At 58.3% G+C, this 115,343-nt stretch carries 104 protein-coding genes and 2 pseudogenes (2 of these 106 cut by a window edge); 60 read left to right on the forward strand and 46 right to left on the reverse strand.

Annotated features, from left to right (window positions below):
• The 3 genes in view from HF257_RS16260 to coxB are tightly spaced (at most 58 nt apart) and all read right to left on the reverse strand, a layout consistent with a single transcriptional unit that may run on beyond the window.
• Nucleotides 1-342: the 5' portion of a cytochrome c oxidase assembly protein gene (locus HF257_RS16260; RefSeq protein WP_185709665.1), read on the reverse strand. 210 nt of this gene lie to the left of the window's left edge; only the first 342 of its 552 coding nucleotides appear in the window; the start codon lies at nucleotides 340-342; its stop codon lies beyond the left edge, outside the window.
• A 42-nt stretch (nucleotides 343-384) separates the two neighbouring features.
• Nucleotides 385-1,971, reverse strand: a complete 1,587-nt coding sequence (gene ctaD / locus HF257_RS16265) for a cytochrome c oxidase subunit I (RefSeq protein ID WP_016969522.1) — start codon at nucleotides 1,969-1,971, stop codon at nucleotides 385-387.
• 58 nt (nucleotides 1,972-2,029) lie between these two features.
• Nucleotides 2,030-3,157 carry a cytochrome c oxidase subunit II gene (gene coxB / locus HF257_RS16270; protein ID WP_185709664.1) on the reverse strand — a complete coding sequence of 376 codons (1,128 nt, stop codon included), beginning with the start codon at nucleotides 3,155-3,157 and terminating at the stop codon, nucleotides 2,030-2,032.
• Between the two features lie 367 nt (nucleotides 3,158-3,524).
• Here coxB and HF257_RS16275 point away from each other — a divergent pair, with 367 nt between their 5' ends.
• On the forward strand, nucleotides 3,525-4,172 hold the full coding sequence (locus HF257_RS16275) for a hypothetical protein (protein WP_185709663.1): 648 nt from the start codon (nucleotides 3,525-3,527) through the stop codon (nucleotides 4,170-4,172).
• A 92-nt stretch (nucleotides 4,173-4,264) separates the two neighbouring features.
• Here HF257_RS16275 and HF257_RS16280 read toward each other — a convergent pair whose 3' ends face one another.
• The 6 genes from HF257_RS16280 to HF257_RS16305 all read right to left on the reverse strand — a co-directional run bounded on the left by HF257_RS16280 (nucleotide 4,265) and on the right by HF257_RS16305 (nucleotide 11,824).
• Entirely contained in the window at nucleotides 4,265-5,800 is a 1,536-nt protein-coding gene (locus HF257_RS16280; RefSeq protein ID WP_185709662.1) for a SulP family inorganic anion transporter, read from the reverse strand.
• Between the two features lie 85 nt (nucleotides 5,801-5,885).
• A complete protein-coding gene (locus HF257_RS16285; RefSeq protein WP_185709661.1) occupies nucleotides 5,886-6,617 on the reverse strand; it encodes a carbonic anhydrase in 732 nt (243 codons plus the stop codon).
• A 216-nt stretch (nucleotides 6,618-6,833) separates the two neighbouring features.
• Nucleotides 6,834-7,892 carry a PA0069 family radical SAM protein gene (locus tag HF257_RS16290; protein ID WP_185709660.1) on the reverse strand — a complete coding sequence of 353 codons (1,059 nt, stop codon included), beginning with the start codon at nucleotides 7,890-7,892 and terminating at the stop codon, nucleotides 6,834-6,836.
• An 81-nt stretch (nucleotides 7,893-7,973) separates the two neighbouring features.
• The gene (locus HF257_RS16295) at nucleotides 7,974-9,272 is read right to left on the reverse strand and encodes a cytochrome c (RefSeq protein WP_185709659.1); all 1,299 of its coding nucleotides are present in this window, start codon (nucleotides 9,270-9,272) and stop codon (nucleotides 7,974-7,976) included.
• A 12-nt stretch (nucleotides 9,273-9,284) separates the two neighbouring features.
• Complete coding sequence (locus HF257_RS16300; protein ID WP_185709658.1) at nucleotides 9,285-11,069, reverse strand: GMC family oxidoreductase; 1,785 nt, start codon at nucleotides 11,067-11,069, stop codon at nucleotides 9,285-9,287.
• Nucleotides 11,070-11,071: 2 nt separating this feature from the next.
• Entirely contained in the window at nucleotides 11,072-11,824 is a 753-nt protein-coding gene (locus tag HF257_RS16305) for a gluconate 2-dehydrogenase subunit 3 family protein (protein WP_185709657.1), read from the reverse strand.
• A 265-nt stretch (nucleotides 11,825-12,089) separates the two neighbouring features.
• On the opposite strand from HF257_RS16305, the gene HF257_RS16310 reads away from it, so the two are divergent.
• Nucleotides 12,090-12,770: a dual specificity protein phosphatase family protein gene (locus HF257_RS16310; RefSeq protein ID WP_185709656.1), complete on the forward strand. Its 681-nt coding sequence runs from the start codon at nucleotides 12,090-12,092 to the stop codon at nucleotides 12,768-12,770.
• 25 nt (nucleotides 12,771-12,795) lie between these two features.
• Here the strand turns inward: HF257_RS16310 and HF257_RS16315 are convergent, their stop codons facing one another.
• Together HF257_RS16315 and prlC are read right to left on the reverse strand one after the other, a co-directional pair.
• Nucleotides 12,796-13,068 carry a YheV family putative zinc ribbon protein gene (locus HF257_RS16315; RefSeq protein WP_185709655.1) on the reverse strand — a complete coding sequence of 91 codons (273 nt, stop codon included), beginning with the start codon at nucleotides 13,066-13,068 and terminating at the stop codon, nucleotides 12,796-12,798.
• Complete coding sequence (prlC, locus tag HF257_RS16320) at nucleotides 13,065-15,116, reverse strand: oligopeptidase A (RefSeq protein WP_332872296.1); 2,052 nt, start codon at nucleotides 15,114-15,116, stop codon at nucleotides 13,065-13,067. Before prlC ends, HF257_RS16315 begins: the two co-directional genes overlap by 4 nt.
• Nucleotides 15,117-15,218: 102 nt before the next feature.
• On the opposite strand from prlC, the gene HF257_RS16325 reads away from it, so the two are divergent.
• Both HF257_RS16325 and HF257_RS16330 read left to right on the forward strand, forming a co-directional pair.
• Nucleotides 15,219-15,761 carry a gamma carbonic anhydrase family protein gene (locus tag HF257_RS16325; protein ID WP_185709653.1) on the forward strand — a complete coding sequence of 181 codons (543 nt, stop codon included), beginning with the start codon at nucleotides 15,219-15,221 and terminating at the stop codon, nucleotides 15,759-15,761.
• Entirely contained in the window at nucleotides 15,758-16,417 is a 660-nt protein-coding gene (locus HF257_RS16330) for an HAD family hydrolase (RefSeq protein WP_185709652.1), read from the forward strand. The genes HF257_RS16325 and HF257_RS16330 overlap by 4 nt, the downstream gene beginning before the upstream one ends.
• Before the next feature lie 95 nt (nucleotides 16,418-16,512).
• Here the strand turns inward: HF257_RS16330 and HF257_RS16335 are convergent, their stop codons facing one another.
• Nucleotides 16,513-17,556 carry an aminopeptidase gene (locus tag HF257_RS16335; protein ID WP_185709651.1) on the reverse strand — a complete coding sequence of 348 codons (1,044 nt, stop codon included), beginning with the start codon at nucleotides 17,554-17,556 and terminating at the stop codon, nucleotides 16,513-16,515.
• 140 nt (nucleotides 17,557-17,696) lie between these two features.
• Between HF257_RS16335 and HF257_RS16340 the strand changes: the two genes are divergently transcribed.
• Entirely contained in the window at nucleotides 17,697-18,119 is a 423-nt protein-coding gene (locus tag HF257_RS16340) for a PA0061/PA0062 family lipoprotein (protein ID WP_185709650.1), read from the forward strand.
• Here HF257_RS16340 and HF257_RS16345 read toward each other — a convergent pair whose 3' ends face one another.
• Both HF257_RS16345 and HF257_RS16350 read right to left on the reverse strand, forming a co-directional pair.
• On the reverse strand, nucleotides 18,120-18,359 hold the full coding sequence (locus HF257_RS16345; protein WP_185709649.1) for a DUF1161 domain-containing protein: 240 nt from the start codon (nucleotides 18,357-18,359) through the stop codon (nucleotides 18,120-18,122).
• 206 nt (nucleotides 18,360-18,565) lie between these two features.
• Nucleotides 18,566-18,997 carry an OsmC family protein gene (locus HF257_RS16350; RefSeq protein WP_064450019.1) on the reverse strand — a complete coding sequence of 144 codons (432 nt, stop codon included), beginning with the start codon at nucleotides 18,995-18,997 and terminating at the stop codon, nucleotides 18,566-18,568.
• A 217-nt stretch (nucleotides 18,998-19,214) separates the two neighbouring features.
• Here HF257_RS16350 and HF257_RS16355 point away from each other — a divergent pair, with 217 nt between their 5' ends.
• The gene (locus HF257_RS16355) at nucleotides 19,215-20,216 is read left to right on the forward strand and encodes an LLM class flavin-dependent oxidoreductase (protein WP_185709648.1); all 1,002 of its coding nucleotides are present in this window, start codon (nucleotides 19,215-19,217) and stop codon (nucleotides 20,214-20,216) included.
• A 60-nt stretch (nucleotides 20,217-20,276) separates the two neighbouring features.
• Here the strand turns inward: HF257_RS16355 and HF257_RS16360 are convergent, their stop codons facing one another.
• Together HF257_RS16360 and HF257_RS16365 are read right to left on the reverse strand one after the other, a co-directional pair.
• Nucleotides 20,277-20,504: a DUF1161 domain-containing protein gene (locus tag HF257_RS16360; RefSeq protein ID WP_185709647.1), complete on the reverse strand. Its 228-nt coding sequence runs from the start codon at nucleotides 20,502-20,504 to the stop codon at nucleotides 20,277-20,279.
• A 116-nt stretch (nucleotides 20,505-20,620) separates the two neighbouring features.
• Nucleotides 20,621-20,836 carry a dodecin gene (locus HF257_RS16365; protein WP_185709646.1) on the reverse strand — a complete coding sequence of 72 codons (216 nt, stop codon included), beginning with the start codon at nucleotides 20,834-20,836 and terminating at the stop codon, nucleotides 20,621-20,623.
• A gap of 156 nt (nucleotides 20,837-20,992) precedes the next feature.
• Here HF257_RS16365 and HF257_RS16370 point away from each other — a divergent pair, with 156 nt between their 5' ends.
• A complete protein-coding gene (locus tag HF257_RS16370; protein ID WP_003170746.1) occupies nucleotides 20,993-21,319 on the forward strand; it encodes a DUF883 family protein in 327 nt (108 codons plus the stop codon).
• On the opposite strand, the gene HF257_RS16375 is transcribed toward HF257_RS16370, so the two are convergent.
• Nucleotides 21,316-22,212 carry a LysR family transcriptional regulator gene (locus tag HF257_RS16375; RefSeq protein ID WP_185709645.1) on the reverse strand — a complete coding sequence of 299 codons (897 nt, stop codon included), beginning with the start codon at nucleotides 22,210-22,212 and terminating at the stop codon, nucleotides 21,316-21,318. The two genes, HF257_RS16370 and HF257_RS16375, sit on opposite strands and share 4 nt — an antisense overlap.
• Nucleotides 22,213-22,322: 110 nt before the next feature.
• Here HF257_RS16375 and trpB point away from each other — a divergent pair, with 110 nt between their 5' ends.
• The 3 genes from trpB (at nucleotide 22,323) to HF257_RS16390 (ending at nucleotide 24,941) form a co-directional block, all read left to right on the forward strand.
• Nucleotides 22,323-23,549: a tryptophan synthase subunit beta gene (trpB, locus tag HF257_RS16380; protein WP_185709644.1), complete on the forward strand. Its 1,227-nt coding sequence runs from the start codon at nucleotides 22,323-22,325 to the stop codon at nucleotides 23,547-23,549.
• Entirely contained in the window at nucleotides 23,550-24,359 is an 810-nt protein-coding gene (trpA, locus tag HF257_RS16385) for a tryptophan synthase subunit alpha (protein WP_185709643.1), read from the forward strand.
• 138 nt (nucleotides 24,360-24,497) lie between these two features.
• Complete coding sequence (locus HF257_RS16390) at nucleotides 24,498-24,941, forward strand: anti-virulence regulator CigR family protein (protein ID WP_185709642.1); 444 nt, start codon at nucleotides 24,498-24,500, stop codon at nucleotides 24,939-24,941.
• Between the two features lie 131 nt (nucleotides 24,942-25,072).
• Here the strand turns inward: HF257_RS16390 and HF257_RS16395 are convergent, their stop codons facing one another.
• The 6 genes from HF257_RS16395 to HF257_RS16420 all read right to left on the reverse strand — a co-directional run bounded on the left by HF257_RS16395 (nucleotide 25,073) and on the right by HF257_RS16420 (nucleotide 30,742).
• The gene (locus tag HF257_RS16395; RefSeq protein ID WP_135309523.1) at nucleotides 25,073-26,377 is read right to left on the reverse strand and encodes an MFS transporter; all 1,305 of its coding nucleotides are present in this window, start codon (nucleotides 26,375-26,377) and stop codon (nucleotides 25,073-25,075) included.
• A gap of 178 nt (nucleotides 26,378-26,555) precedes the next feature.
• A complete protein-coding gene (gene dgoD / locus HF257_RS16400) occupies nucleotides 26,556-27,704 on the reverse strand; it encodes a galactonate dehydratase (RefSeq protein ID WP_017734735.1) in 1,149 nt (382 codons plus the stop codon).
• A 48-nt stretch (nucleotides 27,705-27,752) separates the two neighbouring features.
• Nucleotides 27,753-28,373: a 2-dehydro-3-deoxy-6-phosphogalactonate aldolase gene (locus HF257_RS16405; RefSeq protein ID WP_185709641.1), complete on the reverse strand. Its 621-nt coding sequence runs from the start codon at nucleotides 28,371-28,373 to the stop codon at nucleotides 27,753-27,755.
• Between the two features lies 1 nt (nucleotide 28,374).
• Complete coding sequence (locus HF257_RS16410) at nucleotides 28,375-29,334, reverse strand: 2-dehydro-3-deoxygalactonokinase (protein ID WP_185709640.1); 960 nt, start codon at nucleotides 29,332-29,334, stop codon at nucleotides 28,375-28,377.
• A 96-nt stretch (nucleotides 29,335-29,430) separates the two neighbouring features.
• Entirely contained in the window at nucleotides 29,431-29,760 is a 330-nt protein-coding gene (locus HF257_RS16415; protein ID WP_185709639.1) for a DOPA 4,5-dioxygenase family protein, read from the reverse strand.
• 31 nt (nucleotides 29,761-29,791) lie between these two features.
• Nucleotides 29,792-30,742: a choline sulfate utilization transcriptional regulator gene (locus HF257_RS16420; RefSeq protein WP_185709638.1), complete on the reverse strand. Its 951-nt coding sequence runs from the start codon at nucleotides 30,740-30,742 to the stop codon at nucleotides 29,792-29,794.
• Between the two features lie 103 nt (nucleotides 30,743-30,845).
• Here HF257_RS16420 and betC point away from each other — a divergent pair, with 103 nt between their 5' ends.
• The 3 genes from betC (at nucleotide 30,846) to HF257_RS16435 (ending at nucleotide 35,015) form a co-directional block, all read left to right on the forward strand.
• Nucleotides 30,846-32,360 (forward strand): choline-sulfatase, encoded by a 1,515-nt coding sequence (gene betC, locus HF257_RS16425; protein WP_185709637.1) that lies wholly within the window; start codon nucleotides 30,846-30,848, stop codon nucleotides 32,358-32,360.
• Between the two features lie 15 nt (nucleotides 32,361-32,375).
• Nucleotides 32,376-33,290 (forward strand): choline ABC transporter substrate-binding protein, encoded by a 915-nt coding sequence (gene choX, locus HF257_RS16430; protein ID WP_185709636.1) that lies wholly within the window; start codon nucleotides 32,376-32,378, stop codon nucleotides 33,288-33,290.
• Between the two features lie 156 nt (nucleotides 33,291-33,446).
• Nucleotides 33,447-35,015 carry a SulP family inorganic anion transporter gene (locus HF257_RS16435; RefSeq protein WP_185709635.1) on the forward strand — a complete coding sequence of 523 codons (1,569 nt, stop codon included), beginning with the start codon at nucleotides 33,447-33,449 and terminating at the stop codon, nucleotides 35,013-35,015.
• Nucleotides 35,016-35,130: 115 nt separating this feature from the next.
• On the opposite strand, the gene aroE is transcribed toward HF257_RS16435, so the two are convergent.
• Both aroE and hemF read right to left on the reverse strand, forming a co-directional pair.
• Nucleotides 35,131-35,949, reverse strand: coding sequence for a shikimate dehydrogenase (gene aroE, locus HF257_RS16440; protein ID WP_185709634.1), 819 nt, complete (start codon nucleotides 35,947-35,949; stop codon nucleotides 35,131-35,133).
• The gene (gene hemF / locus HF257_RS16445) at nucleotides 35,949-36,881 is read right to left on the reverse strand and encodes an oxygen-dependent coproporphyrinogen oxidase (RefSeq protein WP_185709633.1); all 933 of its coding nucleotides are present in this window, start codon (nucleotides 36,879-36,881) and stop codon (nucleotides 35,949-35,951) included. The genes aroE and hemF overlap by 1 nt, the downstream gene beginning before the upstream one ends.
• Before the next feature lie 160 nt (nucleotides 36,882-37,041).
• On the opposite strand from hemF, the gene HF257_RS16450 reads away from it, so the two are divergent.
• Nucleotides 37,042-38,019: an NADPH:quinone reductase gene (locus HF257_RS16450; protein ID WP_185709632.1), complete on the forward strand. Its 978-nt coding sequence runs from the start codon at nucleotides 37,042-37,044 to the stop codon at nucleotides 38,017-38,019.
• Between the two features lie 129 nt (nucleotides 38,020-38,148).
• Here HF257_RS16450 and HF257_RS16455 read toward each other — a convergent pair whose 3' ends face one another.
• The 3 genes from HF257_RS16455 to HF257_RS16465 form a co-directional block, all read right to left on the reverse strand.
• Nucleotides 38,149-38,706, reverse strand: coding sequence for an L-threonylcarbamoyladenylate synthase (locus HF257_RS16455; protein WP_177075815.1), 558 nt, complete (start codon nucleotides 38,704-38,706; stop codon nucleotides 38,149-38,151).
• A 58-nt stretch (nucleotides 38,707-38,764) separates the two neighbouring features.
• The gene (dprA, locus tag HF257_RS16460; RefSeq protein WP_185709631.1) at nucleotides 38,765-39,868 is read right to left on the reverse strand and encodes a DNA-processing protein DprA; all 1,104 of its coding nucleotides are present in this window, start codon (nucleotides 39,866-39,868) and stop codon (nucleotides 38,765-38,767) included.
• Nucleotides 39,869-39,931: 63 nt separating this feature from the next.
• A complete protein-coding gene (locus HF257_RS16465) occupies nucleotides 39,932-40,708 on the reverse strand; it encodes a peptidoglycan-binding protein (protein ID WP_185709630.1) in 777 nt (258 codons plus the stop codon).
• Nucleotides 40,709-40,843: 135 nt separating this feature from the next.
• Between HF257_RS16465 and def the strand changes: the two genes are divergently transcribed.
• From def to HF257_RS16490, 5 genes are all read left to right on the forward strand, one after another.
• Entirely contained in the window at nucleotides 40,844-41,350 is a 507-nt protein-coding gene (gene def, locus HF257_RS16470) for a peptide deformylase (protein WP_185709629.1), read from the forward strand.
• A gap of 69 nt (nucleotides 41,351-41,419) precedes the next feature.
• Nucleotides 41,420-42,373 (forward strand): methionyl-tRNA formyltransferase, encoded by a 954-nt coding sequence (gene fmt, locus HF257_RS16475; RefSeq protein WP_185709628.1) that lies wholly within the window; start codon nucleotides 41,420-41,422, stop codon nucleotides 42,371-42,373.
• Nucleotides 42,370-43,680: a 16S rRNA (cytosine(967)-C(5))-methyltransferase RsmB gene (rsmB, locus tag HF257_RS16480; RefSeq protein ID WP_185709627.1), complete on the forward strand. Its 1,311-nt coding sequence runs from the start codon at nucleotides 42,370-42,372 to the stop codon at nucleotides 43,678-43,680. Before fmt ends, rsmB begins: the two co-directional genes overlap by 4 nt.
• 22 nt (nucleotides 43,681-43,702) lie before the next feature.
• The gene (gene trkA / locus HF257_RS16485; RefSeq protein WP_185709626.1) at nucleotides 43,703-45,076 is read left to right on the forward strand and encodes a Trk system potassium transporter TrkA; all 1,374 of its coding nucleotides are present in this window, start codon (nucleotides 43,703-43,705) and stop codon (nucleotides 45,074-45,076) included.
• Between the two features lie 18 nt (nucleotides 45,077-45,094).
• Entirely contained in the window at nucleotides 45,095-45,406 is a 312-nt protein-coding gene (locus HF257_RS16490; protein WP_185709625.1) for a tetratricopeptide repeat protein, read from the forward strand.
• Nucleotides 45,407-45,539: 133 nt separating this feature from the next.
• On the opposite strand, the gene HF257_RS16495 is transcribed toward HF257_RS16490, so the two are convergent.
• Nucleotides 45,540-46,427 carry a lysophospholipid acyltransferase gene (locus HF257_RS16495; RefSeq protein WP_071490897.1) on the reverse strand — a complete coding sequence of 296 codons (888 nt, stop codon included), beginning with the start codon at nucleotides 46,425-46,427 and terminating at the stop codon, nucleotides 45,540-45,542.
• Between the two features lie 40 nt (nucleotides 46,428-46,467).
• Nucleotides 46,468-46,551 (reverse strand): annotated as a pseudogene (locus HF257_RS16500) (DNA-3-methyladenine glycosylase I); the annotation flags it as partial.
• Nucleotides 46,552-46,603: 52 nt separating this feature from the next.
• Here HF257_RS16500 and HF257_RS16505 point away from each other — a divergent pair.
• From HF257_RS16505 to HF257_RS16530, 6 genes are all read left to right on the forward strand, one after another.
• Nucleotides 46,604-48,304: a recombinase family protein gene (locus HF257_RS16505; protein ID WP_153368083.1), complete on the forward strand. Its 1,701-nt coding sequence runs from the start codon at nucleotides 46,604-46,606 to the stop codon at nucleotides 48,302-48,304.
• Nucleotides 48,305-48,582: 278 nt separating this feature from the next.
• Entirely contained in the window at nucleotides 48,583-49,359 is a 777-nt protein-coding gene (locus tag HF257_RS16510; RefSeq protein ID WP_153368085.1) for a hypothetical protein, read from the forward strand.
• A gap of 1 nt (nucleotide 49,360) precedes the next feature.
• The gene (locus tag HF257_RS16515) at nucleotides 49,361-50,764 is read left to right on the forward strand and encodes a relaxase/mobilization nuclease domain-containing protein (RefSeq protein ID WP_153368087.1); all 1,404 of its coding nucleotides are present in this window, start codon (nucleotides 49,361-49,363) and stop codon (nucleotides 50,762-50,764) included.
• 76 nt (nucleotides 50,765-50,840) lie between these two features.
• Nucleotides 50,841-52,262 carry a hypothetical protein gene (locus tag HF257_RS16520; protein WP_153368089.1) on the forward strand — a complete coding sequence of 474 codons (1,422 nt, stop codon included), beginning with the start codon at nucleotides 50,841-50,843 and terminating at the stop codon, nucleotides 52,260-52,262.
• Between the two features lie 133 nt (nucleotides 52,263-52,395).
• The gene (locus tag HF257_RS16525; RefSeq protein ID WP_133144140.1) at nucleotides 52,396-52,722 is read left to right on the forward strand and encodes a hypothetical protein; all 327 of its coding nucleotides are present in this window, start codon (nucleotides 52,396-52,398) and stop codon (nucleotides 52,720-52,722) included.
• A gap of 198 nt (nucleotides 52,723-52,920) precedes the next feature.
• Complete coding sequence (locus tag HF257_RS16530; protein WP_133144141.1) at nucleotides 52,921-53,508, forward strand: DNA-3-methyladenine glycosylase I; 588 nt, start codon at nucleotides 52,921-52,923, stop codon at nucleotides 53,506-53,508.
• An 18-nt stretch (nucleotides 53,509-53,526) separates the two neighbouring features.
• Here the strand turns inward: HF257_RS16530 and HF257_RS16535 are convergent, their stop codons facing one another.
• Nucleotides 53,527-54,021: a DNA-3-methyladenine glycosylase I gene (locus HF257_RS16535; RefSeq protein ID WP_185712099.1), complete on the reverse strand. Its 495-nt coding sequence runs from the start codon at nucleotides 54,019-54,021 to the stop codon at nucleotides 53,527-53,529.
• An 81-nt stretch (nucleotides 54,022-54,102) separates the two neighbouring features.
• Between HF257_RS16535 and glyQ the strand changes: the two genes are divergently transcribed.
• The 4 genes from glyQ to HF257_RS16555 all read left to right on the forward strand — a co-directional run bounded on the left by glyQ (nucleotide 54,103) and on the right by HF257_RS16555 (nucleotide 58,499).
• Nucleotides 54,103-55,056 (forward strand): glycine--tRNA ligase subunit alpha, encoded by a 954-nt coding sequence (glyQ, locus tag HF257_RS16540; protein ID WP_003187265.1) that lies wholly within the window; start codon nucleotides 54,103-54,105, stop codon nucleotides 55,054-55,056.
• The gene (gene glyS, locus HF257_RS16545; protein WP_185709623.1) at nucleotides 55,053-57,107 is read left to right on the forward strand and encodes a glycine--tRNA ligase subunit beta; all 2,055 of its coding nucleotides are present in this window, start codon (nucleotides 55,053-55,055) and stop codon (nucleotides 57,105-57,107) included. Before glyQ ends, glyS begins: the two co-directional genes overlap by 4 nt.
• A 2-nt stretch (nucleotides 57,108-57,109) precedes the next feature.
• Nucleotides 57,110-57,646: a D-glycero-beta-D-manno-heptose 1,7-bisphosphate 7-phosphatase gene (gene gmhB, locus HF257_RS16550; protein WP_185709622.1), complete on the forward strand. Its 537-nt coding sequence runs from the start codon at nucleotides 57,110-57,112 to the stop codon at nucleotides 57,644-57,646.
• An 82-nt stretch (nucleotides 57,647-57,728) separates the two neighbouring features.
• The gene (locus HF257_RS16555) at nucleotides 57,729-58,499 is read left to right on the forward strand and encodes a lysophospholipid acyltransferase family protein (RefSeq protein ID WP_185709621.1); all 771 of its coding nucleotides are present in this window, start codon (nucleotides 57,729-57,731) and stop codon (nucleotides 58,497-58,499) included.
• A gap of 182 nt (nucleotides 58,500-58,681) precedes the next feature.
• Here the strand turns inward: HF257_RS16555 and HF257_RS16560 are convergent, their stop codons facing one another.
• Both HF257_RS16560 and HF257_RS16565 read right to left on the reverse strand, forming a co-directional pair.
• Nucleotides 58,682-60,961 (reverse strand): CHASE2 domain-containing protein, encoded by a 2,280-nt coding sequence (locus HF257_RS16560; RefSeq protein ID WP_185709620.1) that lies wholly within the window; start codon nucleotides 60,959-60,961, stop codon nucleotides 58,682-58,684.
• A 3-nt stretch (nucleotides 60,962-60,964) separates the two neighbouring features.
• Nucleotides 60,965-61,879 (reverse strand): FecR family protein, encoded by a 915-nt coding sequence (locus HF257_RS16565; protein WP_408635700.1) that lies wholly within the window; start codon nucleotides 61,877-61,879, stop codon nucleotides 60,965-60,967.
• 281 nt (nucleotides 61,880-62,160) lie between these two features.
• On the opposite strand from HF257_RS16565, the gene HF257_RS16570 reads away from it, so the two are divergent.
• Nucleotides 62,161-62,880: a response regulator transcription factor gene (locus HF257_RS16570; protein ID WP_185709618.1), complete on the forward strand. Its 720-nt coding sequence runs from the start codon at nucleotides 62,161-62,163 to the stop codon at nucleotides 62,878-62,880.
• A 311-nt stretch (nucleotides 62,881-63,191) separates the two neighbouring features.
• Here HF257_RS16570 and HF257_RS16575 read toward each other — a convergent pair.
• The 5 genes and pseudogenes from HF257_RS16575 to dnaA form a co-directional block, all read right to left on the reverse strand.
• Nucleotides 63,192-64,961: pseudogene (locus HF257_RS16575) on the reverse strand (TOTE conflict system archaeo-eukaryotic primase domain-containing protein); the annotation flags it as partial.
• Nucleotides 64,954-67,371: a DNA topoisomerase (ATP-hydrolyzing) subunit B gene (gyrB, locus tag HF257_RS16580; protein ID WP_185709617.1), complete on the reverse strand. Its 2,418-nt coding sequence runs from the start codon at nucleotides 67,369-67,371 to the stop codon at nucleotides 64,954-64,956. The gene gyrB and the pseudogene HF257_RS16575, both read right to left, overlap by 8 nt.
• 4 nt (nucleotides 67,372-67,375) lie before the next feature.
• Nucleotides 67,376-68,479, reverse strand: coding sequence for a DNA replication/repair protein RecF (gene recF, locus HF257_RS16585; protein ID WP_185709616.1), 1,104 nt, complete (start codon nucleotides 68,477-68,479; stop codon nucleotides 67,376-67,378).
• 10 nt (nucleotides 68,480-68,489) lie between these two features.
• On the reverse strand, nucleotides 68,490-69,593 hold the full coding sequence (gene dnaN / locus HF257_RS16590) for a DNA polymerase III subunit beta (RefSeq protein ID WP_185709615.1): 1,104 nt from the start codon (nucleotides 69,591-69,593) through the stop codon (nucleotides 68,490-68,492).
• Between the two features lie 38 nt (nucleotides 69,594-69,631).
• Nucleotides 69,632-71,149, reverse strand: a complete 1,518-nt coding sequence (gene dnaA, locus HF257_RS16595) for a chromosomal replication initiator protein DnaA (protein ID WP_185709614.1) — start codon at nucleotides 71,147-71,149, stop codon at nucleotides 69,632-69,634.
• A gap of 586 nt (nucleotides 71,150-71,735) precedes the next feature.
• On the opposite strand from dnaA, the gene rpmH reads away from it, so the two are divergent.
• The 22 genes from rpmH (at nucleotide 71,736) to HF257_RS16705 (ending at nucleotide 92,467) form a co-directional block, all read left to right on the forward strand.
• Nucleotides 71,736-71,870 (forward strand): 50S ribosomal protein L34, encoded by a 135-nt coding sequence (gene rpmH / locus HF257_RS16600; RefSeq protein ID WP_003213577.1) that lies wholly within the window; start codon nucleotides 71,736-71,738, stop codon nucleotides 71,868-71,870.
• 16 nt (nucleotides 71,871-71,886) lie between these two features.
• Nucleotides 71,887-72,291, forward strand: coding sequence for a ribonuclease P protein component (rnpA, locus tag HF257_RS16605; RefSeq protein ID WP_010168490.1), 405 nt, complete (start codon nucleotides 71,887-71,889; stop codon nucleotides 72,289-72,291).
• Complete coding sequence (yidD, locus tag HF257_RS16610) at nucleotides 72,284-72,529, forward strand: membrane protein insertion efficiency factor YidD (protein ID WP_010207715.1); 246 nt, start codon at nucleotides 72,284-72,286, stop codon at nucleotides 72,527-72,529. The genes rnpA and yidD overlap by 8 nt, the downstream gene beginning before the upstream one ends.
• 2 nt (nucleotides 72,530-72,531) lie before the next feature.
• Entirely contained in the window at nucleotides 72,532-74,214 is a 1,683-nt protein-coding gene (gene yidC, locus HF257_RS16615) for a membrane protein insertase YidC (protein ID WP_185709613.1), read from the forward strand.
• Between the two features lie 79 nt (nucleotides 74,215-74,293).
• Entirely contained in the window at nucleotides 74,294-75,664 is a 1,371-nt protein-coding gene (gene mnmE, locus HF257_RS16620) for a tRNA uridine-5-carboxymethylaminomethyl(34) synthesis GTPase MnmE (protein ID WP_185709612.1), read from the forward strand.
• Between the two features lie 551 nt (nucleotides 75,665-76,215).
• A complete protein-coding gene (mnmG, locus tag HF257_RS16625) occupies nucleotides 76,216-78,108 on the forward strand; it encodes a tRNA uridine-5-carboxymethylaminomethyl(34) synthesis enzyme MnmG (RefSeq protein WP_185709611.1) in 1,893 nt (630 codons plus the stop codon).
• Nucleotides 78,105-78,749, forward strand: coding sequence for a 16S rRNA (guanine(527)-N(7))-methyltransferase RsmG (gene rsmG, locus HF257_RS16630; RefSeq protein WP_185709610.1), 645 nt, complete (start codon nucleotides 78,105-78,107; stop codon nucleotides 78,747-78,749). Before mnmG ends, rsmG begins: the two co-directional genes overlap by 4 nt.
• An 18-nt stretch (nucleotides 78,750-78,767) precedes the next feature.
• Nucleotides 78,768-79,565, forward strand: a complete 798-nt coding sequence (locus tag HF257_RS16635) for a ParA family protein (RefSeq protein WP_185709609.1) — start codon at nucleotides 78,768-78,770, stop codon at nucleotides 79,563-79,565.
• Nucleotides 79,566-79,574: 9 nt separating this feature from the next.
• Nucleotides 79,575-80,447, forward strand: a complete 873-nt coding sequence (locus HF257_RS16640) for a ParB/RepB/Spo0J family partition protein (RefSeq protein WP_016970690.1) — start codon at nucleotides 79,575-79,577, stop codon at nucleotides 80,445-80,447.
• A 148-nt stretch (nucleotides 80,448-80,595) separates the two neighbouring features.
• Nucleotides 80,596-81,003 carry a F0F1 ATP synthase subunit I gene (locus HF257_RS16645; protein WP_010565865.1) on the forward strand — a complete coding sequence of 136 codons (408 nt, stop codon included), beginning with the start codon at nucleotides 80,596-80,598 and terminating at the stop codon, nucleotides 81,001-81,003.
• A 16-nt stretch (nucleotides 81,004-81,019) separates the two neighbouring features.
• Complete coding sequence (atpB, locus tag HF257_RS16650) at nucleotides 81,020-81,889, forward strand: F0F1 ATP synthase subunit A (RefSeq protein WP_017736231.1); 870 nt, start codon at nucleotides 81,020-81,022, stop codon at nucleotides 81,887-81,889.
• A gap of 133 nt (nucleotides 81,890-82,022) precedes the next feature.
• Nucleotides 82,023-82,280 (forward strand): F0F1 ATP synthase subunit C, encoded by a 258-nt coding sequence (gene atpE, locus HF257_RS16655; RefSeq protein ID WP_002555987.1) that lies wholly within the window; start codon nucleotides 82,023-82,025, stop codon nucleotides 82,278-82,280.
• A 56-nt stretch (nucleotides 82,281-82,336) separates the two neighbouring features.
• Entirely contained in the window at nucleotides 82,337-82,807 is a 471-nt protein-coding gene (locus HF257_RS16660; protein WP_008439543.1) for a F0F1 ATP synthase subunit B, read from the forward strand.
• 12 nt (nucleotides 82,808-82,819) lie between these two features.
• Nucleotides 82,820-83,356, forward strand: a complete 537-nt coding sequence (locus tag HF257_RS16665) for a F0F1 ATP synthase subunit delta (protein WP_185709608.1) — start codon at nucleotides 82,820-82,822, stop codon at nucleotides 83,354-83,356.
• A 21-nt stretch (nucleotides 83,357-83,377) separates the two neighbouring features.
• Nucleotides 83,378-84,922: a F0F1 ATP synthase subunit alpha gene (gene atpA, locus HF257_RS16670; protein WP_185709607.1), complete on the forward strand. Its 1,545-nt coding sequence runs from the start codon at nucleotides 83,378-83,380 to the stop codon at nucleotides 84,920-84,922.
• 50 nt (nucleotides 84,923-84,972) lie between these two features.
• Nucleotides 84,973-85,833, forward strand: a complete 861-nt coding sequence (atpG, locus tag HF257_RS16675; protein WP_010207685.1) for a F0F1 ATP synthase subunit gamma — start codon at nucleotides 84,973-84,975, stop codon at nucleotides 85,831-85,833.
• A 27-nt stretch (nucleotides 85,834-85,860) separates the two neighbouring features.
• Nucleotides 85,861-87,237, forward strand: coding sequence for a F0F1 ATP synthase subunit beta (gene atpD / locus HF257_RS16680; RefSeq protein ID WP_010207684.1), 1,377 nt, complete (start codon nucleotides 85,861-85,863; stop codon nucleotides 87,235-87,237).
• Between the two features lie 44 nt (nucleotides 87,238-87,281).
• Nucleotides 87,282-87,698: a F0F1 ATP synthase subunit epsilon gene (locus tag HF257_RS16685; protein WP_003177061.1), complete on the forward strand. Its 417-nt coding sequence runs from the start codon at nucleotides 87,282-87,284 to the stop codon at nucleotides 87,696-87,698.
• A gap of 123 nt (nucleotides 87,699-87,821) precedes the next feature.
• Complete coding sequence (gene glmU, locus HF257_RS16690) at nucleotides 87,822-89,189, forward strand: bifunctional UDP-N-acetylglucosamine diphosphorylase/glucosamine-1-phosphate N-acetyltransferase GlmU (protein ID WP_185709606.1); 1,368 nt, start codon at nucleotides 87,822-87,824, stop codon at nucleotides 89,187-89,189.
• Between the two features lie 229 nt (nucleotides 89,190-89,418).
• Nucleotides 89,419-90,186 carry a DeoR/GlpR family DNA-binding transcription regulator gene (locus tag HF257_RS16695; RefSeq protein WP_105695863.1) on the forward strand — a complete coding sequence of 256 codons (768 nt, stop codon included), beginning with the start codon at nucleotides 89,419-89,421 and terminating at the stop codon, nucleotides 90,184-90,186.
• A gap of 10 nt (nucleotides 90,187-90,196) precedes the next feature.
• Nucleotides 90,197-92,029 carry a glutamine--fructose-6-phosphate transaminase (isomerizing) gene (gene glmS / locus HF257_RS16700; protein WP_185709605.1) on the forward strand — a complete coding sequence of 611 codons (1,833 nt, stop codon included), beginning with the start codon at nucleotides 90,197-90,199 and terminating at the stop codon, nucleotides 92,027-92,029.
• Between the two features lie 63 nt (nucleotides 92,030-92,092).
• Nucleotides 92,093-92,467 (forward strand): hypothetical protein, encoded by a 375-nt coding sequence (locus HF257_RS16705; protein WP_185709604.1) that lies wholly within the window; start codon nucleotides 92,093-92,095, stop codon nucleotides 92,465-92,467.
• Between the two features lie 9 nt (nucleotides 92,468-92,476).
• Here HF257_RS16705 and pbpC read toward each other — a convergent pair whose 3' ends face one another.
• The 8 genes from pbpC to HF257_RS16745 form a co-directional block, all read right to left on the reverse strand.
• Complete coding sequence (gene pbpC / locus HF257_RS16710; RefSeq protein ID WP_185709603.1) at nucleotides 92,477-94,774, reverse strand: penicillin-binding protein 1C; 2,298 nt, start codon at nucleotides 94,772-94,774, stop codon at nucleotides 92,477-92,479.
• Complete coding sequence (locus HF257_RS16715) at nucleotides 94,755-100,556, reverse strand: alpha-2-macroglobulin (RefSeq protein ID WP_185709602.1); 5,802 nt, start codon at nucleotides 100,554-100,556, stop codon at nucleotides 94,755-94,757. Before HF257_RS16715 ends, pbpC begins: the two co-directional genes overlap by 20 nt.
• A gap of 200 nt (nucleotides 100,557-100,756) precedes the next feature.
• The gene (locus tag HF257_RS16720) at nucleotides 100,757-101,689 is read right to left on the reverse strand and encodes a phosphatidate cytidylyltransferase (protein ID WP_185709601.1); all 933 of its coding nucleotides are present in this window, start codon (nucleotides 101,687-101,689) and stop codon (nucleotides 100,757-100,759) included.
• A 1-nt stretch (nucleotide 101,690) separates the two neighbouring features.
• Nucleotides 101,691-102,311 (reverse strand): lysophospholipid acyltransferase family protein, encoded by a 621-nt coding sequence (locus HF257_RS16725; protein ID WP_185709600.1) that lies wholly within the window; start codon nucleotides 102,309-102,311, stop codon nucleotides 101,691-101,693.
• 9 nt (nucleotides 102,312-102,320) lie between these two features.
• On the reverse strand, nucleotides 102,321-102,764 hold the full coding sequence (locus HF257_RS16730) for a hypothetical protein (RefSeq protein ID WP_185709599.1): 444 nt from the start codon (nucleotides 102,762-102,764) through the stop codon (nucleotides 102,321-102,323).
• Nucleotides 102,754-104,052 carry a phosphatase PAP2/dual specificity phosphatase family protein gene (locus HF257_RS16735; protein ID WP_185709598.1) on the reverse strand — a complete coding sequence of 433 codons (1,299 nt, stop codon included), beginning with the start codon at nucleotides 104,050-104,052 and terminating at the stop codon, nucleotides 102,754-102,756. Before HF257_RS16735 ends, HF257_RS16730 begins: the two co-directional genes overlap by 11 nt.
• Before the next feature lie 2 nt (nucleotides 104,053-104,054).
• On the reverse strand, nucleotides 104,055-105,803 hold the full coding sequence (locus HF257_RS16740) for a bifunctional alpha/beta hydrolase/class I SAM-dependent methyltransferase (RefSeq protein ID WP_185709597.1): 1,749 nt from the start codon (nucleotides 105,801-105,803) through the stop codon (nucleotides 104,055-104,057).
• 10 nt (nucleotides 105,804-105,813) lie between these two features.
• Nucleotides 105,814-106,434 (reverse strand): CDP-alcohol phosphatidyltransferase family protein, encoded by a 621-nt coding sequence (locus HF257_RS16745; protein WP_185709596.1) that lies wholly within the window; start codon nucleotides 106,432-106,434, stop codon nucleotides 105,814-105,816.
• Nucleotides 106,435-106,755: 321 nt separating this feature from the next.
• Between HF257_RS16745 and hflK (HF257_RS16750) the strand changes: the two genes are divergently transcribed.
• The 8 genes from hflK (HF257_RS16750) to cfaB form a co-directional block, all read left to right on the forward strand.
• Nucleotides 106,756-108,660 carry a protease modulator HflK gene (gene hflK / locus HF257_RS16750; protein ID WP_185709595.1) on the forward strand — a complete coding sequence of 635 codons (1,905 nt, stop codon included), beginning with the start codon at nucleotides 106,756-106,758 and terminating at the stop codon, nucleotides 108,658-108,660.
• A gap of 9 nt (nucleotides 108,661-108,669) precedes the next feature.
• On the forward strand, nucleotides 108,670-109,662 hold the full coding sequence (gene hflC, locus HF257_RS16755) for a protease modulator HflC (protein ID WP_185709709.1): 993 nt from the start codon (nucleotides 108,670-108,672) through the stop codon (nucleotides 109,660-109,662).
• Nucleotides 109,659-110,693, forward strand: a complete 1,035-nt coding sequence (gene hflK, locus HF257_RS16760) for a protease modulator HflK (RefSeq protein WP_185709594.1) — start codon at nucleotides 109,659-109,661, stop codon at nucleotides 110,691-110,693. The genes hflC and hflK (HF257_RS16760) overlap by 4 nt, the downstream gene beginning before the upstream one ends.
• The gene (locus HF257_RS16765) at nucleotides 110,690-112,576 is read left to right on the forward strand and encodes a cation-translocating P-type ATPase (protein ID WP_185709593.1); all 1,887 of its coding nucleotides are present in this window, start codon (nucleotides 110,690-110,692) and stop codon (nucleotides 112,574-112,576) included. The genes hflK (HF257_RS16760) and HF257_RS16765 overlap by 4 nt, the downstream gene beginning before the upstream one ends.
• 116 nt (nucleotides 112,577-112,692) lie before the next feature.
• A complete protein-coding gene (bufA2, locus tag HF257_RS16770; protein WP_185709592.1) occupies nucleotides 112,693-112,944 on the forward strand; it encodes a BufA2 family periplasmic bufferin-type metallophore in 252 nt (83 codons plus the stop codon).
• Nucleotides 112,945-113,011: 67 nt separating this feature from the next.
• A complete protein-coding gene (gene bufB / locus HF257_RS16775) occupies nucleotides 113,012-113,857 on the forward strand; it encodes an MNIO family bufferin maturase (RefSeq protein ID WP_185709591.1) in 846 nt (281 codons plus the stop codon).
• Nucleotides 113,848-114,636: an HvfC/BufC family peptide modification chaperone gene (locus HF257_RS16780; protein WP_185709590.1), complete on the forward strand. Its 789-nt coding sequence runs from the start codon at nucleotides 113,848-113,850 to the stop codon at nucleotides 114,634-114,636. The genes bufB and HF257_RS16780 overlap by 10 nt, the downstream gene beginning before the upstream one ends.
• Before the next feature lie 87 nt (nucleotides 114,637-114,723).
• On the forward strand, nucleotides 114,724-115,343 hold the 5' portion of the coding sequence (gene cfaB, locus HF257_RS16785) for a C17 cyclopropane fatty acid synthase CfaB (RefSeq protein WP_185709589.1). Its footprint extends 565 nt past the window's final position; only the first 620 of its 1,185 coding nucleotides appear in the window; its start codon is at nucleotides 114,724-114,726; its stop codon lies beyond the right edge, outside the window.

The raw sequence follows: 115,343 nt of genomic DNA on the forward strand, positions 1-115,343 counted from the left end.
AATGCTCGGTACGGCCTGGGCGGTCATGGCCTTGTCGGTGGGGTTGTAGGCCACAAAAAGCATCTCGGTGACGGCCCCTGGGTTGACCACCACTTCGTCGGCCTTGGAATGAAACTCCCAGACCATGTCGATAGCGTTGGTCGACAGGAATTGCACTCGCACCTGCCGCGAAGGGTCGACAACCTGCTCGCCTTCGTATTGCCCGGCGGTCTTGCCGTTGATGCCGAACGCCTTGCACATCACGTCGTAGATCGGCACCAGGGCAAAGCCGAAGGCGAACATGGCCAGCACCAGAATCAGCAGGCGCGTGACCAGGCGTTTAAGCGGCACGGAGTCAGCCATGACACTCACCTACTGTGGGAGCCGGCCGAGCGACCGAGGTGTTCATTTAACCTCCGGCGGCGTAGTAAACGTGTGATAAGGCGCCGGCGAAGGAATGCTCCACTCCAGCCCTTCAGCTCCATCCCACGGCTTGGCCGGCGCAGGTGGGCCGCCACGGATGCACTTGATCACGATGAACAGGAAGAAGATCTGCGTGGCACCAAACATAAACGCGCCAATCGACGACACCATGTTGAAGTCGGCGAATTGCAGGTTGTAATCCGGTACCCGGCGCGGCATGCCGGCCAGCCCCACGAAGTGCATCGGGAAGAACGCCATGTTCATGCCCACGAAAGACAGCCAGAAGTGCAACTTGCCGAGGGTTTCGTCGTACATGTGGCCGGTCCATTTCGGCAGCCAATAATAGGCCGAGGCGAAGATGCCGAAGATCGCACCGGGCACCAGTACGTAATGGAAATGCGCCACCACGAAGTAGGTGTCGTGGTACTGGAAGTCCGCCGGGGCAATCGCCAGCATCAGCCCGGAGAAGCCGCCGATGGTGAACAAAATCACAAAGGCCACCGCAAACAGCATTGGCGTCTCGAACGTCAGCGAGCCTTGCCACATGGTGCTGACCCAGTTGAACACCTTGACCCCGGTCGGCACGGCAATCAGCAGCGTGGCGTACATGAAGAACAACTCGCCCACCAACGGAATGCCCACCACGAACATGTGGTGCGCCCACACGATGAAGGACAGGAACGCGATGCTCGCCGTGGCGTAGACCATCGAGGTGTAGCCGAACAATGGTTTGCGCGAGAAGGTCGGTATGATCGAGCTGACGGCGCCAAAGGCCGGCAGGATCATGATGTACACCTCGGGGTGACCGAAGAACCAGAACACATGCTGGAACAGCACCGGGTCACCGCCGCCGGCCGCACTGAAGAAGCTGGTGCCGAAGTGGATGTCCATCAGCATCATGGTCACGCAGCCCGCCAGCACCGGCATCACCGCGATCAGCAGGAACGCGGTGATCAGCCAGGTCCATACGAACAGCGGCATCTTCATCAACGTCATGCCGGGCGCGCGCAGGTTGAGGATAGTGGCGACCACGTTGATCGCGCCCATGATCGAGCTGATGCCCATCAGGTGAATCGCAAAAATGAAGAACGTCACGCTTTCCGGCGCGTAGGTGGTGGAGAGCGGGGCGTAGAAGGTCCAGCCGAAATTCGGCCCGCCACCTGGCGTGAACAGCGTGGAGACCAGCAGCAGGAACGCCGCCGGCAGCAACCAGAAGCTGAAATTGTTCATGCGCGGCAGGGCCATGTCCGGCGCGCCGATCATCAGCGGGATCATCCAGTTGGCCAGGCCGACGAACGCCGGCATCACCGCGCCGAACACCATGATCAGCCCGTGCATGGTGGTCATCTGGTTGAAAAACGCCGGCTCCACGATCTGCAAGCCCGGCTGGAACAGTTCGGCGCGGATCACCATGGCGAACGAGCCGCCGAGCAAAAACATGGTGAAGGCGAACCACAGGTACATCGTGCCGATATCTTTGTGGTTGGTAGTCAGCACCCAGCGCATCAGGCCTTTGGCGGGGCCGTGGGCATGGTCGGCGTGACCATGGTCATCGATCACAGTGCTCATGGCCGTTCTCCTGCAAGCGAGTGGGCGGGGCGGTTCGGGGCATAGGCTCTGAGCGCGGTCATTTGCTTTCTGCCTGTTTCAAAGCCAGCACATCCTTGGGCGTGACCATGTCGCCTTTGTTGTTGCCCCAGGCGTTGCGTTCGTAGGTCACCACGGCGGCGATATCCACTTCCGACAACTGCTTGCCGAAGGCGGCCATGGCGGTGCCGGGTTTGCCGAAGTAGACGCGGTGCAGGTGGTCTTCCTTAGCTCCAGTGGCAATCGGCGAGCCCTTCAGCGCCGGGAACATCGGCGGCAGGCCTTGGCCTTCAGCCTGGTGACAGGCCACGCAGGTGGTGTGGTAGACCTTGTCGCCACGGGCCACCAGTTCTTCCAGCGTCCACTCTTTGGAGGTCAACTCTTTGAGCTTGGCGGCTTCTTCCTTACGCTCGCCGAGCCAGGTGTCGTAGTCCGCTTTGGACTTGACCTCGACCACGATGGGCATGAAACCGTGGTCCTTGCCGCACAGTTCGGCGCACTGGCCACGGTAGATGCCGGGCTTCTCGACGCGGGTCCAGGCCTCGTTGACGAAGCCGGGGATCGCATCGCGCTTGACCGCAAAGGCCGGCACCCACCAGGAGTGGATCACGTCGGCAGCCGTCACCAGGAAACGCACCTTGGCCCCTACCGGCAACACCAGCGGCTGGTCGACTTCCAACAGGTAATGTTCGCCTTTCACGGCCTGGTTATGGATCTGCTCGGCGGGCGTGGCCAGGTTGCTGAAGAACTCCACGTCCTGGCCCAGGTATTTGTAATGCCACTTCCACTGATAGCCGGTGACCTGGATATCGATATCCGATTCACTGCTGTCGTAGATATTGATCAGGGTCTTGGTTGCCGGAATGGCCATGGCCACCAGGATCAGCAAGGGCACCACGGTCCAGAGGATTTCCACGGTCGTGCTCTCGTGGAACTTCGCCGCCACCTGGCCCGTGGACCGGCGGTGCAGGATCATCGACCAGAACATCGCGCCAAACACGACGATGCCGATCACCACACAAATCCAGAAAATGGTCATGTGCAGGTCAAACACGGCGTGACTGACTTCTGTAGCCCCTGGCGCCATATTCGTTGTCCAGGCGGCGTGCGCCTGGCCGAATACCGACCACAACAGGAGGCCCATCCAAACATGTGGATGTCGCGTCATTGCGGGTTCCCCTTATCGTTCTTGTTATCCCGCCGGTTTGCACCTGCGTCGAAGGGAGCGGCTTCCATACTGCTTACAACCGCTTAGCCTCACCTGCTTATGCAGTCTGGCGTCATCAGCTAATTGCGTACAAACCCGAGTATAGACAGGCTCTGCAACCCCGCAATGTGTAGGGACAAATGAGTAAAAACGGACGGGCGGAGCCAATAAAACCGGGGGCGGAATCGTTTATCCGACGAACGATGGCAATTCGATATAACAGGGGCGCATAACCATGAAATAATTATGACAAATGCGTCTTAGGCGCTCGTATAAACGAGCTACCTTATCCTCTCCCTTTTCCTACGCCTGCATCACTGGAGCCTTCATGAACACCGCCGCATTGCGCGAGCAGATTTCCCGTGCCCATCAACACGAAGCCAGCACGGGCCAGCTTGCCCAGCAACTGGAAACCCAATTGCCGCACCTGCATTCGGCCATCTCCCTGGCTGACGGTGATCGCAACATCGTTATGACCCGCTTCGTCACCGCCTACATCGACCTCGTCCCGGATTTGCTCGACGCCGCCAACGACGTGGCCCGCGAGGCCGGCATCGAAAGCCAGATCAAGCCGGTGCTGAAAATTGCCGAGCATTTCTTCCTGCAACCGCCCGCGATCTTGGCCGGCCATGTAGGGCTCGATGGTCTGCTGGACGAAGCCTACCTGGCTCACCGTTTGGTGGAAGAGGTCAACGATCTGTATATCAAGCACTTCGGTCAGCCGTTGATTCCGGCGGACACTACCGTGGCCAACCTGATCGCCCACCAACTGATCGGCGAAGCATTCGCCAACCAATTGGATGAAGCGGTGCATTTGGCAGTGGATGAGATGCTCAACGAAGACAGCTTTGCGCTGGAGTCGGTGGAGGCCTACCGCGAGACGCTCAAGAGCCCGAATACAGAAGCGGCGTGGAAGCGTTGGCCGTGCTTGTCACGCCAGCTTGGGGTTGAGTTGGCCCTGGATCAGCCGGCCTGATTTTCCAGCCTCATAGCGATCAAATGTGGGAGCGGCGGTGCGAGCAAGTCGAATCGTCGCACCGCCGCTCCCACATTTTTGATCCGGTTTCGTCAGCTAGTCGGGGCCGTGGAACCTATCCCTGTAGTCATACGCACCCGACCTTCCAACCGTCGCTTCAACCCACGCGCCTCGATTACCAGCTTCGAGCCTTTCGCCGCGTTGGCTCGCCCCCATTCCTCCAGCAGCTCCAGGCAGGAATGGTCGATGTAACTCAGGTTGTTCAGCGGCACATGCACCGTGGTCCCCGCCGGTACCGTCGACAGCACCTGGGTCAGTGCCGGCACTTTCAAAAAGGTCGCCGCACCGGTCAATCGCAGCTCCATCTCACCGTTCTGGGGCAAATCAATCAGGCTGACTTTCAAGCGTGAAGCCTTGAACGCCAACTTCACCAACGTCAGCCCGAAGCCCACCAGTACACCGGTCAGCAGGTCGGTGAAGATGATTGCCAGCGCAGTGGCGGCATAAGTAAACATCGGCATCCGCCCATATCGCCCCAAGGCCTTGAACGCTTTGAGGTCCACCAGCTTGATCCCGGTGTACACCAGCACACCCGCCAGGCTCGCCACCGGAATGCTTTGCAGCACGCTCGACAGCAACAAAACGAACGCCAGCAGCCACAGGCCATGGAACATCGCCGACAGCCGCGTGGTGGCGCCCGCCTGTACGTTGGCCGAGCTGCGTACGATCACGCCGGTCATCGGCAACGCGCCGACCAGGCCGCAGAGCATGTTGCCGACACCTTGGGCGGACAATTCCTTGTCGAAATCAGAACGCTGGCCGCTGTGCATGCGGTCAACCGCGGCGGCGGAAAGCAGGGTTTCCGCACTGGCGATAAACGCCACGGCAAAAGCCGCGATCAACAATTGCGGATCAGCCAGGTTCAGCAGGTCGCTGGGGCGCAGCCAGTCGATAGCATCGGCGAGGTTTTCCGGGACTTCCACACGCTTGACCTGCAACGCCAGCAGCAGACTGACCGCAGTGGTCAGGCCCACGCCCAGCAGGGCGCCGGGTACAAAACGCAGGCGTGCCGGGCGCAATTTGTCCCACAGGTACATCACCAGCATGGTCGACAACCCAAGCAAACCTGCCTGCCAACCCAGGCTTGGAATGGCCTGTGCCACTGCCGCCGGAAAGCCTGCCAGGTTATCCAGCCCGGAAGGCTTGGGCGCGCCATCGAGCATCACATGGATCTGCGACAGCACAATCAGCACACCGATCCCCGCCAGCATGCCGTAGACCACCGCCGGCGCCGTAACACGAAACCAGCAGCCCAGGCGCAGGCGCCCCGCCACCAGTTGCAGGAAGCCCGCCAGCAGCAGAATCGGCCCGAGCATCAACATGCCGTGCTGGCGCACCAACTCGAACACCAACACCGCCAAGCCTGCCGCCGGACCACTGACCTGCAAAGGCGATCCCGCCAGCCAACCCACCACCAAGCCCCCGATGATGCCAGTAATCAGGCCCTTGGCCGGCGGCATCCCGGACGCAATCGCGATCCCCATGCACAAGGGCAGGGCGACCAGAAACACAACCACGGAGGCGAGCAGCTCCCGTGGCAGTACAGCTTTCAATTGAGCAGCACGCATGATGACTCTCCCGAGGCATTCGCCGGGCGTGGCAACGCCTGGCTGCTCTAATGGCAGCCATCGCGTTACCCGGCAGGGAAGTGTTTTAGAAGCGCGCTTTAGGCGTCGCGGAAGGAATCGGGCCTTCGCCGCTCAAGGGTCGAAACGCCGATTGATCCGCATCGTAGGCCCGGATCTCGCTGGTCTCGATGTTGTAGATCCAACCATGGATAAACAAATGACCATTGGCCATGCGCGAAGCCACGGAAGGGTGGGTGCGCAGATGTTGCAGCTGGGCGATGACGTTTTCTTCGGTCAGCACCTTCATGCTCTCGCCTTCATTGGCGCAGTCGCAGTTGTCGTGAACCATGGTCTTGGCGACCTCGGCATGCCGCAGCCAAGCCTTGACCGTCGGCATCTTCTCCAGGCTATCGGGGTTGAGCACCGCGCGCATGGCACCGCAATCGGAATGCCCGCAGACAATGATGTGCTGCACGCCCAACGCCAATACGGCGTACTCGATGGCCGTCGACACACCGCCGTTCATCTGCCCATAAGGCGGCACCACGTTGCCGACGTTACGGGTCACGAACAGATCACCCGGGGAGCTTTGGGTGATCAGCTCGGGCACGATGCGCGAGTCGGCACAGGTAATGAACATCGCCCGCGGGCTCTGGGCCGTGGCGAGTTTCTTGAAGAGTTCTTCCTGCTGGGGGAAGACGTCGTGATGGAAATGCAAAAAGCCGTCAACGATATGCTGCAGCGCTGCATCGGCGGATTCCGCCACCTGAGGGGCTGAAGCCGACGCAGCCAACGGCTGTTTATCCTTGTCACTCATGATTCATCCTCTTGATTAATGCAGGGGAGTGTTCAGGTTAGTCCGGCGCCAAGCAGAAAAATTTCCTACAACGACGACGCCGACTCGTCAGTCACTCGATGAACAAGGTAACCGCCGAAACTTAACTCAAACTGAATGAACCGCTCTATAACGCGGCTTTCAGTGATGTCATAACGCGACTATTCCTACAGGAATAGTGCGTTCTTCCCTATCAGTCTACAACAATGCCATCTGCCTGCCCGGAGGGCAGAACGCCGTGCAGTCCAGATTGAAACCCTCCCGACGATTGAGCCCCAACCGCTTGATCGCCTTGCTGAAGCGCTGGGCCAGCAAATCGGCAAACGGCCCCTCGCCACGCATGCGCACGCCGAAGCGACTGTCGTATACCTCGCCCCCGCGTACCTGGCGCACCAGGCTCATCACATGGGCCGCGCGCTGAGGGTAATGCGCCGCCAGCCACTCCTCGAACAGCGGCGCCACCTCCAGCGGCAGGCGCAGCATCATGTACGCCGCACTTTGCGCGCCGGCTGCATGGGCTTCTGCGAGCAGGCTCTCCAGCTCACTGTCGTTGATCATCGGGATCATCGGCGAACACAGCACGCCCACCGGGATGCCCGCCTCACGCATTACCCTGATCGCCCGCAGCCTCGCCTTGGGTGCTGCGGTGCGCGGTTCCAGGATGCGCTTGAGTTCGTCGTCCAGGCTGGTGAGGCTGATCATCACCGCTACCAGGCGCTGCTTGGCCAACTCGATCAGCAGGTCGAGATCGCGCAGTATCAGCGAGCCCTTGGTGATGATGGTCACCGGGTGCCGGTAGCGCAGCAGCACTTCGAGGGTTTGTCGGGTGATCGTGTACTCACGCTCGATAGGCTGGTACGGGTCGGTATTGGAGCCCAGGTTGATCGGCGCGCACACGTAGCCAGGTTTCGACAGTTGCTGCTCCAGCACGTCGGCGGCATTGCTCTTGGCGATCAACTTGGTTTCGAAATCCAACCCCGGCGACATGTCCCAATACGCATGGCTGGGCCGCGCATAGCAGTAGATACAGCCATGCTCGCACCCACGATAGGGGTTGATCGAACGGTCGAACGGCAAGTCCGGAGAGTTGTTGCGGGTGATGATGGTCTTGGCCGTTTCGATGCGCACTTCCGTGCCCTGGGTTGGCGGGACTTCCTGATACCAGCCGTCGTCCTCGGCCACGCTGACGGTAGGCGCAAAGCGATTATGCAGGTTGGTGGCCGTGCCCCGGCCACGGGGCGGCAGCGGAGTAGACATGAAAACGCCTCGATACTGTTTTTATATACAGTATCGAGGCGCACGCCTTCTGACCAGTGCCGTTTGGCAGTCAGGCAAGCATCAGTGCTTTTGTGTCACCTGGCCAAGGTCATCGCCCGAGGTGGTGCGCATATCGTTCTTGCGCAGGTCCGCCACGTCACCGGCCTTCACGGGGGCGCCCTTATTACCCCAACTGCCACGGACGAAACTGACCACATCCGCCACTTCCTGGTCCGACAGGCGCCATGCAAACGCGGGCATGGTGAAGGTGGACGGTGCTGCGTGGGTTGCCGGCAAGGTGCCGCCATTCAACACGATGTTGATCAACGACGTGGCATCCGCCGTCTGCAGCACCGGGTTGCCCGCCAACGCCGGGAACACCCGCGTGTAACCATGCCCATCGGTACGATGACAGGCCGCGCAGTTGTCGATGTACACCGACGCACCCGGCTTGCTGTCATCACCCTTCCACAGCGCCTCAGCAACCTGTTTGTCGTACTGATGCGGCTGATCTTTCGGATCGACCGCCGGCAGGCTCTTGAGGTAGCGCGCGATAGCGGTCAGGTCGTCTTGCGACATGTACTGCATGCTGTGCACCACCACATCGCTCATGCCGCCAAACACTGCGCTGCGGTCACTGCGACCGGTCTTGAGGAATTGCACGAGTTGCTCTTCGCTCCAACTGCCGAGACCGTCCTTGTGATCGCCACGCAAGCTCTTCGCGATCCAACCCTCCAGCGGTGCGCTGCCAGACAGGAAAGCGCTACCGTCGGTCGCGCTCAGGGCTTTTTCCTGCATGGTCAGGGCCCGTGGCGTATGACACGCGCCGCAATGGCCAAGGCCTTCGACCAGATAGGCGCCACGGCTTACGACCGGATCAGTAGCCGCTTGGGCCTGGTGCTCCTCGACCGCCGGCGCAAACATCCAACGCCATGCCGCCAGCGGCCAACGCATGCTCAAGGGCCAGGGAATATCGCTGTCCTTGTTCGCTTGCGCGACGGGCTCCACCCCTTTCATAAAGTACGCGTACAAGGCCTGCATATCGCTGTCGCTGACGCGTGCGTAGGACGGATAGGGCATCGCTGGGTAAAGCGTACTACCGCTTTTGGCGACGCCATGGCGCACAGCCTTGTCGAAGTCTTCAAAGCTGTAGTCACCCAGGCCGGTTTTGTCAGGAGTGATGTTGGTGGAATAGATCACGCCAATCGGGGTTTCCATCGGCAGGCCGCCCGCAAAGGGCTTGCCGCCTTTGGCCGTGTGGCAAGCCACGCAGTCACCGGCGCGGGCCAGGTATTCGCCCTGTTTGATCAGATCGGTGTCGGCGGCGCTGACCGAGCAACTGCTGAACAACGCCAGGGAGGCGATAACGAATGCTTTCATGGTCATCGCTCCTTATGCCTGAACCAGTGGGCCGGGGTTTTTCAGGTATTGCTCGCGGATCGCCCGCGCCGACCAATAGGTCAATGCCGCCACCAAGCCCGTAGGGTTGTAGCCCAGGCCTTGTGGGAAAGCGGATGCGCCCGGCACAAATACGTTGTGTACATCCCAGCATTGCAAGTAGCGGTTCAATGCGCTGGTCTTCGGGTCGGTACCCATGATCGCGCCCCCGTTTAGGTGGGTGGTCTGGTACGACGCAGTATTGAAATGTTCACCGACCTTTTTGCCGAGCAAGGCAATGGCCTTGGGGTTCATCGCTTCGGCGACCTTGCTCATTTTCTCGACCATGAAGCGGTTCATCTTGATGTCATTTTCCTGCCAGTCGAATGTCATCCGTAGCAGCGGCAGGCCGTAGGCATCGCGGTACACCGGGTCCAGATCAAGGTAGTTGCCTCGGTAAGATTGATGCGCACCGTGGGCATCCATCGACACTTGGTGTGTGTAGTAATCGGCGGTGGCGCGCTTCCACGCGCTGCCCCACGCCGGTGTGCCCGGCGGGTTGGATGTACCGGCAATCGGCCGGCTGCCGGCCTGGTTGACCCACATCGGCGAGCCGCCCACAAAACCATGAGGGCCGTGGTCGAAGTTATCCGCGTTGAAGTCATCGATGGCCACGCCATTGCCGCCGGCACCAATAAAGTTATTGGTGTGGGTGTCCTTGTCGAAGAATGCCTTGATGGTGGCCATGTTCTGGTAGGCAAAGTTGCGGCCTACCACGCCCTCGTTGGTAATCGGGTCGTAAGGCTTGCCGATACCCGAGAGCAGCATCAGGCGCACGTTATGGAACTGGAACGCACCGAGGATCACCAGGTCCGCCGGCTGCTCGCACTCGCGGCCCTGGGCGTCGACGTAAGTCACGCCGGTAGCCTTGCTCTTGGTGCTGTCGAGGTTGACCTTGAGCACGTGGGAATTTGGGCGCAGTTCGAAGTTCGGCACCTGGCGCAGTGCCGGCAGGATGTTCACGTTCGGTGATGCCTTGGAATACATGTAGCAAACGTATCCGCTGCAGAACCCGCAGAAGTTGCACGGGCCCATCTGCGCGCCGTAGGGATTGGTGTAAGGCCCCGAGGTATTGGCCGACGGCAAGTTGTAGGGCTTGTAACCCACCTCAGCAGCGGCTTTCTGAAACAGCTGTGCAGAGACGGTGTTTTTCTGCGATTCCAACGGAAACGGATTTGAACGATCCGGCGCATACGGGTTACCGCCACGGCCTTCGCCTACCAACTGGCCCTTGACGGTCCACGCCTGGCCGGAGGTGCCGAAGACTTTTTCGGCGTAGTCGAAAAACGGCTCCAGCTCTTCGTAGCTGACGCCGAAGTCCTGGATGGTCATGTCTTTGGGGATGAAGTTTTTGCCGTAGCGCTCTTCGTAATGGCTGCGCATGCGCAACTCAATCGGGTCGACGCGAAAATGCACGCCGGACCAATGCAGGCCCGCACCGCCCACGCCATTGCCCGGCAGGAACGCACCCAACTGACGATTGGGCAGGGCAACGTCATTCACGCTGTGGCGAATGGTCACCGTCTCTTTGGAAATGTCCTGGAAGAGTTTTTTACGCACGCTGTAGGTCAGTTCGTCGATGACCTGCGGATAGTTGCCGTCCGGGTAAGTGTCCTGCATCGGGCCGCGCTCCAGCGCTACCACGTTCAGGCCTGCTTCCGTCAGCTCCTTGGCCATGATCGCGCCGGTCCAGCCGAAGCCTACGATCACCGCGTCTACTTTCTTCATGATGGTCGCCACGTTTATGCCCTCTCGCCGCGGATGGAAACAGCCGGGAAGGGGTATTGCTCGTTGCGTTCAACCCAGTCCATGAAATCGGCGCGCGCGCCGGGAAAACCGATCATGGTCCAACCGACCATGCCCTTGTTGCCGCCGTGGATCGGGTCGCAGAAGAAGCCTTCCTTGGTGTTTTGCAGCAACAGGTTGAAAAAAATCTTCGGCGGCACCGCCTCGAAATGCGCCGACACTTCACTGCCGCCAGCCTCCAGACGCCGCAGCATATCGTCTCGGGTAGCGCTGTCTTGCGCAGCAAAAGCTTTACCGTTGAAAGCCTTCGACCATGCATCCGTCGCGGCAATACCCAGGCGATAGATCTCCTTGGGGACCAACTTGGACTGCCAGCCCATTTCCGGCGCGGCGTCGGCGTTGAACGGGCCTTGCATGAACCACAACGCGCCGCTGGCATACGGTGTGTTCATCTGGCGGTCGATGTACTCCGGCGCACCGGCTTCCAGAGCGCCAGGGCCTTGGGCATCGGCGGGAATCAGTTGCGCGACAGCGGCGTTGATAAACGCCCATTCTTCGACAGTGAAATAACTCGGCTCATAGGGCTTTTCGCTCGCCACCGGCTTGGCCGGAGCAGCCTGGGCCGGTTCAGGCGTAGCCATCAACATCGAGCCGCCAAGGCCGGTGCTGGCAACCGTGACCACCGGGATCAAGGTCAAGGATTTGCGCAAAAAGTCACGCCGGGGGTTGTCTCGATCTTGATCAGACATGGGTGCACCTCATCATGTGGTCACGGGATTTTTCAGCCGCTTCTGGGAGCAGCGTGAATGTGGCTAGCCAATGGGATAGAACACACCGGCAAACAATAGTTACAAATGATAGCAGCCTAAGAATCGAGATGAATCGGTTCAGCGGCAAAAACACCGGATCAGCTCAGATGATTAACGATTCTTTGACGAGTACCTCACAAGACATTGACCCCCGTTAGACGAACCTGAGGCCCATCAGCCCTTTCCCTATTCGGTCACAACGCGCATGTCCTCGATTCGATTGCTGCCTGCCTTCGGCCTGGCGCTCATGGCAATGTTCACTACCGTCCACGCGCAAGCCGACGACACAACATCCCTGCGCTCACCCGAATGGGCCCAGCCTGTCGGCAATCAATTCAACCTGCACCAAATGACCCCCACGCTGTATCGCAGCGCGCTGCCAGACAGCAACGCAGTGCCAGCCCTGGAAAAGCTCAAGATCGGCACCGTGATCAACTTCCTGCCTGAATCAGACGCCAACTGGCTGAAATCTTCCAATATCAAACAAGTGCAGTTGTCCTATCGCACCAATCATGTCGACGATTCCGACGTGCTGGCGGCATTGCGCGCAATCCAGGACGCACAGGCAGACGGCCCGGTGCTGATGCATTGCAAACACGGCTCTGACCGCACCGGCCTGATGGCAGCGATGTATCGCGTCGTGGTGCAGGGGTGGAGCAAGGAAGATGCGCTGAACGAGATGACCCTTGGCGGCTTCGGCACCAGCAACGGCTTCAAGGACGGGGTCCGCTACATGATGAAGGCCGATATCGACAAATTGCGTACTGCCTTGGCGAACGGCGATTGCAGCACCAGTGCGTTTGCGCTGTGCTCGATGAAAAGCTGGTTGAACCCGGCGAAGGATGAGACAGCAGAAGAAAAAACCGCGTTGGTGATTACCCCCTGAGAATTGATCCCAGGGGGTAACAGATTCAGTCTTTCTTCAGCTTTGGATTAGGAAAGAACTGCACGGCCTGCACCTTCGGGTCCGGCGCTTTCAACGCCGAGGTATTCACCCGGGTGCCCAGTTCCTTGGGCACAGACAGCCCTTGGTCATTCAGCGTGTCGGTATAACCGCAGGCCACGCATTCGCGATGCGGCACGCTGTCTTCGGTCCACATCTTCAACTTGTCCGGCTCGCTGCACGCCGGGCAGACCGCCCCGGCGATAAATTGCTTTTTGGTCATCACAGGCCCTTCACTCATGCTGCTGCGTCCTCACTCAGGCCGCTGTGGCGCAAGAGTGCGTCAATCGACGGCGCACGTCCGCGGAAATCGACGAACAACACCATCGGCTCCTGGGAACCACCACGCGCCAGGATCGCCTCGCGAAATGCACGGCCGGTCTCGGCATTGAGCACGCCATCTTCTTCGAACTTGGAGAAGGCATCTGCCGAGAGCACTTCGGCCCACTTGTAGCTGTAGTAGCCCGCCGCGTAACCGCCGGCGAAGATGTGTGCAAAGCTGTTGGGGAAGCGGTTGTAGGCCGGTGGACGCATCACCGAAACCTCATCGCGCACGCCTTCGAGCACCTGGGCCACGCTGCGGCCATCACCGTGGGTGGCGTGCAGTTCGAAGTCGAACAGCGAGAACTCCAGCTGACGCACCATCATCAGGCCGGACTGGAAGTTTTTCGCCGCGAGCATCTTTTGCAGCAGGTCCTGAGGCAGCGGTTCGCCGCTCTCATAGTGACCCGAGATCAGTGCCAGGCCTTCCGGCTCCCAGCACCAGTTCTCCATGAACTGGCTCGGCAGCTCCACCGCATCCCATGCCACACCGTTGATGCCGGATACGCCCGCGTGTTCAACGCGGGTCAGCAGGTGATGCAGGCCGTGGCCGAATTCGTGGAACAGGGTGGTGACTTCATCGTGGGTCAGCAGAGCAGGCTTGCCGCTGTCGGCCGGGGTGAAGTTGCACACCAGGTTGGCCACCGGGCTTTGCAATACGCCGTCAACCTTACGACGACGGTCGCGCGCGCCGTCCATCCAGGCGCCACCACGCTTGTTGGCGCGGGCGTACAGGTCGAAGAAGAAGCGGCCGACGTGCTGGCCGTTTTCCTTGATTTCAAACAGGCGGACATCCGGGTGCCAGGTGTCGAAGCCCTTTTGCTCGGCGATTTCGATGCCGTACAGACGCTGCACAATAGCGAACAGGCCGCCCAGCACTTTGTCGATCGGGAAGTAGGCGCGCAGGGCTTCCTGGGACACGCTGTAGCGCTGCTCACGGAGTTTTTCGCCGTAGAAGCCGCTGTCCCAGCTTTGCAGATCGGCACAGCCTTGCTCGGCAGCGTAAGCCTTGAGTTGCTGCAGGTCCTGGGCGGCAAACGGCTTGCTGCGCTTGGCCAGGTCACGCAGGAAACTCAGCACTTGGTCGCTGGACTCGGCCATCTTGGTGGCCAGGCTCAGCTCGGAGAACGAGGCGTAGCCCAACAGCTTGGCCAGTTCCTGACGCAGGTCGAGGATTTGTTCCATCACCGGCCCGTTGTCGTTCTGACCGGCATTCGGGCCTTGGTCCGACGCCCGGGTGCAGTAGGCCGCGTAGACTTCTTCGCGCAGGGCACGGTCGTGGGCGTAGGTCATCACCGCGTAGTAACTTGGGAATTCGAGGGTGATCAGCCAGCCGTCGAGGCCCTTGGCCTGGGCGGCGGCAGCCATTTGCGCCTTGGCCGAGTCGGTCAGGCCGGCGAGGGTGGCTTCATCGGTGACGTGCTTGGTCCAGCCCTGGGTGGCGTCCAGCAATTGGTTGGAGAACTTGCTGCCCAGCTCGGAGAGTTTGCTCTGCACTTCGGCGTAGCGTTTTTGCTGCTCGGGCGGCAAATCGATACCCGACAGGCGGAAGTCGCGCAGGGAATGTTCCAGGATGGTTTTTTGCGCCACGTCGAAACCGGCGGCTTCCGGGCTGTTGGCCAGGGCTTCGAAGGCCTGGAACAGCTCACGGTTCTGGCCCATCTCGGTGGAGTAGGCGCTCAATGCTGGCAGGCAGCCTTCGTAGGCTTCGCGCAGTTCGGCGCTGTTGCACACGGCGTTCAGGTGGCTGACCGGGCTCCAGGCAGCGCCCAGGCGGTCATTCAGTTCATCCATGGCCAGCACCAGACCGGCCCACGTCGGATTTTTCCCTTGGCTTTGCAGGATGCCTTCGATGGCAACGCGGTTGTCGGCGAGGATCTGTTCAATGGCCGGCTGGACGTGCTCGGCACGGATCGCCGAGAACGGCGGCAGGTCGTAGGACTGCAGAAGAGGGTTGTTCGCGCTCACGGTGGGCACCTTGGCTGAAGAAACATGTAAGAACAAAGATGGGGCCATCTTAATTACAATCAACGCCCACCGCAGCTATCAGCAGAAGAGAGAGAGGCTATCGTGACCCTTCGCACCTATCAGAACCACACGCCAACCCTGGGCGCCGGGGCTTTTGTCGATATTTCGGCGGTGGTGATCGGCGATGTCGAAATCGGCCCCGACAGCTCGGTCTGGCCGCTGACGGTCATTCGCGGCGACATGCACCGCATCCGCATCGGTGCACGCACCAGCGTACAAGACGGCTGCGTGCTGCACATCACCCACGCCGGGCCCTTCAACCCGGACGGTTTTCCTCTGCTGATCGGCGACGACGTGACCATCGCCCACAAAGTCATGCTGCATGGCTGCACGGTGGGCAATCGCATCCTGATCGGCATGGGCAGCATCGTGATGGACGGTGCCGTGGTGGAAGACGACGTGATCATCGGCGCCGGTAGCCTGGTTCCGCCCGGCAAGAAACTCGAGAGCGGTTTTCTGTACGTGGGCAGCCCGGTTAAACAGATTCGCCCACTGACTGACAAAGAACGTGCCTTTTTCACCTACAGCGCCGCGAACTACGTGAAGCTCAAAGACCTGCACCTGGCTGAAGGATTCGACAGATGACCCTGCACTACCAAACCGTTCTGTTCGACTTGGATGGCACCCTCACCGACCCGCGCGAGGGCATCACCCGCTCGATCCAATATGCCCTTGGCAAATTGGGCATCGACGAGCCGGACCTGGCCAAACTCGAACACTTTATCGGCCCGCCGTTGCTGCAGGCGTTCATGCAGTTCTACGGCTTTGATGAAGCCAAGGCCTGGGAGGCGGTGAATTTCTATCGCGAACGCTTCAAGGTCACCGGGCTGTATGAAAACCACGTGTTCGAGGGTGTGATGCCGCTGCTGGAAGACTTGAGCAGCCAAGGCCGCCAGCTCTACGTCGCCACGTCGAAGCCGTGGGTATTCGCTCGCGAGATTGCCCGGCATTTCGATTTTGCCAAGCACTTCAAGGTGATCTACGGCAGTGAGCTGGACGGCACGCGCACCAACAAAGTCGAGCTGATCGCGCATTTGATGAGCGAAGAAGGCCTGGACCCGACCACCACCTTGATGATTGGCGACCGCAAGCACGACCTGATCGGCGCGCGCAGCAATGGGCTGGATTCCGCGGCGGTGGGGTATGGGTTTGGCAGTTTTGAAGAGTTGAGTGCCGAAGCGCCGACTTGGCATTTCGAGACGTTGGCTGAGATGCATCAGGCGTTTTTGCAGCGCGCTTGAGACCGCTTTCGCGAGCAAGCCCGCTCCCACATTCGACCGCATTCTCATGCTGGAAATCGGTCAACTGTGGGAGCGGGCTTGCTCGCGAAGAGTCCCTAAAGGTCACCCACCTCCAACTGCCTCAACGCAGCCTTTCGCTCCGCCACCGGCAACCCACCCATCTTCTCCACCGCTGCATAAAACTTCACCCAATCCCCATCTACCTGCGCAAACAACGCCGCAAACGCCGGCACCCATTGGTCATACAGCCCAAACGGCAACAACCGTGCATTGTTCATCGGCTGGTTGATCCACACGTCATAACGCTTATCGCCACCCCATCGGCTATCCCGTAACACCTGGTAGTCGCTGCGCAGGCGCTCGAACTCAGCCGCTTTGGCACGCCGCATCACATCGGAGGCAAGGGGCTGGGCATACAGTTTTTCCAGGCGCTGGCGAGTGTCGAGGACCAGTTGGGTAAACTCGTCACGTTGCTGTACCGCCGACAGACTGGCCGGTGCCAATCCCCGCGCGGCACGCCATTGGCGCGTGCCTTCCTGCTCGACGAAGTTGGCGTAGGACTCGTTGAACTCGGTGTCATCCTTCACATAGAAACGCTGGTGCGCCAACTCATGAAAGATCAGCGTGGCCAGGCGCTCATCACCCCAGTTCATCATCGAGTTCATGATCGGGTCGTTGAACCAGCCCAGGGTGGAATAGGCCTCGACGCCGCCAATCGACACGTCCATGCCCTGTTGCTTCAACAACGCCGCCTCGCCGCGTGCGGCGCCCTGGTTGTAGTAGCCGCGATAGGCCACGCAGCCGGCGATGGGGAAGCAATGGTTTTCGGGAGATAGAGAAAACTCCGACGTGGCGAACACATTCCAGACCACATAGGGCCGTCCAATATCGGCGTACAAGCGGTAACTCTGGTTGTCGGGCAAGTGCAGGTGTTCACTGGCAAAGGTGCGCGCCTTTTGTGATTGCACCAGATGATCCCGCAGCAGTTGAGGGCGGGAAGGGTCGGCGATGACCTTGGAAACCGGCTCCCGCGCCCGCAGCAATTGCCACTGGCCGCTGGCCAATTGGCCGTAATAACTGACGCTGGAACAGCCGCTGAGCAGCACAACCATCAACCCTGGAAGAAAACGCCTGACCATGCCACGACTGCTCCTGGGTAATTTGCTCGCCAGACTATCCTGCCCGTACGGAATTTTTCCATGGCGTTGCGTGTTTATACTGATGGAGAGCCTGCTGCATTGGCCGCAAGGCTCAACTTTTTCCAACCTTGAGGCCCGCCATGCGCCAGCTTTTGCTTCCCATCACTGCCCTGTTCCTCAGCGCCTGTGCAATGACGCCCCTACCGCCAGTGGACCCGCAGCAGGCCTGGGTTGACTTCGCCACCCCGACACCCGGCGCCAAACTGGTGATGGCGCAGCGCCTGGACGGAAAGAACCTCAACGATGGGCGCTTTTTCCAAGTCCCGCCGGGCAGTCACGAATTGATGGTGCGCTTTGACTTTGAGGTGCCCACCGGCGGTAGCTTCAGCGGGTTTGGGCAAACGACCGACCGCACGTGTTTCATAACGTTGCAGTACGACCATTTCGAGGCTGGCCAACGCTATCGCCTGGAAGGACGCTCGCTGGCCTACACACCAAACATCCGTTTGTACAACACCACCCGCCAATTGCTGGCCGAAGAGCGCAGCGTCAACTGTCTCTGATCAGTCGTTGTTCTTCTGATAGATGATGGCTTTGGTACCGTTCTCACAGCTGCCGACGACCATGGCTACATCATGCTTGTCAGCTTCTTCCTTGCTGACAACTTCCAAGGTGTAGGACGGCACCGCGTTAGCCTGGATCTTGACCTCGATCTCTTTCCTGAGCTCTTCACAATCTTTCGGCGCGGCCACAGCCGTCGTGGCCAATACGCCGCAGATGATCGCCAAGGCAAAACGTTTCATGTGTGAAGCTCCCTGAATGCACTGCGCACGGGTGTGCGCCTAGGCAGTAATGGCTATTCGACCACAGTTTGTAAACGCGAGTTCTGATTTAACACAAACCAAATGTGGGAGCGGGCTTGCTCGCGAATGCGGTGTAACAGTCACAGATTCATTGACTGACACACCGCATTCGCGAGCAAGCCCGCTCCCACAGGGGTTTTGCTGCGTTAGCTGACTAGGGTGGCATCCAGGCTGATTTTTGCATTCAGCACCTTGGACACCGGGCACCCTTCCTTGGCCTTCTTGCTCAGTTCATCAAACTGCGCCTGGCTTGCGCCGGGGATCTTGGCCTTGAGAATCAGGTGCACGGCCGTAATAGCAAAGCCACCCTCAACCTGGTCCAGGGTCACTTCGGCCTGGGTGTCGATGCTGTCAGCCTTGAGCCCGGCGTCGCCAAGGATCATGGAAAACGCCATGGAGAAGCAGCCGGCATGGGCCGCGCCGATCAATTCCTCGGGGTTGGTGCCCTTACCACCCTCGAAGCGGGCCTTGAAACCGTAGGGCGCTTCGCGCAATACGCCGGTTTCCGTGGAGATGGAGCCCAGGCCTGTCTTCAGGTCACCTTCCCAATGCGCGGATGCTTTTTTCACGATACTCATAGCGGTCTCCTCGAACGGTGGTTTTGCGTCAGTAAGGGTTCTGAGGATAGTCGGCATGGCAAAGTTCATCTTGTCGGAGAAACCTAGCGATCCAGTAGGAAATATCCCGACCTGCTATTGAATCTCGGGTATATGCCCACATCTCATAGAGCATGCACATGAAGCGGCAGGTTTTGGTTCGTCTATAAGCCTGCGCACCTAATGGAGAAGCAGGCTTATGAAATCGCTGTCCGACGTAAAGTTCTCGACCCTCGACCTGGTGCCCGTGCGCGCCAACGGCAGTCCTGCGCAGTCGCTGCGCAATTCCCTGGACCTGGCCCAGCACGTAGAAAAGTTCGGCTACAACCGCTTTTGGGTGGCTGAACATCACAACATGGATGGCATTGCCAGCTCCGCCACCTCAGTATTGCTCGGCTACCTCGCCGGCGGCACCTCGACGATTCGCGTCGGTTCCGGCGGCGTGATGTTGCCCAATCACGCGCCGTTGGTGATCGCCGAACAGTTCGGCACCCTGGAAAGCCTCTACCCCGGCCGTATTGACCTGGGCCTGGGCCGAGCCCCTGGTTCCGACCAGATGACCGCCCGCGCCCTTCGCCGTGAACGCTCTGGCAGCGCCGACGACTTCCCCGAAGACGTGGCCGAACTGATGGCCTACCTGGGCCCGCGCACGCCCGACCAACGAGTGATCGCGGTCCCCGGCACCGGCACCAACGTACCCGTGTGGCTGCTCGGTTCCAGCCTGTTCAGCGCACAGTTGGCCGGCGAACGCGGCTTGCCCTACGCCTTCGCCTCGCATTTCGCACCGCGCCTGATGCATGAAGCGATTCGCGTGTACCGCAACCACTTCAAGCCTTCGGCCGTATTGGATAAGCCCTACGTAATGCTCGGTATTCCTCTGGTGGCAGCGGACACCGACGAGCAAGCCGATTACCTGGCCACCTCGGTCTACCAACGCATCCTCGCGCTGATGCGCGGGCAAAGCCTGGTGCAGCGCCCACCGGTGAAAACCATGGAAGGCCTGTGGCTACCCCACGAAAAAGACGCCGTAGGCAGCTTCCTCGGCCTGGCAATGGTGGGCAGCCCGGCGAAAATCCGCGCCAAACTGGAAGTGTTGATCGAGCAAACCGGTGCCGATGAACTGATCTTCACCTGCGACCTGTATGAGCACGCCGACCGGATTCATTCCTACGAGCTGCTGGCGCAATTGATGAAAGGGTAAAACCATCGGGCATAAAAAACCGACTCACCTGAGTCGGTTTTTTATGTCTGCAACACGGGATTAACCGCGCTTGTAAGCAATTTCCTTGGTACCGGCCTCGCAGCTACCGACTACTTTGTAACCTTCAGCTGCAGCGCCCTTATCCACCACTTCCAGCGAATAATGCGTGGCGCCCTTGGCGTCGATTTTCGCTGCAATCTCGCTTTTCAGCTCTTCACAAGGCTTGCCCGCCGCCAGGGCTGTGCCCGCGATGCTCAACAAACCTACCGCTAACAGGAGCTTCTTCATCCGTTACGTTCCTTGCGCTGATCGAAAAGAGCGTGCCGACGCCTATCGCGTCGGCACCCATTGTTTGTAGCGCAGGTTATGGCAATCGGCCAGTCGGCAAAGTTCAACCGGTGCGATCAACTACTGGCAATTCGGAATCCCACTTTGAGGGTGACTTGGAAATGCGCGGCCTTGCCGTCCTTGATGTGGCCACGGGTATCGACTACCTCAAACCACTCCAGGTGCTTGATGCTCTTGTGGGCTTCGGCCAGGGCATTGTTGATGGCGTCTTCGATGCTGGAGGTCGAAGAGCCAACCAGTTCGACTTTCTTGTAGGTGTGATGATCACTCATGGCAGTTCTCCTAAGGGTCGTTAAGCAAGCGTAGCAGTCAATGTTCGTACTGCTTCTGGCGGCAGTTCCTACGTGAAAGTTCAGATTTACTGCACTTTCTGAAACGGCCGTAGTCGGTATCTACACACGCCACTCAATCACTTCAGGAGAGTCCACATGGCCAACACTTCTTTACGCAAAGCGTCACTGGAAAGCATGGAAGCCGAGATTTCGAGCCTGCTCAAATCTCTGGAAAGCCTCAAGGACGATGCGTCTGACGAGTCGCGCAAAACCTTGAAGGCCCTGAAAAGCAATGCCGAGAATGCCCTCAAGCATTCCCGCCACTTGATCAGCGATGCCTACGAAGAAAGCAAAGTCAAAATCCGCGAAACCGGTGTTGCAACCCGGGACTACGCACAAGAACACCCATGGACTACAGCCGGTGTTGCCGTAGGCGCGCTCGGCCTGTTGGCCGCTTACCTGCTGTGCAAGCGCGGTGACTAAACCGGCTCGCGCAAAAGCTCTGCCTTGAGCCACTGCGCCAGCTGCTGAGCGCGCCCGTCCGCGGCGCGCTTGGGTAGCCACAACGCCAGGTGCGCCGGGGTTTCGCTGAAACCCCATGGCGCCACCAGGCGACCTGCACGCAGGTCTTCTGCCACCAACGGTTCAGGCGCAATCGCCACGCCCAAACCTGCCACCGCTGCTTCCAGTAAATAATACAAATGCTCAAACCCCTGGCCGTGTTTCAACGCGTCGGGCTCGATGCCGTGTTGCTGCGCCCAACTAGGCCAGGCCTGCGGACGTGAGGTGGTGTGCAACAACGCTTCACCGCACAAGGCCTGGGCCGGCGCCTGGCGCAGCCGCTCGTAACCGGCGAAACGCGGGCTCATCACCGGGCCTATTCGTTCGCTGGCCAGTTCGTACACCTGCATATCCGCCGGCCATGGCGGCTCGGCGAACACCAGCAGGGCGTCGAGACCAGGCCGTCTCGGGTCAAGGTCGCCGTCACCCGCCGACAGGTGCAGGCGCAGGTCCGGCAGGTCGGCATTCAAGCGACCCAAACGTGGGATCAACCAGCGCGCCAGCAAGCTGCCCGAGCACCCGAGTACGAACGGCGCATCGGCGCTGGCCTGGGTCAGTTCGGCACACACGTCCCTTAACCGCTCAAACGCATCGGTGCTGGCATCGCGCAGTCGGGCACCTGCATCTGTGAGTTTAAGGCCGCGCCCATCCTTGACGAACAAGCTGATACCCAAATGCTCCTCCAGCACCTTCAACTGCCGACTCACCGCACCGTGAGTCACGTGCAGTTGTTCAGCCGCCTGACTCACGCTGTTCAAACGGGCAGTAGCCTCAAATGCACGCAGGGCATTGAGGGGAGGGAGGTCTCGGCTCATCTGTGAGTTTTCCTGACAGGTTTCGGCGATCTTATCGGTTTTCAGCGTAGACCGTCAGGGGTAGAGTGGCCCTCATTGTTTCTCACCCCTATTCCTTCCTGGAGCGTCCCATGACTCAGTCCCAGACCGATCTACGCAACGGCCCAGACGCCAACGGCCTGTTTGGCGCGTTCGGCGGCCGTTACGTCGCTGAAACCCTGATGCCGTTGATCCTCGACCTGGCCCGCGAATACGAAGTGGCCAAGGAAGATCCTGCGTTCAAAGAAGAATTGGCCTACTTCCAGCGCGACTACGTGGGCCGTCCAAGCCCGCTGTACTTCGCCGAGCGCCTGACCGAGTTCTGCGGCGGCGCCAAGATCTACCTCAAGCGTGAAGAGCTGAACCACACCGGCGCGCACAAGATCAACAACTGCATCGGCCAGATCCTGCTGGCACGGCGCATGGGCAAAAAACGCATCATCGCCGAGACCGGCGCCGGCATGCACGGTGTGGCTACGGCCACCGTAGCGGCGCGCTTTGGCCTGCAATGTGTGATCTACATGGGCACCACCGACATCGAGCGCCAGCAAGCCAACGTGTTCCGCATGAAATTGCTGGGAGCCGAAGTAATCCCGGTGGTCGCTGGCACCGGCACCCTGAAAGACGCGATGAACGAAGCCCTGCGTGACTGGGTCACCAACGTCGACAGCACCTTCTACCTGATCGGCACCGTGGCCGGTCCACACCCTTACCCTGCCATGGTGCGTGACTTCCAGGCCGTGATCGGCAAGGAAACCCGCGACCAGTTGCAAGCCCAGGAAGGTCGTCTGCCGGACAGCCTGGTGGCGTGCATCGGCGGTGGCTCAAACGCCATGGGCCTGTTCCACCCGTTCCTCGATGACAAAAGCGTTGAAATCATCGGCGTTGAAGCGGCCGGCCACGGCATCGAGACCGGCAAACACGCCGCCAGCCTCAACGGTGGCGTACCCGGCGTACTGCACGGCAACCGCACCTTCCTGCTGCAGGACGACGATGGCCAGATCATCGACGCCCACTCGATTTCCGCCGGCCTGGACTACCCCGGCATCGGCCCGGAACACGCCTGGTTGCATGACATCGGCCGCGTCCAGTACACCTCGGTGACCGACGACGAAGCCCTCGACGCGTTCCACAAATGCTGCCGCCTGGAAGGGATTATTCCTGCACTGGAAAGCGCCCACGCCCTGGCCGAAGTGTTCAAACGCGCACCGAGCCTGCCGAAAGATCACCTGATGGTGGTTAACCTTTCTGGCCGTGGCGACAAAGACATGCAGACCGTCATGCACCACATGGAAACCTCTCAGCAGGAGAAACACTAAATGAGCCGCCTGCAAACCCGCTTCGCCCAACTCAAAGAACAAAACCGTGCCGCCCTGGTGACCTTCGTCACTGCCGGCGACCCGGGCTATGACACCTCGCTGGCGATTCTCAAGGGCTTGCCTGCCGCAGGCGCCGACGTGATCGAATTGGGCATGCCCTTCACCGATCCGATGGCCGACGGCCCGGCGATCCAACTGGCCAACATTCGCGCGTTGGAAGCCAAGCAGAACCTGCTGAAAACCCTGCAAATGGTTCGTGAGTTCCGCAAGGACAACCACGACACGCCGCTGGTGCTAATGGGCTACTTCAACCCGATCCATAAATATGGCGTGCCGAAGTTCATCGCCGACGCCAAGGAAGCCGGTGTCGACGGCCTGATCGTGGTCGACATGCCGCCAGAGCATAACGGCGAACTGTGCGACCCGGCCCAGGCCGCTGGCATCGACTTTATCCGCCTGACCACGCCGACCACCGACGATGCGCGTCTGCCGACTGTGCTCAACGGCAGTTCCGGCTTTGTGTACTACGTGTCGGTCGCCGGTGTAACCGGTGCCGGTGCCGCTACCCTGGAACACGTCGAAGAAGCCGTGGCACGCCTGCGTCGCCATACCGACCTGCCAATCAGCATCGGTTTTGGTATCCGCACTCCGGAACAAGCGGCCGCCATCGCACGCCTGGCAGACGGTGTAGTGGTGGGTTCGGCATTGATCGATCACATCGCCAATGCGAAAAATGATCAGCAAGCCATTGATGGCGTACTGGGCCTTTGCGCAGCGTTGTCGGAAGGTGTCCGCGGCGCCCGTAAGTAAACGCCGTGTAGCGGTAGGTAAAGTTCCTGATACAGAGGAATCATCCTGCCGATTCAGTACCTAAACTGACAAGACCAAGGGATTTCGAACCTCGTTCGAAATCCCTTTTTGTTGTTTGTGCAGTTGAGGAACTCCCCGATGAAAATGCCTAAAACCGTGATTGCCAGTATTGGCGTGCTGGTCCTGGGCGCCAGCGCCCTGGTGCAAGCTGCCCCTTATGATCAGGGCGGCCCTGACCGTGGTGGCCCGCAAGGCCAGCACGAGCAGCAGCGGGGCGACGACCATCGAGGCCCGCAGGACAACCGCCGCGGCGGCCCGCCCCAGGACTTTGGTCCGGTGCGGCAGATCATCCATGACAACCACGGCCAGTTCTCCCGTGGCGCACCGCCACCGCCGAATGTGCGCCTGGTGCGTGGCCAGCCGTTGCCACACGGCTACTATGGCGAGCGCCTGGATAACCGCGCCCTGTCGCGCCTGCCGCAATACCCAGGTTACGAATGGCGCCGTTCCGGGCCGGACGTGGTGTTGATCGCCGTGGGCACGGGCATCGTCTACGAGATCCTCGACGGCGTGCTCAACTGACCTGTAGTGAGCGGGCTTGTCCCGCGCTGGGGGGCGAAGCCGCCCTAAAATCAGCCTCCGCGTTATACCTGATACTACGCAGCGGCCTTATTAGGGCGGCTTCGCCCCCCAGCGCGGGACAAGCCCGCTCACTACAGTTCAATACGTTCGACTTTCCCTACCAACAATACGTAGGAAAGCGCCCCAAGCAGCGCCAGCACCGCGATGTAAGTAATCGCTGGCGCAAACGAATCACCGCTCGCCAGAAAGCCAATCACGATCGGTGTGGCAATCGCCGACAAGTTGCCGATGAAGTTGAAAACGCCTCCCGTCAGTCCCAGCAACCGCGCAGGCGCCAAGGTTGAAACGAGCGACCAGGTGATCGACGCCAAGCCATTGCCAAAGAACGCCACCGCCAGAAACGCAATCACCCACGCCGTCGAGTCCACGTAGTTGGCGCCGATGATCGCCGTGGAAATCAGCAACCCGCCAATGATCGGCAACTTGCGCGCAAACCCCACCGACGCGCCGCGACGGATCAACCAGTCGGAAAAGATCCCCGAACACAACACGCCGACAAACGCCGCCAGGAACGGAAGCGACGCCAGCAGGCCGGACTTGATGAAGTCCATGCCGCGATATTTCACCAAATAGGTCGGGAACCACGTCAGGAAAAACCACAGCGTGGAGTTCAGGCAGAACTGCCCCAGGTAGATGCCCCAGAGCTTGCGCTTGCTCAGCACTATTCCTAAGTCGACCCAGCTGAACGGCGCCTTGGCGGCCTTTTCCTGCATATCCACCAAACCGCCGCCTTCACGGATCAGCTCGATTTCTGCCGCGTTGGCGCCTTTGAAATCCTTCGGCTCGCGGTACACCGCGTACCAGATCGCCGCCCACAGGATGCCCACGCCACCGGTCACCACAAACACCATGTGCCAACCGAACGCATGCTGCAGCCACGCCAGCACCGGCGTCAGGAACGCCAGCCCGACAAACTGCCCAGAGGTATAGAAACCAATCGCCGTGGCGCGCTCACGCTCGGGAAACCAGGTGGTGACCACGCGGCTGTTGATGGGATAGGCCGGAGCTTCCAGCGCGCCCACTGCCATGCGCAGCACGAAAAGGGCGATAAAGCTGGCGGCGAAGCCCAGCATCACTGTGGCGATGGACCACAACAGCAGGGCAGCGGTGTAGAGAATGCGCGGCGGCACGCGGTCCACCAGCCAGCCGCCGGGGATCTGCATGGCGGCGTAGGTCCAACCGAAGGCAGAGAAGATCAGCCCGACATGCACCGGGTCAATGCCCAATTCGCTGGTCAGGGCCGGGGCGGCGATCGACAGGTTGCTGCGGTCGAGGTAGTTGATCACCACGGTGATAAACAGCAGCACCATGATGAAAAAACGCTTTCTGGTAGGCGTGACTAAAGAAGCCTGCCCGGTGAAGGATTCAGGATGCATGGGGGGTTGCCTCTTCTTATGTTTATTGAGGACAGGCCTTACTGACGGAACCGGATCAAACTGTGGGAGCGGGCTTGCTCGCGAAAGCGGTGTGTCATTCAACACATCAGTGACTGAAGTACCGCATTCGCGAGCAAGCCCGCTCCCACATTTTTAATCGCATCCCCTCAGGAAAGAATCACCACTCGGCAAAGCTGCCGTCGGCATGTCGCCAGATCGGGTTGCGCCAGCGGTGGCCGATGGCTGCGCGCTCGATCACGTATTCCTCATTGATCTCGATGCCCAGGCCCGGCCCATTGGGGATCTTCACAAAGCCCTGGTCATAGTCGAACACGCCCGGGTCTTTCACATAGTCGAGCAGGTCGTTGCTCTCGTTGTAGTGAATGCCCAGGCTTTGCTCCTGGATAAACGCGTTGTAGCAAACCGCGTCCAGTTGCAGGCACGCCGCCAGGGCAATCGGGCCCAGCGGGCAGTGCAGGGCCAAGGCTACGTCGTAGGCTTCGGCCATGTTGGCGATCTTGCGGGTTTCGGTGATGCCGCCGGCATGGGAAGCGTCCGGCTGGATGATGTCGACATAACCTTCGCTGAGCACACGCTTGAAGTCCCAGCGCGAAAACAGGCGCTCGCCCAAGGCAATCGGCGTGCTGGTCAACGGCGCCAGTTCCTTGAGCGCTTCGTAGTTTTCGCTGAGCACTGGCTCTTCGATAAACATCAGTTTGTACGGGTCCAACTCCTTCATCAGCACCTTGGCCATAGGCTTGTGCACCCGGCCATGGAAGTCGACGCCGATACCGACATTGGGGCCCACCGCGTCACGCACGGCAGCCACGTTGGCCAGCGCCAGGTCGACTTTTTCGAAGCTGTCGACGAACTGCAACTCTTCGGTGCCGTTCATTTTTACGGCGGTGAAACCACGGGCCACGGCCTCTTTGGCGGCGCGGGCGGTGTCGGCGGGGCGGTCGCCACCGATCCACGAATACACGCGGATCTTGTCACGCACCTGGCCGCCGAGCAGATCGCTGACCGACACGCCGAGGGCCTTACCCTTGATGTCCCACAACGCCTGGTCGATGCCGGCGAGGGCGCTCATGTGCACGGCGCCGCCCCGGTAAAAGCCGCCGCGATAGAGCACGGTCCAGATGTCTTCGATGTTGCGTGGGTCCTTGCCGATCAAATAGTCGGACAGTTCTTCGACAGCAGCCGCCACCGTATGGGCACGGCCTTCGACCACGGGCTCCCCCCAGCCGGTCACGCCCTGGTCGGTTTCGACTTTCAGGAAGCACCAGCGCGGCGGGACGATAAAGGTCGTCAGTTTGGTGATTTTCATCTGTTATCTCTCTTATAGATGCGGCGCCTGTGGGCGCAAGACGTTAAGTCAGCTCAGGGCTTTCCAGGCGGCGACGTAAGCCTGGGCGCGGCTCGCTACCTGATCCACTGTCATACCCGGTTTGAACAACCCGGAACCCAACCCGAACCCTTTGGCGCCGGCGTCGATGAACACCTGCATGTTGTCCGGGGTAATGCCGCCCACCGGCAGCAGCAAGGTGCCTGCGGGCAGTACTGCCAGCCACGCCTTGATCACCGCTGGGCCCATTTGCTCAGCGGGGAATAGCTTCAATACGTCGGCGCCTTCAGCCAGTGCGGCAAAAGCTTCGGTGGGCGTGGCCACACCTGGCGACAGGAACAGACCGGCCGCTTTGGCAGCGCGCAACACGTTGGCATCGCTGTGGGGCATGACAATCACTTGGCCCCCGGCAGCCTTCACCTGGCCGACCTGCTCAGGCGTCAACACCGTGCCGGCACCGATCAGGCAATCGGCGGGCAGGCTGTCACGCAGGGTGCGGATGCTGGTGTAGGGGTCCGGCGAATTCAGCGGGACTTCGATCACGCGGAACCCCGCCTGATACAGCACCTGGCCGACGGCTTGGGCTTCTTCCGGGCGAATGCCGCGCAAGATGGCGATCAGGCCGTTTTGTGCGAGTGCTTGCTTGAGCATGTCAGGCCTCCAATACAGGTTGAGTGAGCCCGGCCGCCACCGCCAATTGCCACAGGCCGCGCTCGGTGGCTTCTTGCGCCAGGCTGACGTGGGCAAAACCGCAGAGGGCGAGGGCACGTTGGTAGCGCGTGCAGAGAGGGACGGCTCCGACCAGGATGATGGGGGTCTTTCGCGCGCGCGCCGGTAAGCCGGCGAGTTCATGACCAATCAGCAGGCCAGAGAGGTAATCAGGCTGCTGCTCGGGCGAAAGCTCGGCGGTAAGTCCCAGGGTTCGGGCGCTGAACAGGGTCGACAGCACACCACGCTGGCCATCCTTCGACAGCGCCACGTGCACGCCACGGTCAAAGGCTTCGGCCTGGAATAGGTCGGATTGCTGCTGGGTGCGTCCGAGGATGCTGTGTTTGCTCAACACCGCAAACACCTCGCCGGTCATGAACGTATCGAAGTGCGTGATGCAGCCATCGACCACTTCGACCCATTTGGAATGGCTGCCGGGCAGGCCGATCAATACCTGGGCGCCGAGCCCCTGCAGCACGCCCAGTACCTGGGTTTCTTCGCCGCGCATCACATTGGGCAAACCGGCCTGCTCGATCACACCGGGCACGATATGCACCTGCACACCCCGCACGCTGCGCACTGGGTGCAGCGCCTGGCCGAGGCTGGCGACATCAACGGGGGCCGTTCGATAGGCCGCCTCGCTCCAACCCTGGGCGCTGCCGACCATGCCGCAGGCAATCACCGGCAGGCTTGGCTGCGCGTCGAGCCAGTCGCCGCAGGCCGCATCGAAGGCCAACTCAAAGCCATTGCTGCAGCGCACACCGGCGATGTCTCGAGGCTCAGTGGGCAAGTGCATGATCCCTGAAGCCAGCGAGCGCTGTTCCAGCACCACGCCTGCGGGGCCGAGTTTATAAGCACGAAGGGAGCTGGTCCCCCAATCGAGCGCGATCAATTGCGCCTGCATCGCTTCACCTGAGTTCTGAGCGGATGCAGCGAATATAAACCTACGGGCGCAAAAGTCTCAATATATAAATATCAATCCCATATTTAGGGATGACATTCAAGAAAAGGCTGACAAATTCAGCTCGCGCATCGCTCCCATCCAGACCGCATAGTCGGTGTGATCCTTCAGGTCATCGCCAGTATTGGGGTGCAGGAACACTACGAGTCCATCGCGATGGATCACCAACCACGGCAGTATCACGCCGATGTACTCGGCATCGAACGCCAGCTGGCAGCTCCAGTCCGGGTGCGGCCCTACAGGCCGTTCGTGCACGCGGCCCATGCGCAGGGGGAAGAGTTTGGCGGCGTCTTCGCACAGGGTACGGGCCTGCTCGATAGTGCTCGCGTCGAAGTAGATGTGGGCGTGGTAGCCCTTGATACGTTGCATGACGGACTCCAGATCCAATGTGCGCCAAATCCTAGACCGCAATCGATGGCAGGGCCAGCCCGGTCAATGACTGCGCGCTGCTGGCCTGCTCGGCCACTAGCCAATCGACAAACCGCTCCACCAACTGCCCCCGGCGTTTGCGCTGGGGCTGCACCACGTAATAGCCAAAACGCGAGATCACCGTGTCGCTGACCGGCCGGCACAGCCAGTTCTGCTCCAACAGGTTATCCACCAGGTGACGCCAGCCGATGGCTACGCCCTGGCCAGCAATCGCTGCCTGGATCAGCAAGGTGTAGTTGTCAAAGCGCAGTTGGCCAGGGGTGGGCGCAGCGCTGATGCCCAGTTCGCGGAACACCCCGCTCCAGTCGAACCACTGGCTGTTGTTCTCCTGGCGCAAATGCAGCAAAGGGAAATCGTGCAAATTTTGTACAGTCAGTGGCGTGGCCTGGTCCTTGAGCCACTGCGGGCTGCACACCGGGAACACTTCTTCGTTGAACAGCCACAGGCTGTCGCCCTGCTTGAAACGACCGTCGCCAAACAGCACCGCCACGTCGATATCGCTGCGCAAGGTGGCGTGGTTGCGTTCGCTGGTCACCAGGCTTACGTCCACTTGTGGGTTGGCCTGGTGGAAGCGGTGCAGGCGCGGCATCAGCCAATAGGCGGCGAAGGCAAAGTCGGTGGCCACTTGCAGCACTTCGTGTTGGTCCTGCTGGGTAATGAGGCTCAGGCCGTGGTTGATGCCCTGCAAGCCGCTTTGCACATGCTCGAACAACAGGGCACCGGCGTCGGTCAGCTCGATGCCACGGTAGATGCGGTCGAACAGGCGGATCGCCAGTTGCTCTTCCAGGCGCTTGATCTGCTGGCTGATGGCCGGCTGGGTGGTGCCCAGCTCAATCGCAGCCGCAGTAAAGCTGCGATGACGTGCCGCTGCTTCAAACGCGCGCAGCAAATCGAGGGACACATCACCAAGGGCTTCATACATAAGCTGTGCTTATCCTAGACATTGCTTTTCATGGGCTTTACCCCATTTTCCATGGGCTGCATGCTCATTCGCATAAATACCGCCTATGGAATGCCGAGAACCCATGAAGCGCAAGAACATTCTTTTCATCATGGCCGATCAAATGGCCGCACCGTTGCTTCCGTTCTACGGTTCTTCGCCCATCAAGCTGCCCAATCTGAGCCGCCTCGCCGCACAGGGCGTGGTGTTCGACGCCGCGTATTGCAACAGCCCGCTCTGCGCTCCATCACGCTTCACATTGGTAAGTGGGCAGTTGCCGAGCAAGATCGGCGCCTACGACAACGCGGCGGACTTTCCCGCCGACGTGCCGACTTATGCCCACTACCTACGTCGCCTCGGCTACCGCACCGCGCTGTCAGGCAAGATGCACTTCTGCGGCCCCGACCAACTGCACGGCTACGAAGAACGCCTAACGAGTGATATCTACCCCGCCGACTACGGCTGGGCGGTGAACTGGGATGAACCGGACGTACGCCCCAGCTGGTATCACAACATGTCCTCGGTGCTGCAAGCCGGCCCGTGCGTGCGCACCAACCAGCTGGATTTCGACGAAGAAGTGGTGTTCAAGGCCCAGCAGTATCTGTTCGACCATATTCGCGAAGACGGCGACCAGCCGTTCTGCCTGACCGTGTCGATGACCCATCCTCACGACCCGTACACCATTCCCAAGCCGTTCTGGGACCTGTACGACGACGCCGACATCCCTTTGCCTACAACGCCAGCGCAAGGCGATCTCGACCCGCATTCCCAGCGCCTGCTCAAGGTCTACGACCTGTGGGACAAGCCGCTGCCGCTGAACAAGATCCGCGATGCGCGCCGCGCCTACTTCGGCGCGTGCAGCTACATCGACAGCAACGTCGGCAAGCTGCTGCAAACCCTGGAAGACACCGGCTTGGCCGACGACACGATCATCGTGTTTTCCGGCGACCACGGCGACATGCTTGGCGAACGGGGCCTCTGGTACAAAATGCACTGGTTTGAAATGGCCGCCCGCGTCCCGCTGCTGGTCAGTGCGCCGGGGCAATTTGCGGCAGGGCGCGTCAGCCAAGCCGTATCCACCGCCGACCTGCTGCCCACCCTGGTGGAACTGGCCGGCGGCGAACTGGACCCACGCCTGCCACTGGACGGCCGTTCACTGGTCCCGCACTTGCAAGGGCAGGGCGGGCATGACGAAGTATTCGGCGAATACATGGCCGAAGGCACCATCAGCCCGCTGATGATGATTCGGCGGGGCGCCTACAAATTCATCTACAGCGAAGACGACCCTTGTCTACTGTTCGATGTGCACAACGACCCGCACGAGCGGGAAAACCTCAGCCAGTCACCGGAACACCGGCCACTGTTCGAGGTGTTTTTGAACGAGGCGCGGGCCAAATGGGACATCCCGGCGATCCACCAACAGGTGCTCGCCAGCCAACGCCGCCGTCGCCTGGTGTTTGAAGCACTGACCCACGGCAAGCTGAAGAGCTGGGATCACCAGCCACTGGTGGACGCCAGTCAGCAATACATGCGCAACCATATCGACCTCGACGACCTGGAGCGCAAGGCACGTTATCCACAACCCTGCCAAAACCAATAAAACTGAGGGAAGGCCATGCAAAAGTTAACCGTGGTACTTGGAATGCTGGCGCTAGGCAGCGCCAACGTGTACGCAGACACCAGTTGTGACACGGTGAAAATGGCCGATCCAGGCTGGAGCGATATCGCGGCTACCAATGCCATCACCGGTTTCTTGCTGACGGGCATGGGTTACAAGGCCAAGGTCGACACGCTGGCGGTGCCGATTACCTTTGGCGGGCTCAAGGATGGCCAGGTGGATGTATTCCTCGGCAACTGGATGCCGGCGCAACAGGGCTTCTATGACAAGTTCGTGGCCAACGGCGACGTGGTGCAACTGGCGAAAAACCTCGACGGCACCGAGTTCACCCTCGCCGTGCCCGACTACGTGTGGGACGCCGGGGTGCATGACTTTGCCGACCTGAATAAATTCGCCGACAAGTTCGACAAGAAGATCTACGGCATCGGCTCCGGCGCACCGGCGAACATTTCGCTGCAGGAAATCATCAAGAAGAACGACTTCGACCTCGGCCAGTGGAAGCTGGTGGAGTCCAGCGAACAAGCGATGCTCGCCGAAGTGTCACGGGCCGTTAAGAAGCAGAAATTCGTGACCTTCCTCGGCTGGACCCCGCACCCGATGAACGTGCAGTTGAAAATGCACTACCTCAAAGGTGGCGAGAAATATTTTGGTGACACAGGCAGCGTGTATACCTTGACCCGCAAAGGTTATGCACAGGCCTGCCCGAATGTCGGAAAACTGCTGACCAACCTGAGCTTTACCCAGGAGATGGAGAACGCAATCATGGCCGAGGTGGCCAATAACAAGGTCAGCAATGCGGATGCGGCAAAGGCGTGGATCAAGGCCAATCCGGCGGTGTTGGACAAGTGGCTGGACGGGGTGAAGACCGTGGATGGCAAAGATGCGTTGCCGGCGGTAAAAGCCAAACTCTAACGCCTCACAACACTCCCTTGTGGGAGCTGGCTTGCCTGCGATGCAAACACCTCGGTACTTCAAGTACACACAGGTGATGCTATCGCAGGCAAGCCAGCTCCCACAGAAGCCCGTACCTGCTGATACCCTGAGCCAAACTTTCAAACCGAGTCTGCGATGCCCCGGCCCAACCGCCACACACTCTTCCCCTTCCTCAGCTGGCTCCCGCGCCAAACCCGCGCCAGCGTCGGTCGGGATGCAATCGTCGGCCTCAGTGGTGCGGTGCTGGCATTGCCGCAGTCAATTGCCTACGCACTGATCGCCGGTCTCCCTCCGGAATACGGGTTGTATGCCGCGATCATTCCGGTGCTGATCGCTTGCCTGTGGGGTTCGTCGTGGCACCTGATCTGCGGCCCCACGGCGGCAATCTCCATCGTGCTGTACGCCAGCGTCAGCCCGCTGGCCGTGCCGGGGTCCCAGGACTACATCACACTGATCCTGTTGCTCACATTCCTCGCCGGGGTTTTCCAGTGGTTGCTGGGCATGCTGCGCTTCGGCGCACTGGTGAATTTCGTCTCCCATTCGGTGGTGCTCGGCTTCACCCTCGGTGCCGCCGTCGTTATCGCCCTGGGCCAATTGCCCAACCTGCTGGGGCTGGATTTGCCGAGCCAGGCCACAGCGATCAAAAGTTTGCTGGCGCTGGTGGATCATGGCGGTGAATGGGACCACGCCTCGCTGGCCCTTGGGCTTGGCACGTTGCTGGTGGGCGCATTGCTCAAATACCGGGTGCCACGCTGGCCGACGCTGCTGATCGCCTTGGCGCTGGGCAGCCTGGTGGCGTGGCTGTGGCCGGCGATGTTCGGGCATGTGGCGTTGGTCAGTTCGTTTGTTGGCAAACTGCCGCCGTTCAGCCCGCTGCCGATGGACCTGGACATGATTCTGCGCCTGCTGCCCAGCGCCGTGGCGGTGGGCATGCTGGGGCTGGTGACCAGCCTGTCGATTGCGCGCTCGCTGTCGGCCCGCTCGCAACAATTACTCGATGCCAATCAGGAAGTTCGTGCGCAGGGTTTATCCAATATCGTCGGCGGATTTTTCTCCGGGTACCTGTCAGCCGGTTCGTTTACCCGCTCCGGTCTGAGCTATGAGGCGGGCGCCTGCTCACCCTTGGCCGGGGTGTTTTCGGCGTTGTGGGTGGCACTGTTTGCATTGTTTGGCGCAGCGTTGATCGCCCATATCCCAATCCCGAGCATGGCGGCGAGCATCCTGCTGATTTGCTGGGGGCTGGTGGATCATCGCGGTATTCGCGCGTTGTTCCGCGTGAGTCGCGCCGAGTTTGTGGTGATGGGCCTGACCTGCATCGCTACCTTGCTGCTGGAGCTGCAAACGGCGATTTATGCGGGGGTGCTGGCGTCGCTGTTTTTCTATTTGAAACGCACCTCGCAGCCGCGCGTCCAGCAATGGCGCGACGGGGATGAAGATGTGTTGCGGGTGGGCGGCTCGATCTTTTTTGGTGCCAGCCATTACCTGCAAGTTCGGTTGCAAAGTTTGCAGGGCCAGCGGGTGGTGATCGAAGCGCAGCAGATCAACTTTATCGACTATTCCGGGGTGGAGATGCTGCACCAGGAGGCGCGGCGGTTGCGGGGATTGGGCAGGAGCTTGACGTTACGCCGGGCAAGGCCGCAAGTCGTGGAGGAACTGAAAAAGCTGGAAGGGGCCGAAAAATGCCCCATCCACTTCGAAGACTGAATGCAGTCAAAACTGTGGGAGCGGGCTTGCTCGCGAATGCGGTGGATCAGTCAATAAATCTGGTGACTGATCCACCGCATTCGCGAGCAAGCCCGCTCCCACATTTGGATTTGTGTTAGCTCAGCTGGCGGCGTAATTCGGCCAATACCGGCGTCGACTCCGGGCGCACGCCGCGCCACAGGAAAAACGCTTCCGCCGCCTGCTCCACCAGCATGCCCAACCCGTCCATCGCCACCGCTGCGCCTTGCTCAGTCGCCCAACGGCAAAACGCGGTCGGCTCCTTGGCGTACATCATGTCGTAGCAAAAGGTCTTGCCCGGTTCGATCAGGCTGCCGGCAATCGGCGGTACATCGCCTGACAGGCTGGCAGACGTGGCGTTGATGATCACGTCCACCGGCTCTCGCAACCAATCAAAACCACTGGCCGACACAGGACCCAGGTCGTCGAACAGCTCGGCGAGCAGTTCGGCTTTTTCCACTGTGCGATTGGCGATGATCAGCGAGGCGGGACGCTCGGCCAGCAATGGCTCCAATGCGCCACGTACCGCGCCGCCGGCACCCAGTAACAGAATGCGCTTGCCTTGCAGGCTCACCCCGGCGTTGACCGTGAGGTCACGCACCAGGCCGGCACCGTCGGTGTTATCGCCCAGCAGGCTGCCATCGGCCAGCTTGCTCAAGGTATTCACCGCACCGGCGCGTTCGGCGCGCTGGGTGAGGCTGTTGGCCAAACGGTAGGCCTCTTCCTTGAACGGCACAGTGACGTTGGCGCCACGGCCTTGCAGGAAAAACTCACGGGCACAGCCGGTGAAATCCTCCAGTGGCGCGAGCAAGGTGCTGTAGTCCAGCTGTTCACCGGTCTGTTCGGCGAACATCCGGTGAATCAACGGCGATTTGCTGTGGCCGATAGGGTTGCCGAACACCACATAACGATCCATCAGACAGCCGCCTTGGGCGCAGCAACGCCCAGCCAGTCGCGGTCTTGCAGGAAGTAGTCGGTGAGGCGCGCTTCTTCGCTGCCGGCCTCGGCTTTCCAGTCATAGCTCCAGCGCACTTGCGGGGGCAGCGACATCAGGATCGACTCGGTGCGCCCGCCCGATTGCAGGCCGAACAAGGTGCCACGGTCGTAGACCAGGTTGAATTCGACGTAGCGGCCACGGCGAAATTCCTGGAATTCACGCTGTTGCTCGGTGTAGGCGATGGCTTTGCGGCGTTGCACGATCGGTAAATAAGCGTCGATGTAGGCGTCGCCGATGGCGCGGATGAAGGCGAAGCAGGTGTCGAAGTCCCATTCGTTCAAGTCATCGAAGAACAGGCCGCCGATGCCGCGCGGCTCGTTGCGGTGCTTGATGTGGAAATAGGTGTCGCACCAGGCTTTATAGCGCGAGTAAACATCCGCGCCGAAGGGCGCACAGGCCTGCTCGGCCACGCGGTGCCAGTGGATGCAGTCTTCTTCGTTGCCGTAGTAAGGCGTGAGGTCGAAGCCGCCACCGAACCACCACACCGGCTCTTCGCCTTCTTTTTCGGCGATGAAAAAGCGTACGTTGGCGTGGGACGTCGGCACGTGAGGGTTATGCGGGTGGATCACCAGCGACACGCCCAAGGCTTCAAAGCCACGACCTGCCAGTTCCGGACGATGGGCACTGGCGGAGGGTGGGAGACCGCTGCCAAACACGTGGGAAAAGTTAACGCCGCCTTTTTCGATCACTGCACCGTCTGCAATCACACGGGTGCGACCGCCACCGCCGGCAGGCCGGGTCCAGGCGTCTTCGATAAAGCGAGTGTCCGTCTCGAAGGTTTCCAGGGCGCTGCAAATGCGGTCTTGCAGGTCAAGCAGGTAGGCCTTTACAGCCTCGGTGCGGGTAGTCATGGCATCACCTTGAATCGGGCAAAGCTACGCGAGGCCATTGGGCGTCGGCGGCAAATGGGCGCACAGGATACCACCGCACCCCGTTTCACCGCAGTTGACGAAGATCAAGCTTAGGAGTTCGATAGGCGGCTACGCGAATTCGAACCCAGGAGAAGTGCAGATGGCCAAACGTATCCAGTTCAGCGCCCATGGCGGCCCCGAAGTGCTCCAGTATGTGGACTACACGCCAGCGGAGCCTGGCCCACAGCAGGTTCGCGTACGTAACGAGGCCATCGGCCTGAACTTCATCGACACTTATTTCCGCAGTGGTTTGTACGCGCCACCTGCGCTGCCCTCAGGGTTGGGCGCAGAAGGTGCCGGCGTGGTCGATGCGGTGGGCAGCGAAGTTACCCAGTTCAAGGTCGGCGATCGTGTTGCCTACGGCAGCGGCCCGCTGGGGGCCTACAGCCAACTGCATGTGCTGCCTGCCGCCAACCTGGTGCACCTGCCGGACGAGATCAGCTTCGAACAAGCCGCAGGCGCGATGCTCAAGGGCCTGACCGTGCAGTATCTGCTGCGCCAGACCTACGAGTTGAAGGGCGGCGAAACCATCCTGTTCCACGCCGCTGCCGGCGGCGTGGGCTCCCTGGCCTGCCAATGGGCCAAAGCTCTGGGCGTGAAGCTGATCGGTACCGTGAGTTCGCCGGAAAAGGCTGCCCTGGCCAAATCCCTCGGCGCCTGGGAAACCATCGACTACAGCAAGGAAAATGTCGCACAGCGTGTGCTTGAATTGACCGACGGAAAAAAAGTACCGGTGGTGTATGACGGTGTGGGCAAAGACACCTGGCTGACGTCGCTCGATAGCGTTGCACCCCGGGGCCTGGTGGTGAGCTTCGGTAACGCCTCGGGCGCGGTGGATGGGGTGAACCTGGGGATTCTGGCGGCCAAGGGCTCGCTGTACGTGACCCGGCCGACCTTGGCGACCTACGCCAACAACCCGCAGAACCTGCAGGCGATGGCGGACGATCTGTTCTCGATGATCAAGAGCGGCAAGGTGCGCATTGATATCAACCAGCGGTATGCGTTGGCGGATGCGGCGAAAGCGCAGACAGAGTTGTCGGGGCGGCGGACGACTGGGTCGACCATTTTGTTGCCGTAAGGCGATAGGTTTGCGCTGGTTTTAAGGGCCTCTTCGCGAGCAAGCCCGCTCCCACATTTGACCGCGTTCTCATGTTGGAACTCGGTCAAATGTGGGAGCGGGCTTGCTCGCGAAGGCCGCGCCACGGTCTCAGGAAGGCCGCACCACTTCACCCGTCACCAAATCCCGAATCAAACTCGGGTTCTTGCGCCCACCTAAGGCGCCACCCAATACCAGGTCCACCTGACCCCGGAAATACTGCTCCACGCGAATCCGCGTACGCGCAGCCGGACGGCCTTGAGGGTTGGCTGACGTGGAAATCAACGGCCCCACCAGCGAGCACAAATCCCGCACCAATGGGTGATCGGTAACCCGCAACGCGACCGTGTCATGCATGCCTGTCACCCATTCCGGCAGCAGGTCCTGGTGGGGTACCAGCCAGGTATTCGGCCCAGGCCAGGTGCTAGCCATGCGATCAATCCAGTCTTGCGGGAAGTCTTCGAACAGAAAGTCGAACTGGCGAATGTTGTCCGCCACCAGGATCAACCCCTTGTCCACCGACCGGTTCTTGATGGCGAGCAAACGGTCCACTGCTTCTTCATTCCACGGGTCGCAGCCCAGGCCCCAGACTGCTTCGGTTGGGTAAGCAATCACCGCGCCTGCACGAATTTCCCGTGCGGTTTCCAGCACACGCCACCTGTTGACCATTGCTCACTCTCCAGACTAAAGCTCTGCGCAGTTTACCGATGTTCTTTACAAAACCCAGTTACAAAAGCTGGCCGCGTGCAACCCAGCGCCCGCTTTCGCAGATCACCTGGCCTTCAAGCTCCAACTCCGTGAGGTTCGCCAGCACGTGGGACAACGGCCGTCCGCTGGCAATCGCCAAGCCTTCACTGGTGTGGGGTGCGGCGTGCAGCAGCGCCACCAGTGGGTGGATCACCGGTATCGGCGCCGGTCGGGACAGCGCTTGCCAGCCGCGCAAGCCTTCCAGGATGTGCTCGATGCTCTCTACCAACGTCGCGCCCTCGCGGATCAACTGGTGGCAACCCTTGGCGCCGGGGTGGTGGATGGAGCCGGGGATCGCATACACCTCGCGCCCTTGCTCGGCTGCCAGCTTCGCGGTAATCAGCGAACCGCTGGCCATGCTGGCTTCCACCACCAGCACGCCGAGAGACAGCCCGCTGATGATCCGGTTGCGCCGTGGAAAGTTGCCGGCCTGGGGCGGGGCGTCCAATGGAAACTCAGAAACCACCGCGCTGCCTTGGGCAATCATCGCCTCCGCCAGGCGCCGATGGCGCTGTGGATAAAAATTTTCCAGGCCGGTGCCGAATACACCGATTGTATGGCCACCAACATCCAATGCAGCTTGGTGCGCCGCACCATCAATTCCCAATGCCAGGCCACTGGTGATGACAAAACCGGCGCTCGCCAGGCTTCGCGAAAATGCTGCGGCGGTGTCCATGCCAGGGCGTGAAGCGCGGCGGCTACCGACCATCGCCAGCTGCGGTTTTTCCAGGATCGAAGGGTCACCAGCGACATACAACAACGGCGGCGCATCGTCGATCTGCGCAAGCAATGCGGGGTACTCAGGTTGGTCCCACATCAGCAAATGCTGGGCCGGGCACGCCAACCAAGCCAATGCGCGACTGGCACCCTCGCGCACTTCATGACTGCGCCGCGCATCGGCACTGATGGCGGGCAGCCCCAGGGAACGCCAGGCATTCGCGGGAGCACTGATGGCCTTTGAAGCAGAGCCGAAAGCTTCGATCAGCAAGCGAAAACGCTTCGAACCCAGTTCCGGCAGCCTGTGCAAGCGTAGTCGGGCTTCCAGTTCTGACGGGGATATTTCATGACTGTTTATCGGATACATCTGATCATCCTTGACCGGAACAAGCTGTGGATAACTCTGTTGGTAACTTATTTAGCAGGCTATTTATTGCGTTTGATGGGCAGTCTCGAAACGGTCCATCACCGCCAGTGACCGTGAGGCGCTGAGGACCAGCCCGTAGCTGAGCTTTTCATAGGTACGAAACACCAGCAGGGTGCCAGCGCGCTCATCGGGAAGCTGCACCGGGACGCCGGCGAGGGCATCGCGCACAGTGGCACCGGTTTTGATCACGGTGAGCAGTTGGCCTTCAACCAGGCCGTCGCGTCGGCCTTTGTTGAGCGTCACAGCGTCCAGCACGCCAATCTGGGTAACGCCCTTGGGGATATCGATGATGTGCCCTTGAACCCTGACGGTGGCCGGCGAGATCTGCAGGGTCGCCAGATCAATGGGGGGTTGAGCGCGGAGCAGACGGTCGCCGGGACGAACCTCCCGCGTCACCCGTTGCACAGCCAGGGTGGAGAGGTCGCCGGCCGTGATGAAGCGCGCGGTACCGATGTCGTCGGCATTGACCCCCAGCAACTCCTGGGTCTGGGGGTCGGCGTAGACCTTGCCTCGTCGGAATATTCCGTAACTTAGCTGGGAAGGGTCCAGGCTGCCTCTAGCGTGTACCCGCTCGCCATTGGCGCCGAGCACCCGGCCCGCATCGGCCGCCACAATGTACGGCGCGGTGTCCAGGTCCTGTGGGGTATCAAGAATGCGGTTATGCAGTAAAAACCGTTGGATGGCCTGTTGCGTCGGCAGATCCAGGCGCTGGACGGGCGGGGGTACGAGCGCCAGCGCGAACGGGGCCCACAGCAGCAAGACGAGTAGCGATTTCCTCATGGGGTGAATCTCCTTTATTATGTGCGTTCGCGTGAAATGCCGGAGCCTTCGTGGCTTTCGGACGTTTCACACCGGCTGGCTGGGTCCATCCCACCGCCGATTTGCCTCTACCTCACATGTGCAGCAATTACGCTTATGGCTATTTTGAACATCCTCGAATTCCCCGACTCGCGCCTGCGCACGATCGCCAAACCGGTGGCCGTAGTGGACGACAAGGTTCGTCAGTTGGTCGATGACATGTTTGAAACAATGTATGAAGCCCCGGGCATCGGCCTCGCCGCCACCCAGGTCAACGTGCATCAGCGCGTCGTGGTCATGGACCTGTCGGAAGATCGCAGCGCACCGATGGTGTACATCAACCCCGAGTTCGAACCGCTGACCGACGAGATGGGCGAATACCAGGAAGGCTGCCTGTCGGTGCCGGAGTTCTACGAGAACGTCGAGCGCCCGCTGCGCGTGAAGATCAAGGCCCTGGACCGTGACGGCAAGCCGTTTGAGCTGATTGCCGAAGGCCTGTTGGCGGTGTGCATCCAGCATGAATGCGACCACCTCAACGGCAAACTGTTTGTCGACTACCTGTCCACGCTCAAGCGCGACCGGATCAAGAAGAAGCTGGAAAAAAAGCATCGCCAGCAAGCTTGATGCCCTTCTTCCAAAGGCTTGCTGCGGCAAGCCTTTTTCTTTTGTGACTGCTTTTAACCGAGACCTCCCATGACCGAGCCATTGCGCATTGTTTTTGCCGGCACTCCTGAATTTGCTGCCGAACACCTCAAGGCGCTGCTCTCCAGCCCTTATGACATCGTCGCGGTGTACACCCAGCCGGATCGTCCGGCCGGTCGCGGGCAAAAACTGATGCCGAGCCCGGTCAAACAGCTGGCGCTGGAACACGACATCCCGGTGCTGCAGCCGCCGACCCTGCGCAATGCCGAGGCCCAGGCCGAACTGGCGGCGCTGAAACCGGACCTGCTGGTGGTCGTGGCATACGGTTTGATCCTGCCCCAAGTGGTGTTGGATATCCCACGCCTGGGCTGCATCAACAGCCATGCCTCGCTGCTGCCACGCTGGCGCGGTGCGGCGCCGATCCAGCGCGCCGTGGAAGCCGGCGACAGCGAAAGCGGTGTGACCGTAATGCGCATGGAGGCGGGTTTGGACACCGGTCCGATGCTGCTCAAAGTCACCACCCCGATTACCGCGCAAGACACCGGCGGCAGCCTGCATGACCGCCTCGCCGAACTGGGCCCACCCGCCGTGATCCAGGCCATCGCTGGCCTGGCTGCAGGCACCCTGGAAGGCGAAGTTCAGGACGACAGCTTGGCCACCTACGCCCATAAGCTGAACAAAGACGAAGCCCGCATTGATTGGAGTCGTCCAGCTGTAGAACTGGAGCGCCTGGTGCGCGCCTTCAACCCGTGGCCAATCTGCCACAGCATCCTCAACGGCGAAGCCTTGAAAGTGTTGGCCGCCACCCTGGCCGACGGCAAAGGCGCCCCTGGTGAGATCATCGGCGCCAGCAAGGACGGCCTGTTAGTGGCTTGCGGTGAACAGGCGCTGTGTCTGACCCGTCTGCAATTACCCGGCGGCAAGGCACTGAACTTCAGCGATTTGTTCAACAGCCGTCGTGAGAAATTTGCCTTGGGCACCCTGCTTGGGGTGGCTGCCCAATGAACCCGCGTCTGGCCGCCGCCAAGGCTCTCGCCGCCGTCCTCAACGGCAAGGCTTCGCTGAACAGTTCGCTGCCCACGCAGCTGGATAAGGTCGAAGACCGTGATCGCGGCTTCACCCAGGACCTGGCTTTCGGCACCGCCCGTTGGCAGCCGCGGTTGTCGGCCCTGGCGGCCAAGCTGCTGCAAAAACCCTTCAAAGCAGCGGACGCGGACGTAGAAGCACTGCTGTTGGTCGGCCTCTATCAGTTGCTCTACACCCGCGTCCCGGCCCACGCCGCCATCGGCGAGACGGTCGGTTGCGCCGACAAGTTGAAAAAGCCCTGGGCCAAGGCCCTGCTCAACGCCGTACTGCGCCGCGCCCAGCGCGAAAGCGAAGCACTGCTGGCCGAGCTGGAGCATGACCCGGTGGTGCGCACTGCCCATCCACGCTGGCTGCAGAAATCCCTGAAAGCCTTTTGGCCTGAGCAATGGGAGGCGATTTGCGCAGCCAACAATGCGCACCCGCCGATGATCCTGCGGGTCAACCGTCGCCATCACAGCCGTGACGCGTACCTGCAGCTGCTCACCGATGCCGGTATCAACGCCACGCCGTGCGTGTACAGCGTCGACGGCATTGTGCTCGAAGCCGCTACCGATGTGCGCAGCCTGCCGGGCTTTGCCGAAGGCTGGATCAGTGTGCAGGACGAAGCCGCGCAACTCGCCGCCGACCTGCTCGACCTGGCGCCCGGCCAACGCGTGCTCGACGCCTGCTGCGCCCCTGGCGGTAAGACGTGTCACATTCTGGAAGTCGAAAAAGACTTGGCCGGTGTCGTCGCCGTCGACCTGGAAGCCAAGCGCCTGGTGCGTGTGCGCGAGAACCTTGCACGCCTTGGCTTGAGCGCCGAGCTGATTGCCGCCGATGGCCGCGACACTGCCACTTGGTGGGACGGCAAGCCTTTCCAGCGCATCTTGCTGGACGCGCCATGCTCCGCCACCGGTGTGATCCGTCGTCACCCGGACATCAAGCTCACCCGCCAACCCGATGACATCGCCGCCCTGGCCGTGCTGCAAGGCGAGCTGCTCGACGCGATGTGGCCGACCCTGGAAGTCGGCGGCATCCTGCTCTACGCCACCTGCTCCACCTTGCCCACCGAAAACACCGAGGTCATCGAGGCTTTCCTCGCCCGCACCAGCGGCGCACGGGAGCTGGACCTTGCCACCGCCGCTGGCATCAAGCAGCCACACGGCCGCCAACTGCTCGCGCAGGAAGGCGGACACGATGGCTTCTACTACGCCAAACTGATCAAGATCGCCGCCGCACGCGGCTGAACGGGTTAAAGGGAGTGACCGGATGAAAATCATCATCCTTGGGGCAGGGCAGGTGGGTGGCACGCTGGCCGAACATTTGGCCAGCGAAGCCAACGACATCACCGTGGTCGACACCGACGGCGAACGCCTGCGCGACCTCGGTGACCGCCTGGACATCCGCACCGTGCAAGGCCGCGCGTCGTTCCCGACGGTGCTGCGCCAGGCCGGTGCCGACGATGCCGACATGTTGGTGGCAGTGACCAACAGCGACGAGACCAACATGGTCGCCTGCCAGGTCGCCCACACCCTGTTCCACACCCCGACCAAGATCGCCCGTGTGCGTGAAGCGGCCTACCTGACCCGTGCCGGCCTGTTCGACAACGATGCGATTCCGGTCGATGTGTTGATCAGCCCCGAACAAGTGGTGACCCACTACATCAAGCGCCTCATCGAAATTCCCGGAGCCTTGCAGGTGATCGACTTTGCCGAAGGCAAGGCGCAACTGGTGGCGGTCAAGGCTTACTACGGCGGCCCGCTGGTGGGCCAGCAACTGCGCCAGCTGCGTGAACACATGCCGAATGTGGAAACCCGCGTAGCGGCGATTTTCCGACGCGACCGGCCGATTTTGCCGCAGGGCGACACGGTGATCGAAGCCGACGACGAAGTGTTTTTCATCGCCGCGAAAGCGAATATTCGCGCAGTCATGAGCGAAATGCGCCGCCTCGATGAGACCTACAAGCGCATCGTCATCGCCGGCGGTGGGCAGATCGGCGAGCGCTTGGCCGAAGCTATCGAAAGCCGCTACCAGGTGAAGATCATCGAGATGAACCCGGCGCGCTGCCGACATTTGTCCGACACCCTCGACAGCACCGTCGTCCTGCAAGGCAGCGCCTCAGACCGCAACCTGCTGCTGGAAGAAAACATCGCCGACGCGGATATCTTCCTGGCACTGACCAACGATGACGAGGCCAACATCATGTCGTCGCTGCTGGCCAAGCGGCTGGGGGCGAAGAAGGTGATGACCATCATCAACAACCCGGCCTATGTCGACCTGATCCAGGGCGGCGATATCGACATTGCCATCAGCCCACAGCTGGCGACTATCGGCACCTTGCTCGCCCACGTGCGTCGCGGCGATATCGTCAGCGTGCACTCCCTGCGCCGTGGCGCGGCGGAAGCCATCGAGGCGATTGCCCACGGCGACGCAAAGTCGAGCAAAGTGATCGGCAAGGCCATCCGCGATATCGGCTTGCCGCCAGGCACCACCATTGGCGCGATCATCCGTGACGAAGAGGTGATCATCGCCCACGATGACACAGTGATCACCACCGGTGACCACGTGATCCTGTTCCTTGTGGATAAAAAACACATCCGCGATGTGGAGAAATTGTTCCACGTGGGCCTGAGCTTTTTCTGATTTGACGGAGTGACCGACATGCTCGAATCCCTGGAAAAAATGCTCGCCAAGGGTGTGGATAACTCGCTGCTGCGGTTTGGCTTGGGCAAGGGGTATCTGGACTTGAAGGACAACGCCAAGGCGGCGGAGCATTTGCAGAAATGCGTCGAGTTCGATCCGAAGTATTCGGCGGCGTGGAAGCTGCTAGGCAAAGCGCAAGCGGGATCAGGTGATGTGGCTGCGGCGCGGCAGGCATGGGAGAAGGGCATTGAAGCGGCCCAGGCTCATGGCGACAAACAGGCCGAAAAAGAAATGGCGGTGTTCTTGAAGAAACTCGATCGTTTGAACTAAACGGAGCTCAATGTGGGAGCGGGCTTGCTCGCGAATGCGGAGTGTCAGTCACTGAATGTGTATCTGACATACCGTATTCGCGAGCAAGCCCGCTCCCACATTGGTTTTGCATCGACCTTTATTCAGTGGTGAATCAATACCACCGCTCCTCACCCGGCGGGCGTTTCTTGAAGCGCTTCATGCTCCACATGTACTGGCTCGGGTAGGCCCCCACATACCGCTCCACTACCTTGCTCATCGCCGCACAGGACGTGGCGGTGTCGGTGCTGTACATGTCTTCCGGCGCCGCTTCCAGGATCACCTTGTAGCCCGAACCGTCCGGCAATCGCAGCGCATGCAGAAACACGCCCACGGCCTTGTGGCCTGCGAGCATGTTCGGCACGAACTTGCTGGTCAGCGCCTGGGTAGCAAAGAAAGGCACGAAGATCCCAGCCGATTCGGCCGGTTCCGGGTCCGCAGGAATACCCACCTGGCCACCTTTGCGCACTTCCTTGATCACACTGAGGATGCCTTCCTTGGTGGACGCTGCCACGCGGTTACCCAATTGCACCCGTTGTTTGCGCAGCAGCTCATCCACCGCCTTGAGCTTGGGCGGGCGGTAGAAAATGATCGGTTTGCACTGGCTGCAATAGAAATGGTTCAACACTTCCCAGTTGCCCAGGTGACTGGTGATCCCAACCACGCCTTTGCCCGAAGCCAAGGCTTCGTGCAGCACTTCCAGGCCTTCGACTTCACGCACTAGGTCAATCGACCGTTGGGCCGGCCAGATCCACGCGCAGGCGCTTTCAGTCAGGGACTTGCCAATGTCCATCAGGCTCTGGCCGACCAAACGCTCGCGGGCGGCGGGATCCATGTCCGGGAAGCATTTGGAGAGATTGATCCGCACCGTGTCGCGGGAGCGGTTGGGAGTTTTCCACATGATCCAGCCAATCGCGGTGCCAACGGCCTGGACAGCGCGCCAGGGCAGCAGGGCGAACAACCGAAGAGCGCCTACCAGCAAGGCGCCTTTAAACTTTTCCACAGGTCACTCCTGTTCGTGTGTGGTGCGCAAAGCGGGCATTCTAACCGGCGTTGGCAAGTTCCGCGTAACGGTCGCAGTCCAGGGTGTGGTCCATGACCATGCCCGAGGCCTGCATGCAGGCATAACCTGTTCGTATAGCGCTATGATGCGCTGTATACGGCACAGGAGCCACAGAAATGCACCGTAGCACACCAGTCTATGCCTACATACGCATGTCCACCGTGGAGCAAGCGAAGGGCGACTCTGAACGCCGTCAATTGGGTCAGATTGAGCGCTTCCTGCAAGAGAATAATGGTGAGCTGGTAGAACCCGTTTTCCTTGACCGCCTATCGTCATTCAATGGCAAGAACATCAAAAAAGGCGCTATCAAAGACTTCCTTGATAGAGTCAAGAAAGGAGAAATTGAAAAAGGCTCAATTCTTGTAATTGAAAGTTTTGACAGGATTTCACGCCAAGGTGGCTACATTGCACATTCTGTAATTCTCGACATTATTAACAATGGCGTGGACATTGCGACATTATCGCCATACAAACGCTATTCAATTGATTCCGAAAATCAATTTATTGAAAATATTGAAATTCAAACTTTGCTTTATCGTGCTCACGAAGAGAGCAGAACGAAGTCTGACCGTATCACTCGCCAGCATCAAAACCGAAGAGAAAAAGCAAAGGATAAAAAAGTAGTTTATGGTTCACTGCCGTTCTGGCTTGAAAGAACTCCTGATTGGATTGAGTTTCGAGAACCAGAAGCATCTGATGTAAAATTGTGTCTGTCATTGCTGAAAACATATGGCATGTATACAGCCACAGCGAAAATCAATGAGCAAAGAAAATCCGACAAGGTTTTTTCAAAGGAAACAGTTTCTCATCTTCTAAATCGCTCTTCCGTATGTGGTGATTTGCAGACTCATCGCATTGAATATGATGAGCATGGCAATAAAATCAGAGTGCCCGGCGAAGTCATTCATGACTATTATCCTGCATTGATTAGCCGTTCTGAATTTGAAGAATTACGTGCTGAAATTCAAAACAGAAGAACCACAAAATCAACAGGCAGAGTTTCTGGATTTAAAAACATTTTTCGTAATGTTATGACTTGCACCTACTGTTTTTCTCCAATGCGATTGGCGCATATGAAATGGAAAAGTGGTGGTAAGAAATATCTTGTATGCACGAAGTCAGAAACAAATCAGTGTATCGAAAAAGGTAGGCTGTGGTATGACTACGATGATGTTGAGCGTGTATTTTTCAACGAAATAAATCTGTCAATCCTTAAAAAATCTTTGACTCAAAAAACCAAAATCGACGACGCAGAAATTGAAAAATTAAGATCGAACTTGATAAAAACGGAAGACCAAAAAACAAACATTTTGAACGCCATTGAGATGGGCACTGTCTCAAAAACTCTTGTCAATCGACTTGAAGAACTTGAAAAAAATTCTGATGAAATTCAGAAAAGGATTTATGAACTTAAAGCAGAAAATGCTTTGAAGCGTTCACAAAATGAAGCTGAAATCTTTGACTATGGACAGCTTGATGCGGCGTTAAAAAATGAAGAACAGAGAGCAATAATTAACAAGATTTTGAGAACAAACCAAGCCGATATCTCAATTTCAAAAGGTGAAGAAGGTTGCGATTTTATAATTGAAATTTCAATCGACGATAGGCTTGAAACTGAAATCAGCTACCACAAGCAAGATGATTTTATAAACAGAGTCGAGCATGATTTACCAATAAATCAGACCTCTGATTTAGTAATTCATGAAGACCACACTGACCCTTACGCCGATGAAATTGAAGGTCAGATTTTTGAAGTATTTGACTCTGCATCTATGCCCATAATTGAAATCAATCAGCACAACAAAAAATCGGATTAAAAATCCGTTTTTTTCTTCTGCTATGATTAATGAAATCAAAGAGGTTGTTTACAACTATCACATCAAAAGCGTAATCAAAAGAAGCAAGCAGAATAAAAAGACGGGAAACCTTGGCGGTTTTCCCTCAAACATAACCTTACGGTATGTTTGCTTTTTATGCTTGCCCTCCTATGGTCGGGACAAGGATATTCCCACAAGGGTCATATCCTAAAATGCTTAACGGCGGTTTTGAAAATAAAATATGTTAAGATTAGTGTATAAAATAAATATTCAACACTATGACAACATCAAAAAAATCAACACCAGTAAAAAGAATATGCCCATGCTTAACACAAGTTAATCATGAGATTTTAGAAGACTTCATCGCCAGCTTTAATAGAAATTCAGCCAATGCTTTTTCAATTGCAAAAGCATTCAAGGATTACATACTGCATGGTTGCGCCACATACATAATTGCTAAAAATAACAGCGAAGCTGTATTGAGAAATTATAATCAATATCTTGCAAATCTTACGACTAATTACTCAACGCATCTAAAAGACAATCCTCATCACAGAACACCAGATGCAGATAAAATCATTCGCCAAATAAGACAGTCAAGAGTTGACCTTTCAAAGCTTCTGTTCAGTGCTCAAACTTTTAGAGCAGAGCCATCTTTTAGTGCTAAATGTTTGTCGGAGGCGATGCCAATACCTGATGATGGTTTGAAAACAAAAAAACTAAATCTTACCTACTCGGAAAAAGATTTTTCTCTCATTAAATCTAAGTTCAAGTCATTCAAGAAAGAAAATAAGAAACTTACATTTGATGATTTATTTTATCAATTCATGAGTGAGTTAAAAATTTATCAGTCAGCTTTTGCATCATCTTTTTTTAATTTGAATGCAGATAGATATGCTACTTTCAAAACCTATGCTGATGATGCTCATGACAAATTTTCAAATGCATCAATTCAAGAATTCAACAAATATTTTTTAGAGATTTTTCCTGACCTCCACATGGAGATTTTAAATTCACTCTCGGGTTTGAGAAAAATGATTAGCATGGAGGTGTAATATGCTAATCAAAGAAATACCAAGGGTAAACTCTAATACAAAAAATCTGGCTACCTACATCTTTAATAGAGAAAAATGCACTGCCATTGGCGGTAACATCCCAATTGACGTTAATGATTTGAGGCAATCGGCGCATGATATTCAAAACGATTTCAATAGCAGGTTAACAGCAAAACAGAAATCAAATGAGATGCACTATGTCATTAGTTTTGAAGAGAGCCATAGTGAAATATCTGATGTTAAATTGAAAGCCATTGCTGAACTATTAGTAAAAAATCATTTTGGCTCAAATAGAAATTATGCTTATGCAATCCATCGAGATACTAAAAATCCTCATATTCATTTGTTAATGGAAAATCGAGACTTCGATAGTAAACCATTTTACAAAAAGAACAACTATCGAGAAATTGAAAACCTTGCTCAAAAAATAGAAGAAAAATATGGCTTGCAGAACAAGAAAATAAAACAATCAAGAGAAGATAAAAATCGTATTAACCTTACAGCAGGCGCAAGAAAATATGAGCACCACAGTGGCAAGCAAAGCGATGAAGCAAAATATAAGAACGAACTGAAATCATTACTTGAAAAATCAAAAACAGCACATCAATTTTTCGATTTAATGAAACAAAATGGTTACACCATTAATCTGAACAACAGCAAAAAAGACCCTGCCAAAGTGTCAGGGTATTACATCACCAAAGCCACAACATCAATAAAACCAAGCTCAGTGGGCTTGCAAATTTCAAAGCTTTTACAGCATTTCAAGATCGATGACGAAGGCCGTCTGGTCGAGATTATGCGTAACCATGAGGATGCACCACCAAGACCTGAAACCGCTGAACCGTGTGGCTTTGGCGCTATATCGCCAGAGCGAAATTTTGACAAACCAAACAAGAAAAAATTGCTTTATCAGAAATTCGATAGCCACGATGGCAAGACATTTATAAGCAATAATCCGAAATTCAAATCAAGTTTCGTCATTTCTGACAATTCTTGCAGTTTTCAAAATCCAACAGAAATGTCCATCAAGGCTGGTTTTCAAGCTCTTCAAGAGAAGAATGGAGGCACCAGATACGATCTCTTTGGCGATGATGCGTTCAAGCGTAAAGCGTGGCTTGTAGGCTCTTTGATGGGCCTTGAAATCGAAGGCTACACACCCACAGCCCATGATTTGAAAGAGTTGCTTGAAAGATACGCTCTGCATCCAGAGCGCTATAAAGGCTTTTCACCTGAGCCGTTCCAGGCTCAATTAGAGATGCGAAAGAAGCCAAAACCGCCAGTCATTGAAGCCACAGCCCCCGCCGAACCTGTTCAGCTCGAAAGTCCTCCTAATGTCCCGGCAGATAATAATCCCGCCAAAAAAGAAGAAGAAAAGAAGCGCAGAAATCTCCATAAGTATAAATAAAGAAAAAGTCCCTTAATAGGGACTTGATTTTAATTTTAATTTGTTATACTGAAAGTGCCAACCAACATTATAACAATTGAACTTACATACTTATTATACCGCACCATTTCAAAAAGCAAGACCATTAACAAACTTTTTTGAAAATATTTATGAACCCCTCAACTATCATGTTCAATCCGAACGTGAACTAAAAGACTTCCCAAAATTCGCTAAAATCGCCATATGCTTAAAAGGCGAACAATACAAAAACGGCTTTGAGCAAAAAACATACGAAGTTCAAGATTTAGAAAAGTCTCTTGAATTATATCGTGATGCTGAAAACTGCTATATAACATCTAATCAATTCTCATACGGCAGAAGCGAGAAAAGGCTATGTAATCTCGTTATGTTGTCTTGTGATTTAGACACATATAAGACTGAAAAATATAAAGATACTACGCACGAAAAACTAATTAATGATGTAAAGACAGTTTGTCTTTCTAACGGTTTGCCGTTTCCGACATTTATGTATTCAGGAAATGGCTACTATTTAAAATGGATTTTCAAAGTGAAACAGCCAGTTTTTCAATTGTCTAAAAAGAACAGAAAAGGCAAATATAGAACGCCTTTAAATGTTCAAAAATGGAAAATCGCACAGCGAGTAATCAATAAACTATTCGAAGATTTTGGTTCTGATACAAAAGCGCTTGATGTTGCTCGACTACTTCGATTGTGTGGAACAATTAATGGAAAAACTGGCAGACGTGCTGAATTACTTGAAGTTCACGAAAACCAATCTTTCGATTATCTTCTCCAAGTTCTTGAAAAACACACTACACAAGACGATATAGACAAAGTAATGGGCGTTAAAAAAGAACCCAAGCCCAGGGCTTTGAAAGAGGTTCAACCAGTCATCAAAAAAGCAATGTCATTGCCAGTTGCTAATGAAGAAAAGCAAAAGCCCAGCGTAAATTTTATAGCAAAAAATACAAGAAGCCTTGCAAAAGCACGCTATGAAGACCTCTTGAAATTGATCGAAATGCGTGGCGATGTAGAAGGCGAGCGCATAAATTTCACCTTTTGGATTTGCAATTTTATGTCCATCACTGGTCGAATGAATTTTTCAGAATTTCGTGAACAAGCAGAAAAAATTGGTCAAAAAGTTTTCAAAGACAAAAACTGGCGCTTTACTGATTTAAGCACTCTTGAAAATAGAGTAAGACAATACAATCTTGAAACTTCGATAAATGCGATAAGACCAAATGAATATATCCCCCTATACACACCAAGAAATTCTTATTTAATCAATGTTTTCAATATCACAGAAGAAGAACAGAAACACCTTAAAACCATTATTTCTGATGATGAAAAAAGAAGAAGGGACAGAGAGAAAAAGGAGGTTTTAAGGCGTGAGCAGGGTATGAAAAAACAAACAGGTGAATCCAAATCACAGCCGTGGAAAGCGTTAGGTATTGGAAAAACAAAATACTATGAACTGAAAAAGACAGGATGCGTTTAAATGGCGCACCAAAAAGGTGCGAACTTTTTGTCCTGTTTACCATATGTGTGTGAAAAAAAAATGTGCTTCTTTTTTTAAAGCAAAATCAAAAGCTAAAAAATGTAAAATGCAGATATAACAATCAATTCTAAAAATGAAAAGAAAAATTGAACCATATCAGCCTGACTACAAAAATAATCACCTTCAAGTAATTAATGATGCTTTTTTGTCAGAGATTGTTCGCTCTGCAAAGCATGCAAAAGACTTAAATGCTGAAATAATAGAGCTGAGAAAAATCATTGATGGTAATTATATGTATATTTCTTCTTTGGAGAATGAAATAAAAGAAAACAACCTGATTATCAGGCTTTTTGAAGAATCCACAGATGGAGACAGTCCAGATTTAGAAAAAATTGCCGAAATTAAAGATAAGCATCTCGCTTGGCGTCTGAGTTGCGTAGATTTTGAAGATTTTGGATAAAACCTTATTTAAGGCTTTTTAATTTGCACTACTTTGTCCTGTTTACCATATGTGTGTGTGAAAAAAATGTGCTTCTTTTTAAAGGCAAATTCAAAATGACTTTAATAATCTCACCCTCGACGCCTGTAAGGCGTGAGTTCTTTTTTTCCATAAATATATGTATAATTCCTTTCAATAGTTAGCCATTGGAGGGTTTTTATGAGTAGCGAAAGAGATAGCACTTGTTGTGCATGGGCAGAGAAAAGCCCAATGCTTCGTGCATATCATGATGTGCTATGGGCACCTCGAAATATCCCACGCTCGGATATCCTTTTTGAAATGCTCATTTTAGAAACTATGCAAAGTGGTTTGTCTTGGAGCACTGTATTAGCCAAAAAAGAAAATATTGAAAATGCCTTTTTTGGTTTTGACGCAGAACTAATGTCTACAATGTCAGATGACTATATCGAAAATACTTTGATGAAAGATGCGGGCATTATTAGAAATCGTTCAAAGCTCAATGGTGCAAGACAAAACGCCAAGGCTTGGCTTGAACTTGAAAACCCAAGAGACTTTCTTTTAAGCTTTATCGGTGGTCATCAAATAATTAACGATTGGTATTATGCTGCTGACGTTCCATCTGAAACAGAGCAGTCAATCGCAATGTCAAAGGCTCTTAAATCAAAAGGCTTTGTCCATATTGGCCCAAAAGTGGCCTATGCGTTCATGCAAGCTGCTGGTTTCGTCAACGACCACACAACGAACTGCCACCATCACCCGTTTCACCCAGAGCATCGAAAGCGTTGATCTCAACATACGAATTGACTACGCCAGCATGAACGCGTAGCAAATGGTCGGTCCCACGAAGGTGAACCCGGCTTTTTTCAACGCCTTGCTCATGGCTTCAGCCTCGGGCGTAATCGCTGGCACTTCGCTGCGATCCTTGAAGTGATTGACCTTGGGCACGCCACCGACAAACGACCAGAGCAAGCCCACCGGATCTTCCAATGCCAACCAGGCCGCGGCATTGCGTCGGGTGGCGTTGAGCTTGAGACGGTTGCGCACGATGCCTGGGTCGAGCATCAGCGCTTCGATCTCGGCATCGGTCAGTCGCGCCAAGCGTTGGGCATCAAAGCCAAACAAGACCTTTCGATAATGCTCGCGTTTGCGTAAAACGGTGATCCAGGAAAGGCCCGCCTGGAACCCTTCGAGTAAAAGCAACTCGAACAAGCCCTGCGCATCGCGCAGCGGCGTTCCCCACTCCTGATCGTGATAAGCCATGTACAGCGGATCTTCAGAACACCAAAAGCAGCGTGGCATAAGGCTCCAGGGGATGGTGGCGCGGCCGAATCGGGTATACTCCCGCTCTTTAAATCGCAGCCCAAGTAACAGGTGAATTTCGTGAGCCAGCCTACGCCAGCCGTGCGTACCTTCCAAGACTTGATCCTCGCCCTCCAGCAATACTGGGCCGAGCAAGGTTGTGTGGTACTTCAGCCCTACGATATGGAAGTAGGCGCCGGCACTTTCCACACCGCAACATTCCTGCGGGCCATCGGCCCGGAAACCTGGAACGCCGCTTATGTGCAGCCCAGTCGTCGCCCGACTGACGGCCGCTACGGCGAAAACCCGAACCGTCTGCAGCACTACTACCAGTTCCAGGTGGTATTGAAGCCGAACCCGGACAATTTCCAGGAACTGTACCTGGGCTCGCTGAAACATGTCGGCCTGGACCCGCTGGTCCACGACATCCGTTTTGTCGAAGACAACTGGGAATCGCCAACCCTCGGTGCCTGGGGCCTGGGCTGGGAAGTCTGGCTCAACGGCATGGAAGTGACGCAGTTCACTTACTTCCAGCAAGCGGGTGGCATCGAGTGCTACCCGGTGACCGGCGAAATCACCTACGGCCTTGAGCGCCTGGCCATGTACCTGCAAGGCGTGGACTCGGTCTACGACTTGGTGTGGGCTGACGGCCCGTTCGGCAAAGTGACCTACGGCGATGTGTTCCATCAGAACGAAGTGGAGCAGTCCACCTACAACTTCGAACACGCCAACGTCGACAAGCTGTTCGAACTGTTCGACTTCTATGAAAGCGAAGCCAAGCGCCTGATCGAACTCGACCAGCCGCTGCCGTTGCCAAGCTATGAAATGGTGTTGAAGGCCTCCCATACCTTCAACCTGCTGGACGCACGCCGGGCTATCTCGGTCACTGCGCGCCAGCAATACATCCTGCGTGTACGCACCCTGGCGCGTTCCGTCGCCCAAGCCTACCTGCTGGCTCGCGCCAAGCTGGGCTTCCCGATGGCAACCCCGGACCTGCGTGATGAAGTGTTGGCTAAGCTGGAGGCTGCACAATGAGTGCTCAAGATTTCCTGGTTGAACTGGGCACCGAAGAGCTGCCACCCAAGGCACTCAACACCCTGGCCGATGCGTTCCTGGCCGGTATCGAGAAGGGCCTGCAAAGCGCTGGCCTGAAATTCTCCGCTAAAAAAGTCTACGCCGCGCCACGTCGCCTGGCTGTACTGCTGACCGCGCTGGAAACCCAGCAGCCGGACCGCAGCATCAACCTCGACGGGCCGCCACGCCAGGCGGCTTTCGACGCCGAAGGCAACCCGACTCAAGCCGCCCTTGGTTTTGCCAAGAAGTGTGGCGTCGAGCTGAGCGAAATAGACCAGAGCGGCCCGAAACTGCGCTTTAGCCAAGTTATCACCGGTAAGCCGACCGCCAGCCTGCTGCCGACCATCGTTGAAGATTCCCTCAATGACCTGCCGATCCCCAAGCGCATGCGCTGGGGTGCGCGCAAGGAAGAGTTCGTACGTCCAACCCAATGGCTGGTGATGCTGCTCGGTGACCACGTCATCGACTGCACTATCCTCGCCCAGAAGGCTGGCCGTGACTCCCGTGGCCATCGTTTCCACCATCCAGAAGCGGTACGCATCACGTCGCCGGCCAACTACGCCGCCGACCTGCGTGCTGCCTACGTGCTGGCCGACGCCAACGAGCGTCGCGAGCTGATCAGCAAGCGCACCGAAGAGCTGGCCCGCCTGCAGGAAGGCACCGCCATCGTGCCGCCAAGCCTGTTGGACGAAGTGACCGCGCTGGTTGAATGGCCGGTACCGCTGGTGTGCTCGTTCGAAGAACGTTTCCTCGACGTGCCGCAAGAAGCACTGATCACCACCATGCAGGACAACCAGAAGTACTTCTGCCTGCTGGACGTGGACGGCAAGTTGCTGCCGCGCTTCATTACCGTGGCCAACATCGAAAGCAAGGACCCGCAACAGATCATCGCCGGTAACGAGAAAGTCGTCCGCCCGCGCCTGACCGACGCCGAGTTCTTCTTCAAGCAAGACAAGAAGCAGAAGCTGGAAGACTTCAACCTGCGCCTGCAAAACGTGGTGTTCCAGGAGAAACTCGGCAGCGTCTACGACAAGGCCGTACGGGTTTCCAAGCTGGCCGCCTACATTGCGCCGCGCATCGGCGGTGATGCTGCCTGGGCTGCGCGTGCAGGGCTGCTGTCCAAGTGCGACCTGGCCACCGAGATGGTCGGCGAATTCCCCGAAATGCAAGGCGTTGCCGGCTACTACTACGCCCTCAACGACGGCGAGCCGGACGACGTAGCCCTGGCCCTGAACGAGCAGTACATGCCGCGCGGTGCTGGCGCTGAGCTGCCAACCACCTTGACCGGTGCGGCCGTGGCCATCGCCGACAAGCTGGACACGCTGGTGGGTATCTTCGGTATCGGCATGCTGCCTACCGGTAGCAAAGACCCGTATGCCTTGCGCCGTGCGGCCTTGGGTGTGCTGCGTATCCTGATCGACAAGAAGCTCGACCTCGACCTGACCCAGGCCGTGGTGTTCGCTGTTGGCCAGTTCGGTGCCAAGGTCAAGCAAGCCGGCCTGGCCGAGCAAGTGCTGGAGTTCGTGTTCGACCGCCTGCGTGCGCGTTACGAAGACGAAGGCGTGGACGTGTCGGTGTACCTGTCGGTACGTGCCCTGCAACCGGGCTCGGCACTGGACTTCGACCAGCGCGTACAAGCTGTACAGGCGTTCCGCAAGCTGCCGGAAGCCGATGCCCTGGCCGCCGTGAACAAGCGAGTATCGAACCTGCTGAGCAAGGCCGAAGGCCTGGGCAACGCGGAAGTCGACCCTGGCCTGTTTGCCGATGCCAAGGAGTTCTCGTTGAACTCGGCCATCGCCAAGGCAGAAAACGCGGTGAAACCGCTGATCGCCGAGCGTAACTACGCCGAAGCCCTGGCGCGCCTGGCCACCTTGCGTGAGCCGGTGGATGCGTTCTTCGAAGCGGTGATGATCAATGCCGAAGATGCCGGCGTGCGCAAAAACCGCTACGCCATGCTGGCGCGGTTGCGTGGCCTGTTCGTCAACATCGCCGACATCTCGACGCTGAGCTGACCATGTTGAAACTGCTGATTCTCGATCGGGACGGGGTGATCAATTACGACTCCGACGCTTACATCAAGTCGGTGGAGGAGTGGGTTCCACTGCCCGGTTCGATCGAGGCCATCGCGCAGTTGAGCAAAGCCGGCTGGACGGTGGCCATCGCCACCAACCAGTCCGGCATCGCCCGTGGTTACTACGACATCGCTACCCTGGACGCCATGCACGCGCGCTTGCGCACGCTAGTGGCCGAGCAGGGCGGGGACGTAGGCCTGGTGGTGTATTGCCCGCATGGGCCGGACGAGGGCTGCGATTGCCGCAAACCCAAGCCAGGCATGTTGAAAACTATTGCAGAACATTACAAGGTGCCATTAGCTGGGCTATGGTTCGTCGGGGACAGCCTCGGTGACCTGGAAGCGGCCAAAGCCGTCGACTCTCAGCCAGTTTTGGTTAAGACCGGGAAAGGCGAAAAGACCCAGGCGAAAAACCTGCCGGTAGGCACCTTGATTTTTGACGATCTGGCGGCAGTCGCCGCAGAACTTATCAACAACTAGCCGCCCTCGACTTCCTGACCAAGGACTGTTCGGGAGTGCGCTTTTAACAGGCGGGCGTTGTCCCGCAACGGTAAATGCCGCCATGTCGATTTTGCAGGCCATCAGAACCTTCTTCTTTTACCTGCTGTTGGGCACCAGTTCGTTTCTCTGGTGCACCCTGAGCTTTTTTATCGCGCCCTTCCTGCCGTTCAAGGCGCGGTATCGCTTTATCAACGTCTATTGGTGCCGCTGCGCGTTGTGGCTGACCAAGGTATTCCTTGGCATCCGCTTCGAGATCAAAGGCGCTGAAAACGTCCCAGACCAGCCCTGCGTGATTCTGTCGAACCACCAAAGCACCTGGGAGACGTTCTTCCTGTCGGCATATTTCTCACCGTTGAGCCAAGTGCTCAAGCGCGAGTTGCTATACGTGCCGTTCTTCGGCTGGGCCATGGCCATGCTGCGGCCGATCGCCATCGACCGTGACAACCCCAAGGCCGCCCTCAAACACGTGGCCAAGAAGGGCGATGAGCTGCTCAAGGATGGCGTTTGGGTGCTGATCTTCCCGGAAGGTACTCGCGTGCCCTACGGCACTGTAGGCAAGTTCTCACGCGGTGGTACTGCATTGGCAGTCAATGCCAACTTGCCGGTACTGCCGATTGCCCACAACGCTGGCAAGTTTTGGCCGAAGACCGGTTGGGCAAAACGCGAGGGCACCATCACCGTCGTCATCGGCGAACCGATGTACGCCGAAGGTGAAGGACCGCGTGCCATTGCCGCGCTGAATGACCGCGCTGCTGCGTGGAATGAAGCGCAACAGCGGGCCATGGGATCGCTGCCGCCAGAGCCGGTTGCAGTGGAGACACCGGCAGCTTGAGCTTCTGTGGATAACCTGTGTACGGTTTGTTGGCGAATTGCCTTTTTTGATCCATAAGAAGCTGATTTTCTTACATATTTCTCAAGCTCATAAAATTGCGGAAAAGGTGCATAAGTTTTTCCCGCATTAAAAAACCGGCCCTTGTGGCCGGTTTTTTATGCACAGCATAAAAACGGCTGTGTTCAGTCCTCCAACAACGGTAAATGCAGGCTGAACGTGGTGCCTTTGCCCACTACGCTTTCGCAACGGATTTCGCCACCGTGACGTTCTATCACCGCTTTGACCATCGTCAGTCCCAACCCCAACCCTTCACTGCCTTGGGCCGAATCAAAGCGCCGGTATTGGCTAAACAGTTCCGGCAGATCCTGCGCAGCAATCCCTGGTCCTTGGTCGCTGATACGGCAGACCAACAGACCTTGCGCGGTGTCATGACTTAGCCTGACGGTGGTACCAGAAGGTGAATACTTGATGGCGTTCTCCAGCACGTTAAACAAAGCGCGGGTAAGCAGTGACTGATCGGCGGACACCATGCCCTCGTCGGCCTCATCCAGGTCGTGGACCAAATGAATACCCTTGAGCTGAGCGATCACCGCCACTTGATCAAAAGCATCCATCACCAACATGGCGAACAAGGTGGGTTGGAATTGATAACCGTCGGCCTCGGCTTTTGCCAACTGCACAAAGGATTCGGTGAGGCTCAAGGCACGACGCACTTGTTGCTCTATTTGGGCAAAAACGGGGGACTCACCGTTGTGCACATCCAACAGCGCGAGGATCGCCGAGTGCGGCGCCCGCAGGTCATGAGACAGGAAGCGCAGCATGGTCTCGCGGTGCTGCTGGGCGTCGCGCTCCTTGCTCAGGTCCGTCAGGCTCAGCAGCCAGCCAAGCGCTACGTCACCTTCAGCGGGTAGCAAAGGCGCCAATTCCATACGCAGGCTGCGCTGGTGGATATCTCGAAACTCAATCAGCTCCAGCGCCGAGAGTGCAGGGCGCACGCCGTTGTGCAGTGGCGGATAACCCAGGTCCGCAAGTTGCTCCAACAGGTTTTCACTGACCAGGTCATTGACGAACACTTCGCGGGCAATGCGATTGGCCAGCAGGATATTACCCTTGGGATCGGTGATCAGCGTGGCGACCGGCAGGCACTCCAGGCCATCAGCCATAAAGCGCCGGGTATCGCGGGTGCGGCTGACCGCCTGCTCCAGCGCAAAGATACGTGCCTGCAGCACATCGCCTTTGTTAGCGGGCGCACGGCGGCGTTCGGGCAACACTTTGGGTTCGTTATCCAGGCGTGCCAGTTCCCAACCGAAGTAGGCCAGGATCACACTGAGGCGACGCCAGTTCCAGATCAGGTAGCTGAGCAGCAACCCAATCAAGCACGCGGCAGGCGACCACCAGTGGCCTAACCGCAACAAGGTCAATGAGACGAGCAGTGCCGCGATCATGCAGCCCAAGGTCATCCATAGCGCATAGCGCGGACGATAAAGCAGCGACCCCAGCAGTAACGCCACCAAGGACGTTGCCATCACTGCGGCGAGCCATTGCGGCAGGTCAACAATGCTGCGGCCTTGCAGCAAGCCATTGAGCACATTGGCCTGGATCTCCACACCCGCCGTGTTGCCAACGGTAGAGGAAAGCGGCGTGACATAACGGTCGCCCATTCCAGAAGCCGTTGATCCCACCAGAATCAGGCGGTCACGCAGCAGCTCGGGCGGTACTTCGCCATGCAGTACGCTGGCGTAGGACACGCTGGGAAAATGGGCATGCGCTGAAATGAAAGGGATACGAATCGCATGTTCCCGGTGCCAGTGTTGAGTCATCGGTTCCAATGGCTCCCCAGGCATCTGTGCCTGCTCACCACTCATCTCGTAGGCCAACCACGCCAGTTGCGGCGCAGTGCTATTGGGTGGTCCTTCGCGTAAATACAGACTGCGCACAACGCCATCGTTGTCCGCTTCCACGTTGATATGGCCGACCCCCTTGGCACACTTAAGCAAGGGCTGCATTTGTGCACCGGGTTGGCTGTAGCTCGCCAGGCCTTCACGTACCAGAGGCAGCAAAACGTTACCGGCGTTGCACACCGCGTCGGCCAGGCGCTTGTCGTTCGCAGGGTTGCCCGGCTCACTGAAGATGACGTCAAACAGAATACCGGCCGGCTGCGCAGCGCTCAGGCGATCAATCAGGTCAGCATGCAGGCTGCGGGGCCAGGGCCACTGGCCAAGTTTTTTAAGGCTGGGATCGTCGATAGTCACCAGCAGGATTCGCGGGTCAACCGGCAGCGGTGTCAGCCGGCGAAGGCTGTCGTACAGCGGGTTATTCAATGCCAGGCCAGGGCTCAGGGACAGGTACGCCGTGATGGGCAACAGCAACAAACCGATCCACAACCACTCGCGCACCAAGCCGTGAAACAGGCGCTGGGCATGGGTGGGTTGACGTTTCTCGGCCTTGCCCCAGAGCATCATCGATCAACGCACCTGCGTGGTGGGCGGGTAGTAGAAGATGTCATAAACCCCGGTTTCTCCTTCAAGGCCCTGTTCGTCGTAGGCCGATAAACGCACGTGATAGAACGATGCCTTGAGCCCAGTGAAGCTCATTTTTGGCGCACTGGAAAAGTTTTGCTGCTTGATGTTCATAAAGGCCTTGTCGGTGGCGACCTGGGCCCGATAACGCTGGGCACCAGGCACAGGCCGTACGTACAGACTCCAGACCGGCGCATCGCCTTTCTGACCGTCCTGACCGATAAGCTGGGGCGCGGCGAGAAGCTCCACGGGTTTCAGGTCACCCTGTTTCTTGAACAATAGGCCATGCCTGGCATCGACTTTAACTTCACCTTCCGTCGTGGGTTTTCCAGGTTCTCGGTTCGCCGCCACCTTGCCATCCAATACTTCAAGTACCGATTGCTCATCGTCATTACGTACGCGGAAATGCGTGCCGCGTACGCCCAGTACACCCACCGGCGTCACGATCTGAAAACGGTCCACTCCCGTGGCGCGCTTGATCACATAAGCCTCGGCTTGGCCTTGTTCGAGCACGACCTGGGGGATAGATAACTTCGTTTCCAAGTGCAATCGCACCTGTGATTCAGAGGGCAGCACGACCCGCGAGCCATCCCGCAGCAGCAGGCTAACAAATGCAGATGCCGATGTTTTCACACCTTCCTGCTCATCAATGGTCATACCTTCCACCAAAGGGCTGGTCTTGCCTCGGACATCAAGTTTCCACGCTTCCCCGCTCAGATGCTGGACAACCGCTGGCAATGGCTGCGGGCGGCACAATAAATGATCATCGATGTAAGGCGGTCGAGCCTTGGCAGAAACGCCTGCTGCCAACATCAACAACGAGGGGAGGGCGTGGCGTAATCGATTGGGGGAAAGGATCATGGTGCTCATCAAGGTTGGGGCCGGAAGGCATCTGACATCAGTGTGCAGGAGATTACGCCAGCGCACGCGTCGGCTGATCCTTTTCCTTACTGCCGGGAGCCGGTATCTTTCCCACATAGGTATCGAGGACTTTCAATGGCTTAACCGTTCATTGATCTCAGCGTACCGAGGATCCAAGGGGTCGATGAATCTGCGCACAATTCTTCAGATTCAAAGACCTCATTTGCGCAGTACGTACCCTTGCAACGGCTGCCGTACTCTCCAAGAAGAAAGGACCACTCATGCGTGTCGCAATACTGGATGACGAATCCGCGGAACTGCGCCGGGTGGAACAGACACTGCGACAAATCCCCAGCACCGCCGAACAGCCCTGGACCCTGCATTGCTTCGAGCGCGGTGAGGACCTGTTGCGCCAACTGCGCCGAGAAACCTTCGACCTGTTGATACTCGACTGGCAACTACCGGACATCACTGGGATCGCCCTCCTGCGCTGGACCCGTGAACACATGGACTCACCACCTGCCGTCATCATGCTGACCAGCCGTGATGCAGAGAGCGATATCGTCACTGCGCTAAACAGCGGTGCCGACGATTACGTCAGCAAACCCTTCCGACCCAATGAATTGAAGGCGCGTGTAACCGCTGTTTTGCGCCGGCATGGCCTACAGAAGTCAGCGACTCATGAAGTGCAAAGCTTCAACGACCTGACCTTTGATGATGCAGAGTTGACCGTCACCCGTGCCGGCAAGCCGATCAATCTCACTGAGAGGGAATACCGGCTGGCTAGCTGCTTGTTTGCCAATTTGGCCCGGCCCTTATCCCGCGAATACTTGTACGAGCGGTTTTGGACCCATGAAGAAATGGTGTCGTCACGACCGTTGGATACGCATATCTACCGCCTGCGCAACAAGCTAGGACTCACGGCCGATCGTGGCTGGCAGTTGCTAACGATCTATGGCTATGGGTATCGTTTAGAGAGTGTGGCGACCGCTTCACAGTAGATGTTCCACGTGGAGCATTTCGAAAAGTAGGTAATCTTCACCCAATAAAAAAGGCCAACGCTTAGCGTTGGCCTTTTTGTTTAGCGGTGTGCCTGAATTGTCGATGGGCAGATTAAGTGTCATGGCAGCCCTAGATTGAATGGGGGTTCAACGTGGAACGCGGGCACAATAAATGTCTCAGATGAGCTGTAATTAATGTCGCATTACAGTTTTTTGACCTTATTAAATGTCGTTTCTACAGCCAGCGTTCTCACGACAATGAAGGCGCTGGGTGGCCGGATCAAAAATAGGGTTCCACGAGGACTGCACTGCTAAAGCAGATCCATTGTGGCTAGGGAGTCAGCCATACGGTAACCCATCGCTTTATACCCCGCCTGCCGCTTATCCCACATCCGCATCAATGCAACGTTACCCGCGTCAACGAAATCGATCACTCGTACATCAGCCTTATCGGCATGCGCTCTATGCAATCGTCCTGCGTATTGCTGAAGAATTCCTTTCCAAGAGATAGGCATCGCAAGTACCAACGTGTCCAATGCTGGATGGTCGAAGCCTTCACCAACTAGCTTTCCAGTTGCGACGAGCACGCGCGGCGCACCAGGAGGCAGTGAATCAAGCTCCTGCATGCGGGAGATTCGCAGTTTTTTTGGTACACGCCCGTGAAGTATAAACAGGTTATGCACGCGCCCCTTCAACTCCGCCTCAAGTGCATCCACATGTTCAGTACGTTCAGTCAGCACCAAGATTTTCCTACCTTGGCTGAACGCTACCGCCACCTCTGAGACGATTTTTGCTGTGCGATCGATATCATCAGCCAAGCATCGAAAGACATCCTGAATTCCTGAACCGTCGGGAAGGACAACAGGCTTGGAAAGCAATCGGGGCACTACAGACAAATCGTGAGGGGCGTTTGTCGGGCGAGCAGCAGTGTGACGGATCGGTCCGCATTGCATAAAGATGATAGGTTGCTGCCCATCACGACGTACTGGAGTTGCTGTAAGTCCCACCACATATCTTGCCGCAGCGCTCATTAGTAAAGTCTCGAACGAAACGGCTGATACGTGATGGCATTCATCTACGATGATTTGCCCGTAGTTTTTTACCTTATCGCTAATTTCACCCTTTCGCGATAAAGACTGCATTACGGCGATGTCGATGACACCTGTGAGTTTTGCCTTCCCGCCACCGATAGAGCCCACGACATCATTACCGACACCTAAAAATGCCTGCAAACGCTCTTGCCATTGCCGAAGCAGCTCTGTCCTATGTACGAGCACCAAAGTGTTAACACTGCGCTTCGCAATCAACGCGGCGGCAGCAACGGTTTTGCCAAATGCAGTCGGCGCACAAAGGACGCCGACGTCGTGACCAAGCATCTCGCTAACCGCAGCTTCCTGATCAGTACGTAGAGTTCCGAGGAAACTCACATCGATGGGGTCACCTGCAAAGCGTTCATCTTGAAACTCAGGAACTATTCCATTCCCCTTCATCAGGTCCAACGCAGCATCCAAACACCCCCGCGGTAATGCAATATATTTCGGAAAATTTTGTGCACAGCCGATGATCCGAGGCTTGTTCCAGACCGACATTCGCATTGCCTGGGCTTTATAGAACTCCGGATTTTGAAATGCCGCGAGTCGGACAAGCTGGTTCGCCAAGGGCTGCGGTAATTCCGACTTTTCAAAGTACACCAGGTTGGCCAGAGTGATACGGAGAGACGCAGGTAACCGACAATTCAACTTATGCGATCTGGAATCACGATCTTTCCAAGGTTCGGCATCCCCACAATCCTCGATATACGCGACGCCTATGGGATCACTGTTACCCATCGCCCGGATAATCGCTGGCTCAATATCCGCTGGGTTCATCCGCTGAATTGAGGCTAGAAAAGACCATTGATCAGAGTGAGGTACCAACGAGTCATCTACAAACACGCTGTTATTTTGGGCTCTGGCACGCTTTTGCAAAGGCAGTGCAATAAGATTTCCAAAACCGCCCTTAGGCATATAGTCCTGATTTGGAAACAGTCGGTCATAAGAACTGAGTGCCAATTGGCGGGTACGCTCACATGAATCAGAAATCCAGGTTGGAAACTGCCAGAGCGTTACTCTCGATGAAGTCACGACGAGGCTCGACCGCATCACCCATCAGGGTGTTGAAGATCTGGTCTGCGCCAATGGCGTCTTCAATGGTCACGCGCAGCATGCGACGCTGGGCCGGGTCCATGGTGGTTTCCCACAGTTGATCCGGGTTCATTTCGCCCAGACCTTTATATCGCTGGATGGTGTGGCGCTTAGTGCTTTCAGCCATCAGCCAATCAAGGGCTTCCTTGAACTCCTTGACCTGCTTCTTGCGTTCGCCGCGTTGGATGTAAGCGCCGTCGTCCAACAGGGTGCTCAGTTGTGCCCCCAAGGTAACCACGGTTTTGTAGTCGTTGCTGCCGAAGAAGTCACGGTTGAAGGTGACGTAGTTCGACAGGCCGTGGGAGATCAGCTCGACCTCAGGCAGCCAAACGTTACGTTCACGGTCTTCACGCAGGCTGGCTTTGTACACCAGGCCAGACTTCTCGGAGGTGCGCAGGCGCACTTCGTACTGGGCCAGCCAATCCTGCATCGCTGCGTGATCACCCAGCTGCTCCAGGCTAACGGCCGGCAGGTAAATGAAGTGCTCAGTCAGCTCCTGAGGGTATAGGCGCGACAGACGCTTGAGGGTTTTCATCACCATGCGGAAGTCGTTTACCAGGCGCTCCAGCGACTCGCCCGAGATGCCCGGGGCTTCGTCGTTCAAGTGCAGGCTCGCATCTTCCAGGGCCGACTGCGTCATGTACTCTTCCATGGCGTCGTCGTCTTTGATGTATTGCTCTTGCTTGCCCTTTTTCACTTTGTACAACGGCGGCTGGGCGATGTAGATGTAGCCACGCTCGATCAGCTCCGGCAGCTGACGGAAGAAGAAGGTCAGCAGCAGTGTACGGATGTGCGAACCGTCGACGTCAGCATCGGTCATGATGATGATGTTGTGATAGCGCAGCTTGTCGATGTTGTACTCGTCACGGCCAATACCGCAGCCCAACGCCGTGATCAAGGTGCCAACTTCCTGGGAGGAAATCATCTTGTCGAAGCGCGCTTTCTCGACGTTGAGGATCTTACCCTTCAACGGCAAGATGGCCTGGGTGCGACGGTTACGACCCTGCTTGGCGGAACCGCCAGCAGAGTCACCTTCCACCAGGTACAGCTCAGAGAGGGCAGGGTCTTTCTCTTGGCAGTCGGCCAGTTTGCCTGGCAGGCCAGCGATGTCCAAAGCGCCTTTACGACGGGTCATCTCACGGGCTTTACGTGCCGCTTCACGCGCGCGCGCCGCATCGATCATCTTGCCGACAACCAGCTTGGCTTCGTTCGGGTTTTCCAGCAGGAAGTCGGAGAAGTATTTGCCCATCTCCTGTTCCACTGCGGTCTTCACTTCGGAAGACACCAGTTTGTCCTTGGTCTGGGAGCTGAACTTGGGATCCGGTACTTTTACCGAGATGATTGCGGTCAGGCCTTCACGCGCATCGTCACCAGTAGTGGCGACTTTGTGCTTCTTGGCCAAGCCTTCGGCTTCGATGTAGGTGTTCAGGTTACGCGTCAGTGCGGAACGGAAACCCACCAGGTGAGTACCGCCGTCGCGCTGTGGAATGTTGTTCGTGAAGCACAACAGGTTCTCGTTGAAGCTGTCGTTCCACTGCAAGGCGATCTCTACGCCGATGCCGTCTTCGCGCTGGATGTTGAAGTGGAACACCTGGTTGACCGCAGTCTTGTTGGTGTTCAGGTATTCAACGAACGCACGCAGACCGCCCTCGTACTTGAACAGCTCTTCCTTGCCGCTGCGCTCGTCCTTGAGAACGATACCCACACCGGAGTTAAGAAAGGACAGCTCACGAATACGCTTAGCCAGGATGTCCCAGCTGAAGTGGATATTCTTGAAGGTTTCAGCCGATGGCTTGAAGTGGATCTGCGTACCCGTTGTTTCGCTGTCGCCGACGATCTTCATCGGTTCTTGTGGAACACCGTGAACGTAGGTCTGTTCCCAGATTTTGCCACTGCGGCGAACGGTCAGGATCAGCTCTTCGGACAGAGCGTTCACCACCGACACACCTACACCGTGCAGACCGCCGGAGACTTTATAGGAGTTATCGTCGAACTTACCGCCGGCGTGAAGCACGGTCATGATGACCTCTGCCGCCGAGACGCCTTCTTCTTTGTGCACATCTACCGGAATGCCGCGACCGTTGTCGCGCACAGTGATGGATTCATCCGGGTGGATGATGATGCTGATGTCGTCGCAGTGACCGGCCAACGCTTCGTCGATCGAGTTATCGACTACCTCGAACACCATGTGGTGCAGACCGCTACCATCATCGGTGTCGCCGATGTACATACCGGGACGTTTGCGTACGGCATCCAAACCTTTCAGCACTTTAATGCTGGTCGAGTCGTACGTGTTTTCTTCGCTCATGCCTTCACTCCCGATGGTCGTGGGTCTGGGTGATACGGCCCTGTTCCACGTGGAACAAAGCGACTGGCGTTTCCGTCTGCCAGCCTTCCCTCAATAATTCATGGTCTACACAGGTGATAAACACCTGGCAGCGTAATTCTTCCAACAAGCGGCATAACGCGCGGCGGTGCTGCTCGTCCAATTCGGACGGCAAGTCATCCACCAGATAAATACACTGACCGCGTCGCGCCTGGCTGACCAAGTGGCCTTGGGCGATACGCAGCGCGCACACCACCAACTTCTGCTGGCCACGGGACAAGATATCCGCAGCATTGTGTGCGCCTAATCTAAGGCGCAGGTCAGCGCGTTGGGGGCCAGCCTGTGTATGACCAATTTGCTGGTCCCGCTGCAAGGATGTGGCGAGCACTGCACTCAGTTCTCGCTCTTTGTCCCAGCCGCGGTAGTAGCTCAATGTCAGGCCCTCAAGGTCCAACAACTCACTCAAGGTCTGCTCAAAAACGGGTTTCAAGGCTTTGATGTACGTGCGGCGGTATTCATCTATTTCGTCGCTGGCCAGGCACAGTTCCCGGTCCCAGGCCGCTTGCGAAGCGGCGTCAAGTGTACCATGCCGCAGCCATGAGTTTCGCTGCCGCAGGGCCTTCTGCAGGCGCTGCCAAGTGGCCATGAACCTTGGTTCCACGTGGAACACTCCCCAATCGAGGAACTGTCTGCGGATTTTCGGTGCACCTTCCAGCAGTCGAAAGCTGTCGGGGTTGATCAGTTGCAATGGCAGGATTTCCGCCAACTGCGCAGCACTACGGGCATTTTGCCCGTCGATGCGAATCTGGAACTCTCCGCCGCGATCACGGGATATCCCCAGGCTGCTGTGCCCACCTTCAGCCAGTTCAACCTGGCCAAATACCGTACACGCCAATTGTTCATACTGGATAACCGGTAGCAGGCGCGCGCTGCGAAAGGAACGAGCAAGGCCCAGCAAGTGAATGGCTTCCAGCACGCTGGTTTTGCCACTGCCGTTGGCGCCGTGGAGGATATTGATGCGGGGGGAGGGGGAGAAGGTCACCGGGTGCAGATTGCGCACCGCGGTGACCGAGACACGACTGAGGGACATCTAGCGTCTATTACAGGCGCATCGGCATAACAACGTAAGCCGAGTCGTCGTTGTCGGATTCTTGCACCAATGCGCTGCTGTTGGAGTCCGACAGAATCAGGCGAACCTGTTCTGTGGTCATCACACCCAGCACGTCGAGCAAGTAACTTACGTTGAAGCCAATTTCCAAAGAACCGCCGTTGTAATCCACGCCCACTTCTTCTTCAGCTTCTTCCTGCTCCGGGTTGTTGGCCTGGATTTTCAACTGACCATTGGCCAGTTGCAGGCGAATACCGCGGTATTTTTCGTTCGAAAGGATCGCAGTGCGGCTGAATGCTTCACGCAGAGCCTGGCGATCACCGAGCACCAGTTTGTCGCCACCTTTAGGCAACACACGCTCGTAGTCCGGAAATTTACCGTCGACCAGCTTGGAAGTGAACGTGAATTCACCGGTAGTCGCGCGGATATGATGTTGGCCCAACACAATGCTGACATTGCCATCCGGCTCAGTGAGCAAACGCGCCAGTTCAAGGATACCTTTGCGCGGCACGATCACCTGGTGGCGATCAGGCTGACCAATATCGGCCTTCATTGAGCACATTGCCAGACGGTGACCGTCGGTGGCCACGGCCCGGATGATGCCCTCTGACACTTCCAACAGCATACCGTTGAGGTAGTAACGTACGTCCTGCTGCGCCATCGCAAAGCTGGTGCGCTCGATCAAACGGCGCAGCTTGCTTTGCTCCAGGCTGCATGTCAGCGAGCCTGGGCCTTCTTCCACAGTTGGGAAGTCGTTGGCAGGCAACGTGGACAGGGTGAACCGGCTGCGGCCAGCTTTGACGACCAACTTGGCGTCATCAACCTTGATATCGATCAGCGCGTCGTTCGGCAGGCTTTTGCAGATATCCATCAGCTTGCGCGCCGGTACGGTGATCTCGCCCGGTTCAGCGGGCTCTTCCAGTTGCACACGACCGACCAGTTCGACTTCCAGGTCAGTACCAGTCAGGGACAATTGCTGGCCTTCGACTACCAGCAATACGTTGGAAAGCACCGGCAAGGTCTGTCGGCGCTCGACGACGCCTGCGACCAGTTGCAGGGGTTTCAACAGGGCTTCGCGTTGAATGGTGAAATGCATGGTCTAGTCCCTTGCCTTAATAAGCTGCGCTGGTGTCATCAAGTTGTCAGTGTACGCAGCAGGTTCTTGTAGTCCTCGCGAATATCCGCGTCGGATTCCTTAAGTTCGTTGATCTTGCGGCACGCATGCAAGACCGTGGTGTGATCGCGACCGCCAAACACATCACCAATTTCCGGCAGGCTGTGGTTGGTCAGCTCCTTGGAGAGCGCCATGGCCACCTGCCGAGGACGAGCCACCGAGCGCGAACGGCGCTTGGACAGCAGGTCGGAAATCTTGATCTTGTAGTACTCGGCAACGGTGCGCTGGATGTTATCCACACTCACCAGTTTGTCCTGCAGTGCCAGCAAGTCTTTGAGTGATTCGCGAATCAACTCGATGGTGATGTCACGGCCCATAAAGTGCGAGTGAGCGATGACCCGCTTGAGCGCGCCTTCCAGCTCACGCACGTTGGAACGAATGCGTTGGGCAATAAAGAAAGCCGCGTCATGGGGCAGGTCGACTTTGGCCTGGTCCGCCTTTTTCATCAGGATCGCGACGCGGGTTTCCAGCTCGGGCGGCTCGACCGCAACGGTCAGGCCCCAGCCAAAGCGTGACTTCAGGCGTTCTTCCAGGCCTTCAATTTCCTTTGGATAACGGTCACTGGTCAAGATGACCTGTTGGCCGCCTTCGAGCAGGGCGTTAAAGGTGTGGAAGAACTCTTCCTGGGAACGTTCCTTGCGGGCAAAGAATTGGATGTCATCGATCAGCAATGCATCAACGGAGCGGTAGAACCGCTTGAACTCGTTAATGGCATTGAGCTGCAAGGCCTTGACCATGTCAGCCACGAAGCGCTCCGAGTGCAGGTAAACGACCTTGGCATTCGGGTTCTTCTTTAATAGGTGGTTACCCACAGCGTGCATCAAGTGCGTCTTACCCAAGCCCACGCCACCATAAAGGAAGAGCGGGTTGTAACCGTGCTTGGGATTGTCGGCAACTTGCCAGGCGGCCGCGCGGGCCAACTGGTTGGATTTACCTTCAACGAAGTTCTCGAAGGTAAACGTGCGGTTCAAGTAACTGGTGTGCTTGAGCGCACCCTCGACCTGCACGGTGCGCTGTTCGGCACGGACCGGAGCTTGCTGGGAGCTGGCGCCTGCCATCGGGTCGAAGCTGTCGCGGGACGGCTCTTCATGCTCTGGCGCGTTCTTCTGCGCAGAGGATTTCGACGGCGCGGGCGCGGGAGCTGGCGTTGTGACGACCGGCGCGGCCGCTGCCTGGGCTTGCGATGCAGCCGCAGCCAAAGGTGCATTCGGCGCAGCGCGGGGCGCGGAGCTACGTTTGCTACCTATTAATAAGGAGAGCACGGGGGCGAGGCCGTTGCCATGTTCGTCGAGCAATTCGAGAACGCGGCTCAGGTACTTCTCGTTGACCCAGTCGAGAACAAAACGATTGGGTGCGTAGACGCGCAACTCGTCGCCTTCGGCTTCGACCTGTAGCGGACGGATCCAGGTGTTGAATTGCTGGGCAGGCAGCTCATCGCGCAAAAGCTCCACGCACTGCTGCCAAAGTTCCACTGACACGGATATCCCCTAAGTTGAAAGCCGGTGAGGCAAAAACAGCCGCCATTGTAGCGGCCAGCCGCCCACTTATCCACATGTAGGTTGCTCACAGGCCAGCCAAAATCAATGCCTTACCCCTAAAAAAAGCGACCGATGGTCTGTGTATAAGCTCTGTGGATAAGCGTACCTAAGCTCGTTGTACAAGTGGGGGCGAAAGTCTGTGGGTAACTGGCCTGTGGATAACAACCCATTCCACCCACAGCTTATCCGACAGCGCAGCACAGGCAGAGCACCGTTTCTCCCCCGTGTTGTCATTCTCTGTACATCACGTGGAACAAGGCCTAAAGGCAGTTATCCACAGATGATCGCCTCACTAGTTTTTATAAGCTTTACAGAAAAGCTTTAAATAACTTCCTTCTTTATTTTTATATCTATGGCATTGCTCGTGAAAGCCGAGCGGATAGAAAAGGGCCGTTTGCGTTATAGAGATCTAATTGAAGGAAAAGCTGGTTGGAAATTGACCTAGAGGCTTGCTTTCTCTAGAATCGCCGGTCTCTTAAAACGGGGGCCATTCCGGCCCGTTGTGGACGAACCAGGTAACAACGCCATGAAACGTACTTTCCAACCAAGCACCATCAAACGCGCCCGTACCCACGGCTTCCGTGCTCGCATGGCTACCAAGAACGGCCGTGCTGTCCTGTCGCGTCGCCGCGCCAAAGGTCGTGCGCGTCTGGCAGTTTGATAATCCGGTACTGGTGGTGAGTCAGGACTTCAGTCGGGAAAAGCGTCTGCTAACCCCCCGACATTTCAAGGCAGTCTTTGACTCCCCCACCGGCAAGGTTCCGGGGAAAAATCTCCTGCTCCTTGCGCGTAACAACGATCTGGATCACCCCCGCCTAGGGTTGGTGATCGGCAAGAAGAGCGTAAAGCTCTCCGTTGAGCGCAATCGCCTCAAGCGTCTGATGCGCGAATCGTTTCGCCTCCACCAGGAAACTCTGGTTGGTTGGGATATTGTTATCGTCGCGCGCAAAGGCTTGGGGGATGTAGAAAACCCCGAATTGATTCAGCATTTCGGCAAGCTCTGGAAACGTCTGGCGCGTACCAACAAACCAGCACCAGCAGTCAGCACCGAAACTGTAGGGGTAGACAGCACCGATGCGTAAACTGGCCCTCGTTCCGATCCAGTTTTATCGCTATGCCATTAGTCCTCTGATGGCCAGCCACTGTCGTTTCTACCCCAGTTGTTCCTGCTACGCGTTAGAGGCCATAGAAAATCATGGTCTTCTGCGCGGTGGCTGGCTGACCTTTCGTCGTTTAGGTCGCTGTCATCCGTGGAATCCCGGTGGTTATGACCCGGTTCCACCTATCCCTACCTCCCGTTCTTCTTCGATGGCCGAGTAATCATGGATATTAAACGCACGATCCTGATCGTCGCCCTGGCAATCGTGTCCTACGTCATGGTTCTTAAGTGGAACCAAGACTATGGCCAGGCTGCCCTGCCGACTCAGAATGTTGCTACCAACCAGGCTGCGCCGGCTATTCCGGACACCCCGCTGGGTAACAATGCGTCCGCGAGTGCCGATGTTCCCAGCGCGAATGGCGAGACAAGCGCCCCTTTAGAAACGCCAGTGGTCACCAACAAAGACCTCATCCACGTCAAAACGGATGTGCTCGACCTGGCTATCGATCCACAAGGTGGTGATATCGCCCAGCTAAAGCTGCCGCTGTATCCACGTCGCCAAGACCACCCGGATGTTCCGTTCCAACTGTTCGATAACGGTGGTGAACGTACTTATCTGGCACAAAGTGGCCTGACCGGCACCAACGGTCCGGATGCTCGTGCTACCGGTCGTCCGGTTTATTCGACCGAACAGAAGACTTATCAACTGGCTGACGACCAGAACCAGTTGAACGTCGACCTGAAATTCAGTCACGACGGCGTCAATTACATCAAGCGTTTCAGCTTTACCCGCGGTTTGTACGACTTGAAGGTCACTTACCTGATCGACAACGAAAGCGACAAGCCTTGGACCGGCAACCTGTTTGCCCAACTGAAGCGTGACAACAGTGCCGACCCTTCTTCCAGCACTGCCACCGGCACCGCGACTTACCTGGGCGCAGCCCTGTGGACAAGTAGCGAGCCGTACAAAAAAGTGTCGATGAAAGATATCGACAAGGGCGCACTGAAAGAAACCGTACAAGGTGGCTGGGTCGCCTGGTTGCAACACTACTTTGTGACCGCCTGGATCCCTAACAAGGGTGATGCCAACCTGGTTCAAACCCGCAAGGACAGCCAAGGCAACTACATCATCGGCTTCACTGGCCCGGCGTTGACCGTCGCTCCAGGTGCCAAGGCTGAAACCAGTGCTACCCTGTACGCTGGCCCGAAAAGCCAGGCAGTGCTGAAAGAGTTGTCCCCAGGTCTGGAACTGACCGTGGACTACGGGATTCTGTGGTTCATTGCCCAGCCGATTTTCTGGCTGCTGCAACATATCCACAGCATTGTGGGTAACTGGGGCTTCTCGATCATCTTCCTGACCATGCTGATCAAAGGGATCTTCTTCCCTCTGTCGGCTGCCAGCTACAAGTCGATGGCGCGTATGCGTGCCGTTGCTCCGAAACTGGCCGCTCTGAAAGAGCAACATGGTGATGACCGGCAGAAAATGTCGCAGGCCATGATGGAGCTGTACAAGAAAGAGAAGATCAACCCGTTGGGTGGATGCTTGCCCATTCTCGTACAGATGCCTGTGTTCCTGTCGTTGTACTGGGTTCTCCTGGAAAGCGTCGAAATGCGCCAGGCGCCGTTCATGCTGTGGATAACTGACCTGTCGATCAAAGACCCGTTCTTTATCCTGCCGATCATCATGGGCGCGACCATGTTTATCCAGCAGCGTCTGAACCCGACTCCGCCGGACCCGATGCAGGCCAAGGTAATGAAAATGATGCCAATCATCTTCACCTTCTTCTTCCTGTGGTTCCCAGCTGGTCTGGTTCTGTACTGGGTAGTCAACAACGTGTTGTCGATCTCCCAGCAGTGGTACATCACTCGTAAAATCGAAGCGGCTACCAAAAAAGCTGCGGCGTAATTTACTCTGTGGATAACCACTCAAGACGCCCCCTAGTGGGGCGTTTTGCATTCCGTCACTTTTGTTCTGGAAACTGTTGATGAGCGCTCCTCGTGAAACCATCGCTGCTGTCGCTACCGCTCAAGGTCGCGGTGGTGTCGGCATCGTTCGAATTTCCGGGCCGCTCGCCGGCATCGCCGCCAAGGCTATCAGTGGCCGGGAGTTGAAGTCTCGTTATGCCCATTACGGTCAGTTTCTGGATGCTGACGAAAGCGTCCTGGACGAAGGCTTGGCCATTTACTTCCCGGGCCCGAATTCCTTTACGGGTGAAGATGTCCTCGAGTTGCAGGGCCACGGTGGCCCGGTCGTACTGGATATGTTGCTGCAGCGCTGCCTGCAGTTGGGTTGTCGCCTTGCCAGACCGGGCGAATTCAGCGAGCGCGCGTTCCTTAACGACAAGCTCGACCTGGCGCAGGCCGAGGCGATTGCCGACCTGATCGAGGCCAGTTCTGCACAGGCAGCGCGCAATGCATTGCGCTCATTGCAGGGGGCATTCTCACTGCGTGTGCATAACCTGACCGAGCAATTGATCAGCTTGCGTATTTACGTAGAGGCCGCTATCGACTTTCCAGAGGAGGAAATCGACTTCCTCGCCGACGGCCATGTACTGGCGATGCTGGATAAAGTTCGTGAAGAGTTATCCACCGTTCTACGTGAAGCCGGGCAGGGGGCCTTGCTGCGTGACGGCATGACCGTGGTGATCGCCGGTCGGCCGAATGCCGGTAAATCCAGTTTGCTCAATGCTCTAGCGGGCCGTGAAGCCGCTATCGTCACCGAGATCGCCGGCACCACGCGGGATATCTTGCGTGAACATATCCACATTGACGGTATGCCGCTGCACGTCGTCGACACCGCAGGCCTTCGGGACACCGATGACCAAGTGGAAAAAATCGGTGTAGAACGAGCGCTCAAGGCAATCGGCGAAGCGGACCGTGTATTGCTGGTGGTGGACGCCACTGCACCTGAGGCGGTGGATCCGTTTGCACTGTGGCCAGAGTTCCTCGAACAACGTCCCGACCCGGCCAAAGTCACGTTGATCCGTAACAAGGCAGACCTGACGGGCGAGGCCATTGCACTGGAAACCAGCACTGACGGGCATGTCACCATCAGCTTGAGCGCAAAATCGGCCGGCGATGGCCTGGAGTTGCTGCGCGATCACCTAAAAGCCTGCATGGGCTACGAGCAGACCTCTGAAAGCAGCTTCAGCGCACGTCGCAGGCATCTGGAAGCGCTGCGACACGCCAGCGCAGCGTTGGAGCACGGACGCGCCCAGCTCACCTTGGCGGGGGCGGGTGAGCTGCTGGCTGAGGATCTACGCCAGGCGCAGCAACTGCTGGGAGAAATCACCGGCGCGTTTAGCTCCGATGACTTGCTGGGACGGATCTTCTCCAGTTTTTGTATCGGTAAATAGTCCCCTCGTTGTCTACAGACAGGTCGTTCGCGCCTGTCTGTTTCTCCTTTCTCAGTGTTCCCCTCCCTTTTTCTGACTCATCACCGCTCTCACGGAGGCTTCTGCGTGGGCGCGATTTGACGGACTACACCGATTTCTGTGGATTAAGCCCTGTGAATAACCGCCCTTGTGCCCAGTTGATAACAGGGCTTGAAAACTGAGCACAGACCACTCTGTGGATAACCAGCTGTTTAATCCACAGGCTTAAAGCACTTATCCAAGGGCCTCATTGGCACATGACCACAGACTTTTGAATCGCTGTACACGACGTAAATAAAGGCCTGTAGAGATTTATCCACAGAAAGTAGGCTCAGTAGAAATAAACATAAAAACAAAGATTTAATAAATTTCTCTCTTTTAATTTCTATTGTCCGTGAGTCATCCACAGCTGGTTAAATTTTGTGCAAAGGGTTCTTTAGGAAGGGCTAAGTCCCTATACTTGCCGCCAAAGCTCCAAAACCCTTTCAACAGACAATTCCTGATTACCTACATAAGCAGGCACGAGGTGCGTGGTGGATTTCCCTTCCCGTTTTGAAGTGATCGTCATCGGCGGCGGTCATGCCGGTACCGAGGCAGCACTGGCGTCAGCACGCATGGGCGTAAAAACCCTGTTGCTGACGCACAACGTGGAAACACTCGGTGCCATGAGTTGCAACCCCGCCATCGGTGGGATTGGCAAAAGCCATCTGGTTAAGGAAATCGACGCCCTTGGCGGCGTAATGGCCATGGCTACCGATAAGGGTGGTATTCAATTTCGCGTGCTTAACAGCCGCAAAGGCCCTGCAGTACGCGCTACTCGGGCACAAGCTGATCGCATCCTGTACAAGGCCGCGGTACGCGAAACCCTGGAAAATCAACCGAACCTGTGGATATTTCAACAAGCAGCGGATGACCTGATCGTCGAGCAAGACCAGGTGCGCGGTGTTGTTACTCAAATGGGCCTGCGTTTCTTCGCAGAATCCGTGGTGTTGACCACCGGTACCTTCCTCGGCGGACTTATCCACATCGGTATGCAGAACTATTCCGGTGGCCGCGCCGGTGATCCGCCGTCGATCGCCTTGGCAAAACGCCTGCGTGAATTGCCGCTGCGCGTCGGTCGTCTGAAAACCGGGACCCCGCCGCGTATTGATGGGCGTTCTGTGGACTTTTCGATGATGACCGAACAAGCCGGTGACACGCCGATCCCGGTGATGTCGTTCATGGGCTCCAAAGAGCAGCACCCGAAACAGGTGAGCTGCTGGATTACCCACACCAATGCGCGTACCCACGAAATCATTGCCGCGAACCTCGATCGTTCGCCGATGTATTCCGGGGTGATCGAAGGGATTGGCCCGCGTTATTGCCCATCGATTGAAGACAAGATCCACCGCTTTGCCGACAAGGAAAGCCACCAGGTCTTCATCGAGCCCGAAGGCTTGACCACTCACGAGCTGTATCCGAACGGGATTTCCACTTCGTTGCCGTTCGACGTACAAATCCAGATCGTGCAATCGATTCGCGGCATGGAAAACGCACACATCGTGCGCCCTGGCTACGCCATCGAGTACGACTACTTCGACCCGCGTGACCTGAAGTACAGCCTTGAAACCAAAGTGATCGGCGGGCTGTTCTTTGCCGGGCAAATCAACGGCACCACCGGTTATGAAGAGGCCGGCGCCCAAGGTTTGCTGGCCGGGACCAACGCAGCATTGCGTGCACAGGGCAAGGACAGCTGGTGCCCGCGTCGCGATGAGGCGTACATCGGGGTGTTGGTCGATGACCTGATTACCTTGGGTACCCAGGAACCGTACCGGATGTTCACTTCCCGGGCGGAATACCGCCTGATCCTGCGTGAAGACAACGCCGACCTGCGGCTGACCGAAAAAGGTCGCGAGCTGGGCTTGGTCGATGATGCGCGCTGGGAAGCCTTCTGCAAAAAACGCGAAAGCATCGCGCTGGAAGAACAGCGCCTGAAAAGCACCTGGGTTCGCCCAGGTACCGAGCAGGGCGACGCAATCGCCGAAAAATTCGGCACGCCGCTGACGCACGAGTACAACTTGCTGAACCTGCTGTCCCGTCCGGAAATCGACTACGCTGGTCTGGTCGAAGTAACCGGGCATGGCGCAGAGGATCCACAGGTCGCCGAGCAGGTTGAAATCAAGACCAAGTACGCCGGTTACATTGACCGCCAGCAGGACGAAATCGCTCGCCTGCGCGCCAGTGAAGACACCAAGCTGCCTGTGGATATCGACTACACCGGGATTTCCGGGCTGTCGAAAGAAATTCAAAGCAAGCTGGGGATAACTCGCCCGGAAACATTGGGCCAGGCTTCACGTATCCCCGGCGTCACCCCAGCAGCCATTTCGCTGTTGATGATTCATTTGAAAAAACGCGGCGCGGGCCGTCAGTTGGAGCAAAGCGCTTGAGTTCGTTGGTCACCTCGCAACACGCCGAAGAGTTATCCACAGGTGCACGCCAGTTGGGCGTCGACCTGACCCCGGCCCAGCACGAATTGCTGCTGGGCTACCTGGCCCTGTTGATCAAGTGGAACAAGGCTTACAACCTGACCGCAGTGCGCGATCCCAACGAAATGGTTTCTCGCCACTTGCTCGATAGTTTGAGCGTGATGCCGTTTATCGAAAACGGTCGCTGGCTCGATGTGGGCAGCGGCGGTGGCATGCCAGGCATTCCTCTGGCCATCTTGTTTCCAGAGTCCCAAGTGACCTGCCTGGACAGCAACGGCAAGAAAACCCGCTTCCTGACCCAGGTCAAACTCGAACTCAAGCTGGATAACCTGCAAGTTATCCACAGTCGCGTCGAAGCCTTCGCGCCTGAGCAGCCCTTCAATGGAATTGTTTCCCGGGCGTTCAGCAGCATGGAGAACTTCAGCAACTGGACTCGCCACCTCGGCGACTGTGATACCCGCTGGCTGGCAATGAAGGGCGTCCATCCAAGCGACGAGCTGTTAGCATTGCCGGCAGACTTCCACCTCGATAGCGAACACGCCTTGGCCGTACCTGGTTGCCAAGGCCAACGCCATCTGCTGATACTGCGCCGCACGGCATGATTGGGAACACAAGCAAGAATGGCTAAGGTATTCGCGATAGCGAACCAAAAAGGTGGCGTGGGCAAAACCACCACCTGCATCAACCTCGCAGCATCCCTGGTGGCTACCAAGCGCCGGGTGCTGTTGATCGATCTCGATCCACAGGGCAACGCCACCATGGGGAGCGGTGTGGATAAACACGGCCTGGAAAACTCGGTCTACGACTTGCTGATTGGCGAGTGTGACCTGGCGCAGGCCATGCACTTTTCCGAACATGGCGGTTATCAACTACTGCCTGCCAACCGCGATTTGACCGCGGCGGAAGTGGTGTTGCTGGAAATGCAGATGAAAGAAAGCCGTCTGCGCAGCGCCTTGGCGCCGATCCGCGAGAACTACGATTACATCCTGATCGACTGCCCGCCGTCATTGTCGATGCTGACCTTGAACGCGTTGGTGGCGGCCGACGGGGTGATTATCCCCATGCAGTGCGAGTACTACGCACTGGAAGGGTTGAGTGACCTTGTGGATAACATCAAGCGTATTGCCGAGTTGCTCAATCCCAACCTGCAGATCGAAGGCCTGCTGCGGACCATGTTTGATCCGCGCCTGAGCCTGATGAACGATGTGTCCGCGCAGCTCAAGGAACACTTTGGCGATCAGCTGTACGACACAGTGATCCCGCGCAACATCCGTTTGGCCGAAGCGCCAAGCTACGGCATGCCTGCGCTGGCCTACGATAAAGCTTCGCGTGGCGCCATTGCCTACTTGGCCCTGGCCGGCGAGATGGTTCGTCGCCAACGCCGCAACTCACGCACCGCTGCCGCCCAGCCAACTTAAGGAATCCCCATGGCCGTCAAGAAACGAGGTCTCGGACGTGGACTGGATGCACTGCTGAGTGGTCCGACTGTCACGTCGCTTGAAGAACAAGCGGTGCAGGCCGACGAGCGCGAGTTGCAACACCTGCCCCTGGACTTGATCCAGCGCGGCAAATACCAGCCCCGTCGGGACATGGACCCCCAGGCGCTGGAGGAATTGGCTAATTCCATCAAGGCCCAGGGCGTAATGCAGCCGATCGTGGTACGCCCAATCGGCGGCGGACGCTTTGAAATCATCGCCGGTGAACGCCGCTGGCGCGCGAGCCAGCAGGCCGGCAAGGAAACCATCCCGGCGATGGTGCGCGATGTACCGGATGAAACCGCCATCGCTATGGCGTTGATCGAGAACATCCAGCGTGAAGACCTCAATCCGATCGAAGAAGCGATCGCTCTGCAGCGCTTGCAGCAGGAATTCCAGCTGACCCAGCAACAGGTGGCCGAGGCTGTGGGTAAATCCCGCGTGACCGTGTCCAACCTGCTGCGCCTGATCGCATTGCCGGAAGTCATCAAAACCATGTTGTCCCACGGCGACCTCGAAATGGGTCACGCCCGTGCTTTGCTCGGTTTGCCGGAAAATCAACAGGTTGAAGGGGCGCGACACGTTGTCGCACGGGGTCTTACTGTTCGCCAGACCGAGGCCCTGGTGCGCCAGTGGCTCAGCGGTAAACCTGCACCGGTCGAAACAGCCAAACCTGATCCGGATATCGCCCGTCTCGAGCAGCGCCTGGCCGAGCGCCTGGGCTCTGCGGTGCAGATTCGCCACGGCAAGAAAGGCAAAGGCCAATTGGTCATCGGATATAACTCTCTCGATGAGCTCCAGGGCGTCCTTGCCCACATCCGCTGAAACATTTGCTTATGTAGCGCGTGATCGGAAATCACTACCCGACAGTTGAATAGGGGCTGAACCGCCCCTATACTCTGCGCGCATTTTGTCGGCACAAATTATGCCAAGTTATTGATTTCCGGCAGCCGACCATTGAGGAGCAAGAGTGATGGAAACCCGCACGCCAAACACGTTGCCGTTCCATCGCTTGGCCGTTTTCCCGGTTTTATTGGCTCAATTTGTCATTTTACTGATCGCTGCTTTGGCGCTTTGGTACTGGCATGGAGTCGTAGCCGGATATTCAGGACTCTGCGGAGGCCTGATAGCCTTGCTGCCCAATATGTATTTTGCTCACAGGGCCTTTCGGTTTTCCGGCGCCCGAGCAGCCCAGGCTATCGTCCGGTCATTTTATGCCGGCGAGGCAGGGAAACTGATTTTGACGGCAGTGCTGTTTGCACTGACCTTTGCAGGTGTGAAGCCATTGGCGCCGCTGGCTGTATTCGGCGTCTTCGTGTTGACCCAACTGGTCAGCTGGTTCGCTCCCCTGCTAATGAAAACAAGACTTTCGAAACCTTAGGGCGTTTGAGGCAACCATGGCAGAAACAACCGCTTCGGGCTATATCCAGCACCACTTGCAGAACCTGACCTTCGGTCAGCTTCCTAATGGCGGCTGGGGCTTTGCCCACTCCGCAGCAGAGGCCAAAGAAATGGGCTTCTGGGCTTTCCACCTGGATACTCTGGGCTGGTCGGTCGCATTGGGTCTGATTTTCGTCCTGATTTTCCGCATGGCGGCAAAGAAGGCGACTTCCGGTCAGCCAGGTGCTTTGCAGAACTTCGTTGAAGTATTGGTCGAATTCGTCGATGGCAGCGTGAAAGACAGCTTCCATGGCCGTAGCCCGGTGATTGCACCGCTGGCACTGACCATCTTCGTCTGGGTGTTCCTGATGAACGCCGTCGACCTTATCCCGGTTGACTGGATTCCTCAGCTCGCCATGGCGATCAGCGGTGATCCGCACATTCCATTCCGTGCCGTATCGACCACCGACCCTAACGCTACCCTGGGCATGGCCCTTTCGGTATTCGCGTTGATCATTTTCTACAGCATCAAGATCAAGGGCATCGGCGGTTTCATCGGCGAACTGACCCTGCACCCGTTCGGCAGCAAGAACATCTTCGTTCAAGCCCTGCTGATCCCGGTGAACTTCCTGCTGGAATTCGTAACCCTGATCGCCAAGCCGATTTCCCTGGCTCTGCGACTGTTCGGCAACATGTATGCCGGCGAGTTGGTGTTCATTCTGATCGCTGTGATGTTCGGCAGCGGCCTGCTCTGGCTTAGCGGCCTGGGCATTGTTCTGCAGTGGGCGTGGGCTGTGTTCCACATCCTGATCATCACCCTGCAGGCCTTCATCTTCATGATGTTGACCATCGTCTACCTGTCGATGGCGCACGAAGAGAACCATTAAGACCAGTCTCGACTAGTCTGATGTCCTTCCCGGTAACACGGGAAGGTGGCCCAACAGGGCTATGAAACGATTTGTTTTACCGCTTTAAAATCTAAAAAACCTAAACCATACGACGTAAAAGTCGGGAGGAAAGATGGAAACTGTAGTTGGTCTAACCGCTATCGCTGTTGCACTGTTGATCGGCCTGGGCGCCCTGGGTACTGCCATTGGTTTCGGCCTGCTGGGCGGCAAATTCCTGGAAGGCGCAGCGCGTCAGCCAGAAATGGTTCCAATGCTGCAAGTTAAAATGTTCATCGTTGCCGGCCTGCTCGACGCCGTGACCATGATCGGTGTTGGTATCGCTCTGTTCTTCACCTTCGCGAACCCCTTCGTTGGTCAACTCGCCGGTTAATCACTCGTTTTTTCGAGTGATTGGTGTGTTGTGCAACGAACGAGCGAGGTATTGGCGTGAACATTAATGCAACCATTATTGGTCAGTCCTTAGCGTTCTTGATTTTTGTCGTTTTCTGCATGAAGTTCGTATGGCCTCCGGTCATCGCAGCTCTGCACGAACGTCAGAAGAAGATCGCGGATGGACTGGACGCTGCAGCACGAGCAGCTCGCGACCTGGAGTTGGCCCAAGATAAAGCGGGTCAACAACTGCGCGAAGCGAAAGCTCAGGCAGCCGAAATCATTGAGCAAGCCAAGAAACGCGGTAACCAGATTGTTGAAGAGGCTGTTGAAAAAGCCCGTATCGACGCTGACCGTGTGAAGGTTCAGGCTCAGGCCGAGATCGAGCAGGAACTGAATGGTGTCAAAGATGCGCTGCGTGCCCAACTGGGTGCTCTGGCCGTCGGCGGTGCTGAGAAGATCCTGGGTGCCACAATCGATCAAAACGCGCACGCGGAGCTGGTTAACAAACTGGCTGCTGAAATTTAAGCGAGGGCGATCATGGCAGAATTGACCACGTTGGCCCGACCTTACGCTAAGGCAGCCTTCGAGCACGCCCAGGCCCACCAGCAGCTGGCCTCTTGGTCAGCCATGCTCGGCCTGGCTGCAGCAGTGTCGCAAGACGACACCATGCAGCGCGTGCTCAAGGCCCCGCGACTGACGAGCGCAGACAAGGCCGCCACTTTTATTGAAGTGTGCGGCGACAAGTTTGATGTGAAAGTGCAGAACTTCATCCACGTCGTTGCCGAAAACGACCGTCTCCTGCTTCTGCCGGAGATCGCCGCTCAGTTCGACCTGTACAAGGCCGAGCAAGAGAAGTCGGTAGACGTTGAAGTGACCAGTGCTTTCGCATTGGACCAAGAACAGCAAGACAAACTCGCCAAGGTTCTCAGTGCACGACTCGACCGGGAAGTGCGCCTGCAAGTTGCGGAAGACAAGTCCCTCATTGGGGGCATTGTCATTCGCGCCGGCGACCTGGTTATCGATGGCTCGATTCGCGGCAAACTCGCGAATCTTGCCGAAGCATTGAAATCTTGAGTTTGAAGGGGCAGCAGAGCAATGCAGCAACTCAATCCTTCCGAAATAAGTGAAATTATCAAGGGCCGCATCGACAAGCTCGATGTGACCTCCCAAGCCCGTAACGAAGGCACTGTCGTCAGCGTATCTGACGGTATCGTGCGGATTCACGGTCTGGCCGACGTAATGTCCGGCGAGATGATCGAGTTTCCGGGCGGCGTCTTCGGTATGGCCCTCAACCTGGAGCAGGACTCCGTAGGTGCCGTTATCTTGGGCGCATACCAGTCTCTGGCTGAAGGCATGAGCGCCAAGTGCACCGGCCGCATCCTGGAAGTTCCGGTTGGTAAGGAACTGCTGGGTCGCGTAGTCGACGCACTGGGTAACCCTGTTGACGGCAAAGGTCCACTGGGCAACACCGAGACCGACGCGGTCGAGAAAGTTGCTCCAGGCGTGATCTGGCGTAAGTCGGTAGACCAGCCTGTACAGACTGGCTACAAGGCTGTCGATGCCATGATCCCTGTCGGCCGTGGCCAGCGTGAGCTGATCATCGGCGACCGTCAGATCGGTAAAACCGCTCTGGCCATCGACGCGATCATCAACCAGAAAGACAGCGGCATTTTCTGCGTCTACGTAGCTATCGGTCAGAAACAATCGACCATCGCCAACGTGGTTCGCAAGCTGGAAGAAAACGGCGCACTGAAAAACACGATCATCGTGGCTGCCAGTGCTTCCGAATCGCCTGCGCTGCAGTACCTGGCTCCTTACGCCGGTTGCACCATGGGTGAATTCTTCCGCGACCGCGGTGAAGACGCGCTGATCGTTTATGACGATCTGTCCAAGCAAGCAGTGGCTTACCGCCAGATTTCCCTGCTGCTGCGCCGTCCACCAGGCCGTGAAGCATACCCAGGTGACGTGTTCTATCTCCACTCCCGTCTGCTGGAGCGCGCATCCCGCGTTTCGGAAGAGTACGTAGAGAAGTTCACCAACGGCGCAGTGACCGGCAAAACCGGTTCCCTGACCGCACTGCCGATCATCGAAACCCAGGCTGGCGACGTTTCCGCGTTCGTTCCGACCAACGTGATTTCCATCACCGACGGTCAGATCTTCCTGGAATCGGCCATGTTCAACTCGGGCATCCGCCCTGCAGTGAACGCCGGTGTTTCGGTATCCCGTGTGGGTGGTGCCGCTCAGACCAAGATCATCAAGAAGCTCTCCGGTGGTATCCGTACCGCTCTGGCTCAGTACCGTGAACTGGCGGCATTCGCCCAGTTCGCTTCTGACCTGGACGAAGCGACCCGTAAGCAACTTGAGCATGGTCAGCGCGTTACCGAGCTGATGAAGCAGAAGCAATACGCCCCAATGTCGATCGCTGACATGGCGTTGTCGCTGTATGCCGCTGAGCGTGGGTTCCTGACTGACGTCGAAATCACCAAGGTTGGCAGCTTTGAACAAGCGCTGATTGCTTACTTCAACCGCGATCATGCCGACTTGTTGGCCAAGATCAACGTGAAGGGTGACTTCAATGACGAGATCGACGCTGGCCTGAAAGCCGGTATCGAGAAGTTCAAGGCCACCCAAACCTGGTAAGCCGCAGCGGGAGCCGCAAGGCTCCCGCTTGCTAACCTGATAGGTGTTACATGGCAGGCGCAAAAGAGATTCGCAGTAAGATTGCGAGCATCAAAAGCACGCAAAAAATTACCAGCGCCATGGAAAAAGTGGCGGTCAGCAAAATGCGCAAGGCACAAATGCGCATGGCTGCTAGCCGTCCTTATGCGGAGCGTATCCGCCAGGTAATTGGGCATCTGGCCAACGCCAACCCGGAATACCGCCACCCATTCATGATCGACCGCGAAGTTAAGCGCGTTGGTTATGTGGTTGTGAGCAGTGACCGTGGTTTGTGCGGTGGTTTGAATACCAACCTGTTCAAGGCCCTGGTCAAGGACATGGCGGTAAACCGCGAAAAAGGCGTCGAGATCGATCTGTGTGTTGTTGGTAGCAAGGGTGCGGCCTTTTTCCGCAACTTCGGCGGTAACGTCGTTGCAGCTATCAGCCACCTGGGTGAAGAGCCGTCGATCAATGATTTGATCGGCAGTGTGAAGGTGATGCTGGATGCATACCTGGAAGGCCGGATTGACCGCCTCTCCGTGGTATCCAACAAGTTCATCAACACCATGACCCAGCAGCCAACCGTGGAGCAATTGATTCCACTGGTGGCGACTCCGGATCAGGAACTCAAGCACCACTGGGACTACCTCTACGAACCAGACGCCAAAGAGCTGCTTGACGGCTTGATGGTGCGCTACGTGGAGTCGCAGGTGTACCAGGCGGTGGTCGAGAACAACGCAGCTGAACAAGCGGCGCGGATGATCGCGATGAAAAACGCTACCGATAACGCCGGTGATCTGATCAGCGATTTGCAGCTGATCTACAACAAGGCGCGTCAGGCTGCGATCACCCAAGAGATCTCGGAAATCGTCGGCGGCGCTGCCGCGGTTTAACGGTTCAAATATTCAGAGGATCCAGCTATGAGTAGCGGACGTATCGTTCAAATCATCGGCGCCGTTATCGACGTGGAATTTCCACGCGACAGCGTACCGAGCATCTACAACGCGCTGAAAGTACAAGGCGCGGACACTACTCTGGAAGTTCAGCAGCAGCTGGGCGACGGCGTAGTTCGTACCATTGCGATGGGTTCCACCGAAGGCTTGAAGCGCGGTCTGGACGTTGTCGACTCTGGCGCAGCCATCTCCGTACCGGTCGGTAAAGCGACCCTGGGCCGGATCATGGACGTACTGGGCAACCCGATTGACGAAGCTGGCCCGATCGACACCGAAGAGCGTTGGGGCATTCACCGTCCAGCACCTTCGTTCGCGGAACAAGCTGGCGGCAACGACCTGCTGGAAACCGGCATCAAGGTTATCGACCTGGTTTGCCCGTTCGCCAAGGGCGGTAAAGTCGGTCTGTTCGGTGGTGCCGGTGTAGGCAAGACCGTAAACATGATGGAACTGATCCGTAACATCGCCATTGAGCACAGCGGTTATTCCGTGTTCGCCGGTGTGGGTGAGCGTACTCGTGAGGGTAACGACTTCTACCACGAGATGAAGGACTCCAACGTTCTGGACAAAGTGGCACTGGTTTACGGTCAGATGAACGAGCCGCCGGGAAACCGTCTGCGCGTAGCACTGACTGGCCTGACCATGGCCGAGAAGTTCCGTGACGAAGGTAACGACGTTCTGCTGTTCGTCGACAACATCTACCGTTACACCTTGGCCGGTACTGAAGTATCCGCACTGCTGGGCCGTATGCCTTCTGCAGTAGGTTACCAGCCGACCCTGGCCGAAGAGATGGGCGTTCTGCAAGAACGTATCACTTCGACCAAGGAAGGTTCGATCACCTCGATCCAAGCGGTATACGTACCTGCGGATGACTTGACCGACCCGTCGCCAGCGACCACCTTCGCCCACTTGGACGCCACCGTCGTACTGTCCCGTGACATCGCTTCCCTGGGTATCTACCCAGCGGTCGATCCACTCGACTCGACTTCGCGCCAACTGGACCCGAACGTGATCGGCCAGGAGCACTACGACACCGCTCGCGGCGTTCAGTACGTGCTGCAGCGTTACAAAGAACTGAAGGACATCATTGCGATCCTGGGTATGGACGAGCTGTCGGAAGCCGACAAGCAGTTGGTAAACCGTGCTCGTAAGATCCAGCGTTTCTTGTCGCAGCCGTTCTTCGTGGCTGAAGTCTTCACCGGTGCCTCGGGGAAATACGTTTCCCTGAAAGACACCATTGCTGGCTTCAAAGGCATCCTCAACGGTGACTACGACCACCTGCCAGAACAAGCGTTCTACATGGTCGGCGGCATCGAAGAAGCGATCGAGAAAGCCAAGAAACTGTAATCCAAGCGCCCGGAAACGGGCGCTCATCAGGTTGAGGCAATCAGATGGCTATGACAGTCCATTGCGATATCGTCAGCGCGGAAGGGGAAATCTTCTCCGGTCTGGTAGAGATGGTGATTGCACACGGCGAACTCGGTGACCTTGGTATTGCCATGGGTCACGCGCCGTTGATCACCAGCTTGAAGCCAGGTCCGATCACTCTGACCAAGCAAGGCGGGGAAAAGGAGGTGTTTTACATCTCCGGTGGTTTCCTTGAGGTTCAGCCGAACATGGTCAAGGTACTTGCCGACACCGTGCAACGTGCTGGCGACCTGGATGAAGCCTCCGCTCAGGAAGCCGTCAAGGCTGCCGAGAAGGCCCTGAACGAAAAGGGTGCGGACTTCGACTACAGCGCTGCTGCTGTACGTCTGGCCGAGGCTGCAGCCCAGCTGCGCACGCTCCAGCAAATCCGCAAGAAGTAAGCGGCCATGCCGTCACGCTTCAAGCGCGATTGATTAAAAAGGGTAGCCTCGGCTACCCTTTTTCTTTTTCTGCACAAAACATCTCTGGTCTGAAGACGGACCTCTCAGGATTGGTAGCCATTCATGTCTCTTGAAATCGTCATTCTCGCTGCAGGCCAGGGCACTCGCATGCGTTCGGCCTTGCCCAAGGTGCTGCACCCGGTAGCCGGCAACTCCATGCTGGGCCACGTTATCCACAGTGCCCGTCAGTTGGAGCCACAACGTATCCACGTGGTGATCGGCCACGGTGCCGATGCGGTGCGCGAACGCCTGGCCGCGGACGACCTGAATTTCGTATTGCAAGACAAACAACTCGGCACCGGGCACGCCACTGCGCAAGCCGTGCCGTTCATCACCGCCGATACCGTATTGATCCTCTACGGCGATGTACCGCTGATCGAAGTGGAAACGCTGCAGCGTCTGCTCAAGCACGTGGTGCCAGGCCAGATGGGCCTGCTCACCGTTGAGCTGGACGACCCCACCGGTTACGGGCGCATCGTGCGCAACGCTGACGGCAAGGTGGCTGCCATCGTCGAGCATAAAGACGCCAGCGATGCCCAACGCGCCATTACCGAAGGCAACACAGGCATTCTGGCGGTGCCGGCTAACAAGCTCGCCGACTGGATGAGCCGCCTGTCCAACAACAACGCCCAGGGCGAGTATTACCTCACCGATGTCATCGAAATGGCCGTGAGCGATGGCCTTCTGGTCGCCACCGAGCAACCCCACGACCCGATGGAAGTGCAGGGCGCCAACGACCGCAAGCAGCTTTCAGAGCTGGAGCGTCACTACCAGCTGCGCGAAGGTCGGCGCTTGATGGCCCAAGGCGTGACCCTGCGCGACCCGGCACGCTTTGACGTTCGTGGCGAAGTCACTGTCGGTCGCGACGTGCTGATCGACATCAACGTGATCCTTGAAGGCCGCGTGATCATCGAAGACGATGTGGTGATTGGCCCGAACTGCGTGATCAAGGACAGCACCCTGCGCAAAGGCGTGGTGATCAAGGCCAACAGCCACCTGGACGGCGCGGTGATGGGCGAAGGCAGCGATGCCGGCCCGTTTGCGCGGTTGCGCCCTGGCAGCGTGCTGGAAGCCAAGGCCCATGTGGGTAACTTTGTCGAACTCAAAAACGCACACTTGGGCGAAGGCGCCAAGGCCGGTCACCTGACCTACCTGGGCGATGCCGTCATCGGCGCACGCACCAACGTCGGCGCTGGCACCATCACCTGCAACTACGATGGCGCCAACAAGCACCAGACCGTGTTGGGCGAAGATGTATTCATCGGCTCGAACAACTCGTTGGTTGCTCCGGTGAAAGTCGGCGATGGCGCCACCACGGCGGCTGGTTCCACCATCAACCAGGATGTGGATAACTTGCAACTCGGCGTGGCTCGCGCCCGTCAGCGCAACATCGACGGCTGGAAACGTCCGGAGAAAATCAAGAAAAGCTGAGTTATCCACAATCTCATCAGCAACAACTATTCAATGTGGGAGCGGGCTTGCTCGCGAATACGGTGTGTCAGACCCGAATGATTTGACTGACACACCGCATTCGCGAGCAAGCCCGCTCCCACATTTACCCTCTGTCACTTCGACATTTTTCTACGCCCCCGCTTGACGACCTTTCGCTAATAGGTTTTGATTGCCTTCGTTATCTTTCGAAGCGAAACTTATCATCACCATGTCGAAACGAAATACACCCCAACGGCGCCACAACATCCTCACCTTGCTCAATGAATTGGGCGAAGTGAGCGTGGACGAGTTGGCCAAGCGTTTCGAAACCTCGGAAGTGACCATCCGCAAGGACCTGGCTGCCCTCGAAAGCAACGGCTTGCTGCTGCGTCGCTACGGCGGCGCAATCACCATGCCGCAGGAACTGGTGGGTGACGCCGCTCAGCCGATCTCGGTGTACAAGCGCGCTATCGCCCGTGCCGCCGTAATGCGCCTGCGTGAACACGCCCGCATCATCATCGACAGTGGCAGTACCACCGCCGCGATGATTCCTGAACTGGGCCACCAGCCTGGCTTGGTGGTGATGACCAACTCCTTGCACGTAGCCCGTGCCCTGAGCGAACTGGAGCACGAGCCGGTGCTGTTGATGACCGGCGGCACGTGGGACCCGCACTCGGACTCGTTCCAAGGCCAGGTCGCCGAGCAAGTGCTACGTTCCTACGACTTTGATCAACTGTTTATCGGCGCCGACGGCATCGACCTGGAGCGAGGCACTACCACTTTCAACGAACTGCTGGGGCTGAGCCGCGTGATGGCTGAGGTCGCCCGCGAAGTGGTGGTGATGGTCGAATCCGACAAGATCGGCCGCAAGATTCCCAACCTGGAACTGCCCTGGAGCAGCGTCCATACCCTTATCACCGATGATCGCCTGCCGCTTGAGGCCCGCGACCAGATCCAAGCCCGCGGCATTACGCTGATATGCGCGGCAATCATCTAGGAGAAACACCATGTGTGGCATCGTAGGCGCAGTCGCTGAACGTAACATTACCCCCATCCTGCTCGAAGGCCTCAAGCGCCTGGAATACCGCGGTTATGACAGCGCAGGTGTAGCTGTCTTCACCAACGCCGGCAAGCTTGAACGCATGCGCCGCCCAGGCAAAGTCAGCGAGCTGGAGCAAGCCCTGGCGGGTGAGCCTCTGGTTGGCCGCCTTGGCATTGCCCACACCCGCTGGGCAACCCACGGTGCGCCGTGCGAGCGTAACGCTCACCCGCATTTCTCCGGCGACCTGGCGGTGGTGCACAACGGCATCATCGAAAACCACGAAGTGCTGCGCGAACAACTTAAGGGCCTGGGCTACGTATTCACTTCGGACACTGATACCGAAGTCATCGCCCACCTGCTCAACCACAAACTCAAGGACCACAGCGACCTGACCACCGCCCTCAAGGCGACGGTCAAGGAACTGCATGGCGCCTACGGCCTGGCAGTGGTCAGCGCCAGCCAACCAGACCGCGTAGTAGCCGCTCGCAGTGGTAGCCCATTGGTGATCGGCCTGGGCCTGGGCGAAAACTTCCTTGCCTCCGACCAACTGGCCTTGCGTCAGGTTACCGACCGCTTCATGTACCTGGAAGAAGGCGATATTGCCGACATCCGCCGTGAAAGCGTGGCGATCTGGGACGTCAACGGTAACGCTGTCGAGCGCGAAGCCGTGCAATACCGCGACGGCGCCGAAGCCGCCGACAAAGGTGAGTTCCGTCACTTCATGCTCAAGGAAATCCACGAGCAGCCATCCGTGGTACAGCGCACGCTGGAAGGTCGCTTGAGCCAGAACCAAGTGCTGGTCAACGCGTTCGGCCCACAAGCCGCCGAGTTGTTCGCCAAAGTGCGCAATGTACAGATCGTTGCTTGCGGCACCAGCTACCACGCCGGCATGGTTGCCCGTTACTGGTTGGAAGAACTGGCCGGCATTCCGTGCCAGGTCGAAGTCGCCAGCGAGTTCCGCTACCGCAAGGTCGTGGTGCAGCCCGACACCCTGTTCGTGACCATCTCCCAGTCCGGCGAAACCGCCGACACCTTGGCCGCCCTGCGTAATGCCAAGGAACTGGGCTTCCTTGCCAGCCTGGCGATCTGCAACGTCAGTATCAGCTCGTTGGTACGTGAGTCGGACCTGACCCTGCTGACCCAGGCCGGTCGCGAAATCGGTGTAGCGTCGACCAAAGCTTTCACCACCCAACTGGTCGGCCTGTTGCTGCTGACCCTGTCCCTGGGCCAAGTGCGCGGCACCCTGGCCGAGGGTGTTGAAGCCACCCTGGTCGAAGAATTGCGTCGCCTGCCAGCCCGCCTCGGCGAAGCCCTGGCCATGGACAGCACCGTGGAAAAAGTCGCCGAACTGTTCGCCGACAAGAATCACACCCTGTTCCTCGGCCGTGGCGCGCAATACCCAGTGGCGATGGAAGGTTCGCTCAAGCTCAAGGAAATCTCCTACATCCACGCCGAAGCTTATCCAGCCGGTGAGCTGAAACACGGCCCATTGGCCCTGGTGGATGACGACATGCCGGTGGTGACCGTCGCGCCGAACAACGAACTGCTGGAAAAGCTCAAGTCCAACCTGCAAGAAGTACGCGCCCGTGGCGGCCAACTGGTGGTGTTCGCTGACGAAAAAGCCGGCATGACCAATGGCGAAGGTACCCACGTCATCAACATGCCGCACATCCACGACACCTTGTCGCCGATCCTCTACACCATCCCGTTGCAACTGCTGTCGTACTACGTCGCCGTGCTCAAGGGCACCGACGTTGACCAGCCGCGTAACCTGGCGAAGTCGGTGACCGTGGAGTAACACGGCATGTCCTGGAGGCCCATCGGGCCTCCAGGTTCAGCCCGACGAAAGGATTCGACCTCGATGCATACCCCTATTTCCCCAATCAGCGACCGTTTGCACGGTCGCCGGTTTGCAGTCGCGAACAACACCCAAGGCCTCTCTGGCGCCGGCACGGTATTTCATTACCAAGTCGACGGAGAGGCCATCTCGGGTACCTATCAAGGTGGCCGGATTCGCACCGGCCAGCAGGTGGGGCGCGTAACAGGCCCGAACACCCTCGAACTGCTTTTCCAGTGCCTGACCACGGAAGGCGAGCTATTGGCCGGCTGGTCGCAAGGAACGGTGGGCGTTGATGAGGCAGGACGTACCACACTGGCCTTCGTGTGGGGTTGGTTATCCGGCGCCACGGGCGGCGGTGAGTCCCACTACGTGGAACTCGCACCTCGCCTGTATTGAGCGGGCGTTCTAAGGTACGAATTCCACCTTCAGCCCCCGACTAACACTGCGTCCCTGATCATCACTGACCCGCAATCGATACTCCCCCGACTTGCCCGGCCGCCAATTCAGCGTGGCTTGCGGCGGGTCCTGGCCGATCAAGGTTTGATCAGCGAACCAATACAGCGTCGCCGCATCGCTGGCCGCGTTGGCAGTCAGCGGGATGCTTTCCTGCGGTTGAGACAAGCGCAGTTGATAGCTCACTTGCGTCAGCGGCGAACGGATTTGCGGCGCTTCGCTCTGGTCGCTGATGCGGTTGGGCTGGCAGTTTCTCATCACATTGGGCGGCGTGCGGCGCGGTAGCCCCGCGGCACGGTATAGGCGTTGCACGTCGCTGGGCCAGAATTCAAAGACCTCCTCACGGGTGTATTGCGCCTCGAACGGCGGGCACGCCGCCTTGCCTGTGCGTGTGTCGATCAATACCGGGCGGTGCAGGTTGGACACGCGAATCGGCGAGACACCGGGGATGTACCAGGTCTCGCGGGTTTGCGGACACCAACGGTTGGGCAACTCGCCGGAGGCGGCACAGACGTCGATACGTACCAGGCCGGCCGGTGGCTTGTCGGGCTTGATCACCACGTTGGGCAAGGCCAGGGGCAGGGCGTCGGCGATACGGAAGAACAACGGTGCGGCAGTCTTGGCGCCGATGAACGCAGGGTTTGGCCGGCCATCGAAGTTGCCTACCCACACCACCAGCACGTAGGGGCCCACCAGGCCTGCACTCCAGGCATCGTGGAAACCCCACGAGGTGCCGGTCTTCCACGCGGTGCGCCAATGGCGGCCCGGCAAGCCATCCGGGCGCGGGTTGCGACGCAGCATGTCGCGCACCATAAAGGCCGCCTGGGGCGTGAGCAGTTGCGCCCCAGTGGATTGCGGCTGCTCCTGCACATAGCGCAATGGCCGTAGATGCCCGTCGCCGGCCAGCATCACATACAGTCGCGCCAGTTCCTCGGGTGTCATCTCGCCGCCGCCGAGTGCCAGGGCCAGGCCGTAATGGCTCTCGTCACGCAGGCCTTTGATACCGGCGCGTTGCAGCAGGCCATACAACGACGGCGACTTCACCTGACTGGCCAGCCACACGGCCGGGATATTGCGACTACGGATCAACGCATCCCGCGCTGTGAGGGGGCCGACAAAACTGCCGTCGAAATTTTCCGGCTGAAAGTAGCCGAAGTTACTCGGCAAGTCCTTGAGGATGCTCATGGGGTGGATCACCCCCTGGTCCAGCGCCAGCCCGTACAGGAAGGGCTTGAGCGTCGAGCCCGGCGAGCGCCGTGACAGCACGCCGTTGACCTGGCCGTGGATGCTTGTGGATAAGTAATCCGCAGAACCCACCAGTGCCTTGACGCTCTGGTCGCGGCCGTCGATCAGAATTGCGGTAGCGTTTTCCACACCGGTGCTGCGTCGCTCGCTGATAAAACCTGTGATCAGGCGCTCAAGCAGCTGCTGCAATGGCAGGTTGAGGGTGCTGTTGAGCTCGTTGCCGGGCTGGGACGCCAGCAGTTGTTCGCTCAAATGCGGTGCCAGGAAGGGGATTTGCTGGCGGTTACGCGCCTCCAGAGGCAAGTCCAGCAAACTGTCGTTACGCGGGTCCTGTGGATAAGTCTCGCGCCAGTCGGCCATCAAGCGCAGCCGGGCGTTTTGCAGCGAGGGCCCGAAGCGCGCACGTCGTCCCGGCTGCTGGGGAATCACCGCCAGCGCCAGCGCTTCGGACAGCGACAACTGCGCCGCAGACTTACCGAAGTAAATACGACTGGCCGCCTCGGCACCTTCGATATTGCCGCCCATGGGCGCCAGGTTCAGGTAGGCCTCAAGGATATCGTGCTTGCTGTAGCGCGCTTCCAGCCACAGCGCCAAGGCCATCTGTTGCAACTTGCCTGGAACCTGGCGCGTGTTCAGATCCCACAAGCGCCGCGCCAACTGCATGCTCAAGGTCGAGCCGCCCTGGCGTTGACCACCGCTGTAGGTGGCCAAGGCTGCGCGCACCAACGCCGGGGGATTCACCCCTGGGTGCCAGTAGAAATTGCGGTCTTCCTTGAGCAACAAGGCTTCGACCAATGAAGGGGATATCCGCTCCAGCGGCAGCCACAGGCGGTATTGGCCGTCATCTGCCAGCGTCATGCGCAGCAGCGAACCGTCATCGGCCAACACCACCCGCGATGAGGTCACGGCGTTTTCCAGCGGGGCATGCGGCCACAACCGCAACCCCGCCAGCAGCACCGCCGCTGCAAGCAGCGGCGTCAGGCGTTTAAGGCTTGGTAATTTCAAGCTGGCCTACTTTGCCGCGCCCTTGCAGGGTGGTTTCGTACATGCCTTCGGCGTAGGCCGGTGGCGTATTGAAGGTGCCTGCGTTGGTGGCGCGCACGCGGTAGACGAAGGTGCCTACATCGCGCAGTGCAGTGCCGTACAACACTACGCGATCATCGCGAACGTCCACGTAGTCCGGCTGCCAGTTGCTCAGCTCGGTTTCGCCAATAGGCGCTTGCCAGGTGTCTTCTTCCTGGTTGTCCTCTACATAGTCGGACTCCTCACCTTCACTCTCGTCAGTGCTGGTTGCTTCCGGCTCTGGAGGCAAGTTATACACAGGCTCGACGCCCCCCGGCAGCAGGTCGACCACGGCCACTTGCTGCACTTGGTCACGGTCGGTGGCCCGCAGGCGCAGGCGCACGAGGAACTCATCGCCTACGGCCACCTTGCTCAACGGCTCGCCTTTGAGGTCGAGGTACTCGTGGATGATTTCCAGGCCATTGGTGATCGGCTTGAGCTTGGCGCCCTTGTCGAAACCGGCTTCGCTGAGCATGTAGAACGCCGCAGGGCCGTCGGATTTTTCCATCACCAGCTTTTGCGTGGCGCTTGGTACGGCAGAGCGAGGCGGTTGGCCGGCCATTTCCAGCAACTGTTGTTGCTTGTCGCCAAGCCAAGCGGTGGCCTTGAGGGTCATGTCGCTTTGCGCACGCTGGCCATAGTTGTCCAGAGCCCGCAGCAACAGCGCAGCCGACAACGAGTTGTAGCGTTGCTCGTTGAGGCGCTTGCCGAGTTTATCCAGCAGCGCCGTGGGCACATCGTCCATCAGCTCCGGGAAATGCCGCGCCAGCAGGTGCAGGTGTTCGGCGTCGTGCACCAGCGGGTCGTAGTACAGGCCGTCGCTTTCCCACTTATCCACAAGGGAACGCCACGGGATTTTGCGGAACAGGGCATCGGCCTGGCGATCCTGCTTGAGCAACTTGTAGCTGGCGGCCAAATAGGCGGCGCCCAGGTCGTTCTGCCAGGTGTCCTTGAAGTAGCTCTCGTAACGCTCGCGGATATCGCTCAAGGCACCGCTTACCAGAATTCCCTGACGGCTCAGCAGGTAACTGGCGTAGGCGCGATTGCGCAATTCCGACAGGCCTTCACTAGGACCGTTGGCCAGGTCTGTCAGATACGCATTCGAGCGCACCAGCAGGTCTTCCGGTACTGGCAAGCCGCGCTCCTTGGCTTCGATCAGGAAATCGGTGGCGTACAGGCTGGCGTACGGCGCCACGTCCGGGTTGGCTGCCCACAAACCAAAGCCACCGGCCTGGTTCTGGCGTTGACGCAGCATGCGCACGGCGCTGCCGAAGGCTTGTTCGGCCTCTGGTGCGTTGCCGCCCCAGATCAACGCCGGCATGGCCTTGGACACCAATTGCTCGGTGCAGGCATAGCCGTAGTCATCCAGGTAATGCTTGAGGCCGTTGGCCCATACCAGCGGTGAGGCCGCGACGCCCAGTTGCACGTCGCGCAGTTGGCTAAACAGCTCGCGGGTGGGTTTCAGCTCTTTGCTGGCGCTGTCGAAGCGGCCCAGGCTCAATGCCACGCGATGCTCACTCAGAGGGCGGATCGAGGTGGTTTCCGCCACTTGAATGCGCTTGCCATCGGGCAGCACTGCGACAAAACGCAGGTCCGCCGAGCCGAGGGTTTCTCCCACCTTGATCTTGAACTCGGCGGTGCCTTCCTTGCGCGGTTGCAGGGACAGGGTGCTGCCTTTGTCGCCCTGCACGTTCAGACCGTCGCTGGTCTGCAGTTCAAACTTCACATCTGCCGCCGCGTCGAGGTTGCTGAACACCCCGGCGCTCACGTTGAACACATCTCCTGGCGCCACAAAGGCGGGCACGTTTGGCGTGATCACGATCGGCCCACGCACTTCGGTGTTGGCTTCGCTGACGCCGACGCTGTCGTTGTCCACCGCCACGGCAAACAGGTGCAGCTTGCCGTTGAAGCTGTCTGGCACTTGGTAATGCAGTACGGTTTCGCCGGCCGGCAGGTCCACCAAGCCGGACCACCAGGCCACCGGCGGCTGGTGTTTACGCTTGAATGGGTTCAGGTGATTGGCCAGGGCGCCTTCCGTATCGCCACCGGGCGCTGCCCCACTGAGCAGTCGGCTGAATTCCGGCAGGATCAGGTCAAGGATCTGACTGGTGCCTACTTCCAACGCACGTTTCTGGAAGAAGAAGCCCAACGGGTCCGGTGTCTGGTAACGCGCGACTTGCAGGATGCCTTCGTCCACCGCATACACCACTGCGCGGCCCGGGCGGTCAGCGTTGACCTTGATATCCAGCACCTGCCCCGGCTCGATCTTCGCCGGGCCTTCAACTTTCAAGGCCATGCGTCGCGCATCCAGGTTGATACTGAACGGCACCACGCCGTAGGACAGTGGGCTCATGTACACCTCGGCCGAGCCCATGTCCCGCACAAACTGCACGTTGACGTAGGCATTGCCTTCAAGCCCCGCAGGCACGCGGATGTGTTGCACGCTGTTGGTGCTGTCGGCTTTGAACCACTGCTGGGTGTAGACCTTGTCGCGCTCAATGGTGATCAAACCGGCGCCGGTGTAGGGCGCACGAATGCTGATCGCAATCTCGTCACCCGTGGCGTAGCTGCGTTTATCCAGGCGCAGTTGCAGTTCGGCGTTGCGCTCCAGGGAGCGCGAGGTGTTGCCGCGCCCGGCCACGCTGTAGTCGATCTGGTTGAGCAGGTTGCCGTTGGCATCCTTGAGTTGCAGGGTGAAATCCCCCGGGGTGCCGGTATTCAGGGCCTGCTTGGCGCCTTCCTGGGTCATCACCAGTGGGGAAGCCGGTTGGCTGATGTTCTTGATGCGCGACTCGTACTTGTAGGTGCCGTTGGATTGTTTCACCAGTACCGACACGTAACGGTGCTCGACCACTTCAGTGGTCAGGCCATCCACCGCCAGCGGCGACAGGTCTGGCGCGACGGCCAGCCATTGCACCTGACGCGGCGCATCCTTGGCTACGTACGACAGCGAATCCTGACTTTTCACACCGATCAGGTAGGGCGCGGACGACACCAGCAACGCACTTTGTGCTGCCACATTACGACCGCCTTCGGCTTCGAATACCTGGGTCATTACCTGCAGGCGGTAGGTGCTGTTGGCGAAGCGTTGCAGGTTGAGGTCGAGCACGGCCTGGCCGTTGTCGTCGACGGTGGTCTCGGCCAGGTCTTCGGTGCTGGCGTCCTCCAGGGAATCGTTGAGGCGGAAACGGTAATCGGGGTAGCGGTCGAATGCCGCGAGCGTTGGGCTCAAGGACATCTTCGCGGTGACACGCCGACCGGCCGCTGGCGCGCCGAACAGGTGCATCGCGGTGACTTTGGCTACCACTTGGTCCGGTGGAATCCAGCCCTGCACAGGGGTGTCATGCAGGCTCAGGCTGACCTTCATGCGGTCTGGTTCAAAGTCGCGGACCTTGAAACTCACGCTGCCCAGATCGGTGCGGGTCTGTTTTTGACCAATCAACTGCAAGGTCGCGGTGTAGTCCCCGGCGGGTGCGACTTCGCTGCTGGGGAAATCAAAGGTTTCAAAACCGCTGGCGGACAGCTTCAATGGTTGGCGAATAACTTCGAGGCCGCGCGGGTCGGTGATCTGCAGCTCAACCGGCAGGCCTTGCAGGGCACCTTTCCAATTACCGGTGCGCACGATCATGCCCAGGTGTGCGGTTTCACCGGGTCGGTACAGGCCACGGTCGGTAAACAGGTAGGCGCTGAGGCGATCGATCGCACCGTCTTCTTCCAAACCGCCTACGTCAAAGCGCGACAAATCCAGCTGCTGGGACTGGCGGGCAATCGGCAGGAACGACTGGTCGTTACCGCGCGTGACTACGTACATCAGTGGTGTTTTCTCACGGCGTAGTTCATCCAGCTTGGCGAAATGCGCATGGCCTTCGGCGTCGGTGCGGCCGCTGCTCACCGGCAAACCGTTGCGGCCAATGATGTCGACCTGTGCATCAGACACGGGCGAACCGTTGCCGATAGATTGCACAAACACATCATGACTACCGTCGCTGGAGCGCTTGGCAATGATGCCGAGGTCGGTCACCACGATGAAACGCAGGTCGCTGGTACTGCTGCGGTCGTATTCGAACGTGCGCGGGGCCGGGTCGTCCTGCGGGCTGAGCTTGAGCACGAAGATGCCGCGCCGACCACCGTTGGCGGTGAGGTAGTGGCTCAAGTCCACATTGTCGTACACGGTTTTTGCCGGATCGTTGGAAGACAGCGCAATATCCAGTGACTGACGTTCAACCATACGGTCGAAGTACTCGTTGCCAAAGTTCGGCCGGGCAAAGCTGCCACTGCTCTGGTCCACCAGGTGCTGCAATTGGTTAGGCAGCAGGCGAGCGATTTCCACATGGGCACCGGGTACACCACGGGCCATGAAGCCCAGGCGTTTTTCACCGTTGAGGCTGAGCAACGCACCGTCAGACAAGAACTGCAAGGTACGCGGATAGGCCGGCATGCTGATCAACGACGCCGTAGGATTCTTCGCCAGATAGCCGCCGATGGCTTCCAGGTTGGCAGGGACGCGCACGTAGATAGCACGACCGGCCGGCGCCTTGAACTTGAAGGCGTGCAAGGTGTTCAGCGGTTCCACGCTCGGTACGTGGGTCAGGTTGACCTTGGTGCTGCGGGCGAGCAGGGCGTCGTCGATGTCGTTGCTGTAATAGGGGCGGGTATCGTCCTGGGCTTTTTCCGGCAGCAGCCAGGCTTGCACCTTACCGGCGATGGTCTCGTCGGCCACGGCACTGGAGCTGCTGAACATCAGTACCGGTTCTGGCTCGCCGCGTTCGTTATCGACAAAGCTCACTTCGGCGCCGGTAAACGTCAGGCGATAGCGACCGGGGACGGTGACTTCCGCCACCAACGGCGCGGTGCTGGCATTGCCACCGTCACGTGCCTTGATACCTTGGTCGAGTTTGGCGCTGACGGGGGTGCTTTCCAGGGGGGTAGCCAGCGCGGCGGAACGGACGTAGGCGTTCAGTCGCTTATCGTCGAACGTGATTTCCGGACGGTTCGGCAACTGGGCGTCGCGGTACGCCAGGCCTTTGCCGAGGGTTACCGACACGCGTTTGCGTAGGCTGTCTTCATCCACCGGATGGGAAAAATGGAAGGTCGCTACCAGCTGTTTCAGCGTCGGGTTGGTCGGGTCTTGATACAACTCGTTTTGCGCCAGCGTGGCGCGGAACGGCTGGGTGGAAAACTGGCTGCTGTATTGGTTGAGCAGTACGCCATCGGCCAGCAGGTTTTTCTTGGCCAGGTCGAGGGTATACCCGGTGTCGATGGGCCAATCTTTGTCCGGCACGAACAGCAGGGTACGGTCATCCGACCAGCGCCAAGTGCCAGCCGCAGTAGGTTTGAGGGTGATGCCTTCGGTTACTGGCTTGCCAATCGCTGCCAGCGGGGCCACGGACTCGGCGAAGCGCACCTGCAAGTTATCCACAACCGGCGTCGGCTGGGTGTAGTCGGTGAGGTTGGGCTTGTGCAGCGAATAACCCACGGTGTGGGGCTGCGGCAGGTTGGTGTACCAGTGCCAGCCGTAGAACCCGGCGGCTGCCAGCAACACCAGGCCCACTATGCCTGCTCCGGTCTGACGCGGATAAGCACGGGCCTTGTGGCCCAGGCTTGCCAGGCCGTTGCCGATAGCACGCAGCCAGAACGGCGGATGCCACTGGCCAAAGACGGCTCCCACCACAGTCAGTAACGCGCCGACAATGCGGCGGCTGATCGCTTTGAACGAGTCGAACATGGTGAGCATCCCTGGCTAAGTGCGGCGTATCTTACACGCGTCTTTGATACAAATTTTCAGGTTTCAACGCAAACCTATGTGGGAGCGGGCTTGCTCGCGAAGGCGGTGTGTCAGCCAACTTATCAAGTGGCTGACACACCGCCTTCGCGAGCAAGCCCGCTCCCACATTTTGATCTTTACCCGGCCTGAAAGTGATGGTGTCAGGTCCACCAGTACCGCACGAGGTGGAAGAAGATCGGCGCCGCAAAACACACTGAATCCAGCCGATCGAGCATGCCGCCGTGACCTTCGATCATGTGCCCCCAGTCCTTCACGCCTCGGTCGCGCTTGATCGCCGACATCACGATGCCGCCGGCAAAGCCCAGCAGGTTGATCAACAGCGCGATCAAAAACGACTGCCAGGGATTGAACGGTGTGGTCCACCACAGTGCGGCGCCGATCAGGGACGACAGCAGGATGCCGCCGACAAAGCCTTCCACGGTTTTGGAGGGCGACAGGTTGGGCGCGATCTTGTGTTTGCCGAACAACTTCCCACACACGTACTGGAGTACGTCCGACAGCTGTACCACGATCACCAGGTAGGCGATCAACAGCAGGTTACGGCCCTCGTAGCCGGGGATGTCGAGGGTGAGCAGGGCAGGCACGAAAGACACGCAGAACACCGCGATCATCAGGCCCCACTGCACTTTCGAGGCGCGTTCCAGGAAGTGTGTGCTGTCGCCGCCCAGAGAAGCGAGGATCGGCAGCAGCAAGAACACGTACACCGGGATGAAGATTGAGAACAACCCGTACCAGTCCGAGTAGATCAGCAGGTATTGCAGTGGCAGTGCCACGTAAAACGCCGCCACCAACGCCGGGTAATCACTGCTGCGAGTGGGCGTTAGGGTGAGAAATTCGCGCAGCGCATAGAACGACACCGCGTAGAACAACAGGATCACCGCGCCGGTACCGAGCCAGAAGGCGATGCCGATGACAACCACCATCACCCACCAAGCGTTGATGCGGGCGTTGAGGTTGTCGATCACCGCATTGGGCGTGCCCCGGGTGCGCAGTTTGAGGATCAGGCCGATCAGTGAGGCGAGCACCAGAATCGCGCCGATGCCGCCGAACAACATTATGGTCTGGCTGTGCATATCAAGCGTGCTCCGGGGCAAGGGCGAGCAGGGCATCGCGGCTGCGGGCGAGGAACACTGCTTTGTCTTCGCCCTCTTCCAATTGCAGCGGTGCGCCGAAGCTGGTGGTGCACAGCAAGGGCAGCGGTAGCACGCGGCCCTTGGGCATGACCCGGTTGAGGTTGGCGATCCACACCGGAATCAATTCAGCCTGTGGGTAACTTTTAGCCAGGTGGTAGAGGCCGCTTTTGAACGGCAGCAGGCCGTCTTCCAGGTTGCGCGTGCCTTCGGGGAAGATGATCAGCGAGTCGCCGCTCTCCAAGGCATTGAGCATCGGCTGCAAGGGGTTATCCACAGGGTCTTTGCGTTCGCGGTCGATGAGTACGCCGTTGAACACGCGGTTGATGATGTAGCGGCGCAGGGCACTTGTGTTCCAGTAGTCGCTGCCGGCCACCGGGCGGGTGAATTTGCGTAGGTTCTGTGGCAACGACGCCCACAGCAGCACGAAATCGCCGTGGCTGCTGTGGTTGGCGAAGTAGATGCGCTGCACCGGCACCGGCGCGCAACCCAGCCATAGGCTGCGGGCGCCAGTCACGGTGCGGGCCATGGAGGTGATCAGCGTGGCAACCAGGGGTTCGAACATGGGAATTCCTTATCCGGCGAAAGGCAGCCAAGGGCTGGCAAGGATCACGCACAGGGTCAGCAGCGCTTGCGCGCCGAGCAGCCAGGCTTGTTTACGCAGCAGTTTGAGGGCGCCGCGACGGCGCTCTGCCCAAGGGCGGCCGGCACGTTTGGGCGATTGTAGACCCAGGGTTTGCATGGCTTGGTCGAAGTCGGCGGTGCGCTCGATATCGCGCGCGAGCAGGTTGAACAGGTCCGCATCGAAGGCCACGCGCAGCGCCCAATACTTTTGCAGCAGCCCGAGAATAATCATCCACAGGGCCAGCAGCAGGCAGATCGTGGAAATGCTCGCCAACAAGAGTTGTGCGAGACCGAACAGTACGCCGAGCAAGGTCAGGCCTGTGGATAACTGATCCAGCGAACGGCCTCGACGCAGCAGGCTGGCGACGACCTGGAGTTCCATATCAGCGGGCATGGGGCAAACCCTCCAACGCTTTACGGTGAGCAGGATGCAGGACCACATCGGCCCGCGCTGTACGAATAATAGTCAGCGCTTGCTCCACTGTGGTGGCGCGGTCGGTATGCAGCAACCAGGCGGCGACGGCGGTGGCGCTGCGCGAGTATCCGAGTGCGCAGCACACCAGCAGCGGGCCGTGTGAGCGCAGGCGCTCGATGGCTTGGGCGGCGTGCAGGCATTCAGTGGACGTGGGGGCGATCAGGTCCAGTACGGGAATCGATTGATAAGCACGACCCTGTGGATTAATCGGCAGTTCGGCGCAGAGATCGACAATTGCCTTGAAGGGTTCCTGCTCACTCTTCGTAGGAATACGACCGAGCCAAATGTTATCCACAATCATGTCGGGCTGTGGATGCTTGCGTGTCCACAGGCGTGAGTTGATCCAGGCAGCCGCCAGATAGGGCGCATACAGCCAGCGCGCCGCAGGGGTTAGCCGACCGTCACTACGTTTTTGAAAACCCGAGGCGCCGAGTACGAAGTAGTTGGCCTTGATCAACGCCAGGGAAACCGCAGGCCACAGTATCCACAGCCACGCGCCGCCCAGTACAAAGGCGAGGATCACCAGGATCAAGGCCCCCAGTCCGTAGCGCACACCGATCTTCCAGCGTGCAACATCCCATGTCAGGCGAGCATTCAACAGCGGGCTTGGGTGCTCCACTGGCCACAACCACACACACATCCAACCGGCGAGGGCGCCTGTGGGTAAGTCGATAAAGTGGTGTTGATAAGTGGTCAGCACCGAAATGCCGATCAACGCGAACCAGCCGTGTACCAGCCAACGCCACACGCCCTGGGTATGGCGTTGGTACATGACCCACAGGATTACCAACAACGCGATGTGCAGTGATGGCGCCTGGTTGAAGGGTTTGTCGAACCCTGCCAGCACCGCAAACAGCCAACCGAACACGCCATCCAGCTCCGGCCGCTCGAAGGTGAAGCGCAGCGGCCAGATCAGGAAGCAGCTCACCGCGATCACCTGCGCGCTCAGCAGGCGCAGCGCATGTTGCTTCAACTCATGCCGGGTGTTCGGCAGCAGCAGGGAGAACCCGTAGAGCAGGTCGATGGACCAGTAGGGCACGATGGTCCAGGCCAGGAACGGCATATGGGTTTCCCAGCCGAACACCATCGTACCGACGTCACTGCGCTGGCTGGTGACCCAGGTGGCAAAACCGTAGGTGCTGAAAAACAGCGGCGCCAACAGCAGCAGCCACAGGACTGCTGGTTTCAATAAGCCGGGTTCGCGCATGTTCAGATCTTCTGTGCCAGGGACACGGTGAAAATGCCCCACTCGTCCACCCGTTGAGTGATCTTGCGGAAACCGGCGGCCTCCACCAGTTGATCCATTTCTGCCTGGCTGCGGCGGCGCATCACCCAGGCTTGGCCTTGGCGATGGCTGGTCAGCGCGCGGGCGATCAGCTCCAGTTGCGGGTGCCACGGCTGGCCGGTGTAGACCAGATAACCGCCAGGCTCAACCGCTTCGGCCAGGCCTGCCAGTGAACCACCGACCATTCCGTTATCGGCAAACAATTCATATAACCCGGACACCACCGCCAGCGTCGGCTTGGGTTCCAGCGCCGCTAGATCGAGGCGATCAAACGCGTCGCCTTTGACGAACTGCGCAATATCCCCCAGGCCTTTCTCGCGAATCAGCGCGCCACCGTCGCGTACGTTGATGTCGCTGTAATCGCGCAGCAGGATCGACTCCGGCAGCGGCGAAACGCCCTGCAAGGCTTCGAGAATGTAGCGCCCGTGACCGGCGGCGATATCGACAATGCGCACTTCGCGATCATCCGCGCGCAGCTTAGCCATGGCCAGGCGCAGCAGTTCCTCGACGTTCAGCTTGCGCTGGCGAATACCACGCCAGCCGATTGAGTTGAGGTAGTTGGTGTCGATCATCCGCCCCAGCCCGCCCTTGCCGGTGGGGGTGTTGCGGTATACGTAGTCCAAGGTGCTACCGGAGTCGAAGCCGGTGTCGAAGCCCAGCTTCACGCCGTCCGACAGATTCTTGCCCAGACCCATGCTGGCGCGGGTCAGGCGCCAGTACAGGTCGCGCAGGGAGTTGCGCGGTAGCGGCGCGGCGAGGGCTTCGGACTCGGCGCAGGTGGCGCCGATTTTGTCGGCGTCGAGCAGCGAGGCACGGTCCAGCGGGTGTGCGAAGTTCTGCAGGATAAAGCGCCTGGCACTGCTCACGGCGGTGGCGCGGTCGCGTTCGCCCAAGGTGTCGTGGAAGAAACCGGGAAGAATGTGCAGCTCTTTTTTCAGGCTGCCGAGGCGGTCGAAAAATTGCTGCTGGGGTTTGCGGTGCACCACAAAGTCCGAGCCGGAGATGAGCAGTTGGGTGGGTACCTGGATCGCCTGTGCATCGGCCACAACCCGGTCAGCGGCTTCGTACAGCCCCAGCAGCACATTCACCGAGATGGCCTTGGTGATCAGTGGGTCATTGTCGTAGGACGCCACGCGCTGCGGGTCATGGCTGAGGAACTTGGCCTTGACGTAACTGTTGACGAAAAAGTTGCCGCGAAACTTGCGCATCAACGCCAGGCCCGGCCGGGCAAACGGTACGTACAGCTTGACCTTGAACGCGGGAGAAGCCAGCACCAAGGCGCGGATCTTCGGTGCGTAATCGTGCACCCAGGTCGCGGCGATGACGGCGCCGACGCTTTGCGCGATAACCGCGAAATTATCTTCCTCAATGCCATAGGCCGCGCCGATGTGGTCGCAAAAGGTCTGCACGTCACGGGCGCTGGTGGCGAAGCTTGGGCTGTCACCGCGTTCGCCGGGAGATTGGCCGTGGCCGCGGGCGTCCCAAGCAAAAAAGTCGAACTGCGGCAGGTCCAGCTCATCCACCAGATGGGCGATACGCCCCGAATGCTCATGGCCGCGATGGAACAACACGATCGCCTTGCGCGGCCCGTCACCCACCGTGGCCGGCCAGTGCCGGTAGAAAAGCTCGACGCCATCATGGGTACTGAAGGTGTGCTCTTGCTGTTCGCGCATTGCAAATTCCTTATGCAGTCGGTGAGGTGTGTTCTTCTTTGAGGCCCTGGCGCACTCGGTTGACCAGGGTGTAGGCGAGCAGGGCAGCCACCAGCCACATCACCCCGTCGACCCAACCCTCGCCCAGCCAGCCCAGCGCTACACCGGTGGCCAGCACGCCCAGCACGAACGCCCGGTCACTCTTGCCCATCGGCCCGTCATAGCGGCGGGATGCCCCTACCATTGGCCCCAGTACGCCGGCGTATTCGCTGAACACCGCCAGCAGCGCCACCAACAGCACTGGCGCCAGGCTGACGTCTGGGATCAGCGCAAAGGGCAGGATCAGCGCGCTGTCGGCGATCACGTCGCACAGTTCATTGAGGTAGGCGCCCAGGCGTGACTGCTGGCCGAATTCCCGGGCAAGCATGCCGTCGATGGCGTTGAGGGCCATGCGCAGGATCATCCACAGCGGAATTAGCGCAAACAGCCACAGGTGTTGGGCGAAGCTGGCGATGAGCAGGCCCACCAGCAGTGAAATCACACCGGCCAGCACCGTAATTTGGTTGGCGGTGGTGCCGTTGTCGTAGAGGCGCTGCACCAGAGGGCGCAGCAGGTTCTGAAAGCGCGGCTTGAGCTGATAGATCGAGATCATGGGGAGTGACGTTTCCTTGTCCGTGGACCCGCGAAAATCTGGCCTGGAGTGTGCCGACTATTCGGCGCCTTCACCAGTGATGGCACGTGTTTATGGGGGGTTGGTCACGCTCTTGGGCACAACGAAGTTACCCTGTGGGAGCGGGCTTGCTCGCGAAAGCGGTGGGTCAGTCAACCGCTGTATCAACTGACAGACAGATTTCGCGAGCAAGCCCGCTCCCACAGGGGATCTGGGTTGTATTCAAAAGCTGCGTTTATCGGACAAAAATTTCACGCCCCGTGTTATATCGTAACTAATTGTGTGTTAACGGGCGTTGAGTGGATGCAAGTGGATCTGGAAGCTGACGGCGCTTCGGTGGAAGGCCTTCCGCGTTTTCAACAGGGGTTGTTTCACGCCCGTCGATTGCGCCAAGCGGGCATCAGCCTGACGGTGCTGGCCGTTGCTGGCTGGGTGCTGGCGTTGTTTGTCGCGCTGTTTGCGCCGTTGTCGATCTGGCCGGTGGTGTTGATCAACGGTGCGTCGGCGTTGCTGCTGCTGGTGGCGGGTTTGCAGTCGGCGTGGTGGGTAGCGGATTGGCGTGCCCAGGCGCTGGAAGAACCGGCGGTTGAAGCGCCGGTTGAAGACTCGGGCCGCTACGCGCGCCTTCTGGAGCGCTTTGGCAAGCAGATCGGCGCGCCGGTGTTGTGGCTTGGCGGTTGGTCGCTGCTGGCGCTGGTCAGCATTATCGAGTTCTGGAACCTGGCGTTACCTGCCGCGCCGTTGGGTCAATCGGCAAGCATCGGTGCCGCGTTGGCATTGGTACTGGCCTTCGGTTTGCTGGTGTTCGAACGTCGCCTGGCCCAGGAAACCGCCGCCCAATGGCCCGAAGCCTCACAACTGGCGCTATTGAGCCGGGTGGCGATTATCTGCTCGGTGGTCAGTGCGATTTGCCTGTTGTTTGCCGGTGCCGAGTCCGTGTGGCCGCTGCGCCTGGCGGTGCTGATCGGTGCACTGCCTGCCCTGGTCGCTGTGGAGTTCTTGCTGCGGGCCGTGCTGTCGCTGTTCAGCCCGCGCCAGCCGCGTCTGGAACCGCGCCTGATGGCGCAAAGCTTTATCGCCGGGCTGCTGCGCTGGCCGCCGCAACCCTTGCTTGCCTTGCAGCACGAATTGTACAACCGCTTCGGCATCGACCTGCGCCAGATCTGGGCGTTTACCTACATGCGCCGTGCGTTCCTGCCGGTGTTGCTGGTGGTGCTGGCGGTAGGTTGGGCATTGACCGGCGTGCACGAAGTGCCCCTGCAAGGGCGTGGGATTTATGAGCGCTTCGGCAAACCGGTCGAGGTCTTCGGCCCGGGCCTGCACGCCGGGTTGCCATGGCCATTGGGCCGTGTAATCACTGTGGAAAACGGCGTGGTGCATGAGTTGGCCACCAGCGTCAGCGAAGCCGCCACCCCGGAGCTGGCGCCCGCTGAAGGCCCGGCGCCGCTGATCGCCAATCGGCTGTGGGACGCCAGCCATGTGAATGACAAATCCCAGGTGATCGCCAGCAGCAGTGGCGACAAGCAGAGTTTCCAGATCGTCAATATGGATGTGCGTTTCGTCTACCGCATCGGCTTGACCGACAAAGCCGCGCTCGCCGCCACTTATAACAGCGCCGATGTGCCAACCCTGATCCGCAGCACCGCCAGCCGCATCCTGGTTCACGATTTTGCCTCGCGCACCCTCGACGAGTTGCTCGGTGAACAACGCACCAGCCTCGCCGATGAAATTGGCCGAGCGGTGCAGGCGGATCTGCAGAAACTCGACAGCGGCGTAGAAATCCTCGCCACCGTGGTGGAAGCGATCCACCCACCGGCCGGTGCCGCCAATGCCTACCACGGTGTGCAAGCGGCGCAGATCGGCGCCCAGGCCCTGATCTCCCGCGAACGCGGCGCGGCCAGTGAGCAAACCAACCAGGCCTTGCTGCAAGCCAGCACTGCCCGCGACCAGGCCACGGCCACCGCCCGCGAAGTGAACGCGGGCGCCCAGGCGGCCGACCTGCGTTTTGCCGCCGAACAAAAGGCCTATGCCGCCGCGGGCAAGGCCTTCGTGCTGGAACAGTACCTCGGCCAACTCAGCCAGGGCCTGGCCCACGCCAAGCTGCTTATTCTGGATCATCGCCTGGGTGCCGACAGTGCGCCGACGATTGATCTGCGTTCTTTTACTTTGCCGGCCGATCCTTCGGTGCCGCGTAAAGCCGTTCAATAAGGAGTCTGTCTGTTGAGCGCTCATTCCCACGATCACGGTCATCATCATGGCCATCACCACCACCATCATCACGGTGACGAACACACCGCCGGCCCGTTCCCGTGGCGACGCATGGCTTGGGCGGTGTTGCTGGTGCTGTTTGCGGTCGCCGCCGCCAGCCTGGTGCAAGTGCGCTCCGGCGAGGCCACGGTGATCACCCGTTTCGGCAACCCGTCGCGGGTGCTGTTGGAACCGGGCCTGGGCTGGCGCTGGCCGGCGCCGTTCGAGGCGGCGATTCCGGTGGATTTGCGCCTGCGCACCACCTCCAGCGGTTTGCAGGATGTGGGCACCCGCGATGGCCTGCGCATCATCGTGCAGGCCTATGTGGCGTGGCAGGTGCAGGGCGATGCCGACAATGTGCAGCGCTTCATGCGTGCGGTGCAGAACCAGCCGGATGAAGCGGCGCGGCAGATTCGCACCTTTGTCGGCTCGGCGCTGGAAACCACGGCGGCCAGCTTTGACTTGTCCAGCCTGATCAATACCGATGCCAGCCAGGTGCGCATTGCCGATTTCGAAGCCCAGTTGCGCCAGCAAATTGATCAACAATTGCTCACTACCTATGGCGTACGCGTGGCTCAAGTCGGTATCGAACGGCTGACGTTGCCGTCGGTGACCCTCACCGCCACCGTCGACCGCATGCGTGCCGAGCGCGAGACCATCGCCACCGAACGCACCGCCGTGGGCAAGCGCGAAGCGGCGCAGATCCGTTCGGCGGCTGAGCGTGATGCACGCATTGTGCAGGCTGATGCCACGGTGAAAGCCGCCGACATCGAAGCGCAATCGCGAGTGGAAGCCGCGCAGATCTATGGCCGTGCCTACGCCGGCAACCCGCAGCTATATAACCTGCTGCGCTCGCTGGATACCTTGGGCACGGTGGTCACGCCGGGCACCAAGATTATCCTGCGCACCGACGCTGCGCCGTTCCGCGCCTTGGTCGACGGGCCGAAGGACGTCCAGCCATGATCGAGCGTGACAGCCCGGACAGCCCCTGGATCCAGGCAGGGCGTCTGACCTTTCTGGCGCTGTACGCGGTGACCGTATTGGCGGCGTTGGCCTGGGCGTTTTCCAACGTACGCCAGATCGACCCGCAGAACCGCGCGGTGGTGCTGCACTTCGGCGCCTTGGACCGCATCCAGAATGCCGGGCTGCTGCTGGCCTGGCCGCAGCCGTTTGAGCAGGTGGTGCTGTTGCCGGCGGCAGATCGGGTGATCGAGCGACGGGTGGAGAACCTGCTGCGTTCTGACGCGGCAGTCCAGGCCGACCGCGTGGCCACTTTCGCCACGCCGCTCAGCGATGCCCTGGCCGGGTCCGGGTACCTGCTGACCGGCGATGCCGGGGTGGTGCAGCTGGATGTGCGGGTGTTCTACAAGGTTACCGAGCCGTATGCGTTTGTGTTGCAGGGCGAGCATGTGCTGCCTGCGTTGGATCGCCTGGTGACCCGCAGCGCCGTGGCGCTCACGGCGGCCCGCGATCTGGACACGATCCTGGTGGCGCGGCCCGAACTGATCGGTAGCGACAACGGTGCCGCCGAGCGCCGTGAGCGTCTACGTGGCGACCTGGTGCAAGGCATCAACAAGCGCCTTGCACAGTTGACTTCCAGCGGCTTGGGCTTGGGCATCGAAGTCACCCGTGTGGATGTGCAATCCAGCCTGCCAGGCCCGGCGGTGAATGCGTTCAACGCGGTGCTGACCGCCAGCCAGCAGGCGGATAAAGCCGTGGCCAACGCCCGCACCGACGCCGAAAAACTCACCCAGACTGCCAACCAGGAAGCCGACCGCGTGGTGCAAGTGGCCCACGCGCAGGCCAGTGAACGGCTGGCCAACGCCCAGGCGCAAACCGCGACCGTGGCCAGCCTGGCCCAGGTGAAAGACCCAGGCTTGCTGCTGCGCCTGTACCGCGAGCGCCTGCCGAAGATTCTCGGCCAGGCAGGTTCCGTGACCACGGTCGACCCTAAAGACGACTCCCGATTGATCATCCAGGGAGCCGAGCAATGAGCGCACCCATGTTGACCTCCGCCGAGCAGCGTAGCGCTGCGCGGCAATTGACCCTGGCCATGCTGGCCTTGGGGTTGCTGGTGCTGGGCCTGGTATGGCGCTGGCTGGCGCCGGACCAGACCGGTGTGAGCCAGCTGCTGCTGGGTGTCGCTTCGTTGCTGGTGGCAGTCCCGGTAATGCGCTCGGCCTGGTACAGCTTGCGGTTTCCCAGCTTGCACGGCATCACCGACCAACTTATCGCCTTGGCCATGTTGGGCGCCTGGGCCACCGGCGATCTGCTGACCGCCGCGCTGCTGCCGATCATCATGATCTTTGGCCATGTGCTGGAAGAGCGCAGCGTGATTGGCTCCCAGGAGGCTATTCATGCCTTGGGCAAACTGACCCGCAGCCATGCGCGGTTGGTGCAGGCCGACGGCAGCATTATTGAAGTGGACAACGGCGCGCTGAGCACTGGCGATGTCGTCGAAGTGCGCGCCGGCGACCGAGTGCCCGCCGACGGTATGGTGCTGTCGGGGCAAGCGAGCCTGGACACCGCGCCGATTACCGGTGAGTCGGTGCCGTTGGAAGCCAGTGTGGGCGTGCAGGTGTTTGGCGGGGCGATCAACCTTGATGGTTTGTTGCGCCTGCAAGTGACACGCACTGGCAATGAATCGACCCTGGGCAAAGTCATTGCGCTGATGCAGAACGCCGAGCGCTCCAAGCCACCGATCACCCGGCTGCTGGAGCGCTATGCCGGCAGTTATATGGTGTTGGTGTTGCTGTTGGCGGCGGTCACCTGGTTTGTGACCAATGACGCGCAAGCGATGCTCGCCGTGCTTGTGGCAGCGTGCCCGTGTGCATTGGTGCTGTCGGCGCCGGCTACCGCCATTGCAGGGATTGCCGTGGCAGCGCGCCATGGCATTCTGATTCGCAGCTCGGCGTTCCTGGAGGAGCTGGCAGACCTGACATCCCTGGTGGTCGACAAGACCGGCACCCTGACCTTTGGCACGCTGCGTCTGCAATCGGTCGAAACCACCGCACCGGACCGGCAGGTGTTGCTCAACCTGGCGGCCAGTTTAGGTTCGGCCAGCAGCCACCCGGTCAGCCGGGCATTGGCGGGGTTGGCGACGCAGGAACAAATGCTGGCGTTGACCGACATCCGCGAACGCCAGGGCCTGGGCGTGGTGGCACAGACCGAGGACGGTGAAGCGGCGCTGGGGCGGCCGGAGTTGTTCGAGCAATTGGGCATCGTCACCACCCCTGTCCCGAACCATGACGGCCCGATTGCCGGTTTGGCGCTGAACGGAGCGTTTCTCGCCTGGCTGCTGTTGGCCGACAGCGTCAAGCCGGAAGCCCGCCAGGCGCTGCAAGAATTGCGTGAGCTGGGCCTGGGTCGCCAGTTGCTGCTCACCGGCGACCGCCAAAGTGTCGCCGACAGCCTGGCGCTGGACGTGGGCATCAGTGACGTCGAAGCCCAAGCGTTGCCGGAAGACAAGCTCAACCGGGTGCTGGGTGAAATCGCCAGCGGCTTCCGGCCCATGGTGGTGGGCGACGGCATCAACGATTCGCTGGCGCTCAAGGCCGGTGTGGTCGGCGTAGCCATGGGCGCGGGCGGGGCAGACATCGCGTTGGCCTCGGCAGACGTGGTGTTGATCGGCAGCGACCTGCGGCGCCTGGGCACGTGCGTGCGTTTGAGTCGCCAGTGTCGGCAGACGTTGCAGGTCAACGTGATCATTGGCCTGGGGTGGACGTTGGCCATCGTCGTGTTTGCCGCGTTTGGCTGGCTAGGGGCGGCGGGCGCGATGATTGCGGCGGTGTTGCATAACCTCAGTACCTTGCTGGTACTGGGTAATGCCGGGCGTTTGCTGCGCTTTCAGGAACCGCTTTTGAAGCTGGAGGAATAATTTTCAGAAATATTTGCACACAGCTGTAACGCGGATAGGGGGCCTCACTCTAGTGCTGTGTCGAGACTGAACAATCCGTTCAGACCGACACCACTACTGATCATGAGGAATACACGATGAACATTAAATCCGCTGCTGCTGGTGCCGCTCTCGCTATGGCTGCTGCCACTATGTTTGCTGGTGTGGTCACCCAGGCACAAGCCGCAGACGCCACTGTGCATTGCTATGGCGTCAACGCCTGCAAAGGCCAGAACGACTGCAAAACCAAAGACCACGCGTGCAAAGGTCAAGGTTCTTGCAAAGGCCAGGGCTTCCTGTCGATGACCAAATCGATGTGCGACGCCAAGGGCGGCAAAGTCGGCGAATAACCGGCCACCGAGTGCACCCGCAGCGGCAGCCCCCCACCGCTGCGGACACTTTTCCCAGGAGTGTCCTATGCCCACTTCCCTCCCGAACCTCGGTTATGGCCTGGGTTTACGCAGTGAGTACTACCAGCAGATCCTCGAACAGTCGCCCGCCGTGGATTGGTTTGAAGTGATCTCCGAGAATTACCTGGTCCAGGGCGGTAAAGCCTTGTACTACCTGGATGCAATTGCCGAGCGTTATCCGCTGGTGATGCACGGCGTGTCCCTGTCCATCGGCGGGCCGCATGCCCTCGATATCGATTACCTGAAGCAGATCAAGCAGCTCGCCGAGCGTATCCAGCCGGCGTGGGTGTCCGATCACCTGTGCTGGAGCCGTGGCAGCGCCCACCAGTTGCATGACCTGCTGCCGCTGCCCTACACCGAAGAAAGTCTGTACCACGTGGCCGCCCGTGTGCGCCAAGTGCAGGACGTATTGCAGCGCCCTCTGGTGTTGGAGAACGTCTCCAGCTACATACGTGCCAAGGCCGACGAGTTTACCGAGTGGGAATTTCTCAACGCGCTGGCTCACTTGTCGGGGTGCCAACTGCTGCTGGACGTGAACAACGTATACGTGAGTTCGCGCAACCATGGCTTCGACGCCTGGACATTCATTCGTAATCTGCCGCCTGAAAGCATCCGCCAACTGCACCTGGCCGGGCATATGGACTACGGCGACTACGTGGTCGATACCCATGACCATCCGGTGTGCGATCCGGTGTGGGCGTTGTACCAGCAAACACTGGAACACTTGGGGCCGGTCTCGACGTTGTTGGAGCGTGATGATCACTTCCCGCCGTTCGAAGAACTGCTCGCCGAGTTGAGCAAAGCCCGTGAACTGGGCGCAACCGCCTTGGCCCGGAGATCGTTATGCGCCTGACCGATTGGCAATTGGCCTTTGAGGAGCATTTGTTATCGCAAGCCAGTACTGCCAACAGCAGTTTTGCCGCCAGCTTGCTGGGCGGGCCGACGCTGGATGTGCAGACGGGCCTGGCGATTTACCACAACGCTTATCTCTCAAGATTGCAGGAAGTGTTGCGACACGACTTTGGCGCCCTCTGGTACTGGTTGGGTGATGACGAGTTCGCGCAACTGACAGACGCTTACGTGCGCCGCTATCCGTCCGCCCATTACAGCCTGCGTTGGCTCGGTGAGCGCTTGCCGGCGTTTATCACTGAGTGCTTGATGCCTGAACAGAGCCCGCCGTTGGTTGAACTGGCGCGGTTGGAGTGGGCGTTCACCCTGGCATTCGACGCGCCTCAAGGCGAGCCGTTGGGGTTGAACGATATGGCGCAGTTGCCGCCCGAGGACTGGCCGGGTTTGCAGGTCACCCTGGCGCCTTCGGTGCAGCAGCTGCTGTGCCACTTCAATACGGTAGCGATCTGGCGAGCCAGCAAGGGTGAGTCGGACTTCCCCGGCAGCCACGCGCTTGAGCTGGCACACATTTGCCTGGTGTGGCGCCATCAGCAGGTGTGCAATTACCGCACGCTGGATCCTGCGCAAGCCTGCGCGTTAGCGGGCATGGTAACCACCGGCTGGAATTTTTCAGAACTGTGCGCCGAGCTTGCAGTCACTTATGGAGAGGGTGCCCCCCTTCAGGCCGTTACGTGGCTGAAACAGTGGATCCAGGACGGTTTGCTGGAGCGTCGGACGCCATAGACGAACGCTATCAAATCGATAGCCTCCTACTTTGTCTTCTGATGGTCTACCCTCACTCCAGACGTCTGAAACAAGGGGGGACTACTCATGCTCGCGCAACTTCCACCGGCCTTACAGAATCTTCAGCTACCGCTGCGTCTTCGACTCTGGGACGGCCATGAATTCAACTTGGGCCCCGAGCCCAGTGTGACCATCGTGGTGAAGGACCCCACGGTCGTGTCCAAGCTGACCCATCCCACGCTAGATGCGCTGGGAGAAGCCTTCATCGAGGGCAAACTGGAGCTGGAAGGCTCCATCGCCGAGGTCATCCGGGTATGTGACGAATTGAGTCACGCCTTGATCGAAGACGACGAGGGGAGTCGTCCGGTGCGCTCGATCCACGACAAGGCCACTGATGCAGCGGCCATTTCCTACCATTACGACCTGTCCAACGAGTTCTACCAGCTGTGGCTGGACCAGGACATGGCGTATTCCTGCGGTTATTTCGAAACCGGCAGCGAATCCATCGATCAGGCCCAACAAGACAAATTCCGCCACCTGTGCCGCAAATTGCGGCTGCAGCCGGGGGAGTATTTGCTTGATGTCGGCTGTGGCTGGGGCGGGTTGGCGCGCTTTGCGGCGCGGGAGTTCGGGGTGAAGGTGTTTGGCATCACCTTGAGCAAGGAGCAGTTGGCGTTGGCCCGGGAACGGGTGAAAGCCGACGGCCT

This window comes from Pseudomonas cremoris (assembly GCF_014230465.1).

Coding starts and splice junctions, on each gene's coding strand:
- HF257_RS16405 (WP_185709641.1), bottom strand. CDS start 28,373: ATGCTCAAGCAAGCACTCGCACAAAACGGCCTGATCGCCATCTTGCGC.
- HF257_RS16525 (WP_133144140.1), top strand. CDS start 52,396: ATGAAAAGAAAAATTGAACCATATCAGCCTGACTACAAAAATAATCAC.
- HF257_RS16365 (WP_185709646.1), bottom strand. CDS start 20,836: ATGAGTGATCATCACACCTACAAGAAAGTCGAACTGGTTGGCTCTTCG.
- betC (WP_185709637.1), top strand. CDS start 30,846: ATGAAGCGCAAGAACATTCTTTTCATCATGGCCGATCAAATGGCCGCA.
- HF257_RS16735 (WP_185709598.1), bottom strand. CDS start 104,052: ATGCGCGAACCCGGCTTATTGAAACCAGCAGTCCTGTGGCTGCTGCTG.
- HF257_RS16330 (WP_185709652.1), top strand. CDS start 15,758: ATGACCCTGCACTACCAAACCGTTCTGTTCGACTTGGATGGCACCCTC.
- trpA (WP_185709643.1), top strand. CDS start 23,550: ATGAGCCGCCTGCAAACCCGCTTCGCCCAACTCAAAGAACAAAACCGT.
- dgoD (WP_017734735.1), bottom strand. CDS start 27,704: ATGAAAATCACCAAACTGACGACCTTTATCGTCCCGCCGCGCTGGTGC.
- HF257_RS16375 (WP_185709645.1), bottom strand. CDS start 22,212: ATGAGCCGAGACCTCCCTCCCCTCAATGCCCTGCGTGCATTTGAGGCT.
- HF257_RS16275 (WP_185709663.1), top strand. CDS start 3,525: ATGAACACCGCCGCATTGCGCGAGCAGATTTCCCGTGCCCATCAACAC.
- HF257_RS16415 (WP_185709639.1), bottom strand. CDS start 29,760: ATGCAACGTATCAAGGGCTACCACGCCCACATCTACTTCGACGCGAGC.
- HF257_RS16455 (WP_177075815.1), bottom strand. CDS start 38,706: ATGGTCAACAGGTGGCGTGTGCTGGAAACCGCACGGGAAATTCGTGCA.
- HF257_RS16515 (WP_153368087.1), top strand. CDS start 49,361: ATGCTAATCAAAGAAATACCAAGGGTAAACTCTAATACAAAAAATCTG.
- fmt (WP_185709628.1), top strand. CDS start 41,420: ATGACCGAGCCATTGCGCATTGTTTTTGCCGGCACTCCTGAATTTGCT.
- HF257_RS16535 (WP_185712099.1), bottom strand. CDS start 54,021: ATGCCACGCTGCTTTTGGTGTTCTGAAGATCCGCTGTACATGGCTTAT.
- HF257_RS16450 (WP_185709632.1), top strand. CDS start 37,042: ATGGCCAAACGTATCCAGTTCAGCGCCCATGGCGGCCCCGAAGTGCTC.
- hflK (WP_185709594.1), top strand. CDS start 109,659: ATGATCGAGCGTGACAGCCCGGACAGCCCCTGGATCCAGGCAGGGCGT.
- trkA (WP_185709626.1), top strand. CDS start 43,703: ATGAAAATCATCATCCTTGGGGCAGGGCAGGTGGGTGGCACGCTGGCC.
- gmhB (WP_185709622.1), top strand. CDS start 57,110: ATGTTGAAACTGCTGATTCTCGATCGGGACGGGGTGATCAATTACGAC.
- HF257_RS16285 (WP_185709661.1), bottom strand. CDS start 6,617: ATGAGTGACAAGGATAAACAGCCGTTGGCTGCGTCGGCTTCAGCCCCT.
- HF257_RS16635 (WP_185709609.1), top strand. CDS start 78,768: ATGGCTAAGGTATTCGCGATAGCGAACCAAAAAGGTGGCGTGGGCAAA.
- def (WP_185709629.1), top strand. CDS start 40,844: ATGGCTATTTTGAACATCCTCGAATTCCCCGACTCGCGCCTGCGCACG.
- ctaD (WP_016969522.1), bottom strand. CDS start 1,971: ATGAGCACTGTGATCGATGACCATGGTCACGCCGACCATGCCCACGGC.
- HF257_RS16310 (WP_185709656.1), top strand. CDS start 12,090: ATGTCCTCGATTCGATTGCTGCCTGCCTTCGGCCTGGCGCTCATGGCA.
- trpB (WP_185709644.1), top strand. CDS start 22,323: ATGACTCAGTCCCAGACCGATCTACGCAACGGCCCAGACGCCAACGGC.
- HF257_RS16390 (WP_185709642.1), top strand. CDS start 24,498: ATGAAAATGCCTAAAACCGTGATTGCCAGTATTGGCGTGCTGGTCCTG.
- glyS (WP_185709623.1), top strand. CDS start 55,053: ATGAGTGCTCAAGATTTCCTGGTTGAACTGGGCACCGAAGAGCTGCCA.
- HF257_RS16765 (WP_185709593.1), top strand. CDS start 110,690: ATGAGCGCACCCATGTTGACCTCCGCCGAGCAGCGTAGCGCTGCGCGG.
- hemF (WP_185709633.1), bottom strand. CDS start 36,881: ATGACTACCCGCACCGAGGCTGTAAAGGCCTACCTGCTTGACCTGCAA.
- gyrB (WP_185709617.1), bottom strand. CDS start 67,371: ATGAGCGAAGAAAACACGTACGACTCGACCAGCATTAAAGTGCTGAAA.
- glmU (WP_185709606.1), top strand. CDS start 87,822: ATGTCTCTTGAAATCGTCATTCTCGCTGCAGGCCAGGGCACTCGCATG.
- rsmB (WP_185709627.1), top strand. CDS start 42,370: ATGAACCCGCGTCTGGCCGCCGCCAAGGCTCTCGCCGCCGTCCTCAAC.
- HF257_RS16685 (WP_003177061.1), top strand. CDS start 87,282: ATGGCTATGACAGTCCATTGCGATATCGTCAGCGCGGAAGGGGAAATC.
- HF257_RS16370 (WP_003170746.1), top strand. CDS start 20,993: ATGGCCAACACTTCTTTACGCAAAGCGTCACTGGAAAGCATGGAAGCC.
- recF (WP_185709616.1), bottom strand. CDS start 68,479: ATGTCCCTCAGTCGTGTCTCGGTCACCGCGGTGCGCAATCTGCACCCG.
- HF257_RS16280 (WP_185709662.1), bottom strand. CDS start 5,800: ATGCGTGCTGCTCAATTGAAAGCTGTACTGCCACGGGAGCTGCTCGCC.
- bufA2 (WP_185709592.1), top strand. CDS start 112,693: ATGAACATTAAATCCGCTGCTGCTGGTGCCGCTCTCGCTATGGCTGCT.
- HF257_RS16645 (WP_010565865.1), top strand. CDS start 80,596: ATGGAAACCCGCACGCCAAACACGTTGCCGTTCCATCGCTTGGCCGTT.
- HF257_RS16305 (WP_185709657.1), bottom strand. CDS start 11,824: ATGTCTGATCAAGATCGAGACAACCCCCGGCGTGACTTTTTGCGCAAA.
- HF257_RS16410 (WP_185709640.1), bottom strand. CDS start 29,334: ATGCAGGCGCAATTGATCGCGCTCGATTGGGGGACCAGCTCCCTTCGT.
- HF257_RS16510 (WP_153368085.1), top strand. CDS start 48,583: ATGACAACATCAAAAAAATCAACACCAGTAAAAAGAATATGCCCATGC.
- HF257_RS16560 (WP_185709620.1), bottom strand. CDS start 60,961: ATGATGCTCTGGGGCAAGGCCGAGAAACGTCAACCCACCCATGCCCAG.
- HF257_RS16665 (WP_185709608.1), top strand. CDS start 82,820: ATGGCAGAATTGACCACGTTGGCCCGACCTTACGCTAAGGCAGCCTTC.
- HF257_RS16780 (WP_185709590.1), top strand. CDS start 113,848: ATGCGCCTGACCGATTGGCAATTGGCCTTTGAGGAGCATTTGTTATCG.
- hflK (WP_185709595.1), top strand. CDS start 106,756: ATGCAAGTGGATCTGGAAGCTGACGGCGCTTCGGTGGAAGGCCTTCCG.
- HF257_RS16295 (WP_185709659.1), bottom strand. CDS start 9,272: ATGAAAGCATTCGTTATCGCCTCCCTGGCGTTGTTCAGCAGTTGCTCG.
- HF257_RS16315 (WP_185709655.1), bottom strand. CDS start 13,068: ATGAGTGAAGGGCCTGTGATGACCAAAAAGCAATTTATCGCCGGGGCG.
- atpE (WP_002555987.1), top strand. CDS start 82,023: ATGGAAACTGTAGTTGGTCTAACCGCTATCGCTGTTGCACTGTTGATC.
- HF257_RS16565 (WP_408635700.1), bottom strand. CDS start 61,879: ATGATCCTTTCCCCCAATCGATTACGCCACGCCCTCCCCTCGTTGTTG.
- HF257_RS16725 (WP_185709600.1), bottom strand. CDS start 102,311: ATGTTCGAACCCCTGGTTGCCACGCTGATCACCTCCATGGCCCGCACC.
- atpB (WP_017736231.1), top strand. CDS start 81,020: ATGGCAGAAACAACCGCTTCGGGCTATATCCAGCACCACTTGCAGAAC.
- HF257_RS16730 (WP_185709599.1), bottom strand. CDS start 102,764: ATGCCCGCTGATATGGAACTCCAGGTCGTCGCCAGCCTGCTGCGTCGA.
- bufB (WP_185709591.1), top strand. CDS start 113,012: ATGCCCACTTCCCTCCCGAACCTCGGTTATGGCCTGGGTTTACGCAGT.
- HF257_RS16340 (WP_185709650.1), top strand. CDS start 17,697: ATGCGCCAGCTTTTGCTTCCCATCACTGCCCTGTTCCTCAGCGCCTGT.
- dprA (WP_185709631.1), bottom strand. CDS start 39,868: ATGTATCCGATAAACAGTCATGAAATATCCCCGTCAGAACTGGAAGCC.
- HF257_RS16395 (WP_135309523.1), bottom strand. CDS start 26,377: ATGCATCCTGAATCCTTCACCGGGCAGGCTTCTTTAGTCACGCCTACC.
- rpmH (WP_003213577.1), top strand. CDS start 71,736: ATGAAACGTACTTTCCAACCAAGCACCATCAAACGCGCCCGTACCCAC.
- HF257_RS16745 (WP_185709596.1), bottom strand. CDS start 106,434: ATGATCTCGATCTATCAGCTCAAGCCGCGCTTTCAGAACCTGCTGCGC.
- HF257_RS16335 (WP_185709651.1), bottom strand. CDS start 17,556: ATGGTCAGGCGTTTTCTTCCAGGGTTGATGGTTGTGCTGCTCAGCGGC.
- HF257_RS16420 (WP_185709638.1), bottom strand. CDS start 30,742: ATGTATGAAGCCCTTGGTGATGTGTCCCTCGATTTGCTGCGCGCGTTT.
- HF257_RS16290 (WP_185709660.1), bottom strand. CDS start 7,892: ATGTCTACTCCGCTGCCGCCCCGTGGCCGGGGCACGGCCACCAACCTG.
- HF257_RS16570 (WP_185709618.1), top strand. CDS start 62,161: ATGCGTGTCGCAATACTGGATGACGAATCCGCGGAACTGCGCCGGGTG.
- yidD (WP_010207715.1), top strand. CDS start 72,284: ATGCGTAAACTGGCCCTCGTTCCGATCCAGTTTTATCGCTATGCCATT.
- mnmE (WP_185709612.1), top strand. CDS start 74,294: ATGAGCGCTCCTCGTGAAACCATCGCTGCTGTCGCTACCGCTCAAGGT.
- aroE (WP_185709634.1), bottom strand. CDS start 35,949: ATGGATCGTTATGTGGTGTTCGGCAACCCTATCGGCCACAGCAAATCG.
- HF257_RS16555 (WP_185709621.1), top strand. CDS start 57,729: ATGTCGATTTTGCAGGCCATCAGAACCTTCTTCTTTTACCTGCTGTTG.
- HF257_RS16720 (WP_185709601.1), bottom strand. CDS start 101,689: ATGCACAGCCAGACCATAATGTTGTTCGGCGGCATCGGCGCGATTCTG.
- HF257_RS16490 (WP_185709625.1), top strand. CDS start 45,095: ATGCTCGAATCCCTGGAAAAAATGCTCGCCAAGGGTGTGGATAACTCG.
- HF257_RS16740 (WP_185709597.1), bottom strand. CDS start 105,803: ATGCGCGAACAGCAAGAGCACACCTTCAGTACCCATGATGGCGTCGAG.
- HF257_RS16350 (WP_064450019.1), bottom strand. CDS start 18,997: ATGAGTATCGTGAAAAAAGCATCCGCGCATTGGGAAGGTGACCTGAAG.
- HF257_RS16640 (WP_016970690.1), top strand. CDS start 79,575: ATGGCCGTCAAGAAACGAGGTCTCGGACGTGGACTGGATGCACTGCTG.
- HF257_RS16355 (WP_185709648.1), top strand. CDS start 19,215: ATGAAATCGCTGTCCGACGTAAAGTTCTCGACCCTCGACCTGGTGCCC.
- HF257_RS16715 (WP_185709602.1), bottom strand. CDS start 100,556: ATGTTCGACTCGTTCAAAGCGATCAGCCGCCGCATTGTCGGCGCGTTA.
- glmS (WP_185709605.1), top strand. CDS start 90,197: ATGTGTGGCATCGTAGGCGCAGTCGCTGAACGTAACATTACCCCCATC.
- HF257_RS16435 (WP_185709635.1), top strand. CDS start 33,447: ATGCCCCGGCCCAACCGCCACACACTCTTCCCCTTCCTCAGCTGGCTC.
- atpA (WP_185709607.1), top strand. CDS start 83,378: ATGCAGCAACTCAATCCTTCCGAAATAAGTGAAATTATCAAGGGCCGC.
- atpD (WP_010207684.1), top strand. CDS start 85,861: ATGAGTAGCGGACGTATCGTTCAAATCATCGGCGCCGTTATCGACGTG.
- HF257_RS16530 (WP_133144141.1), top strand. CDS start 52,921: ATGAGTAGCGAAAGAGATAGCACTTGTTGTGCATGGGCAGAGAAAAGC.
- coxB (WP_185709664.1), bottom strand. CDS start 3,157: ATGACGCGACATCCACATGTTTGGATGGGCCTCCTGTTGTGGTCGGTA.
- dnaN (WP_185709615.1), bottom strand. CDS start 69,593: ATGCATTTCACCATTCAACGCGAAGCCCTGTTGAAACCCCTGCAACTG.
- HF257_RS16465 (WP_185709630.1), bottom strand. CDS start 40,708: ATGAGGAAATCGCTACTCGTCTTGCTGCTGTGGGCCCCGTTCGCGCTG.
- HF257_RS16345 (WP_185709649.1), bottom strand. CDS start 18,359: ATGAAACGTTTTGCCTTGGCGATCATCTGCGGCGTATTGGCCACGACG.
- choX (WP_185709636.1), top strand. CDS start 32,376: ATGCAAAAGTTAACCGTGGTACTTGGAATGCTGGCGCTAGGCAGCGCC.
- HF257_RS16695 (WP_105695863.1), top strand. CDS start 89,419: ATGTCGAAACGAAATACACCCCAACGGCGCCACAACATCCTCACCTTG.
- HF257_RS16505 (WP_153368083.1), top strand. CDS start 46,604: ATGCACCGTAGCACACCAGTCTATGCCTACATACGCATGTCCACCGTG.
- HF257_RS16705 (WP_185709604.1), top strand. CDS start 92,093: ATGCATACCCCTATTTCCCCAATCAGCGACCGTTTGCACGGTCGCCGG.
- yidC (WP_185709613.1), top strand. CDS start 72,532: ATGGATATTAAACGCACGATCCTGATCGTCGCCCTGGCAATCGTGTCC.
- atpG (WP_010207685.1), top strand. CDS start 84,973: ATGGCAGGCGCAAAAGAGATTCGCAGTAAGATTGCGAGCATCAAAAGC.
- HF257_RS16360 (WP_185709647.1), bottom strand. CDS start 20,504: ATGAAGAAGCTCCTGTTAGCGGTAGGTTTGTTGAGCATCGCGGGCACA.